The sequence below is a fragment of the Paenibacillus sp. FSL E2-0201 genome, from assembly GCF_037963325.1.
Lineage (GTDB): Bacteria > Bacillota > Bacilli > Paenibacillales > Paenibacillaceae > Paenibacillus_AQ.
The window spans coordinates 2,133,842-2,249,184 of record NZ_CP150154.1; the positions used below are offsets into that span (position 1 = coordinate 2,133,842).

Consider the following 115,343-nt stretch of genomic DNA (forward strand, 5'->3'; position numbering starts at 1 on the left):
TACCGTGTTCGAGAGTGAGGAACCGGTGAAGGCGCCGGATGTGAAAGAGGCGCTGGCTCTATTTGCAAATTGCGCTGGATTTGGTAAAGAAGATACGTTCACTCTAAAAGAGACGGTTGTAGAGCTGCCTGCCGGAATACTACCGATAGATATTCCTGTACCTGGATTAGCGGCTGGTACCGATGAACCGCCAACAATAACGCTGCCTGCTACAAAAGTGCCTCCAGTAGGAATAGGGTCAGAGACTACGACGTTATTCACAGCTACGCTACTTGTGTTGGACAATATGATTGTGTATGTCAGATTCTCTCCGACAGCGACAGCTGCAACGCTTGCGGTTTTACTTAACGTAACGTTTGGAGCAGAGACAGGGATGCTGACAGTGTTTGATTGGCTAGTTCCGGATAAGGATCTACCGCTTGGTAATTGGTAGGTGTAACTGCTGCTGGCTAGATTGTTCAGAACAGGTGGTGAAGGCAGAGATTGGACAGTGACCAGAAATGTTACCGGCACAACAGTTCCTAAGGCTACTGTACCTAGATTAATACCTGTAAGAGGAGAATCTGTAGGTCGTGCGACTCCGTTTACAGTTACACTACCCGATACAAAGGTAGCCCCTGAGGGAATATTGTCGGTTAAGGTTACAACAGCCCCGATATTTCCGGAGTTCTGAACATTTAATGTATAAAGAATATTGCCGCCTACTGTTGCGCTAGCGGTGTTCGAGCTTTTAACAATTTGAATGATGGGTTGATATACCGGAGTCGTAGTCGTGTTGGACAGCGAAATACCAGTAAAGGCTCCTGAACTGTAGGACGCTGTAGACTTGTTTAATAGCTGTGCTGGACTAGGTAACGAGATAACATTGACCTGAAAGGTGACGGTAACTGAACTTCCTGCAGCGATTGAACCAACAGTAATACCTGTACCTGGATTTGCAGAGGGTTGTGACGTCCCCGCAACTGTAACACTTCCTGAAACCAGTGAAGTCCCTGTGGGAATGGTATCAGTAAGGATAACGTTATTAACTGCTTCGATCCCGTTGTTGGTGATTACGGAAATATAAAGGAGTGTGTCGCCAACAGCGACATCAGCAAATCCTGCGCTTTTGACCACGGCAACATTGGGGAGTCTAACTGGAATAGACAATGTATTGGATGTGGCTGATCCAGCTATAATTCGCCCATCTGGAACTTGAAAGGTATAAGCGGCGCTCGCTTGATCGACCAGTTGCGGTGGAGAAGGAAGACTGTTCACCACTACGCGGAATTGGACGGTAGAGCTTCCGCCAGCAGCTATCGTTCCAATAGCAATACCTGTAGCAGGATTTCCAGCGACAGGTGCTCCATTGACGGTAAAGCTACCCGCAATATATGAGCTTCCTGAAGGAATATTGTCGGTAAGGGTTGTTACAGCACCGATATTTCCAGTGTTGGTGATTTGAAGAGTGTAGGTGATCTGATCGCCGACCGTCGCATTTGCAGTATTGGCAGTTTTTACAATGTTAAGAATGGGGGAATATACCGGTAAAGTTACTGTATTAGATGGAATGACCCCCGTCATGATAGGACCGCCAGCTACGCTTTGAAACGTAAAAGCAGCATTGGCGGTATTAGCTATATTTTGTGGACTTGGTAATGAAGTGACTTTGGCTTGATATGTAACCGTTATTGAAGTGCTCAAGGCTAATGACCCCAAAGAGATCCCTGCTGTAATATCAAAGGTGGGCTTCGATACGCCGGCCACTACAACACTTCCGGTGACAAAGGCTGATCCTGTAGGCAGCGCATCTGATAAGACGACGCTAGCTGCACTCGCTGTACCAGTGTTACTGACAGTTACTGTATAAGTTACTGTATCACCAACTATAGGTCCGGACACATTGGCACTTTTAGTAACGTTTATTTTGGGTGCATTGATATCGACTTGTATAGCATTTCCATTGAGTACATAAGCATCGCCAGAGGTAGTTAATTGTAAGATCGCTGAAGACTGGTTATTTACTAATCTGGCCGACACGTCAACATTGGTAATATCACAACCTTGTCGACCACCGATGATGTTAGTTCCTGGATTCCCATTCGTCTGATTGCGCGTTCCGAATGTTCCGGTTGTATTGAGATTACCTAGATCATTGTTAATCTGTGAAGCGAAGAAGTTGTTGGCAAAGTTATTGGGTCCTGATAGAGCTACGAGAGTAGCTGAGGTAGGACCGAACAATGCCTGGTCTCCCGAACGATTCGCATCACCTTCCTGCGCGCTAAATAGGGCCCTACCTCCAAGTGCGCCTGTAATTGGAGTTGCAAAGCCTGTTATTGTCGTAGAGACGGGTGCTGAAGTTGCCTGTACAAGTATTGCACCTGCCCGTAAGGACATATTACGGAAGGGCAAGGATGTATTTTGATAGATTACACCCAGTGTCCAGCCCGCATGGTTAGCTGTGGAATCACTAGGAATAACGATCGTGCCAACTACACCGCCAGTGGTGTAGGTTCCGGCGCCGCCTTGCGAAATAATACTGGTGACATTGGCAGAACGTACATATGCGGAAGCACCACCTCCCAAATCGACAGTATTACTTGTAGTTGCATCGGGAGTTATGCTGAATGTACTTCCGGCTGGAGTAATCAAAGAGACTGGGTTGTTTATAGCCGCACTGAGATTCACCGTTCCATTAATATAGGTACCGCCCCAAATGAGCTCTGCATATAGTACAGTGCTACCTGACGGTAGGACTAATATGGCTGATGAACTGTTGCTTGTATAAAGACTAGTAGTTCCATTAGGATAGGTGCCAAATACGGATGAAGTGTTAACAGTGGTAAAACCGCCGATGCTGTCCAGTGTCCCTGGCACTCCGACTGTATCAGAGCGACTAAGTCCTAGTGTGTTGCCCGTAAATGTGATAGCACCGGTCGCATTGATCGTTGCCCGTACGACTAGTGGAATGATTCTCACCTCCTTCGAGGTTAATTTGCTTTTAAAAAAGTGAACCGCCCCATAATCAGGACGGCACAGTTAATACCTGTATGTTAGCCTATGACACAAATCGGGTATAATTGTATGTCCCATCAATAAATTATAGGAAAGTTTGTCTATCGTGTGATTTTAGCCTGCGTTTCATAAGAACACGGGGTTCAGCGAAATGCCCTCTACTCATCAATTCCAGCTCATGGATGGAAATATCATCTTTGATTACGGTGAAATGGTACATGATTTCATGCACAACATTGGCTTGAAGCGTCTTTAATATTTCTAGTTCTTCTGTTTCGTAAAGAGGATCTTCATATGGATATTGATAGAATAGCTCCATTCGTAGCAACCGATAATCGAACGGCGGCACGGGTATGGGATAGTCTGGAATTGCTGGGCATACTGGACCGGATGGAGGCTGAAAAAAGACCCTGTAAAATAACGCGGAGTATATTCATCAAACTTTTGCTTGAAGGCAGGATTGGACATATGGGCAAAGCTGTGGGCATAAGGAGCCAGAATACAAACAATGGCTTTGTGGATGCTAATTCTGTGAATTTCCGACATAACCGCGTATAAATCCTCCATATAGGGTAATACACGACTAGCCATTACAAACTCGGCGGTATTGTCCGGCAAAGGGATGCCTTGGCTAATGTCACAGACAATATCCACATCGGGACCCGCGATACGATCGATCCCGAGATAACCTGTTTCTTTACTGGATCCGCAGCCGATATCGATTCTCAAGGCGACCACTCCTTAGGGATAAATCAGGCTCAACACTATTGTATTAACCCCGCTTCAGCCTGCATCCGGCGGATGCCTATTAAACAATGGAAGTTATTAATAATTAACGTATTATGAAACCTTAGCAGAGTTGATAACGTTTAAAGGAGTAGGCTTGTGGAAAATGACTTTGAAAACAACAGCTAAACATAGAGGAGGCAGTCAACATGAAAAAACAACGTACCTTACCCGCCATAGCTGCAATCGCAGCATTAACACTAGCCTTAACCGCTTGCGGTGCTACTAATAATTCAGCACAGCCATCTGCAGAACCAACTGCAACAGCTTCTCCAGTACCGACAGAGGAGAGCACAAGCACACCTGTACCTACAGAAAGTACGAGTACAACTGCACCAACAGAGAATCCAAGCACACCAGCACCAAAACCAACTGCAAATCCAGAAGCTAAAGTGCTTAAAGGAACAGGCGTTTACGTCGGACAAATAGATAGTCATTCTGTTGAGATTGAGACCAAAGAAGGTCCTACGGCTTTTGAGATTACAGCTGGAATGGAGAGCGTACTTGAGAAGCTGAATACGGATGATTCCGTAGTTTTTGAATATGTAGAAAAAGCAGTCGAAGGCGATGCAACAGTTAAACAACGTGTGCTTTCAAAGCTGTCACTTGCAAAATAAAAGAACTTATTTATGAATAACAAAAAGGCTGTTCCTGATTGATTTTGATATGCTCCCCATATAGTAGACAGGCGAAATAATAAAAACCTGCTGCTGTATGGGGAGTATTTTTATGGAACAAAAGAAGTATACGGCACTCGAAAAATTAACGGTTCTCCAAGAAATTGAACGGGGCGACATTGGTTTGAAAGCTGCGGCCCGAAAGTATGGATTATCCAAAAACTCTATAGTGAAGTGGCGGCAACGTTATCAATTGTATGGGTACGAAGGGCTGGAAGTTCGAAGCCACAACCGTACGTATTCCGCAGAACTTAAACTCCATGCCGTTAAGGATTATCTCGAGGGAGGATTGTCACAAAACCAAATCATCTGCAAGTATAAGATTGCAAGTTCAACCCAACTCGCCAACTGGATTAGGAAGTATAATGGTCATAGCAACAGCTTAACAGCTCATTCAGGAGGATCTAAAGCTATGACCAAAGGACGCGTAACCACTTGGCAGGAACGGATAGATATCGTGCTGTACTGCCTTTCGAACGGAGAAGACTACACGAAGGCGGCAAGCCATTTCCACGTGTCTTACCAACAAATATATAGCTGGGTAAAGAAGTACGAAGCAGGCGGTGAAGAGGCGTTACGTGACGGCAGAGGACGTACTAAAGCGCCCGAAGAACTTACGGAAGCAGCTCGCCACAAACTCGCGATGCAAAAGCTGGAGTACGAGAATGCACGCCTGCGTGCGGAGAATGCTTTTCTAAAAAAGTTAGAGGAACTCGAAAGGAGGAGACGTTAAGAACCATTCGCCAGGAGAACATCTACCTGGCCATTCAAGCCGTTCAACAGGAACAGTCTTGCTCCATTCGACTTATGTGTGACATCGTAGGGATTTCACGGTCAAGTTACTATAAATGGTTGAATCGCAAACCTAGTTCCCGAGAGACCGAAAACGAGAAACTGACAGAGGCTATGCTTCTCTTGTATGAGAAGGTGGAACGAACCTTTGGGTATCGTCAATTGACCCTGCATTTGCGCAGACAAATGAACAAATCTATTAACGCAAAACGAGTATACCGACTCATGAGACGCCAAGGTATCCAGTCTGTCATCCGCAGAAAGAGAAAGAAGTATGTAGGCTCCACGCCTCAGCAGGTCGCGGAGAATGTGCTAAACCGTAATTTTGAGGCGGAAGCTCCAAACCAAAAATGGGTAACGGATGTAACTGAATTCAAATACGGCAAGGGTAAGAAGGCGTATTTAAGTGCAATAAAAGATCTGTATGACAATTCCATTGTTGCTTACGTTCTGGGCCATTCCAATAATAATTCGCTAGTTTTTAACACGCTGGAATTAGCATTACAGGCAGCGCCGGAGAGCCGAACCTTACTCCATAGCGACCGCGGTTTCCAGTATACCTCTCTGCATTTTAAGAAGATGCTGGACGATTCACAACTGAAGCAAAGCATGTCCCGAGTAGGCTGTTGCATTGACAATGGGCCGATGGAATCCTTCTGGGGAACAATGAAATGTGAGAAGTACCACTTACATACCTACCAGACCTTTGAAGAACTCCAAACAGATATTGATACCTACATTCACTTTTACAATAACGAACGGTTACAGGCAAAATTAAACGGCCTCAGTCCCATTGAATTTAGGACTAAGGCCGCTTAAACTACTTTTATTTTTTGTACTGTCTACTTGACGGGGTGCAGTTCATTTCAGGAACAGCCTTTTTATCTTTGATTTTGAAATAAACGTTATAGCGTCCCAGCATTGACTAAGAAAATAGTAATAAGAAGCATAAAGAGTAGGATAATCATACCGTTGATGAGGGTGCCTATAACGCCAAACACCTTACGCCGTTTCCGGATAGAGAGTCCTATAATGCCGATGACAACACCAATTACATTTAGAGCTGAAAGAATAATAACAGTCATTCCGAGAAGCATGATGGACTGCGATGATTCGGCTAGTAGATTCGAGTTCTCGTTAACCATTGAAGAAGCCTTCATAATAATGAAGAGAAAGAGGGCTGCATAACCTAAAATGGTCACTAGGCTGATGATGAAAGAAGCAATACCCGGTCCAGAGTGTTGTAAGTCACGATCTACTTTTTGATACGAAGACTGAGAATCCACATCTGGTTGACTCGGATAAGGTTGGGGATTTCCTACCTCTGCTGTAGGCACATTAGATTTTGAGAGAGAATTAAGGTCCATGGGTTGCACTCCTTGAGAGATAAGAATGAAATGTTGTTAATATCCACTTTTTCATATAGATGCTAAAAAAGCAACCCCTGATTGTGGCTAATTCGTAAATGGCTGCTGGAAAAAGCAACCTGCAATCGTTTATGATAGAAGAAGTCTAATAGTAAGGAGTTGTATTGGTATGCAACGGAAATTGATGGCCTGGGGGGCTTTGCTAGCTATGCTGGCAGTAGGAATAGGTGCTTTCGGAGCTCATTTACTAAAGTCAAGGATCACTGAAGATTATATGAAGGTATATGAGACCGGTGTGCAATACCACATGATACATGCACTTGGTGTGATTCTAATTGCACTGATTGTAGGGCAATGGGGAGAAAGCACCCGGTTACGCTGGGCAGGACGTCTGTTAATAGCAGGAACTATTTTGTTCTCAGGTAGCTTGTATGTTCTGAGTATCTCAGGGATTAAAGTGCTTGGAGCGATTACACCTATTGGTGGCGTATGCTTTATTATGGGTTGGTTATTCCTAGCCCTAGAGGCATTCTCCCGTAAAACTACGCTCTAGACGTTAAGAATGACCAGCAGGATTTGGGCATTGCGTGAAAATGAAGGGATCGTAGTAAGTGCAAAGAGGTAGTAGCTCCGTTTTAGGGCTATTGCGACTTTGATAACAGCAAATAAGCACCCATTCTCTCTAAGAGAATGGGTGCTTATTTGCATAAAAGGCATGCGCTTACAGAAATTCGTCAATCTCATTTAGATTAAAGCGGTATACCTGTTTCTCATCCACGTGATAGACACTAATAGAGTTGGCTGCTTCATCAAAATTTAAAATCCGACAGGGCATGGACACTTGTTTCCCGTACCGATTCGCTCGTAAACGTACTAATTGGTTGTTCTGAATGTACTGTCGAATCTTCCCGTATGCATCAGCTGGCGTCTCAATAGCTGACTGCTGTGCAGGCAAATCTGCCTGTTTATCTATCGGTTTATCGAGCTGCTTCTTAGAGGTCTTTGGTGGCAGCTTTAATGAAGTGGGAGGAGCAGAGCTTTGATTCAAGGCTATTTTGGCAGAACGAAGCAAGCTGTCAATGGTTCTCCCCAATTCAAGACCGGAGTTAATGTTGAAATCTGTGATTTTGTCATTATTGTTCAACATTTCAAGCAGATATTGCAATGCAAGCGGGTTGGTACGGGCATTAATCAGGATGTCGACATTGAATAAATAGTTGCCGTCTGTGTGTTGTAGTTTCTCGTCCATAGATCCCCCAGCTTTTCGTTTGAACATTCCTTTACAATTATAAGAATGTAAATAAACTATAACATTAAACAAGTAATAATCATATACCTGACACTAGAGAAAATGGGACCAAGGTACTGTGTTTTTTACGAAAAGCCTAGGACTACCAACCGCACATCAGCAGGGCGTGGAGCATACATATACAACGTGGATCGTTAATAAAGGAGGTGCTGCTATTGGTTACCATGGAGCCTATTACCGTAGGTGAACATACGCTGATCGGAGTAGAGGTTAAGCTTCCGAAAACAACGCTGCTCTCAATCAGCACAAGCCGAGGTTATATAATGTGTGGTGCGCTGGATGTTGGCCTGCTCAATGAGAAGCTCAGTGATCGGCAAATTATCGCAGCCCGGGCAGTTGGTGTACGAACACTGTCACAGCTGTTAGCTGCCCCATTGGAGTCTGTAACCTTAGAAGCGGAGCGTTTAGGTATCGTACCAGGCATGACAGGTGCGGATGCATTGCTTCTTATGATCTGACTGAACAATCTTACGAAATCCAAAACACAAGAGGCCTTGGGCCTCTTGTGTTTTTTTTGCAAGGATTAGAATTTTAACGTAATCGGTAGTGTCTTTAGTGTTAATAATTTCAATCGAAGGTTTATGGAAGGGTTCTCCTTGTTTCGTCATACATGCTAAGGGGTAAATTAAGAATAGACAAGTTACTGCCGGACGAAAGATGAAGTGAACCGGTAAATATAAAGGATAAGGATGGGATCATATCATGGCTAAAGCATCTAATAAAGTAAACACAACTTCACTGGAACAAATTTTGAACCGTCAGGTTGCTAACTTAAATGTATTGTACGTTAAAATTCACAATTTTCATTGGTACGTAAAAGGAGAACAATTCTTCTCACTTCACGTGAAATTTGAGGATCTATATAATGAAGTGACCCTCCAAATGGATGAAGTTGCAGAACGTTTGCTGAGCATCAAAGGAAGTCCAGCTGCGACGATGAAAGAATATCTAGAATTGGCAACGATACAAGAAGCTACCGGTAAAGAGGATACGCGGGGAATGGTTCAGTCACTGATTGAAGACTTCGCTACCATTTCTGAAGAATTGACAGAAGGTATTGAGCTTGCCGAGGAAATTAAGGATCAGCCAACATCTGACATGTTTATAAAAATTCGTGGTGATCTTGAGAAACATCAATGGATGCTGCGTTCTTACCTTAGCTAAACGATAAAGCGGATGAAATAAGGCTTCCTGCGGGAGGTCTTATTTTTTGCGTTAGGCCGCTCAAAAATCTGTATGGGTGATTAGCGCTGAAAATAGCGGAATTATACGGTATATCATAGGGGAAATAAAAAGAGATATTTGTAAAAAAACAGGGTTTGTTATAAAATTGTTGAGAATCATTGATAATCACTGTGATTCAATTTATAATAATTATAATGTGATATAGAATCTAATTGTGCTGGGAATCAGGATCATCCTGTTTCAATACAACTTTTGATTTCGCAAATCGATCAATGGAGGGAATAATATTATGGCAGCAGATTTTGTCATTGAGGGACTTAAAGCGACGATTGAGGGAAAAGAGATTTTGAAGGGGATTAACCTTCAAATGAAAGGTGGCGAAATTCACGCCATTATGGGACCAAACGGTACAGGTAAAAGTACCTTGGCATCCGCACTTATGGGTCACCCTAAATATGAAGTAACTGAAGGAACGGCAACACTTGAAGGTGAAGACCTTCTGGAGATGGCGGTTGATGAACGCGCACGTGCAGGTCTATTCCTTGCTATGCAGTATCCGAGTGAAATTTCCGGGGTAACGAACTCCGATTTCTTGCGCTCTGCCATTAATGCCCGTCGTGAAGAGGGAAGCGAAATCTCTTTGATTCGTTTTATCCGTCTTATGGAAGCGAAGATGAAGGAACTGGACATGAATCCTGAGTTTCTACACCGTTACCTGAACGAAGGCTTCTCCGGTGGTGAGAAGAAACGTAACGAAATTCTTCAAATGATGATGCTAGATCCAAAAATCGTGATTCTGGACGAAATTGACTCTGGTCTTGATATTGATGCTTTGAAAATTGTAGCTGAAGGCGTAAACTCCATGCGGAGTGAAGATCGCGGCTTCCTAGTTATTACCCACTATCAACGTCTCTTGAACTACATCAAACCTGATTTTGTACATGTTATGATGCAGGGCAGAATTGTGAAATCCGGCGGTCCTGAGCTTGCACAACGTCTGGAAGCTGAAGGCTATGAGTGGATTAAAGAGGAACTTGGAATTGAAGACGAAACAGTAGGGCAAGAAGCGTAAGAAACGCCAGGAAGGAGGAGAACACTTATGACGACACAGACCATTCTTCCGGTGGATGCCGAGCGCTTGAGCGAATTATCGCATAGTAGCGGCGAACCGGGTTGGCTGAAAGAAAGCCGCTTGAAAGCACTTGAACTGGCAGCTACTCTGACACTGCCTAAATTAGAGAAGACACGGATTGATCGTTGGAACGTGAACAATTATGGTAGCTACAAAGCAAGCGAACCTATTGCTTCACTGAAGGATGCACCTGCTTCCATTTCCTCCTTGATCAAGGATCAGGAAGAAGGCAGTCTGATTATTCAACGTAACTCTGGTGCAGTATATACACGACTGGCTCCTGAGCTTGCAGCACAAGGTGTTATTTTTACCGATTTGCAAACGGCTGTTAAAGAGCACGGAGATTTGGTACAACGTTACTTGCATAAGGCAATTCAGCCTGACGAGCATTCTATCGCTGCGCTTCATGCAGCATTGTGGAACGGTGGAGTATTCCTCTATGTTCCTAAGAATGTAGTGGTTGAAACTCCACTTCAGGCGGTGCTCTTAACAGATGATGCGGAAGCTTCATTTGTTCCTCACATTCTGATTGTAGCGGATACTAACAGTTCCCTGACATACGTAGACAACTACGTGTCGGATAAAGAGGAAGCTGGATTGCACAATGGTGCTGTAGAAGTATTCGTGGGTGCAGGTGCTAAAGTTCGTTATGCTACAGTACATCAGCTGGGCGTAGATACAACAGATGTAACTTACCGCCGTGCTGTTGTTGAGAATGACGGAACCATCGAATGGATTGTTGGTGAGATGAACTATGGTGATACAGCAAGTGATACCAAGTCTGTACTGAAAGGCAATGGCTCTAGCTCGGATGCTAAAGTAATTGCTGTAGGTACGGGATCACAGAAACTGAATTACACTACTCAAGCTCAGCATTTCGGCAAAAATACCCCAAGTGACATGATCACTCGTGCGGTTATGCGTGATAATGCTACTTCTATCATTAACGGAATTACCAAGATCGAGAAAGGTGCTACAAGAGCCGACGGTCAGCAAACGGAGAAAGTATTGATGCTGAGTCCAAAAGCCCGTGGTGACGCCAATCCGATCCTGCTGATTGATGAAGATGATGTTACAGCAGGCCATGCCGCTTCCGTAGGACAGGTCAATCACGAGCAAGTCTTTTACCTGATGTCCCGCGGAATTACACGGCATGATGCAGAAACTCTGATCATCTATGGCTTCTTGGCTCCTGTTGTGTCGCAAATTCCACTAGAGGGACTGCGCAATCAGCTCCAATCTCTTGTGGAAAGGAAGTTAGGTCAATGATTAGCAACGCCATCCGGGAGCAATTTCCCATACTGAACCAAAATGTGAACGGGCATCCACTAGTCTATCTAGACAGTGCTGCTACTTCACAGAAGCCTCGCCAAGTGATTGAGGCGGTCAAGTCGTATTATGAGTGGGATAACGCCAACGTTCACCGTGGCGTTCATACTCTAGGCAGCCGTGCAACAGATGCCTACGAGGGAGCCCGGGAGAAGCTAGCTAAGTTTATTAACGCCCGCAGCACTAAAGAAATTATCTTTACGCGCGGTACGACCACTGCTCTAAATCTTGTAGCCTCTTCTTACGGGCCATCTGCAGTGGGTGAAGGCGACGAAATTGTCATCACTCTGATGGAACATCATAGTAATTTGATTCCTTGGCAGCAGCTAGCTAAGAAGACAGGTGCTACATTAAAATATATACCGTTGCAGCCCGACGGAACGATTACACTTGAAGATGCTGAGAAGACGATTACGGATAAAACCAAGATCGTTGCTATCGCTTATGTATCTAACGTTATGGGAGTTACACATCCGATTAAAGAGCTTGCGGCTATTGCTCATCGTCACGGTGCGGTCATTGTCGTAGACGGTGCACAGAGCACGCCTCATATGAAGGTCGATATGCAAGATCTGGATTGTGATTTCTATGCACTTTCCGGACATAAAATGCTAGCACCGACTGGAATTGGAGCTTTGTACGGCAAAAGAGCACTACTCGAAGCCATGGAGCCTGTTGAGTTTGGTGGCGAAATGATTGATGATGTAGGTCTCTATGAATCGACATGGAAAGAACTCCCTTGGAAGTTTGAGGGAGGTACACCGATCATTGCTGGTGCTGTTGGATTAGGTGCAGCCGTAGATTTCTTACAGGAAATCGGTATGGATGAGATTCACAGCCATGAGAAGAAGCTTGCAGCATACGCAGAGCAGCGTCTATCTGAAATTGATGGCTTGACCATTTATGGTCCCATGAGTCGTGAAGTTGGCGTTGTTACTTTTAATCTGGGTGACGTTCACCCGCATGATGTCGCTACAGTGTTAGATGCGGAGGGCATTGCCATCCGTGCTGGCCATCACTGCTGTCAGCCGCTGATGCGCTGGCTGGAAGCTAGCTCTACAGCACGGGCGAGCTTTTACCTGTATAATACAGAGCAGGATGTAGATCGACTGGTGGACGCTTTAATCAAGACAAAGGAGTACTTCGGCTATGAACTTGGATGACTTGTACAGACGCGTAATTATGGATCATTATAAAAGTCCTCGGAATCGTGGTTCATTTGAAGATGATGCTCTGAAAATTGAACTGAATAACCCAACTTGTGGTGACCGTATTACACTTCAGCTTAAGGTAGAAGATGGAATTGTAAAAGATGCCCGCTATAACGGTGAAGGTTGTTCGATCAGTATGTCGTCGGCTTCGATGATGACTGAAGCGATCAAAGGACAGACGGTTGAACGTGCGCTTGAACTAGCCGATAACTTCTCCTTACTGATGAAGGGTGAAGACGTGGATTTTGGAGATTATGAAGATATTGAAGCCCTATCGGGTGTGAATAAATTCCCTGCGCGGATCAAATGCGCTACACTGGCTTGGAACGCGCTTCGTAAAGGAATTGACGAAGAAGAGCAACATAAATAACAGTAGAACAAGGAGGCTGACACCATGGCTAAGAAAGCGCCTGATATGGAAGAATACCAGTACGGGTTCCGTGATGAACATAAGTCGATATTCCAGTCTGGTAAAGGTTTGACGGCCGAAATTGTTAAAGAAATTTCAGCAATCAAAAATGAACCACAGTGGATGCTTGACTTCCGCTTAAAATCTCTAGAGCAATTTTACAAAATGCCGATGCCAAAATGGGGCGGCAATTTGGATGATCTCGATTTCGATGATATCCAGTATTATGTAAGACCTTCCGAGAAGCAAGGAAAGACTTGGGAAGAAGTGCCTTCTGAAATTAAAGAAACCTTTGATAAGCTGGGTATCCCAGAAGCGGAACAAAAATTCCTCGCTGGTGTCTCGGCACAATATGAATCTGAGGTTGTATACCACAGCATGCAGAAGAGCCTTGAAGATCAAGGGGTAATTTTTACAGATACCGACACTGCACTTCGTGAACATCCGGAATTGTTCAAGAAGTTCTTCGGAACGATCATTCCACCTGCTGACAACAAGTTTGCTGCACTTAACAGTGCCGTTTGGTCAGGCGGAAGCTTCATCTATGTTCCTAAGGGTGTGAAATGCGAGGTTCCTTTGCAGGCTTACTTCCGTATTAACTCCGAGAACATGGGACAATTTGAGCGTACTTTGATCTTAGCGGACGAAGACAGCTTTGTGCATTATGTAGAAGGATGTACAGCTCCAATCTACAGCACAAACTCCCTGCATAGTGCAGTTGTTGAAATCCTGTGTATGAAGAACGCTCGCGTTCGTTATACTACAATCCAGAACTGGGCTCCTAACATCTACAACCTCGTTACTAAACGTGCGGTTGCAGAAGAGAATGCTACGATGGAATGGGTCGATGGCAACATCGGTTCCAAGCTGACTATGAAATACCCTGCGGTGGTTCTTAAAGGCCGTGGCGCTAAAGGTTCAGTACTGTCCATTGCGGTAGCGGGTAAAAACCAGCATCAGGATGCAGGTGCCAAAATGATCCATCTGGCTCCAGATACAACATCCACTATTGTATCGAAATCGATCAGTAAGCACGGCGGTAAAGTAACTTATCGTGGTCTTGCTTCCTTCGGCCGTCAGGCAGAGGGTGCGAAATCGAACATCAAATGTGATACGCTCATTTTGGATAACGAATCCACTTCGGATACTATTCCTTACAATGAAATTATGAACGATAACATCGTGCTTGAGCACGAAGCGACCGTGTCTAAAGTTTCTGAGGAGCAGTTGTTCTACTTGATGAGCCGCGGCCTCACAGAAGCTGAAGCGACTCAAATGATCGTTATGGGCTTCATCGAGCCGTTCACGAAAGAACTGCCGATGGAATATGCGGTCGAAATGAACCGTTTGATCAAATTCGAAATGGAAGGAAGTATCGGTTAACCTTATTTATCAAGGGGTATCGGCTTCACTCTAATAGTTAATATCAAATACGTATTCGCAGTGGTCTTGAGGCTTTTATGCTCAAGTCACTCGGATACGTATTTTTTTTGTGTCAAAATTTAGTCAATGAACAGTAAGCTTATGGAAGCAGCAAGAAATGTCCTGTTCTGGACGGAGGTTAAGATTATAATAAAATCAATCGTTGCAACGAGGAAGTGAAGAAGCTGGGTTATCTAGAATGTTTGCAGGAAACTATTGATTACATCGAAGAAAATCTAAAAGGTCCGATTTCCATTGAGGAATGTGCGCAGCGGTCAGGGTTCTCCAAATTTCATTTTCATCGGATCTTTGGTATCCACCTTGATGTCACTCTAATGGAATATGTTCGCAGGAGACGGTTGGGTTATGCGATGGTTGATGTCATTAATGGCAGAAGAATTCTGGACATTGCGCTGGACTACGGCTATAGCTCAGAGAGATCATTTAGTAGAGCCTTTCAGCAGGAGTTCGGTCAAGTACCCAGTAGTTGCAGAAATGTAAGATATGCCTTGCCTCCAAAACCGCTGCTAAATGAACAAATAAACCAATTACGCGGAGGAATTAAAGTGGACTATTTAAGTGACGTTACGATAGGCAGCTTGGGCGCAATGAAGGTAGTGAGTGGGGTAAGGGTCAGTGATAATCCTGAAGATGAGGTCATTAACTCTGTCACTGAATGGGCTAAGAAGACTGGAATTAAGACAGATGCAAGACAATTTGGTTTTGATATTCCTGTTAGTGATGAGGATCAAGAGGAAGGGCTACGGGGCTACGAATATTGGGTAGTTGTAGAAGAAAAGCCTTATCACCTTGAATCGGGGCTTAAATTTAAAGATGTTGAGGACTGTAAATATGCAATCCTGCGGATTACCGAGCCGATGGTTGACCCTTTTGAGCGTATTCCGTTAGGATGGAAAAAGCTTGCCGGATGGGTAAACAGCAGAGGCTACAAAACCTCTTGTGATCAGGAACGCTTTTGGCTGGAAGAGAAACTGGAGATCAACGGTTCGGAATACATGGATCTTTATTTTCCAATAGAATAGTTACTTCAGGGGCGCCCAAATGTGACCTACAAGTTAAACACTTTGAAAAAGAGTGTCCTTCTTGTGGGTCATTTGTATTTAATCCAACAAGACCGATTCATTTGGGAATCGGAGGGAATTTTTCTATCGAAAGGATTTAATCCAAATTTTATGTAAAAAACCTGATAAAGGCTTTCTTTGAGGGACCTGATCTTGACAAGAATCATGATCTTTCTTAATTCAACAGCATTAAGGAGGAAACTCGAGTATTTTAAGACAATGATGGTCGTTTATCACCTATATATGGGGCTTTTTTCCGAAATAACAGGATAAACGATCAAATCTACCCTTTGCCGCTTTAAATTAGGGATGATACACTGCTTAAAGTCACTAAAATTGTAAGCGCTAAAAAACAGCTTTACTACGTAAAGCTCTAAGCCAATGCTTACGAAGCCGCTTTACTTCGTAAAGCTCTAAGGAGGAGAGATATGGATGTTCTCAGGCAACTGCGAGGCTATTACCGAGAGAAGCTGCACTATTTAATTCTTTCGATTGTATGCTTGGCCGCCGCAACTGCAGTGGGGCTAATTACCCCCAATTTGTTAAGAAGACTGATCGATGATGTAATTGTACCCCTAAAGTTTGATGAGGTACCCGTGTTAGCCCTTAGTGTGTTAGCGGTAGTAATTGTAAAAGCATGTCTGCAATTTGCACATGGTTTTTTTGGAGGACGGTTAGGTAATTTTCTAGCATACCGGCTACGTAACGCTTGTTATGAGAAATTGCAATTTCTATCTTTCCGTTATTATGATACCGCGAAAACAGGAGATCTGATGTCCCGGCTGACCGGGGATTTGGAAGCGATCCGGAACTTTATCGGTTTTGGTTTTGCTCAGCTGCTCAATGTGTTTTTTATGGTGTTTTTTGGTTCAATTATGATGTTCTCGCTTAATTGGCAGCTAACCTTAGTAACTCTGATTACGATGCCAATTCTGGCGTTTATAGCCCTAAAATTTGAATCGAAGATTCACCCAGCCTTTCAAGAGATGCGTCTTGCGCTCAGTTCTCTGACAACGGCTGTACAAGAGAATATTACCGGTGTGCGTACGGTTAAATCGTTTGCCAGAGAGGCTCACGAGGTAGAGAAATTCTCACACCGTAATGAACGTTATAAGAATAATCAGATTTTTGCGGCAGAGCTCTGGAGTAAGTTTTTCCCGGCGATGGAGTTTTTAGCTTCAATCAGTGCAGCTATTCTGCTTGGAGTTGGCGGGACGTTAGTTATCAAGGGGAAAATGTCACTAGGAGAACTGGTTGCCTTTTTCAGCTTGATTTGGTATATCATTGGACCGATGTGGGGTCTTGGATTCCATATTAATAACTATACACAGTCCAAGGCATCGGGAGAACGTGTATTAGAAGTACTTAACCAGAATATTGATGTGAAGGATAAAGAGAATGCTCGTGAACTGGTATCTTCAGAGGTTAAGGGGGATGTTGCCTTTAATCACGTGACATTTGCATATGGGAACAAATTGCCTGCGGTTACTGATATTCATTTTGAAGCTAAATCAGGTGAAATTATTGGATTTCTTGGAGGCACAGGTTCAGGTAAATCTACAATTACTCAACTGATGATGCGTGCTTATGATGTAAATGAAGGTAGTATTACGCTGGATGGCATTGATATTAGAGAATACAATGTGCGCAGCCTGCGGTCACAGATTGCCACTGTATTCCAGGAAACATTCCTGTTCTCCTCGTCCATCCGCAACAATATTTCTTATGGCTTGAAAAATGTAAGCATGGAAGAGATTATCCGTGCTGCGCAGTTGGCTAAGGCGCATGATTTCATTATGGAGATGGAAGACGGTTATGACACTGTAGTAGGCGAACGCGGAATGGGTCTCTCTGGTGGACAGAAGCAGCGGATTGCCATCGCAAGAGCATTGCTTAAGAATCCGCGTATTCTTATTCTCGATGATGCAACTAGTGCCGTCGATATGGAAACAGAGCATGAGATTCAAGCTGGTTTCCAAGAGGTCATGAATGGGCGTACAACACTTATTATCGCCCATCGGATATCCTCCTTGCGACATGCTGACCAAATCATTGTCATGAATGAAGGTCGTGTTCAGCAGCGTGGTACCCATCAAGAGCTAATTGAAGTTCCGGGTCCATACCAAGATGTATACCGGATACAATATGCTGACTATCTGGCCAGAGCTACCGGAAGAGGGGAGGAGTGAGGCATATGAAACTTGAAGCCAAACAGAACACCGCTACGGGAGCAAAGCGTAAAGCAGCCGAGCAGCAGACACTTGATGAACGTTTCGTGTACAAAGATGATGATGTTATCGACAAAGCGTTTGACTGGAAGCAGTTCACCAGATTATTCAGCTATATGAAGCCTTACGCCAAACAGATGCTTCCACTGGTTTCTATCATGATGATTCTGGGAACCATTACGAAGCTGACCGTTCCTTTCTTGACAAGTTTAGCTATCGACCGTGCCATAGCACCTAAGGTTGGGAATCCCAGCTTAACACTTCTTTATTCGCTAACGGCAGGTGTGATTGTCTTATATCTCATTCAATGGATTGCAGGTGTATACCGAATTAAGTACACGAACATCATTGGACAAAGAGTCATTTATGACTTGCGTTCTGACTTGTTCAAGCATATCCAGAAGCTCTCTTTTAACTTCTTCGATAAACGCCCAGCAGGCTCGGTATTAGTCCGTGTGACGAATGATATCAACTCACTGCAGGATTTGTTCACGAACGGGGTAGTCAATCTAATGATTGACTGTGTGCAGCTTCTTGGAATTACCATAATTCTGTTATTGATCAACTGGAAGCTTGGTCTTGTAGTAATGGTTACGGTTCCGATCATGTTCTTTATTTCTACTAAGCTGCGTCAGAAGATTCGGATCGCTTGGCAGGATGTGCGGATGAAGAACTCCAGAATTAATTCACACTTGAATGAATCGATTCAGGGGATCAGAGTCACACAGGCTTATACACAAGAACGTGAAAATATGAATTATTTCGATTTTATGAATACAGACAGCAAAAAGTCCTGGAATAAAGCATCTGCAATGAACCAAGCTTTCGGGCCGATGATCGAGATCACTGGTGGTTTTGGAACGATGATCCTCTTTTGGTTGGGAGCTTATCTGATCCAATCCGGTGAACTTACAGTCGGTATGCTGGTAGCATTCAGCTCTTACGTCAGCAACTTCTGGGACCCGATTAACCGTCTGGGCCAGATGTATAATCAGCTGCTTGTAGCGATGGCTTCCTCGGAACGGATCTTTGAATACTTGGATGAGCAGCCTTCGGTTCAAGATAATCCAGGGGCTAAGCCATTAGAAACGATTCGTGGAGATATTAACTTTAATAAGGTTGTCTTTGAATATGAAAAAGGTCGTGCGGCTTTAAAAGGCATCGATCTGGATGTAAAAGCGGGGCAATCAATCGCGCTTGTGGGTCATACTGGCTCAGGGAAAAGTACGATTATTAACCTGATTGGCCGGTTCTATGATATTAAGAGCGGACGAATTACGATTGACGGTGAAGATATCCGTGAAGTCACACTGGACAGTCTGAGAAGGCAGATCGGAATCGTGCTGCAGGATACCTTTATTTTCTCAGGAACGATTCGCGATAATATCCGGTTTGGTCGACTGGATGCTACCGATGAAGAAGTGGAAAATGCTGCAAAAGCAGTAGATGCCCATGACTTTATTATGAAGCTTCCAGGAGGATATGAGACAGAGGTTGAAGAACGCGGTAGCGCCTTGTCCATGGGACAGCGTCAGCTGCTCTCCTTTGCCCGCGCACTATTGGCGAATCCAAGGATTCTGATCCTTGATGAAGCTACAGCCAGTATCGATACAGAGACGGAGCTTAAGATTCAGGAGGCACTCAAAATCTTACTTCAGGGCCGGACCTCCTTTATCGTGGCCCATAGACTATCTACCATCCGCCATGCGGATAAAATCGTCGTTCTGGATCACGGTGAAATCAAAGAAGAAGGAACCCACCGAGAACTGACGTCACGTGATGGTGTGTATAACGGTTTGATAGAAGCGCAGTTCCGCTTCCTATAGCTCAGAACAACAGCCCGTTCCCCTTGCGAAAGCAAATGAGGAGTGGGCTGTTTTATATATCGTAGATTCAATTATTTCGGGCGTTTGGGCAACCTACCCGTTACACGTAGCTCAAACATTTGGGCACAAATATCCTGATGCCAATGTGTATCCGTTGTTTGTTCTGCTAACAGTATTTCATTCTGCAGTCGGGCCATCTCCCAACAGTAAGTGGCATTCACCTGAAGGCATTGCTGTTGTTCCGTTTCTTCGGAGGCTGTAAGCTGGCGTAGACGACTTAGAGTGAAGAGCTCGGCAAGACGTTCATGGACTGGAAGCATACTCTTTTACCTCCTGGAAATAGTTAAGCCATATATTAGTCTAGCCAAGTAAATTGTAATTCAATCATCATGAGAATAATGATAGGAAGGTTACAAATGATTAAGGATTTCGAGCAATGGGAGAAACTGTGGGATATTTAAAGGAAGGTTTGATAAAGGAAGGTACGGAATTAGCATTCTGGATTCGGAGCTTTCTGTTGCAGTATCTACAATAGAAAGCTCCTTTACCGCTCACAAAATAACATCTATTGCACTTTGTGCAACTGTTATTCAAAAATGTGCTATTAAAGGGCATTTTACTATTATTGATTACACAAAATACAACAGAAAAAATCCCCCCGAAAGAAAAGGGGGGATCATGAATCGAAGTGCCCTAGTCCATGTAAATTTCTACAATGGCAACGTTCCGTTCGCGGGAAAGATCCACAAACATTCCGTCAACTTGTACCAGTGGACGGAAAATATCGACCAGATTGTTCATAATAATTACGCCAATATCACCTGTGTTCAGCAACACACGCTTGCCGATGAAATTGGGCATTAAATGCTGGATAAAAGCTTGAACGGTTTTAGCGTTCAGTTTACCGAAACTTAGATTGTTTATTTCACGCAGGACGGAAATCAGCTCTTGCTTCGACTGATAGACTCGTTTAGAAGTCATCGCACTATAGATATCAGCTACAGCTGCAATTTGTGCATAAGGATGAATATCGGTTTTGGTTAGACCGCTCGGATAGCCAGAGCCGTCCTCACGCTCATGATGCTGGAGAGCAGCCAAAGCTGTGTAAGAATCGTCCATGGAATTACGTATGATTTCGTAGCCGTACTTAGTATGTAGTTTGATTTCCTCGAACTCATCTGGTGTTAGCTTGCCTGGTTTATTCAACAGGGAGGGTGAAATTCGGCATTTTCCAATATCAATCAAATATCCTGCACGACCAATTTCATAACATTCTTGTTTGGAATAACCAAGCCATATCGCAATATAATAAGAGAGCATCCCTACCTGAAGGGAGTGATTGTAGGTATAGTTATCTTCCCGATCCAGCAAAAGCAGGAGGGACACTACATCTTTATGCTTGTCCAAAGTTTGAAGTGAAGGCTGAAGAATGTCGTTTACCACGGATTGGTTGAAGCTTCCTTTTAATAACGCTTCCATATAAAGAGACTCGAAGCCGTCAATCATAGTATCAAAACTAGTGGTCACCGTCTGAATGATTGAAGGTCTGCTGAGGGGGGATACCTCTTCCTCTAACGTCTCGATATCAACATAATCAACTCCAAGCTGCATCAGCTTGGCGATATCATTTATTTGGAGCAGTGATCCCTTTGGTAATACATGTAAACCCCTAGAACTATACGCGTCCGCGTTAAGGTGATTACCAGGTTTTAGATCCGAGACGTGTACTCTCAATGCCTATGCCACCTTTTATCCGATTTTATCCAGAATATCAACAAAGTTCAGATTTTTCAATCAAAAAGGAGAAAAGATTATTTGTGGATTGTCTCGTTAGCTTTTTGATCAGAGTCCACCCAATATTGGCCCGATTCATTAATGTCTTTTTTCCAAACGGGAACCGTCTGTTTCAATCGTTCAATGGCAAAGCGACTGGCTTCGTAGCAGGTATCGCGATGGGGTGTGGAGACGGCAATGATAACACTTGCTTCCTTTAAACCTACAAGCCCAATGCGGTGAGATATGGCGCAGTTTGCGTCCCAGCGGTTCTTGACCTCTATGCCAATCTCCTCCAGCTTACTTAAGGCCATAGGAATATAAGCTTCATAATGAAGTGCGGTTGTCCGTTGTTCTCCGGTCATTTCACGGGTCGTGCCGATAAATAATAAGGATGCACCGTGATTGACGTCAAGAACGGCATCTAGAAGCTTCTCCGCATTTAAAGGCTGGTCCGTTATGATATAGAGACCATCAGTAGTAGTTTCATATATAGTGCCGTTCTCTCCCCCGGAAACTGGAGGAATAAGTGCGACTTCGGAAGACGCTGTGATGATAGAATCATCAGGAGCATATTCCCGGTCAATGGCAATTAAAGAAGCCCCAATTTGGGATGCTGCAGCCGGATAAGAGACGGATAGAAGCTCCTTTAGTTTGCCGGCTGTTAAGGGAATCTCAGTCGTTTGGAAGGACAGAGAAGAAGAGCCGATGGTCTCAGCCAGACCCGCGAATAGTCGGATAGTAATATGCATTTTTATTCTCCTCTGATGTATGTTCTGATGTCTTCAATATACCATAATGTGTCTGAAAATGTTATGCTAGGCTCTATAAGATCACGCACCGACTGCTTCATTAAAGAGCAGCTCTAGGGTAGGGGGAATGTAGCTTATGGGGCATGTGCCGCAAAGACTGACCATACTTCATACCAATGATATACATAGCCATTTTGAGATGGTAAGTCCGGTGGCAGCGGAAATATTCGCACAAAGGACTGCAGCGGGAGAAGAGCCTGTACTGCTGCTGGATATTGGTGATCATATGGATCGTGCAGCTGTCGAGACAGAAGGCACTATGGGTCAGGCTAACATCGACGTATTAAACTTAACAGGATATGATGCTGTAACCATTGGCAATAATGAGGGGCTTACGTTCTCTCAGGAGATGTTGTCATCCATTTTTTCCGGGTTACAGTGTCCGGTAGTATGCTGTAATTTTGTGGAGTCTTCGACTGGGGAGCCACCAAGCTGGATGCAGCGTCATGCGATCTTGGAGAAGGATGGAATTAGAATAGGAGTGACCGGAGCAACAGCGGCATTTACTTCGTTCTATTCCCTTTTGGGCTGGGATGCTTTAGATCCTGAGACAGCGCTCCGGGAACAATGCCTACTTTTAGCACCACAGGTGGATATATTAATCGTTCTATCTCATCTTGGACTTCCTACGGATAAAATGTTGGCAGAGCGGCTAGAGGGCGTTCATGCCATTCTTGGTGGACATACGCATCATCTGTTAGAGGAGCCTATTATGATTAATGGGACTGCTGTATGCGGTGCCGGGAAATTCGGTCGGTATCTCGGGCGCCTTCAATTTGAGCGACTAGATCCTCAGTCTGATTTCAGATTAGTGGCGGGTGAATGTATTCCTATTGACCCCCTTCTGAAGGAGGAGGTTATAGGTCCTGCAGTGGCTATTCATTTGAAGCATGGTCAAGAATCTCTTCAGACGATCGTTGCGATTACTGACCGTGAGCTTCCTTTGAGCTTGCAGGGAGAGTCTCCCTTTGGCAATCTTTTGGCACAAGCTGTACGTAGATTTACAGGAACTAGTCTGTCATTAGTCAACACGGGTCAGTTACTAGGACCATTGCCGGAAGGTGAGGTTACGACTGGGATGCTGCACGCACTATGTCCTTCTCCCATCAATACTTGCATCATTAAGCTGAAGGGTATAGATATTCGGACAGCTTTGGAACAGAGTCTTACAGAGGAGTTTTATAATAAGGTCATTTACGGGTACGGTTTCCGAGGGAATCATCTGGGCAGTTTGGCAGTAGATGGATTAAAAATCTTGTACGACCCACGGATGATACCGTATGATAAGAGTGTTGCAGTTTTTGTCGAAGGAAACCCGCTGGAGGATGAAAGAGAGTATAATGTTGGTACGCTAGACATGTTTACTTTCAGAGCCGGCTATGAGACGATCGCGAATGGGAAGGATGCGTTGTTTTTATTGCCTCATTTTTTGCGCGATCTCTTAAGGATGGAGTTACAACGTCCAAACAGCCTCGATGAATGCATGCTCACTCGCTGGGAGGCTAAGTCTGAATAAGCCTGGCGGCTCACAATCTACACTTATAGACTCCATTTAACAGTGCTAGATTCCCAAAAATAGGAGGACGTTATGGACACGATCACAGCTATTATTTTAGCAATTGTCGAAGGGATCACTGAATTTATTCCTGTATCTTCGACCGGACACATGATCTTGACTACGAAGCTATTAGGTTTCGCTGAGCAAGATTCGATTATGAAGACTTATGAAATTGTAATTCAACTAGGGGCGATTTTGGCGATTGCACTTGTTTACCGCAAGCGAGTACTTAATTTACTAGGGATTGGACGTAGTAGTTCAGGCAGAGGAGGCGTTATGCCGGCAGCCCGTCTGAACTTAATTCATGTGATTCTTGGAATTGCCCCAGCACTTGCTGTGGCATTTTTTGCCCGCGATTTTATCAAAAGCCTCTTTGGAGCTTCGACGGTACTCTGGGCGCTTGTCGCCGGAGGGATTCTAATGATTGTTGCAGAATGGGTGAACAGACGAAAAATACGTATTACTGCCCACGAACTGGATGATTTGTCTTATGGACAGGCGCTTGCGATTGGATTGTATCAGATTATTTCGGTACTCTGGCCAGGCTTCTCCCGTTCCGGTTCTACGATTTCTGGGGGGATGTTAAGCGGGGTCAGTTACAAGGCTTCAGCGGATTTTTCCTTCCTCATAGCGATTCCTATTATGTGTGCGGCTTCCGGGTATGAACTGCTGGATTCGTATAAAAACTTCACAAGTGAGACGATTGGTTATTTTGTAATTGGATTTCTGATTTCCTTTGTAGTGGCATATTTAGTAGTCATTTTGTTTATGAAATGGATTCAAAAGATTCGATTAACGCATTTCGCGATTTATCGATTTATTCTTGCTGCTGTATTCTGGTTGTTTATTATGCGTTAATGCCCGTGGCATAGACCTGGACACATCTGATTTTCTTTAAGGTACACCTGTCTGAATTTCTAAAGAAACGGTATAGACAAAGCGTGTGACCCAAGGATTTCAATACAGAATAGCATTTTACCGTTAAAGGCAGGAGTGAGTTTAGTGCGTTTAGTATCCGTGAATCAACTTCAAGCAGGCATGAAATTAGGTAAAAAAATATATAATGATGAAGGTCTAACTCTACTCGCGGACGGGGTGGAGCTTACGGATGCATTGATCAAGCGTCTCGCTAGAATTGATATCGGCTATATCTACATAGAGGATTCTGTCACGGACGATATTGTGATTACTGGTATACTCCAGGATGAGACGCGCAATCAAGCCCTAAAGGTGATTCGTAATCAATTTCAGCAAATGTCTGGGGCTTCAGGAATTACTAAGGGTTTGTATCATCTGGACAAAAAATTTTCTAAGATCATGGACAACATTTTAGACGATATGTCTTTACAAGAAGATCCGATGATCATGCTGATGGATATGCACACTGCTGATAACTATTTATATGTCCATTCCCTGAATGTCTGCTTATACACTTTGGTGCTTGGCATTGCTCACGGGTATAGTAAAGAGGAGCTTCGAGTAATTGGGCTAGGTGCGCTGCTGCATGATATTGGAAAGACACAAATCCCGATAAAAATCGTACAGAAACCCGGCAGGCTCAGTGATGAAGAATTCCGCCACATGCAGGCTCATACTGAGATCGGGTTTCAGATTCTAAAGGAGGAGCCGAATATCCCGCTGCTCGCAGCACATTGTGCCTTGCAGCATCATGAACGCATTGACGGTTCCGGATATCCTCGCGGATTAACTGGACCCCAAATCCATGAATATGCGAAGTGGCTTGGTGTAGCGGACTCCTACGATGCCATGACTTCCAATAGAGTCTACAAAAAGGCTATGCTGCCACATCAAGCCGTTGAGGCCCTTTATGTTGGTTCCGGTACTTTGTATGAACAGAAGCATTTAGAGCTGTTCAGAGATCGTGTAGCTATCTACCCACTCGGTCTTACGGTAAAGCTCAGTACGGGGGAGAGCGGGGTTGTGGTCAAAATAGATCCAAGTACGCCTCACAGACCCACTGTACGTGTGCTTACGGGACCGGAAGGAGAGAAAGTCGTACCGTTTGAACGAGATCTTAGTAATGCCCTCTCCGTTGTTATCGTTGACGTCGCGGAACAAGGTGATTCCCTGGAAACACCAAATTGATTATTTATAGCAGCGTGGAGAGAAGATTAGGCTTGTCCGAAGATATGTCGGAGGCCTATTTTTCGTCTCGCTGCTTTTATTTTTTTGAAATGTGAAGCAAGTAAAGAGAGCCAGAAAGACATCAAAAGTGCAGTTTTTTTGACTATCGTGGTATGATATAGGGTAAGTCATCGTTCTTTCTTCATGATTTTGGGTTAATAATAGGAATAAGATTTAAAGGAGCTAGTACAAATGAATGTTTTAAGACCATTAACATCTTCACCGAGGGAGCTGTCGCCTAGTTACGATCCGTGGGATCCAATTACTTCTCTGCGTAAGCATGGCCGCCATGTGCTAACGAGTGTGGAATTCACTGTAACCAATTTATGCAACATGCGTTGTGAGCACTGTGCTGTAGGTGATAGTTTAACCTCCAAAGAAGGAGATATGCTGCCGCTTAAGAATATGCTGGACCGTTTAGAGGAGGTTGAGCATCTCGAGACCATTAGTATTACGGGCGGTGAGCCCATGTTCCGTGCCAGCACAGTGGATAATATCATTGTGCCACTGCTGAAATATGCCAAGGAGCGGGGAATCAGATCACAAATTAATTCTAATCTGACCATGCCGTATTCCCGTTATGAGAAGCTGCTTCCATATCTGGACGTTATGCATATTTCATTTAATTATGTGAATGGTGATGATTTTCATGAGGTCGGTTTTGCGAACAGTGGTCATGCGGTTGCCAAGGAAGCCGCCTACCGGCTGTATTATACAATGATTGAGAACTCTCGTAGGCTTAGTGAGGATGGGATGTTGATTTCTGCGGAAACTATGATCAATTACCGTACCCACACGAAGCTTCCTGAAATTCATAAGCTGATTCTTGACATGGGAGCACGCCGGCATGAGGTTCATCCGATGTACAATTCGAGCTTTGCTTCCGCTTTGCCGGTGTTATCCTTAAATGAAATGCGGACGGCGATCCATGCTTTACTCGACAAGCGTGATCCTGACGTTTGGATGCTATTCGGCACGCTTCCGTTTTTTGCCTGCAGCTTCCTGGAGGAAGACCAGAAGTTACTAAGCAGAATGCGTGCAGAGAAGAATGTTACGCTTCGTAATGATCCGGATGGTCGGAATCGTGTGAACGTAAATATGTTTACCGGAGATGTTTTTGTTACAGATTTCGCTGATATCGCAGCCTTTGGCAACATAGACAACCAAAAACTGGATGATATATTTATCGATTGGCAGACGAAGCATCCGCTGAACCAGACGGTGAACTGTCACTGCGATGCAGCAGGTTGTTGCGGACCTAATCTGTTAGTAGCAGATATGTATTATCCGGAAGTGGACTTCAAAACTAGAAAAGCGATCAATCTGTAGAAATGAGGCGTTGTTAAAGTGGCACATACGGAATTTGAAGTTGGGAGATTAATGCTTAATCTTTTGCTTGTTCTGGTGCTCGTGTTATTGAACGGGATTTTTGTAGCAGCGGAGTTCTCACTAGTGAAGGTCAGGCAGTCTCGTCTGACCCAGCTAGTTAGTGAAGGTAATAAAATGGCTGGATATGCGCTCAAGGTAAATAAGAGACTGGATTCGTACTTATCTGCTACCCAGTTTGGGATTACACTTGCGTCATTGGGATTAGGTTGGGTCGGTGAGCCAGCCATTTCGGAGCTGCTTGTCGAACCGTTAATGTATAAGATGGGAATTACCGATGGAACTCTGATTTCTACCGTTTCTGTCGTTATCGGATTTTCGATTATTACATTTTTACATATTGTACTTGGTGAGCTTGCACCGAAATCACTTGCCATTCAAAGAACAGAAGGGTCCGCTTTATTGCTCTCGGCTCCTCTGATGTTCTTCTATAATTTGTTCATGCCTTTTATCTGGGTACTGAATGCATCGGCGAACGCATTGCTTCGTTTAGTGGGTGTTGAGCCTGCAAATGAGAGTGAGGCCGCCCACTCTGAAGAGGAAATTCGCATCCTGATGAATCAGAGTGCTAAGAGTGGTGTCATTGATAAAGATGAGATGAAGCTGATGGATAACATCTTTGAGTTCTCAGATCTTCTCGCTCGTGAAGTCATGTTGCCTCGTACGGATATGGATGTGCTGTACAGCAATCTTTCGCTCGAAGAAAATATGAAGATTATTACCGAAACGAGACATTCACGTTATCCGGTTGCTTTTGAAGATAAGGACCGTATTATTGGTTTTATTCATATCACCGACCTATTGTTTGCTCCACCTGAGCAGCAGAATGATCTTACGACGCTGGTACGACCGATCCTTAACGTACCGGAATCGATGGAGATTAGCCATACTCTGCGATTTATGCAGAAGAACAAAGCTCAGCTAACGCTAGTTGTCGATGAATACGGAGGTACAGCTGGTCTACTGACAGCAGAAGAAATTCTGGAAGAAATCGTAGGCGATCTGCATGACGAATTCGAAGATGAGCGTCCTAGCGTGGAACGCAACGGAGAGTATATTTCTGTTGAAGGCCGGATGTTGATTGAAGATGTCAACGATCTTACAGGTGTAGTGATTGAGGATGATGAAGTGGATTCTATCGGAGGCTGGTTGTTTAAGGAGCTGGAAGGGAATCCAAGCAAGGGAAAACGAGTGAAGGTTGAGGATGTTGTTTTTGAAGTTGAGGAATCGACGAGACTGCGGATTACCAGAATTAATATTCATCATGAACCGCGTGCCGAGGATGAAGAGGACTCTTCAGAACAAGATGAGGATAAAGAATAACCTTTTGAAATTTGTAACGTATTGTTCCGGGTGATCAGGGATAAAATGAACTCCTCCTGCTAGAGCTGAAGGCTCATGACAGGGGGAGTTTTTTGTGGACACATAAAGGACATAGTGTTCGACTATGCTAATATTTATAAATGATTTGAAAGCGGGGTCTAGATTGAAAAAGAAGCTTCTTCTCGTTGAGGATGAAATTCGTATTCGTGAACTGGTGTCTGATTATTTCATACAGAATGATTGGGAAGTGCTCGAAGCGGATAATGGAAAAGATGCATTGATTTGGTTTGACTCACTGCTGCCGGATCTGCTGATTCTGGATATCATGATGCCTGCCATGAATGGCTTTGAAGTGTGCCGAGAAGTTCGTGAGAAATCAGCGATACCAATCATATTGTTAACTGCCAAGTCCACAGACGAAGACAAGATCTATGGATTTGAATTAGGTGCGGATGATTATGTTACAAAGCCATTTAGTCCAAAGGTGCTGGTAGCCCGGGCAAATGCACTTATGAAGCGTGTTGAAGGTACCCATCAGCCTGAATCCAGCATAATAAAATTTGGTTCTGCGATGTTTAACACCTTAGCTCATCGGTTAGAGGTAGAAGATGCAGAAGTGGAGCTTACCCCTAAGGAATACGATCTTTTATGGCTTTTAATACGAAATAAAGGGATTGTCATTTCAAGGGATACAATCCTTAGTCGGATCTGGGGAATTGAATTTGAAGGAGATTCCAGAGTTGTGGACAGTCATATCAAAAAGCTGCGAAGTAAATTGGGTTATGAATCTCGTTTTATTCGTACGGTGATTGGCACAGGGTACATGTTCGAGGAAGAGGCATGAGAAGACGTGGAATTACCTTTAAACTGTTTGTGATGACGGTTATCTTTTTTCTTTGCTTTTATGGGATGGTTATTCTAAGCCAAACGCTGTTGTTTGACAATTTCTATCAGAAGCAAAAAGAGAACCGCGTGGAGAAACATCTTAAGAGCTTTGCTGCAAGATATATAAGCGAGCCGTGGGGAAGCACTCGGACCTCCCAGGAGCTCGTTCGGTTTATGCTGCGGAATAAAACACAAATGGTTATTTTGAAGCTGGATGGAAAAATGAATTCGGAAGATCCATTTCATATAAAGTTAATTGATGATGATGGAAAGAGTATGGTTGTCTCTTTATCCCTATTCATGAATCAGTACGGGGATGCGCTTAGAGCAGCAAACATTAAAGTAGATGATCAATTGAGCGTTGAAGGTGAACTTCTGGATGAAGACAGTTCTTCACCCTTTATACTCTACCCCATTAGTATTACAAAAAAAGGGAGCGGAACAATAGGGGAGACGGAAGAGACCGGGATGATTCATGCATCTGGTACTGTTGCAGAAATTGTACTGCCTGATATGAAAATATGGAATCCACGTCAAGGAATACTGTTTGAGGCTCTAGAGGAATGGTTCCCTTTGACACCGGCGCAGATAGACGATTTCAAAAATCTGAAATTGCAGAAGCAAGACTGGATTGCTCCATGGAGTGGGAGTCGTAATTCTGTGATTATCATGCCCCTTAAGCAAAGTAACGGAGAAATTGAACTACTATTCACAGTCACCTCATTACAGGAAGTCAAGGATTTGAACGAGGCGTTGCGCTGGTTCTTTTTATATCTGGGAATAGGCGGTATTGTTCTGATTTTGGTTCTTTCTCTCTTTTTCTCAAAAATGGTAACGCGTCCGCTTATTAAGTTAAACAACATAGCCAAACGAATGGTTTCTTTGGACTTTACAGGGGACACATCGATTCGGCAGAAGGATGAGTTAGGCAGCCTGTCTAACAGCATGTTCACCTTATCGCTAAGTCTGGATTCTGCTTTACGAGAGTTAAGAGAGGCCAATCAGCAGCTAGTTGAGGATATGGAGCAGAAACAAAGAATGGAGATCATGCAGCAAGACTTTTTTGCCAACGCCTCGCATGAATTGAAGACACCGCTCAGTATTATTAAAGGTTTTGCCGAGGGATTGGAAGACGGCGTTAGTGCAGGCAAGCAGGATCACTATATTAAGGTGATTATTGAGGAAGCCGATAAAATGGAGTTTCTTGTTAAAAATATGCTAGATCTAGCGAGGTTGGAGTCGGGCACGATTAAACTTCGGAAAACTTCCTTTATGTTAAGTGAACTGACGGAAAAAGTGACGGACAAGCTGGTTCACTTGCTGAGTGAAAAACATTTGGAGGTCATCATTATTCCTGCAAACGAATTACCGATATATGCTGATGTGAACTGGATTGAACAAGTTCTGCTGAATTTTATGACTAATGCTATCAGACATGCGGAAGAAAGAAGTTCTATCACCGTCAATATTGAGAGTCATGCCCAGACTATTGTATTCACTATTCAAAATATAGGAGAATCAATCCCTGAAGATCAGCTGGAGCAGATCTGGGAACGGTTCTATCGGTCTGAGCCTTCCCGCAGTCGAATGACGGGCGGTACGGGTCTGGGGCTTTCTATTGCGAAGCGAATACTAGATATGCACGCTTGTATTTATACAGTGAAAAATACCGAGAAAGGTGTCAGCTTTACTGTGACCTTTGAAGGTTAAACGAATCAATAAAAAGATTATATTGAAAGGGGGGAAATCGTATGAAATTGAATTGGTTGCCTTCAATGTGCACACTTGCAAACTTAGGACTTGGATCCCTATCCTTGTATTTCACGATTCAGGAACGATATAGTCTAGCTTTATTGATGATATTACTCGCGGCAATATGTGATGTACTAGATGGATTACTGGCAAGAATACTGCATTGTACCAGCGAATTCGGTAAACAATTGGACTCATTGGCGGATATTATATCCTTTGGTTTAGCGCCAACCTTCCTTATCTTGTTGTATAAGTTAGAAGATGCTCACTGGATTGGACCAGCAGTTTCGGTTTTGTTTTTGATCTGTGGTGCACTTCGTTTGGCCAGATTTAATCTGTCGGCGCCTTCCAAAGGGTTCGTGGGGATGCCCATTACTGCTGCTGGAGTCATTCTGTCGATGATTTCTTTGCTAGATGAACGTATGAAACCGGGGCTGGTCATCGTGTTAATGGCATTACTATCCGTAATGATGGTCAGTCGTATCCCTTTTCCGTCCCTTAAAAAATCCTTCAACAGGAAGTGAAACACCCATGCCTTGGATTATTGAGATCATTTCGCAGTACGGATATTTAGCCATATTTGCTCTTATGGCACTTGGGATTATCGGACTTCCTGTACCCGATGAGGTATTAATGCTGTTTGTAGGTTATTTATCCTCCGTTATGGTTTTGGATTTTTCACTTTCGGTATTGGTTTGTTTCATGGGATCTATCACAGGGATGCTTATCAGCTATACTATTGGTTTAAGACTAGGGCAACCTGTGGTAGAAAAATTCGGCAAGTGGGTGGGGCTTACACCCAAGCGTTTTGCCAGTATGAAAAGATGGTTTTTGCGGTTCGGTAACTGGACCATTTTTATTGCCTATTTTATTCCCGGTCTGAGGCATGTATCAAGCTATATTTCTGGTATCAGTGCTATGTCTTTCAAAAAATATATACTCATAACGACTGCAGGAGCGCTAACCTGGTCACTTCTTTTTGTTTCCATCGGCTTTTTTGTGGGGGCTAGGTTTTCCTTTTTATAGTCATTGGATGATAGCATCATTAATCGCAATCGAATGGAGCAAGATCAATGAATGTATTCAAGCGATTCTACGCGAACATAACCACCAGACGCTTTTTAATTCTCGCACTTATCGGGCTGCTGCTGTACAGTGTTCGAGGGATGCTTAATCTGGTGTTGCTGACGTTTTTGATTGCTTTTGTCATGAACAGCTTTCAGACCTTGCTTAGTAAAGGAATTGGTAAATTTGTGAAGGTTAACAGTAAGGTGATTATTGTCATTTTATACCTCGCTTTAATCGCGGTGATTGTACTGGCCCTTGCTAAATATCTTCCAAAAGTATTGGAGCAGATTAAGCAATTAACCATCTTCCTTACCAATCTCAAATCAGACGACCTCCCGCAGAACAAGATTACATTGTATTTGTATGATATGTTCAAGGACCTAAACTATCAGATCTACATCAAAAGAGGCATCGATTATGTACTGAAGGTTAGCAACTGGGGCGCGACTTTCGTTGTATCAACCATTCTAAGCTTTGTGTTTATTCTTGAGAAGAACCGGATCGTCAGTTTTACTTCTAGGATGAGAGAGAGCCGGATTGCCTGGTTTTATATAGAGCTGGAGTATTTCAGCCGACAATTCATCGTTTCCTTTGGGAAAGTAATTGAAGCGCAAATTCTTATTGCCTTGTTCAATACCTGCCTTACTGTTATTGGCTTATGGTTGCTTAACTTCCCATATTTATTTGCCCTATCGATCTTGATTTTTCTGCTCAGTCTCATTCCGGTGGTTGGTTTTTTGATTTCGCTCATTCCGCTCTTAATCATCGGCTACAACATCGGCGGTCTGACAACAGTCACTTATGTGCTGGCGATCATTGCGGTGTTGCATTTTATCGAAGGCTATTTCTTGAATCCCAAGTTGATGTCCACAAAAATGAATTTGCCGATGCTCTACACCTTCAGCGTGTTATTGTTCTCTGAGCATTATATAGGTGTCTGGGGACTTATTCTTGGCATTCCCATCTTTGTATTTATGTTGGATATCCTTGAGATTAAGCACGAGGATTCTTTCAAAGGAGCTAACCCCTAAGCGTAATACTAAAAAAAGGTCCAATTGAAAAGCTGTTTCCGGTATATTTCCGGGGACAGCTTATTTGTCGTGCAAATTACACGAAAAGTTCAAGCCTAGGGGCTTTTTTTGTAAATAACGTTTTATATTGTGTTCTGCTGTCATAAGTTAGCTAAGGAAGCAATGTTCAGATTCTTCAAAGAAGGAACAGGAACAAAGGAGGTACGAAAAGATGGAATCACAGGTACGGAGGTACACCCCCTTTAGGGGCCCGTTTGATCCTTGCCCGCCGGTGCCGTTCAAGACTTATGTAGTTCCACCCAATCAGTTCGTTAATTTTCAGCCGCCAGATTTACCTCAGTTTAGTTTGCAGGAGGCGCTAAGGGTTGGCACGTTATGGCCAGCATTTTACAGCCCATATGAGTCCAAGTGCAAAGGAGGAGGGAAATAGATTATGGAGGCAAATCCTTGCGATCAACGTTATTATGAATTGCTTGAGCAACTGCAGACACTTGACTTTGCCTTAGTGGAGTTGAACTTATATCTAAATACTCATCCTGATGATTTGAGAAGTATTGAACAATTTAATCAGCTGACTCAGGAACGTACCAAGCTCGCGAATCAATTTCAGGAATTATACGGTCCGCTGCAGAATTTTGGCAGAGCCTATTCGAAATGTCCGTGGGAATGGAATCAGACGCCTTGGCCTTGGCAGGTGTAAGAAGAGTGCAACTGTAAGGAACTAAATTTCTAGAGGAGGGGAAGTTTCCGAATGTGGATCTACGAAAAAAAATTGCAATATCCGGTACGGGTCGGTAAATGTGATATCCGGATGGCGCGTTATTTAAGTGAGCAATATGGAGGAGCGGATGGCGAGCTCGCCGCAGCCCTGCGCTATATGAATCAAAGATACACGATCCCAGATAAAGTGATTGGCGTTTTGAACGATATTTCTACTGAGGAATTCGCCCATTTGGAAATGATAGCCACTATGATTTATAAGCTGACGAAGGACGCTTCGGTATGCGAGCTAGAGGAAGCTGGGCTAGGTCCACATTTTGCTCAGCATGATCACGCGTTGTTCTATTCGAACTCTGCCGGCGTACCTTTTACAGCAGCCTACATTCAAGCTAAGGGTGACCCGCTGGCTGATCTTTATGAGGACATTGCAGCGGAAGAAAAGGCCCGGGCTACATACCAGTGGCTGATTGACATGACAGATGATGTGGATCTGCAGGATAGCCTTAAGTTCCTTAGGGAGCGGGAGATTATCCATGCGATTCGGTTTAAGGAAGCGGTGCAGATTATTATTGATGATCGGAACCAGAAGCGGGTATTCTGAGGGAAGTTGTCGCATTACTATTATTCATATATCAATGAACTTTATGACCGCTCTCGATGGAGACGGTCTTTTCTTTGTGAAAAATGATCTTTTTCTCTTTGAGAGGGTGAACAAAATGATATAATTAAGAAACGTGGTTAATGGCAAAAATGATCAGATTGTTGATCAGCGAAGGAGAGAGACTGATTTGAAGAATACTATTATCGAATACTGTTTGAAAAAGAAAGGGGCGACTCAGGAGTATCCATTTGGACCCACTCCATTGGTCATCAAAGTGGCTGATAAAATGTTCGCACTTATTTTTGAGGAAACAGGGAAGGTTGTTCGCTTAAACTTAAAATGTGACCCGATTATTGCGGAGAACTTAAGAGAGCAGCATGATTGCGTACGACCAGGCTTTCATATGAACAAAAAGCACTGGAATTCAATCATGATTGATGGTTCCTTGCCAGAGTCGGATGTCTTTGACATGATTGACCACTCCTACGATATGGTTGTCAAAAAGCTTTCTAAAAGCCTCAGAGAATCTATTGGAAATGAACTAAATGAATAATCAAATGAAGGATCGTTTTGCCAACCAAAGTATTCCCAAGCTGATTTTCTTGTTGGCTATTCCTGCCGTTATAGCTCAGCTAATCAATGCCATGTACAGTGTAGTTGACCGGATGTTCCTTGGAAGAATGGAGGAGGGGGGAACGCTAGCCTTATCCGCTATAGGGATATCTTTTCCGATCATTATGTTGATTTCAGCATTTGCAGCTCTAATCGGAGCTGGTGGGGCACCCCTAGCTTCCATAAAGATGGGCGAAGGAGAACATAAAAAAGCAGAAGAATTACTGGGAAGTTGTTTTACTATGCTGCTAATGGCATCCGTAATACTTACAGCTTTGTTTCTTATTTTTAAGTCGCCGTTCTTAACGTTATTCGGAGCGAGTCACGATACATTGCCGCTGGCCAACGATTTTTTAAGCATTTACCTTATTGGAACTGTGGCGGTACTCATTTCTTTAGGGTTGAATCCATTCATTGCGGCACAAGGATATGCCAAAACTGCCATGCTCACGGTATGTATTGGTGCGGTTGTGAATATCGTCCTTGACGCCATTTTTATTTTTGAATTGAATATGGAATTAAGGGTGCGGCATTGGCTACTGTTATTGCACAATTTATTTCGGCCATTTGGGTATTGGGGTTCTTAATCTCTAAACGAGCGCATCTGCGCTTACGCCTATCCAATATGCGTATTAAACCAAAGGAAGCTGCAAGTGTACTTGCATTGGGACTTTCTCCATTTATTATGATGTCGACCGAAAGTTTAATTCAAATCGTATTTAACACGTCCTTAGCTAAATTTGGAGGCGATATGTACGTTGCTGCCATGGGGATTATGGGCACACTGATGCAAATCTTTGGGACGTTGTTATCTGGTTTTGCGCAAGGGGCACAACCTATTATTAGCTATAATTATGGAGCTCGCGATTTTGCTCGTGTAAAATCCACCATTTTATATTGCAGTGTTTTTTGCGCTGCTTTTGGATTGGCGATGTGGAGCATTGCCATTTTTGTTCCGCAGTTGCCCATTATCATATTTACTAATAACCCTGAGCTTGTGGCTCTGACGTCTAGATTAATGAAGATATTTTTCCTGGGTACCTGTATTTTTGGTATTCAATTGGCTTTTCAACAAGTATTTATTGCTTTGGGACAAGCCCGAGTTTCTATTTTTATCGCGATCTTGCGTAAGATTATCTTGCTTATTCCATTGGTACTTTTGCTCCCGACATTCATTACTCCGAAAACAGATGCAGTTATTATAGCTGAGCCTATTGCTGATTTTTGTGCAGCACTGACTTGCTGTGTTTTATTTGGACTCACGATAAAGAAGCTTTTTAAAGATAGATCTGATAAAGCTGGGATGGTCTGAAAAAGTCTATAATAAACGATCGGAAGCAGATGTTCTGAGGGATGTTTCGCTTTCCTATCATATTACAACAGCCTACATTCAAGCTAAAATTATATTTCGAACAAAAGCCGGCAAGCTTCCCTTAGAAGCTTGCCGGCTTAGTTCGTGATTTACATATATTGAGGCTGGGATGCATAATTATTTAGCTTACTCTATTCTTTGTAGCAACGAATTGCTGGTTTAGCTCGGAGTAGTTAAGTTCAGCAGTGTGGTTCAAGTTCATATCAGCGATGGACAAGTTCTCCTGTAAGGAGATATATACAGCGAACATACCGGCGGCTTTGATCGCTTCTACCCCGGCGACTGCATCTTCTACCCCGACGCAGAATTGCGGATCTACCCCAAGCGCGTCCGCGGCGGTCAAGAATACTTCCGGGTCTGGTTTGTTGCGGGCAAGCTTGGCTGCATCTACAATAACTTCGAAGTCTTTCTCCATACCTAGAAGACGGATAACTGTAAAGGCATTTTTGCTTGCGGAGGCAATGCCGGTCTTCACTCCGTGGGCCTTCAGCTCGGTGAGCAATTCAGAGATTCCAGGCAGCACATCGGCCGGGGTTACCTGCTGAATGAGCTGCTGATAGAACTCATTTTTGCGGGTCGCCATCTTCTCCATCTCTTCGGGAGAGTAAGTGTGCGGAATTGCTGCTTGTCCAAGCAGCAATTCCAGTGAAGCTATGCGTGATACACCTTTCAGGTTCTCATTGAACTCTCGGGTGAACGGAAGTCCCAGTTCTTTCGCGATCATACCCCAAGCCTGATAATGATATTCTGCGGTATCCGTAATAACGCCGTCTAGATCAAAGATTACGGCTTGAATTTGAGAGGCTGCATTCATTGTGTTGTGCTCCTTATGAATTAGGCTTGTAGTGCCTGAGTTAACGGTTTATCGTTGCCCAGAGTCACTGATTGGCCGTAGAGAATTAGATCAAGTGCTTCACCCTCTAACAATTCCAGCTCCACGCCTTCCTCGCGAATGGTTACAGCAATGAGACGCCCGCGGAAGGCGAGGCGGAAGTTGTATTTCTGCCAGCCAGTTGGTAGGGACGGAGCGAGCGATAGGCCGTTTTCCTTAAGACGTGTTCCGGCAAAACCGTACACAATGGCCATCCACGTTCCACCCATATTAGCGAGATGTAATCCGTCTTTGGTGTTGCCGTGTGTATTATCGAGATCCAGTCGTGCAGTCTCGATAAAGTAGTTATACGCCTTGTCCTTGTAACCGATTTTCGAGGCTATGATGCTAAATATGCAAGAGGACAGAGAAGAGTCATGGGTAGTGATTTGCTCATAATAATCATACGATTTGCGAATCGTTTCTTGCGACTGCTCGTCTTCCAGCAAGTAATGAGCCAGCACGGTATCCGCTTGCTTGCAGACCTGATAACGGTACAGGGTAAGCGGGTGGTAATGCAGCAGCAGCGGATGTTTCTCCGGTGGTGTATTCTCGAAATCCCAGACTGCTTTGCGTAAAAAAGTATCGTCCTGCGGGTTAATGCCTAGCTTCTCATCGTAAGGGAGGAACATGGCATTCGCCGCTTTCAGCCAGCTATCCGCTTCCTGTTCAGTAACATGCAGTCGGATACACAGCGCTTGGAAGGCAACCTTATCATACTCCTGAAGCCGAGCGAAACTGCGTGCGGCCCATTTTAAATTATGTTTGGCCATTACATTGGTGTAATAGTTATTGTTCACCAGACAAGTGTACTCATCTGGACCGGTTACTTCGTCAATGTGGAATTTACCTTCGTAAAAATGACCGATTTCCATCCACAGCCTCGCGGTTTCAAATAGCACCTCTGCGCCGTATTGGAGCAAAAAGGCGTCATCTTCTTCCGCCAGATGATATTGGATATAGCTATAGGCTACATCGGCACTGATATGATATTGGGCTGTGCCGGAAGGGAAGAAGGAGGAACATTCCGTACCTGAGATCGTCCGCCAAGGGAACAATGCCCCTTGGGCATGGCCCATTTCTTTAGCACGTTCCCGTGCTTCCCCCAGCTTGGAGTACCGGTATAATAGGAGCTGCCGGGCCAAATCAGGAGAAGTCATTAGGAACACGGGAAACATATAAATTTCCGTATCCCAGAAATAATGGCCTTCGTATCCTTCTCCGGATAAACCTTTGGCAGAGATGTTGCTATGCGCGTCGCGTCCGGCTGATTGCAGCAGTTGATAAAGGTTGAAACGTATACCCTCCTGAAGCGACAAGTCGTTCTCAATGACTACATCGGAACGCTTCCAGAAGTCAGCCAAATAATGCGCCTGCTGTTCCAGCATGTCTTCAAAGGAGAGGTGCTTCAATGATTCCTGTACCTGAATACCGGTATCCACAAGCATTTGTTCATGTCGTAGTGTATCGGTATAGACATTCCATTTGGTCAGCGATAGTGGCCCAGACAAGGAGGAGGTTGCAGTCACTGTAGCATCGGTTTCTCCTGCCTGAGTTTCAACTTGCCAGTCACCTACCCATTCATGACGGGTGACACAGGAGGTTCGCAGACCCGAAGCCATCGTCTCATTCTCCAAGCATACATATTCACCCCGAGCTTCGCACGCTACTACGCTCAGTCGTTTGGAATGTCCTGCAGCTACACGCGGGTCATTCGGGTTCGTATAGTTGCTAACATCGCCATTTACACGAGATACAACTTGGATTGGGCCATTGAAATTGACAGGCTCAACAGTCAGATGAATGGCAAAAAGTTCACGGGTAGTGAAAGAAACGAGTCTACGGAAATGCAGCTTGAGTTCTTTACCGGAGGGGGATTTCCAGTGGATTTTACGCTCCGAGTATCCCTTGTCCAGATGGAGGTTACGCTCATAGGCGAGGACACTCTCTGCTGTAAGTGCAAATGGCTCCATATCTTCGCCTATATAAATATTTAACCCTTGGGAATCTATAATATTAACCAGTTTTTGCTGGGTACCTGGAAAGGCGAATAGCTTCTCCCCATAGGGAATGTCAATCACATCGTGAAAGGCGTTCAAATATGTTCCGCGGATACTGCGGATTTCTTTATCGGAATACCCTTCTTCAAAATTGCCACGCACGCCCAAATATCCATTCCCCAGCGCAAAAATACTTTCTAAATTCAGCAGGGTATCTGCCGACAATCCCTGATTGGCAATGCTCCAGCTCATGCTTATGTTTCCTCCCTTGATGGTTATGAATTGAATTTTAAGTCCGAAAGGGCTAGAATTATACTAAATTATTTAGGATATTATCAAAATTTTTAGGTGAGGTTAACACGTATGGATCAACTTAAAGGACAACATAAACTGCCGGAATATTGGTCCACACGTTCTGTGGATCTGTCAGAGGGATTTGTCCATCCTCCGCTTGATTATGAACATGAGCTTTTGGAAGCTATTCGACTCGGTGACGAGAACCGGGCACTGGAAGCACTGCATAGAATTAACGCAATGGAAGCTGCTACGCTAGCCCGATATCCGCTGCGCTCCAAGAAAAACGCTATGATTGCATCCTGCACCTTGTTTACACGTGCGATTATCCGGGGTGGTGTTGACCCTGAGACAGCTTTTCAGCTGAGTGATACGTTCATTCGTGCGGTGGAAGCTACGACGGAGCTTGAGGCACTTCATCGATACGAATATGAAATGGTCCTGCAATTCATTACAGTGATGCGCCAGCAAAAGGAGAATCTTCACTATTCACATATTGTCAATCTATCCGTATATTTTATACGCGAGCATTTGTTTCAAGATTTGAACCTTAGCCTGATCTCTCGGCATGTCGGTGTGCATCCCAGTTATTTGTCCGACCGCTTCAAGCGTGAAACGGGTATGCCGCTCACGGAATTTATCAACCGGCGTAGAATTGAGGAGTCGCAGTCGATCCTCATTCACACGAATCAGTCTATTTCCGAAATCGCTTTGATGTTTAAATTTTGCAGCCAAAGTTACTATACACAGTTATTTAAAAAATACACGGGCTTGACCCCGAAGCAGTTTCGCCGGGACGGTGGAGCAATTACGAAATGAGAGAAGCTCAGCTTCAATAGCCAAACTCGCCTTTCTCCGCTCTAAATGAGATTATAAATCCACTAAATAAGTAAGAGAGATGATCAGATGGCCTATTCCCATCATGTCAATTTTCCCAATGTGCCTAGCATTTTGTCTGAACCCTAAAGTTTCACTGGCACAGTAGGGCAATTTTAATTGTAAAAAGTACAACTATATGAGGGGACGGCTACTATTTTCGATTAATAAGTGTAATTCGTACAACTAAAAATCCCGATCACACACAATTTTCTTCATTTTCTATTAAATAAGTGTACAATGTGCAACTAAATGGGTGTTGACGTCAGATAGAGATATTTTAATTGTATAAAGTGCAACTATGGGGCTGCCCATATGCATCATTGTCCAATGGTAGGTGGGAATGGCGCGTTTATTGCAAAGGATGGAGAGGTGATTTCGACCATACATTTTGACTCGCAGACTTCGGATAGGATCTTGAAGTTAATCGAAGAATTTGAAGCCACTTATTTGATTGACAGTCACTGGGACTATGCGTATTCGGGTTCCCATGACCATCCCATTCGTAAAAATGTAGATCCAGAGCAACGCGCCAAAAATGTTAGTCCATCTGAGCTGGATGAGCTTGTGAAAGTAGTTTTTTTGAGTAGTCTGAACGGGGAACAGTTAATAGAGCAGCTACATAGAATGCCTGTTGTGATCTATAAGCATGGACAAGAGGACATTATTGATATAAGCCCAAAAGGCGTAAACAAATGGACCGGACTACAAAGATTGGGCGTAGAACCGCAGCAATTTATTGCTTTTGGCAACGATGCTAATGACATAGAAATGTTTAGACAATCCGCACACTCGGTTTGTGTTGGCGAACATATTGCCTTGGGAGAAGTAGCAACGGAACAGGTGAGTAACGGAGAAGAGCAGATCGTTAGAAAAATAATGGAGCTGGCGGAAGGGCTGCGATCTTCGTGACACATAACTCAACAGCTCAATAGCTCGGAGTCCATCAGCTGACCTAGCTAGGATAGCGAGACCATAGTTCAATAAAAAACCTGCCATTAAATCGGCAGGTTTTGGCATGTATAAGCTGAAATAAGTGCAACAACTATTAGTTTAGATAAGTTCTTGGCGGCGATGTAGATAACGATAGAGCACACAGCCGGATATGGCGCATATCGCCGCACATAATCCGATAAATCCATAACCAGCTTGAAGTCCGCGCAGCAAGCCTGTTTGCGTCTCGGCACCGTACAGCCGCTTCACACCTTCGATCACAGCACCTATAGCATAGTTGCCGATTACGCTACCCACTCCCATTAACGTGACTGTAAATGTGATGGCGGTGTCACTGCCGTGAGGGTACCTTTTCGCAATAAAAGCCATAACGGTTGGATAAATCATCGCAATACCGATCCCTGCTGCGGTGAATAGAAAGGCGAACTTTTCTCCACCCAAAATTGCGGCAAAGGTACACAGGGCTGAGAAGGCTGAAAATATAATGAGCGATAGATTAAATCCAATCTTATCTGTAACCGGCCCCAGCAGAAGCCTTGCTAACGAGAAGCAGAGAAAGAAGGTGGACAGCATTCCAGAAGCTGTAACCGTATCCCACTTGTATGCTTTTTCAAGAAAATTTACGAGCCATCCGCCTACGGCAAGCTCCGACACTACACCGAAGGACAGGATTAGGACCATTAGCCATAAAGCCGGATCACGGACCAGTGATTTTAGTGGAATTCGGTCCTCATGCGGAAGATCGTCACCCGGAAACGTACTCCGTAAGGCAAATAGAATAGGGAGTAAAGACAAGCTAAGCATTATTAGATACATTCCACGCCAATCAAGTGTATGACCGAATATACTTACCGTCATTAGCCCTGTAGCCAGAAGTGGAGCTAACGTGGAACTAAACCCGTAAAAGAAATGGGATAAGTTCATCATGGTCCCGGTATTTTTAACGAAGATACGTGCTCCCAGAATGGCAAGTCCAATCTCAAGCATTCCGTTTCCGATATACATCAGGAAGTAGGAAGCCGAGAAGAGGGGGTAGCTATGTGAGATGTAAATTAGAACGCCAGAGAATATCATGGATGCGAAAGCAATAATACTGACAGCCTTGATCCCCCACTTACGAACCAATACAGCTGTGAAGGAACAGGCGATCAAATAACCTAGTGCGTTTAGGGATAGCAGGGTACCTAGCTGCTTTTCATCCAAATTAAAGTCAAACTGAATTCTTGGAATGGCTGGCCCTTTAATATTTTCAGATATCCCAAACACAATAAACCCTAAAAAGATCGTTGCCAATTGCATGGCATAAACCTTGTTAAATCCGCCAAAGCGCTTTTTCAACGTGAGAACCTCCAGAATCGGATATCTTTATTGCTCGGTGTCTCTATAGTACTCTTCTTTAAGTTTTTCCCAGTGTTGTTTATCGTCCTCTGTAATTTCTCTTAGCACTCTGCAAGGATTCCCCACGGCAATTACATTGTCAGGGATATCTTTAGTCACGACTGAACCTGCGCCGATGATTACATTGTTGCCGATATTTACTCCAGGATTGATTACGGCATTTCCGCCAACCCACACATTGTTTCCAATGGTAATCGGTGTACCGAATTCGAGCATACTAATACGAACGTCCGCATCAATGGGATGGCCGGCGGTATACACGCTTACTCTGGGTCCAAAGAGAACATTCTCACCTATCGTTACTTTTGCTACGTCCAGGATAATGCAGTCGAAATTGGCGTAAAAGTTATTTCCGACAGTAATATTGCTGCCATAATCGCAGCGGAAAGGTGGCTCAATATGCAACGATTCACCCGTAGACTCGAATAATTGCTTAAGTAATTCTACTCTATATTCGCCTTGTTCTTCCGTCGTATTGTTAAATAAACGAGTGAGCATTCTGGATTTTTTGCTATCTCTAGCTAATTCTTCTCCACCAGCCATGTAAAGCTTTCCTGCAATCATATTCTCTTTGTTTGTTGCCATTCGTAATTCCTCCTGAAGTTCTTGTTAGTTTTAGCGGCGCTTTTCAACCAGTTGCAACGAATAGGTCAAGCTTTCCAGCGTGATCGCAATTAATCCGTTCATGTAATAATCATCAGGGTGATCCAGCACAATTAGATGAGGCATATGCTCGTCTGGAATGAATGCCAGACAATTTTGATAGATATGTGGTATATCCTCTTGTCTAACTTGTTCGCCTGTGAGCGCTATCGTCTCAGGGTTAATAACTGCCGTCAATGAGGCAATGGTGTGAGCTGCTAAGGGGATAAATGTTTCTGTCTGCCCTAAACGAATGAATTGCTCGTCACGCGAGATTCCAAAAGGTAAAAATGAGACTTCGCCCGCGAATCTAGTATTTCCTTTGTGGATATGCCCGTCGATCATCATCCCTGCACCCGGAAAGGCACCTTTGATAAAGGTCAGCACGACTATGGTTTTGTCCTCTTCGTAATCCTGCTGCTTATAGAATCCGTAAACGGTTAGATTCATGTCATTTTCGACCGTGACTTCAACCTCGTATTTCTCTCTGAGGAGTGATTCTAAGGGAGCATGAATTAAAGTCTTGATATCACAAATATTAATGACACCTTGGTGAACCAGTCCCGGGATTCCGATACCAACGGCTTTGATGTTGTTATAGGCTTGAATTAGTGTGCCTACTAAACGATCTATGGTCGTAGCATCAATACTCTCAGCTTTGATATATCCGCCATCGACACGTTGACCAACGGAATTCGTTACTGTATAGGTTAAGGATTGTAGCCCATCTTCAATTTTGGCATAGATGCATGCGATGTAGGAGAAATCAACATTATAGATGAATCTTCGAGCCGGCCGACCTCCATTGGAAGCCTCCAGCTCCGTCTCAATGACTTCACCTGTCTCCATAAGTTCATTCAATATATTTCCGCAAGTGGCAATACTTAATCCGGTGGCGCTAGCAATCGTTGATTTGGTTCCTTCTTTCATCGACTTTAAGGCTTGCTTGATAAGCTCCTGATTTATCTTTTTAACACGAATAGAATTGTTTGCGATTTGGTTTATTTTATTCACCTCTAGACTTTTGAAAATGGTTATTAAAAGTGTTATCAATACTATAACTTGGTGCTTTATAATTGTCTAGCCAATAACTTTATAAAAAATCGTAGCATGTAATTCACCGTTAGCTGATATTGCATAGCTTGGTATACGTCCAGCTTGTATGTAGCCCATTGAAGTATAAAGGAGGTTGGAAGGGTCACCTTCTCTTGTATCAAGCACGATTAAAGACCTGTCTTCCTGCGTAGCTCTTTCCTCAGCTTTTTGCATTAGTGAACGAGCAATACCATTCCGGCGATAATTAGGGTGTGTCATCAGCTTTGCGATTTCGGCTCGATGTGTTCCGTTTGCTTTTGTACTTAAATGTAGTTGTACACTTCCCACGATAATCTCATTCATTGTTGCGACAAAAAGGATCACATCGGGAGCCAAAACATTGTGCCAGTATAAGACAGAGTCTGACGCATCTAAGGGTGGTAAAAAACCAATGGAGGCTCCATCCTCCACGACCTGTATAAGTAGCTCTGAAAGCTCATCTATAGATTCTTCAATCGAAAATAGTTGTTCAATGCTTACAATATTATTCATGTTTTTTCCTCCAGCACTTTTAAGTTTAAAAATATAGCGAAATCATAACTGAATACATATAATTTGTATAACGAATTTTATAGATCGCAATCATTAATATTTTGAATCATAGAGGGTGCAATCCATGGACTTATCTCAATTAGAAGCTTTTTTGGCGGTATGCAGAATCCGAAATTTCACCAAGGCTGCAGAACATCTACATATCTCCCAGTCCGCCGTTACCGCAAGAATAAAAGCATTAGAAAACGCCGTGGGCAAGGTGCTCCTTACACGTGATAATCGGAATGTTAGCTTAACGCAAGCAGGGATTTCCTTTGTTCCATATGCTGAGCGGATGCTTCGTTTGTTTGAAGAGAGCAAGGTGACTCTATCCGAAGAGCTGGAGAACTATATCATTTTAAGTGGGCCTGGGTCCGTATGGCATTATTATTACCTGGAGCATATTCTTTCATTTAGACGTGATCATCCGAAGGTGGCTATCAAATTCCTAAGTTATATTGATTCCAGTTATATGATTCGTGATCTTTTGTTGGATGGAATTGTACAAATTGCGATTAAATATGACCCGCCAGAACACCCTGAGGTAACCAAGCACTTCTTGTTTGAAGATGAGATTGTTCTGGTTTCCACGCAATTAAGAGAGACATCTGTACGCAAGGAGGATTTTTTTCAGCGTGAGTATTGTCATTTAGAGTGGGGAGGCCCGTTTCCAGAATGGTTTTCCAGTATAGTTGGACCAGGCTATGTGCCTGCACTTCAGACCGATCACTCGATGATTATGCTGGACATGCTGCTACTAGGAGTAGGCTTTGGATTTCTACCCCGATCTATTGCACAACCGTATCTCGATCAACAGAGGCTATTTCAACTTCAATGTGAGTTAGACATGCCGATCACAAAGGCCTACGCGCTTTATTTAACAGAGAATACCGAAGATATTCGTGTACGGCTTGGGCTGGAGATGCTTGGGGTGGATAGGTAAGGCGTATTTGTATCGTATCTTATTTTTGGCTAATCAGAACCGTGTTCTGGGTGGCTTTTTTATATGGAAATTATGGATTCTAATATAAATAAGCGTATCGTAATTTTATCTGCTCATATCATATCCGACGTTGATCATATCGCCAAGTAGGTGCTTATGATGGGACGAGGGGAGTTACTACATCAAGGAACGATTAAGGAATTGACTAAGGATCTGGAAGGAGAGGTTTGGGAAGCCGTTGTGCCCGGACGGATGCTCGCTCAAATCGAAGAATGGCGATTGCAATTTTCTATTTTGTCAGCTTCTATCCATCCGGTACAAATAGTCTTAGATAGACGCTTATCTGAGTGCCGATTATACTGAGTAATGGTAACAATTTATGAGAGTGATTGGAAGCGACTAACAATCAGGAACTTGAGAGATTTTTGTGAGAGCAGTGGGGTAGGATAGTAGAATTACTCGCATAGAGAGGAGCCTGAAGGTTGAGGACGATGAAATATCGGGGAATAGTCGGGATGGGGCTGTTTTTTATCCTCGCGATTTCCCTATTAGTAAGTATTATTTCCCCAACAATTCAGGGTCAAGTAACCCCGGTGGCCAAGCAGGGCGTATTGGATTTGTCGAAGTGGGATTTTGAGGAACAAGGACTAGTTGATCTAGACGGAGAATGGGAGTTTTATGAGAATGAATTACTGAGTCCCTCTGAGATTCAGCAAAGCAGTAATAAGAAATCTACATATCTTTCTGTCCCAGGCACATGGAAAGGTAAGGGCTTAGAAGATGGGATGGACAGAAAGGGTGCTGGCACCTATCGACTTAAAGTGTTAGTCCAAGATTCGGATGAGATCCTTGGTCTAAAAATACGAAGTATACGCATGTCTCAAAAGTTATTTATCAATGGGAAGCAAGAGGGAGAGAACGGGGTTCCTTCAACACAAAGTGAGTCATTTAAGCCTGGGAATACTCCGTATACGGTATTTTTTCAATCTAATAACCGAGAGATAGAAATATTAATTCAAGTCTCTAATTTCAACTTTATCACTGGGGGGATCGTGAATTCAATCCCGTTGGGAGCACATGCGGATATTACCCAAATGAACAGTATTCAGATTGGCACAGATATTGGAATTATTTTAATACTGGGCATGTTTGGGGCATACCATCTCAGCTTCTATTTCGTAGGGCGTAGAGAAAAGGCCTATTTGCTGAGCGGTTTATATCTGCTTATACTCTCGTTGAACAATTCTCTCTATGGTGAGAAGGTGTTTCAGCAGTTGTTACCCAATTTCCCGTTTGAACAAACTTATAAGATGCTGGAAATAAGCCAGTTTATCGGCTCGATTATCATTATTATGTTTTACTGCTCGGTGGAATCTCGGTTGATGTCAAGGAAGAAGATGCGGATCGTATTGTCTCCATTTGTCCTTTACCTGATATCGGTTTTGGTGCTGCCGTATGGTGTACATATTCGTGTGAAATATTTGTTTGTTACGTATCTTGGAATCGTTATGCTGACTATTATCGTCAGAATGATTTATCTATATGTTCGCAGCCAGAGCCAAACGACGGATCGAAAAGAACTGTTTCTGTTCATTGGCGGCGCGATTTCGCTTCTGATTTTTTTCTTAGACGTAAGCCTTTATTCTGAAAATATGCTGCGGACCGATTTGGTCGGTAAATGCGGTGTGATTGGTTTTATTGTTTTCTTCAATATTATGTTAGCTGTGCGTTTCTCAAACACTTATGACAAGACAGAAACGCTGTCCCGTCAGTTGCTAATCTCTAATCAGCTTAAAGATGAATTTCTAATGAACACTTCGCATGAGATCAAGACTCCGCTGCATGGGATAATGAATATGACATCCTTTTTACTAGAAGATGGTGAGGATAATCTGTATCCGATACAGAAGCAGAACCTTTGGCTAATTAAGGATACTTCTACGAAGCTGTCTATGCTTATTCAAGATTTGATAGATGTCAGCCTTTTGAAGCATGGGGAGTTAAGACTACAGCAGACTGTGGTTGATCTAAGGGTGGCTTCGCAAATTGTATTTGATGTATTGCAGTTTGAGCTTGCGGGGAAATCCGTGCGATTAGATAATCAAGTGGATTCTGATGTTTGGGTGCTGGCCGATGATAGTCGGCTAAGACAGGTAATGTACAACCTAGTACACAATGCGATTAAACATACGAATAAAGGATTTATTAAGATAAAAGCATATGTGGAGGGAAATACAGTATCGGTTACCGTGGAGGATTCAGGAACGGGGATATCACCCGATATGCATACCGCCATCTTCGAATATTTTGAACAGGTAGATAAACCGCTCCCGCAAGATGGTTATACAGGAATGGGCGTTGGCCTGTACATTAGCAGGAAACTCATCGAACGGATGGGCGGTGAAATTCGGGTGGATTGGTCTGAGATTGGCCGAGGTACTCGAATGATCTTCACATTGCCCAAAATAGAGCGCATTCCAGGCTACCTTGAAGCAGCAGCTACAGGGGCAGGACAGCACGCGCATTTTGAGCAGACCTCGCTTGATATTGTGGATCAAAGCGGATATACAATCCTAATTGTGGATGATGAAGCATCTAATATCCATATTCTGCTGAACATTTTAAGACGGCATCATTATAATGTAATTACTGCGTTTTCAGCGAATGAAGCAATAGACAAAATGGAGCAATACCCGAATGTGGATCTAGTCATATTAGATGTCATGATGCCGGGTATTTCAGGAATTGAGCTATGCAGAACATTACGGGTACGTTACTCCATTCTGGATTTACCTATTCTGTTTGCTACAGTTAAGGACGCAGCAACGGATATAGCGCTTGGCTTCAGGGCTGGGGCGAATGATTATATCACTAAGCCATTTGATGGCGAGACACTGATGGCGAGAATTCAGACGCTGATTGCTATGAAAACATCGATACAGGAAGCGATACGAAATGAGTATGCTTTTCATCAAGCACAAATTAAGCCTCATTTTCTGTATAACGCACTGAGTAGTGTAATCTCTTTCTGTTATACAGATGGAGAGAAAGCCGCTTATTTGTTATCCATGCTAAGTCAATACATTCGTTATATTCTCGATATGGATCGGTCCACTTTAGTTGTTCCGTTACACCGGGAGTTAGAATTGATTCAAGCTTATGTGGAGATCGAAAAAGCTCGGTTTGGAGAGCGGTTCGATTTTATTTTTAAAATGGATGAGGGTCTACGTTCTGTTGAGATTCCTTCCTTATGTATTCAGCCGTTTGTCGAAAATGCGATCAGACATGGGTTGTTTGAAAAAGAGGGTCAGGGCAGAGTTTCGCTCACGGTTCAAACAGGCGGTAACTATATGAAAGTTATCATCGAAGATGATGGTATAGGTATTCCAGATGATCTGCTATATCAATTAACCGGAGACGGGCAGCTAGATGGCAGCATCGGTATCCATAACATTCGAAAGCGTATAGGCGCTATCCCCGGAGCCACCCTTACCATTCATTCCGACCTTGGGTTCGGAACCAAAGTTACGATGTATTTACCAGCAAGCCTTGGGAGCATGGAGGGAGAAGCACGATGATTCGTGTAGTGATTGTTGAAGATGAGAAGCCGATTTTGAATTTGATGAAGGTACTGATCGGTCGTAATTCAGATTATACCATTAGCGGGGCCTTTTCTAATCCATTGGAGGCACTGGAGTGTATACCTGATTTACAACCGGACGTTGTGTTTATAGATGTTGAAATGCCAAGGATGAACGGGATTGAGCTGGCAAGCAGAATTCAGAAGCTGATGCATCAACCGGAAATTGTATTTACTACCGCCTACAAAAATTATGCACTGGAAGCGTTCGAAGTAAGTGCACTGGATTATATTCTTAAGCCGATAACGCCCGAAGCGATCAACAGAGTCACTGAACGGCTTGTTAAACGGATGAAACCTACGGTGATGCTGGAGCCTAAGAAGACGGGCCTGATGATCCGCTGTTTTGGCGGGTTTGAAGTTTGCGATTCAGAAGGCAAGCCCATTCATTTTCGAACACGTAGAGCAGAGGAATTATTCGCGTATTTTCTATGCAATGCAGGTCGTTATATCAGCAAGTGGAAAGTGATAGATTTGTTATGGCCAGATATGCAGGATGAGAGAGGGTCATCCAATTTGTATAATACGATTTACCTCTTGAAAAAAATGCTGAAAGAAAAGGGCTTCGGCATGGAAATCCGCAAAATGAATGACGGTTATATGCTGGAGACCGGAAATGAAAGTTATGATGCTCTTGATTATCAAAGATTTCATTTAGAAATAGCTGAAGGGAAACAAACTACCACGCAAATGGAGCGGCTTTGTTCCTTATATCAGGGGCCTCTGCTGGATGGGAAGCCTTATCTATGGAAGATTTCGCTCGAGGAAGCTTATTGCAAGCATTTTACAACTTGGACTCGTTTGTTAGTGGACAGTGATTGTGCCTCTCAGGACTGGCATAAAGCGGAGCAACGATTAGAAAAGTTCTTAAGCTTATATCCGTTGCATGAAGGAATGAACCAGCAAATGATTGATGTTTATGCCAAACTCGGAAATAAAGAAAAGATTGCACGACTTTATGAGAAATTCGAGGGGGCTTATCGTACTGAGCTGGGGCTGGTCCCTTCAGCAGAGTTTAAAGAGCGTGTAGCTGCATATCTAGTTTGAAATATTATTTTTAAAAAAAGAAAGCAGAGGGAGAATGGTCATAGCCCCGTCAAGTAGACAGTAAAAAAGAAGCCTTCTAAGCGGCGATCTGGTTCCGGTACTCTTCCGGAGACAGGTCGCCGAGTTTTTTTTGGAAACGTTCCTTGTTGTAATAAAGAATGTATTCCCTAACCAAATGTTCAGCATTTTCTAAATTCTTGGGCTTCTCCAAATACAATTTCTCGGTCTTCAGGTGAGAAAAAAATGACTCTATACAAGCATTGTCATAACAGTTCCCCCGGCGAGAGTGGCTACCGACCAAACCCTTGTCCTCTAAAACCTGGGCATACGTCCGAGTCGTGTACTGAAAGCCCTGGTCAGAGTGTAGGAGAGCCTTTGAGTCTTGGAGAGATTTCACAGTATCTATCACAAGCTTTAAGTCATTACGGACAGAGATTCTCCAAGCCACAACCTCGTTATTGTATAGATCCATCACTACAGATAAGTAGACAAATTCGTGGCCTGTACGGATATAGGTAATATCCGTGACTAACTTTTGCTGAAGAGCGTGGGCTGTGAATTCCTGGTTGAGTACGTTTGGAAATAAGACAGAAGGCTTACGTCCGGCAAACGGGCGTTTCTTGCGAATCACCGATTGGATGCCTAGCTCTCTCATCAACCTGCGAACTTTCTTATGGTTTACGGGGAATCCCTCTTTGCGAAGCGCTGTACGCATTCGCTTATAGCCATAGGCAGGACGTAGCCGATGAATGGCTAAGATATGTTCCTTAAGGTTCGCATCCTTCTCTTGGCGTTCTTCCCGCAGGTCAGAGGTCTTTTTCCATTTGTAGTATGCAGCCCGGGACAATTCAGCCAGTTTGCACAGCCAAACAATCGGGTATCGCTTGCTCATTTCTTGAATGGATTGGCACCGGATATTTGTATCCAACTTCCCTCCCCATGTAGATTGGGATTGAGCTTTTTTAAGTATTCGACCTGTGCCTTCAAATACGCAATTTCTTCGTCTTTACTGTCAAAATGTTTCCTTCCACCTTTACCGCGTCGGTCCTCAAAGGACTCCCCACTTTTAAACTTACGTATCCATCTCACCAACTGAGCATCGCTCTTGATGTCGAGTTTTTCTAGAATCTGTGAATAGCTCATATGTTCCTCTAAGTGAAGACGAACCGCCTCTTTCTTCAACTCTTCTGAATACTTCGTAAACGTCTGCCCTTTTTTAGCCATGAAAAATCCCCTCCGGTCGACTGTGTTAAACACATGATACCATGTGCTCTTTTTTCACTGTCAACCATGAGGGGATAATACCAGAAATCTCACTGCTTTCTTTGTATTTTTCGGCATTACGCGACAATTTGTGAGATTTTGGTGAGTTAGGGTTGATATGATTTCCTAAACATGGGAGTAATAAAATACATAGGAAAGAAGTTGAGAGTGTGCTTCGATTAGTCAGGTCCAAGAAAGCTATAAGCATTCTATTATTTGTATTACTGGTCAACATATGCTCGTCACTATTTATTAGAGGGGGAGAGTTGGCTTATGCAGACACTGCTGATAAGGATACGACTTCGGTATTTCAAAAGGCGTATGTTACAAGTTTTTCGAGTGGTGTAGTGGATGTAGTAGATTTAACGAATTTAGCGGTGGAAAAGGCGAAGATCAAGGTGGGAAATGAGCCGAATAGCGCCGCCATTAATCCGAATAAGACCCAGGTCTTTGTAACTAACAGAGCGGATGGGACTGTTTCTGTTATAGATCCATCCACTGACACTGTGATTTCAACCATTGCAGTGGGGGCGTTGCCTCATGGCGTTACATTTAATTCAGATGGCAGTAAAGCTTATGTGGCTAATTACTCAAGTAACTCTGTTTCAGTGATCGATACAGCTAATCTTTCAGTGATACGTACAATATCTGTAAGTAATAGGCCAGTAGCAATGGCGGTGATTGGAGATCGCCTGTACTTAACCCAATTCGGAAGCAGTGAGGTCTCTGTACTGGATGTTAAGAGTGACACTGTGGTTTCTAAAATACCGGTATCTTCGTCACCCTATGGCCTTTCAGTTAATCCAGCGGGCTCCAAGATATACGTAGCGACAGATTCGGGTACTACTGTAGATGTGATTGATACAGTGACAAACAAAGTGGAAGCTATCATTCCTGTTGGTGGTCCAGCTTACGCAACTGAAGTCAGTCCGGATGGGAGTAAAGTTTATGTAGTTAAAGCTTTAAGTAATTCGGTCACTGTTATTAATGCAATAACGAATCAGGTGGAAAAAAATATTCCTGTGGGTTCTACGCCATATGTAATTGGTCTCTCCAAAGATGGGAGTCAAGCATTTACGGTTAATTATGGTGCTTCAACTATGAGTGTAATAGACACAACAAATAATACAGTAATACAAACTATAAATCTCAGCCCAGGACCTTTTATGGTAGGTACCTTCATGGTTCCTGTAGCTGTAGCTGTTAATACAGACACCGGGAATAGTGGCGGTCCAGAGGATACGGAAGCGCCGATAGTTTCCACATATTCTCCTGAAAAAAACGAGCAGAATGTGAAGGTCAACTCAGACCTTACGTTGACCTTTAATGAAGGTGTAAAGGCCGTTTCGGGTAAAAATATATCGATTTGGAAACCAAGTTACTTCTAATGCCAGTGGCTCTGAATATTCGGAGGTGCTTGCAAACTCAATCAAAATAGAGACGATCGCCGCTGATGATACAAGTAAAGTGACGATTTCGAACAATGTAGTAAAGATTAACCCAGCTGCTGACCTAGATTATAAAACGAATTATTTCGTAAAGATCGACCCGGGTGCGTTTAAGGATTCAGCAGGAAATATCTATGAGGGATTGTATGGGGAGATAGAGATTCTTGATGGCCAAGTTCATGTGCCGGTTGGCTTCACGGGTGCTGAGATATGGGATTTCAAAACTGGCGCCAGTAGTGATACCACTGCACCTTTAGCAACAGAGTTCTCTCCTGCGAAGAAAGAATCGAATGTAGCAACAGATGCTAATTTGACTCTAACTTTTAGTGAAAATGTACATGCGGGCAGGGGGAAATTTATAAGGATTATGGTACCGGGAACAATGTTCTCGGATGGATCATCTAACAATTATACAGAGGCTGTCGAGTTCGAAAAGATTTCCACGAGTGATACTACAAAAGTGACGATTTCAGGCAATAAAGTTACGATCAATCCAGCAAAAAACATGGCAAACAATAAATATTATTATGTGACAATGGATAGTGGAGCTTTCCAAGATACCTTCAATAATGATTATGGTGGGATGGTCACTTCGGTACAGTATATTAATAATGTACTAATGGAGATTGGCACAGCTCCGTGGTATTTCAAAACCGGAGCTCCAGCGGATACACTCGCGCCAACGGTAGTGGGATTGACTCCTGCGAATGATGCTAAGGATGTTCCGGTGAATACCAACCTCGTATTGGCGTTCAGCGAAAATGTCAAGGTGACTGGTAAAACGATCAAGATTCTTAACAAGACAGATGATAGTGTTATAGAGACGATAACAGCAAGTGATCCTACGAAAGTTACCGTATCTGGAGACAAAATAACGGTTAAGCATGCTACCGATTTCGCGTATGGTACTGGGTACTACGTGCAGATTGAAGCTGGAGCCGTTCAAGATCTCGCAGGTAATAGCTATGCGGGTATCACTGACAAGACGAAATGGAACTTCACAACAGTGGCGCCAGATGAAACTGCTCCAACAGTAACCTCTCTGGCACCTGCTATTAATGCAACAAAAGTACCTCTGAACACGGAACTCACTGTCACATTCAGCGAGAAAGTCAAGGCAGTAGCGGGGGAAGATAAATATATTAGGATCATGTCACCGGGTAGTGCTTCGTATTCTGAGAATTTTTATGAATCTCAACCTCCTGAAGAGGTAGAATTGATTGCTATTGATGATACTAATAAAGTAACAATCACAGGGAACGTAGTAACGATTAAACAGACCAAATTGGATTATGGTCGAGAATACTATGTAACCATTGATCAAGGTGCTTTGGTAGATTTAGCAGGAAACAGCTATGAAGGCCTATATGGTTTTGTGGAATATAGATATTTCTCAGGGTCATCGGCGGTAGGTAAGGAAGTAGCAGAGAATACATGGATTTTTGAAATGGTACCTAGACCAGACAATACACCCCCAATAATCAAGACGTTTATGCCTCTCAATAACGCGTCAGAGGTTGCGGTCGATACGAGCCTTGGGTTGACGTTTAGTGAAAAGGTAGTTCCAGTTGCAGGAAAAAACATCTCGATTCGGAAAACGTCCGATGATAGTGTGGTTGAAACTATCGCAGCTGACGATACGACTAAGATAACGTTATTGGATGGGAAAGCAACTCTTAAGTTGTCGTCTAGCTTGGCAGCCGGAACAGGTTATTACGTGCTGATCGAAGCAGGTGCTTTTAAAGATGAAGCTGGCAATTTGTTTACAGGCATTACTTCCAAAACAGGTTGGAGATTTACTACAGCTGCGGAAATTGCAAAAGGACCTGCTGTAATATCGCTATCGCCTGCAGATGAGGCAACAAATGTAGGGGTGGACTCCAGTTTGAAGCTTACATTTAGTGAAGATGTACAAGGAGTAGCAGGCAAAAAGGTAGTACTCAAAAAAGAGCTAGATAATAGCGTGCTTTATACATTCGATATGGGCGATATAACTAGTGTTAGCGTCTCAGGCAAAACAGTGACGATCAATCCTTATTTGATGCTGTCAGATCATGACGGAAAATATATGGACTACAATACGAAATATTATGTACAGGTTGATGCCGGAGCAATAAAGGATGTGAAAGGTAACGCTTTTGCAGGGATTACGGATAAGACCACTTGGAACTTCACGACAGGATTAGCTCCAGAAAAGACGGATCTTACGGTTACAGCATATTTTCCGGTAAAAGGGGCTACGAATGTAGCAGCGGATACAAATTTGAAGCTGACATTCAGCTCAGCTATACAAGATGTGCGGGGTAAAAAAGTTGAAATTCGCAAGAAATCTGACGATAGTGTTGTCTACAGGTTCGAAACAGGTGCTATGGGCGTCAACTTATCGGGTAATAGCGTAACATTTACGCCTGAGGATATAATTCCTGTCAACGGTGTAAATGTGGGTTATTTACAACCAAGTACAGAATATTATGTCCTTGTTGCGGCTGGAGCATTTAAGGATGCTGCGGGTAACAAGTACGCTGGAATTACGGATAAAGCAACTTGGACGTTTACGACTGAACCAGATACGGATGGGGACGGTATTCCAGATAGCTTAGATCCATTCCCAACCGACCCGACGAAGCCAGGTAACGGTGGCGAACTGGATACAGACGGAGATGGTATTCCAGATAGCCTAGATCCAGATGATGATAACGACGGTCTGACGGATGAGCAGGAAATCGTGCTCGGCACAGATCCGAAGAAGGCAGATACGGATGGCGACGGAATTAACGATAAGGATGATCCATTCCCGACAGATGCAGCGAAACCAGGAACAGTAAATGGTGAGCTGGATACAGATGGCGATGGCATTCCGGACAGTTTAGATCCAGATGATGATAACGATGGTCTGACGGATGAAGAGGAAATCGTGCTTGGAACGAATCCGAAGCATCCTGATACAGATCATGATGGAATCAACGATAAAGACGATCCGTTCCCATTGGATGCGACGAAGCCAGGTAACGGTGGCGAACTGGATACAGACGGAGATGGTATTCCAGATAGCCTAGATCCAGATGATGATAACGACGGTCTGACGGATGAGCAGGAAATCGTGCTCGGCACAGATCCGAAGAAGGCAGATACGGATGGCGACGGAATTAACGATAAGGATGATCCATTCCCGACAGATGCAGCGAAACCAGGAACAGTAAATGGTGAGCTGGATACAGATGGCGATGGCATTCCGGACAGTTTAGATCCAGATGATGATAACGATGGTCTGACGGATGAAGAGGAAATCATGCTTGGAACGAATCCGAAGCATCCTGATACAGATCATGATGGAATCAACGATAAAGACGATCCGTTCCCATTGGATGCGACGAAGCCAGGTAACGGTGGCGAACTGGATACAGACGGAGATGGTATTCCAGATAGCCTAGATCCAGATGATGATAACGACGGTCTGACGGATGAGCAGGAAATCGTGCTCGGCACAGATCCGAAGAACGCAGATACGGATGGCGACGGAATTAACGATAAGGATGATCCATTCCCGACAGATGCCGCAAAACCAGGAACAGTAAATGGTGAGCTGGATACAGATGGCGATGGCATTCCGGACAGTTTAGATCCAGATGATGATAACGATGGTTTGACGGATGAAGAGGAAATTGTGCTTGGAACGAATCCGAAGCATCCTGATACAGATCATGATGGAATCAACGATAAAGACGATCCGTTCCCATTGGATGCGACAAAGCCGGGTAACGGAGGCGGCGGACTGGATACAGACGGAGATGGTATTCCAGATAGCCTAGATCCAGATGATGATAACGATGGTCTGACGGATGAGCAGGAAATCGTGCTCGGCACAGATCCGAAGAAGGCAGATACGGATGGCGACGGAATCAACGATAAGGATGATCCATTCCCAACGGATGCAGCAAAACCAGGAACAGTAAATGGTGAGTTGGATACGGATGGAGACGGCATTCCGGACAGTTTAGATCCAGATGATGATAATGATGGTCTGACCGATGAAGAGGAAATTGTGCTTGGAACGAATCCGAAGCATCCCGATAGCGATCATGATGGAATCAACGATAAGGATGATCCATTCCCAACGGATGTCGCAAAGCCAGGAACAGTAAATGGTGAGTTAGATACGGATGGAGACGGAATTCCAGACAGTCTAGATCCAGATGATGATAACGATGGTCTGACGGATGAAGAGGAAATCGTGCTTGGAACGAATCCGAAGCATCCTGATACAGATCATGATGGAATCAACGATAAAGACGATCCGTTCCCAACGGATGCCACGAAGCCATCCTTAAGTAATCTAGTAAAAGATTACAATAAGTTAGATATTATCTATGGTGCAGGGGATCATGCGAAGCATGTTTCCAAAACATTATATTTGACTGAAAAAGGTTCTTCTGGAAATACATCAATCACTTGGGAATCAAGCAAACCAGATGTCGTTAGTGCAAAGGGTAAAGTAGTTCAGCCTGGACCTGATGAAAGTGATATCGAAGTCACTTTAACTGCAACGATTCTTGACAAAGAGACTGGTGAAAAGCGCACAAAGACATTTAAAGTGACTATTGTCAGAATGTCAGATGAGGATGCTGTTAGAGATGCTGCTAAAGCATTAGGGGTAGATAAGGCTTTTAAATTCTCGGATGGAGATACTTGGGAGTCAGTTACAAATGAATTCTTGTTGCTTGGTACAGGAAAACATGGAACGAAGATTACATGGACCTCGACCAATATCGATGTTCTTAAGCTATCCAGCAAAGATGGTGAGGAACAGGGTACCGTGAACAGACCTGAAGTGGGTGATAAGAATGTAATAGTTACCGCTACGATCTCTAAGGGTACCGCCAAAATCACTAAGAGTTTCCTTCTGGTAGTTACTAACAAGAACATAGTGAAGGAAAAAGAAAATACACGCCAAGAGAGCGGAAGAACGGCTGATGTAAAGGCAAACGCAAATGACATGATTCACACGGAGAGTCTGAACATTCTCAGAACAACGCTCAGCAATCAGGTTAAGATTGATACTGTTATCGTTGATCCGTCAAAAGTAGAAAGTCTGACGAATTCTTTTAATCCTCAGGATGGAGATATTAACAACCGTACGCTAACTGTTGAGATTAAGCAGCAAGCAGATGATAAGGCAGATGAGATTGCCGTAGAGATTCCGGCTGCAGCTGTTTCGGCACTGGCTGACAGAAATGCGGGTATGAATATCTTTACCGATGAAGGTTCTGTAAAGTTGAGTCAGGAAGCTTTAAAAGACGCTGCAGTTAAGGGTACAGATCTTTATTTCAGAATTGTACCGGTTAAGAATGCACAAGAGGATAGTGAGGCTAAAAAAGCAGCGAATACTGACCCTAAGGTTACGTTAGCAGCTGCTGGGAATCAGATAAACTTACTGGGTCTGCCAAGAAAGATCGAAACAAACTTTGGTGGTTTTAACACGAAGGTTGTTCTCCCATTAAGTGGAATTACTATTCCAACTGAGAATAGACAAGCTTTCCTAGACGCTTTGAAGGTGTTCATTGAACATACGGATGGTACGACAGAGCTGGTATCAGGAACTATACAATATGAGAACGGCGTAGCAACAGGGATCCAATTTGAGATTTCGAAGTTCAGTCGTTTTCAAATCGTGAGTTTCTCTCCTCAGTCGAATCATGAGAATATTCCGGGAGGAACGAACACGCCTGGTGGCACTACAATCAGTAATCCTACTAACAATAGTGGCACGGATAAGGAACAGCCTAACAATCCAAATGTAGTTCATGAATCACATAAAGGATATATTTTAGGCTATGCGGATGGCAGCTTCAACCCGGAACGAATGATTACCCGTGCGGAAATGGCAACGATTTTGGCAAGGCTATGGGGTAAGAATGAAGCACAGGCTACCTCAGCTTATAAAGATGTAAATACAACTTATTGGGCTTTGCAGTCTATTAGTGTAGTTACAGCACAAGGGTTAATGAAGGGGTATGAAGATGGCAGCTTTAAGCCGAATCAGCTAATTACTCGTGCAGAAATGGCTATCATTGTAGAGCGCTTGCTGGATAAGGCTCAAAGTGGGACCAGCAGCTTTAAAGACATTAGTAGTGGGCATTGGGCAAAAAATGCGATTGATGCGGCCAAAGCAGCTGGGATCATTAACGGATATTTGGATGGAACATTCCGTCCGAATCAGACATTAACTCGTGCAGAAGCTGTTGTGATTATTAACAGACTTTTGGGCAGAGGCCCATTGCTTGGAGCACAGCAGAAGTGGAAAGACGTCAGTGATAAACACTGGGCGTACGGACACATTCAGGAAGCTAGTATGAACCATTCCTTTGAGAAACAGCAAATGGGTGGAGAGCAATACATTCCTGAGGTAAAATAAATGAATCTTTTTTAAGTGAAGAAATATTTTTTACAAGAGAATCCCCTTACGCTATACGGTATCTATATACTGTTAGCGGTAAGGGGATTTTTTACGAAGCTTTTCTTTTATAAGTTTTTTCTCCTACCAGCTAACTTTCCGAGAACTTCACCGTTATACATACGAAGGGAGGTGCAGGATGAAGCCCGGGCAGCTACATCAGATACTTCAACCCAAAATGCTAGAAATCCAAAAATACTTGATTCGTCTCGGGGCACCTGCAGCCGACGCGGAAGATATCGTACAGGATACGGTGTATAAGGCTCTATTGTATATCGACTCTATTGATGAGAACAAATTCAGTGCATGGCTATATAAAGTAGCGATCAATCGCTACTATGATCTGTGCCGCCGCAGCAAACGTATAATCATTCCTATTGACTATGTCGATGTGCCGGATACGGAACTTCCGGAGGATCATTTGTTGCTAAAAGAAAAACGGGAAGACATTGACCGCGTGCTTGCAGAACTGCAACCGCTCCATAAACAACTCATTATTATGAAGTATGAACTGGAGTTGTCCTATCAGGAGATAGCAGAGCTCCTCGGAATCACGACAGATACAGTCAAGTCGGCATTGTTTCGTGCCCGCAAGCAATTCCAAAAAAAGTATAGAGGTGAAGCGGAATGACACCACCATGGGAACAAAAGGATGATCAAAACCTTTCAAAAATAATTAAGAAAGCAAAACGAAAAACAATGATTCGTAATACGGTCATTTCTTTGGTCGTGACTGTTATAGTATTGTTCGGCGGCATGCTGGGTATCTCTCAACTGACTAGCTGGTTAGCGATGCGCGGGCTGGATGAGGAGAGGATCATGATGGAAATTAGCAGTCCTAATCTTCATGAGCTGAGAACTGACCTGGATCTAGGATTTTTATCGGGCAAAGTTGAACTTAGTACGTACAAGGTTGTTGAAGGTGTACCTGTCGTGTGGGATACTAAAAAGCTGGATTTTAGTATGAGCAGCCGCTTTTCTCTGCTTAATAGGGGATATTCTAGTATAAATGTTCCTGACCCAGTAATGACAAGCCAAAATTACGAATACTACCGAGGATATAACAGTCAGAATGGACAGCGGGAGATGATGTTCTATGTGCCAGGAGTAAACTATAACGGAAAGGTGCTGAACGACCTGCCTGCACTCGAACAAATGGATCCCGGTAAGCTGGTAGAGATGGCAGTTTCATTTGATAAAAGCTATACGCAGGCTGAAGTTGAAAAAATGCTGCCAACAGAACTGACGCAGACTTGGTATTGGGTAGATACGTATGACAATAAGAAGAAGCTTGAGTTTATTACGAATGACAGTAGCCCGGATAAGTATGCCTTACCGGAATCAGCGAGACAAGTATACGGTTACGGTGTCAAATGGGAAGGGTTATTTAAACCAAAACCAGAGGATTTTTTACAATCACTAGCATATGGGCTTCAGAAAGAGGGCAAGTATTACGGAGAATTTGAGCGAATCTCGAACTATTTGAAAAAGGATAAAGCGGCACCGGATGCCAGTGACGTACAGCTATTGGGAGTTGTTGTTACAGGAACTGCTAAGGAGCTGCAAAGCCTTAGAGGAAAACCGTATGTAAATACGGCAGTACTCGGCGCAGTTGTGGATAAATACTAGATCGTATAGTAAAAAAGAAGCCCCGGGAACAATGATCCCAGGGCTATTTTGATCATATCACAACCTACCATTTATGCTACGTCCATTTGGCCGACCATAGCTTCATTTCCTTCAAAATTTGATGTAAATCCTCACCTTTTGGAGTTAAAGAATATTCCACTGTTACCGGCACGGTAGGAAAAACATGGCGTTCTAGTACACCGTGTTCCTCTAAATGGCGAAGAGTACTAGTCAACGCGCGGGGGCTAACATTAGTGATTTTTCGCTGAAGCGCTCCAAAGCGTTGGGTGCCGTCGAATAACTCTCTTAATACGAGAAAAGCCCATTTTCCGCCCAACACTTCAAGGGTTTTTTCTACATTACATTCAATAGTAAGTGGGGTTTTAGGGATATAATTATTGGTAGATTTAGCTGTTGTCAAGGAATCTCCTCCTGTTTGGGTGCTACTATACTCTTGTATAGTAACTACTCTAGGGATCATATAGTAAACTAAATTTCACTTCTTCCTATTATATACAAACTATTCTAGAATGAATATGTTCGTTAGGCAACCTGCCGAAATCATAACACGGAACTATGGAAAGGAGCAGTTATTATGAAATATCGTAGACTAGGTGGCACAGGCCTAAAAGTTAGCGAGATTAGTTTGGGAAGCTGGCTGACATATGGAGGATACGTAGAAAGAGATAATGCTGTCAAAGCCATTGAAACCGCTTACGACCTAGGCGTGAATTTTTTTGATACGGCTAATGTTTACGAAAAGGGTGCTGCTGAGAAAGTGCTAGGCGAGACCTTGCGGAACTATCCGAGAGAATCCTATGTACTCGCCACTAAAGTATTTGGAGAAATGGGGACGGGGCCAAACGATCGTGGTTTATCCCGTAAACATATTACTGAGCAGTGTCACGCAAGTTTAAAGCGTCTCGGCGTAGAATACGTGGATATAATGTATTGCCACCGGTTTGATACTGAAACTCCAATTGAAGAGACCTTACGTGCGCTGGATGATCTGGTTCGTCAAGGCAAGGTATATTATGTCGGTGTAAGTGAGTGGACAGCGGCGCAAATGACGGATGCGTTAGCTGTAGCAGACCGCTATTTGCTGGATCATATCGTGGTTAACCAACCGATTTATAATATGTTCGAACGTTATATTGAAAAAGAAATCATTCCCCTCGGCGAGCGCCGCGGCATTGGACAGGTCGTATTTTCTCCATTGGCTCAAGGGCTGCTAACAGGAAAGTATAACGCGGATATCCCTGAAGATAGCCGTGCGGCTAAGCTGGATCGGTTGAAGAAGGCGATTACGGAAGAGAAGATTGAAAAGGTTCGCCAACTAAGCGGGGTAGCTGCGGAGCTGAATATTTCTGTGGGAAATCTGGCTTTGGCTTGGATTTTGCGTCAGCCTAATGTAGCAAGTGCGCTAGTGGGTGCAAGTCGCCCGGAGCAGGTCGAAGAGAATGCTAAGGCTTCGGGAATAGAGCTTTCTGAAGATATTCTGAAGAAAATTGAAGAGATTCTTAACTAGAGATAGTTTCATAAAAAAGGAGATATGATCATGGCGAAAGTAGTTGTTACTGGCGGAAGCGGGATGCTCGGCAGATGGGTCGTCCGACATTTTGTAGAACAAGGGTATGAGGTTGTGAATGTGGATACGCAAAAATCTACAGATTCCTTGTGCCAAACGATCATTGCTGATTTGAATAACTTAGGTGAAGTGTATGGCGTACTTGCAGGCGCTGATGCAGTTGTACATCTGGCTGCAATCCCAGCCGCAAATATAAAGACGAGTGAAGTCACCTTTCAAAATAATGTAGGTTCCACCTATAACATTCTGGAGGCTGCTGCTGGACTGGGCATTCGCAAAGCTGTTATTGCTTCCAGTGAATCCTCATATGGCATCTGTTTTGCGGTTAACCCATTGGGTCCGCAGTATGTGCCTATGGATGAGGAACATCCACAATTACCTGAGGATAGTTACGGTCTATCTAAAGTTGTGAATGAAAAGACAGCAGAGATGTTCCAGCGCAGAACGGGTATACAAGTCGTTTCCCTAAGAATCGGAAATGTCATTGACCCATCGACGTATGAACGTTTCCCTTCCTTCATTCATGATCCTGCGCAGCGCGATCGGATTCTGTGGAGCTATATTGATACACGGGATGTAGCGACAGCTTGCCAATTGGCGATTGAAACGGACGGATTGGGCGCAGTTGCTCTTAATATATGCGCAGATGAGACCAGCATGGCTGTTCCTAGCAGAGAGTTAATGGCTGCACGTTATCCAGAGGTGACGGATTTCCGCCAGCCGCTGGAAGGCCATGAGTCGTTACTCAGCAATGCGAAGGCGAAGAAGCTGTTGAATTGGCAGCCAAAGCACTTATGGCGTGATTACGTTAACGAATAAATAACGATTTCGCCTGAATTCAATCTTTTGATGTCGAGTACGCTTCTTGTGATCCTTCGTGATCAAAAGCGGACTTTTTGAACATCCTCTATAAGGAGCGTGTGAAATGAAGGTATTATTTATCGGAGGTACGGGACTGATTAGCCAGGCTGTATCCCCGCTCGCCGTAGAACAAGGAATAGAGCTGTATTTGTTCAACAGAGGACAAAGAGGCGAATTCGTTCCGGATGGGGCGAAGGTGATTCAAGGTGACATTCGTAATCCGGCGGAGGCTGCCGAAGTATTGCGAGATTATGAATTTGACGTAGTGGTAGACTGGATTGCTTTTACACCGGAACATGTGCAGACAGATATTAACCTGTTTACAGGTAAAACGAAGCAGTATATTTTTATCAGCTCGGCCTCGGCTTATCAGAAGCCACAGCGTAATTATATAATCACAGAAGAGACACCCCTGGAGAATCCTTATTGGGAATACTCGAGAAATAAAATTGCTTGCGAGCAGCTATTGATGGAAGCACACAAGAACAGCGGATTCCCGGTTACGATTGTTCGTCCTTCCCATACTTACGGAAATACAGCCATCCCTGCGGCACTCACGAGCGGACAGCATCCTTGGTCCTTGATTGATCGTATCCGTCGTGGCTTGCCTTTAGTCATCCATGGAGATGGAACATCTTTGTGGACACTGACGCATAACTCAGATTTTGCCAAAGGGTTCGTCGGATTGCTTGGGCATCCGGAAGCGATTGGGGAGGCCATTCATATTACTTCTGATGAGGTGTTGAACTGGAATCAGATCTATGCGGCCATTGGGCAAGCGGCAGGTGTGGAGCCGAAAGTGGTTCATATCTCTACAGACTTTATCACAGCCTTCTCCCCTCCAGGGACGGCGGATGGCTTGATCGGCGATCAAGCGGTCAGCAGTGTTTTTGACAATCGTAAAATCAAACGTCTCGTGCCTGACTTCCAGGCTGCCGTTCCTTTCTCTGAAGGGATAAAGCAGTCAATTGCTTGGTTCGAGGCTCATCCTGATCAATGCACAGTCGATGCGGAATGGTCTGCTTTACTAGATCATTTGATCGAGAAACATGGAGTTGAGGCCAAGCCTCTATCCTTTTACTCATAAGATTTGTACGGTTAATATTTAAAGACGGTCTGTTCCTAAGGGAGCAGCCGTTTTTTTTTGGTTTGTCTCGCTCAATGTAAGGTTATGGAATGAATCAGCAAATCATGAATATACTCTCACTACCTTAAATTCCGTTAAAAAGGAGTCCTGGCCATGCCAACACATCCCTTTGTCTCGCGTTTTTTTGTAAACTCAGATGCAAGCCGTGAGAAGTTAATTTATGATTTGCCAGAATCCTGGTGGAGCCGTCCCTTTGAATATGAGTGGTGTATTAACTTCATTTCTCCTCATGGGGTTGTGCTGGATGCAGCCTGCGGAATTCCTCATCCCTTGAAATTTTATTTAGCCGGGGTTTGTGCAGAAGTCTATGCTTGCGATATGGACAGCAGGGTGATTTACCGGGAGGACATCTTAGATACGATTACAAATGAGATCGGGGAAAAAGCGGCGAAGCAGGTTATAGCGAGAAGAACAAACAACTTGCATCTTGCTCAGGCCAATCTTGCAGATCTGCCTTATGAGGATGAGAGCTTTGATACTATTTTTTGTATCTCGGTCCTGGAGCATTTGACCTTAGAGGATACGGTGGGTACTTTACGGGAGTTTCACCGAACGTTGAACGAAGAAGGGCTATTGGTATTAACGTTTGATTACCCAACGGTAAACTTAAATCTAATGAATGATCTGCTGCTGCAAGCTGGATTTCAGTATTGGGGGGAGACCGACTTTGAGTTGCCTGCGGATGCTGTATATACAGATTTGTGGGGTGGGTTAAATTGCTTCCGAGCTGTTTTGAAAAAAACAAAGGGATAACAGGTCTTCTTACCCTTAAATTAGTAATCTATTTCCAGTATGCTAGATTAATAGCTAATTTAAATAACATGCTGAGGATAGGAGGCTGTATTTTTTGAGATTAGGGTCGAATGTATTGCGCAGAATACTACTCACTACACTTTTGTTATCACTGATCCTCCCTTCGACAATTGCAGTTAGTGCAGCTTCGCCATCGTCAGAACCTATCAAGCTTGCTTTTGCTGGTGATATTCTCTTGGACGGTTTTGTAGGCGATCAGATCGCTAAATACGGAGTGAACTTTCCGTTTGCGAAAGTTGCACCTACCTTGCAAAAGGCTGATATTGCCTTCGCGAATCTGGAAACCCCAGTCTCTATTCGAGGAAAGGCAGCAGAGAAGACCTTTGCCTTTAGATCTAAACCGGCAGTGCTTAGCGGCTTATCCTATGCTGGGATTGATGGCGTATCTTTGGCTAATAATCATATTTTAGATTTCGGAAAAGACGCCATGCTCGACACGCTGGTGCATCTGGATCGAAACAAGATCGGCCATACAGGAGCAGGCAAAGATGAGGACGAAGCGTTCAAACCGTATACAAAGACGGTAAAGGGGAAGAAGATCGCTATTTTAGGTGTAAGCCGAGTGCTTTCAGGTCCTTCTTGGTATGCCGGTGACAATAAGCCTGGAGCAGCCTCAGCGTACACCCCGCAGCCTATGCTTACGGCTATTCAGAAGATGTCTAAGGAGAATGATTACACGATTGTGTATATTCACTGGAATGAAGAGTTTAAGGATTACCCTGAAAAGTATGCCCGAACACTAGCCAAACAGATGATTGATAGCGGTGCGGATATCATACTCGGCGCACACAGCCATTGCTTGATGGGTATCGAATACTATAAAAACAAACCCATTTATTATTCACTTGGGAATTTTGTATTTAATCGCTCTACACGTGGTGGAGAGAAGACACTTCACTCGATGCTGGTAAACTTTGAGATTAATGAGGGTAAGGTCACAAGTAAGATTACCCCAGTCAAAATTATTGGTGGACAGCCTAACTTTATGGACGATTCTTACAATAGGAAGACGATTAAATTAATGAATAACCTCTCTTATAATGCAGTGATCGATGCGAATGGTAGGGTTACGGAGAAGTAACTATAATGTTATAGCAGATCGACCAGAGAATACTGGTCGGTTTTTTTATAAATAAATTCAATTAATTGTGTTAAATTTATCCAATATTTGATCTTTCTATTAATTATATGTCATAATTATATTAAATCTGAACGAAGTAGTGTATTAGATTGTCGAAAAAAGTAGATGCATAAAGCATAAATAGTCTGTATTAACTTTACTAGATGTATCATCACTCTAATATACGCCGGAGTGTTTCTGGACTTGATGTATGGGGTAAATGAGGATATCAATAGGGTTACTTCGCAAGCTGATTTGTAATCGCAATGTTGGATATTTATTAATTTCAAGCCTAATAAATTGGATCACTTTACAGCATTTTGTCGAAAGCGTACATATTTTTGTCGAATATTTGTCGATAAATATCATATTTTGTAGAAATAAAATTGACAGGGAAAGAATAGCACTTTAATATTAGAGTATAGCGTAATCATTACTATCACATAGAAGCCTACATAAGCTTTTAGCAAAAATGATTATTAATGTAATTTCAAGGGAGGATGTACGATGATGAAAGCAACAGGCATAGTAAGAAAAGTAGATGAATTGGGACGTATCGTAATTCCTATTGAACTACGTAGAACGATGGGAATTGACATAAAAGACCCACTCGAGATTTTTGTAGATGGAGAAAAGATTATTCTTAGAAAATACGAGCCAACTTGTATCTTCTCCGGAAGCGCAGAGAACCTCATTAATTTCAAAGGTAAAATGGTAAGCAAAGATGTTCTCGATGAGCTGATTTCCAGCTTTGACAGAGTATAATCGATAGATTATACATTTTTGCTAAAAAAGAACCGGTACAGCAAACACGATTTGTGCATGCTGCCGGTTCTTTTTTATGATAGCACAACAAAAAAACAGCAAATCCCCTAGAATAATAGGAAACTTACTGCCCACACGATCCTTATTCAGACTCCAGCACACTTTGAATTTTTTGGATAAAGGCTTCATATTGCACAAGGCCCAATTCCATACACAGCTTTTGGTAAGGGGACAGTTTGCAATCTAGCTGCTTTAATTTCTGATCAAGATCATCGTACATGGCCTGCTTTTCTATCAATGCTTGTCGAAGTAGATTATCTATATTCTCTTTATCGGTCTTATCTCCGAAATACAGATGCATAAAAAAGTCTGAACGCAGAACTTCCTTTTCAGCCGGTGCTTGCAAGTAAGCATGGAACTGATCTAAGCCGGCACGGGTAATGGTAAATACATTTTTGTCAGGTTTGCCTTCCTGCCGTATGGATTCTTTGGTGATTAGGTCCAGCTTCTCCATCTTGCTCAGGGTGGGGTAGATGGTGCCGTAGCTGGCATCAAAGAAAAAAGAAAAGTATTCCTCGAAATGCCGTTTTATCTCATAACCCGAATGAGGTTTTTCACTTAATATCCCTAGAATGACATCTTGTATATTCATTAATCGTTGTCGCTCCTCTCTTTCACCTCCTACCATATCACAACTGCATTTCGCTCTCAATTTGAAAAGGCATAACCAAGGAGGCAAACTAAATAATTACGCATTTGCTGGTACGGGCTCTTGTTCTTGTGATAACTGAGTTTCCTTGCGAATGAAGGTTAGGATAATGCTTAATCCAGCTATTGCTGCACCAATGCAGAGTAGATAGAACATATCTTTCCATATACCAGTACCTCCGATAACCAGGTCGAGCATGCCATTTACCGCGTAGTAAGCAGGTGAGAAGGGACCGATCCAACTATAAAAAGGAGAAAGCACATCGCGAGGAATTGTTGCTCCGGAAGCCAACATTTGTATGGAGAGAAGTGCGATATTTAGCCAGGCGCCAGCGTCGCCGAGTAGCAGCAGACTGAACTGTGCAAGAATCATGCAGGAGAGAATCACAGTGAACTCGAACAGCCACATGAGCAGAAAGCCATGGCTGGAGTGGATCCCGAGTGAGTTAACCATGATAGTCCCCACTAGAGAGGTTAGTACAGCCGTTGCACTCATAATGGCAAACCGGGCTGCAAGGCGATCCCATTTACCAAATTGACCCGATAAGTTGGAAGAGGCTTTTTGCAGATTCATGGCGAGTAACATAGCTCCGGTAAAGGAGGCAGTAACAATCATTAACGGAACCATAGTTTGTGCAAAATTAGTTGTGGGATTGATGACTTCAACGTTTGCTGAGATTCGGCTGCTTGCTGCACTTTTGATGATCTCTGCTTGTGCTTGCGGCAGCTTCATAGCTTCGAGGGTTTGGTTTAGTGCTGTATTACTGCTTTGAGTGTTCATGACAGCCGTGACTTTAAGTGCTACAGTCTGCATAACATTGCTAACCATTTGCGGATTAGATTCATTTATGAGGTAACGGAGTTCAGTCTTTCCGGATGGATTACTAACCGCTCCGGTGAACCCTTGTGGAATATTGATAATCATGCGGATTTCTCTATGCTCAAGGGCTTCCTTGGCAGCTTTTAGTGGAAGGTCCTGTCTGGTTACGAACTGAAGGGACTGGGTAATGCCATCGACTACAGGCTGAGCATTCGCACCATCCTCATTCACAATAGCAATGGGCAACCGATCTACCCGATCAGTTACATGGTCATACCCTGTAATCCAGATTAAGCTGAAAAAGACTTGGAACAACAGTGCAGTTATAATCCCGACGATGGTAGCAGGCTGCTTGAGGAAGTGCATGATTATTGGACGTGACATGGTTATCTCTCCTTTATATTTCAACATGTTATATTACAAGTTGTAATATAACATGTTGAAATATAAACTACAACAAGAAAAATGGAGAGCATGGACATTCCGAAGTGGTTTCATATATCATAGGGCTTGTACTGGAAATTTCGTGCAGATGAATGTGCTTACCTGAAGCAAAAGAGAATGGGGAGGAACAACAGATGAGTAATGAGGTACAAGGAACAGAGCTGAATGCAGTTCACTCGGTGTTGAACAAGCCGGAAGCGATTGTTTTTGATATGGATGGAACATTGTTCCAGACTGAAAGTCTTTTATTACCTGCATATCATAAGATGTTCGATATTTTGCGGGAAGAGGGACTATATGTAGGACCAACGCCACCGGAAGAGCGTATTCTAAGCAGTTTAGGGATGCTGCTGGCAGACATTTGGAAGAAGGTTATGCCTGATGCCGATGAGGCGGTGCACCGCCGGGCAGATGAGCTGCTATTGCAGCTTGAGGTCGAAGGACTTGAAGCAGGTGGGACGTTACTGTATCCTCAGGTGGTCGAAACACTGACTGCTCTAAAAGAGCGTGGAGTACGATTGTTTGTGGCTAGTAATGGGCTGGAGGAATACATTCACAGTATAGTTGTGGTGCATGAGCTTAAAGAGTTATTTGAAGGATTGTATAGTGCGGGTGGTCAAGGCACTGCTACGAAGACAGAATTGCTACGCATTTTGCTGGACAATCATGGAATCAAGAGTGCCTGGATGGTAGGCGATCGCTCGTCCGATGTGGAGGCAGGTAAGGGAAATGCTCAAACCGTCATCGGCTGTGCGTATGCAGGTTTTGGCCGTCAGGATGAGCTGAAGGGCTCCGATGTAATTATCACTTCCTTTGATGAGTTGATAGACTTTTACGACAACGCATTGGTTAGCGAATAGGAATATCGCGATTTATATTTGGTAAAAGAATAAAAGGCAAACCTCATCTAAGCAGAGGGTTGCCTTTTTTAATGTTAAGGTTCTAAATGCAGATGCAGGAATAGCTCAAAGCTAAAAAGATATACATAAACAAAGGGAATGATCCGATAGATCATGGAAAGGGGTTATTCCTATGTGATGATAAGGAATCGAGAAGCATGTTAAAGGAGTATAAAAAATGATAATGAGCTTCCTTTTTATTGCTTTAAGCGCTGCACTTGGAGTGGGCATGTGGTTTTTAGTAATAGGTATAGTCTTTTCTATTGGTGGCGGAGACTTATTTATAGTTACTCATTATGATTCCTTATTTTTTTATATTGCTGTTTTTTTGTTGTGTATCGTGAGCTATCTTTTGTTTATAAAACATCTATTAGAGAAGGACTTACAGCTCTTGCTCCATATTTGTGTGGGTACAACTACGCTCTTCTTTTTTCTAACGCCTTGGCTCAGCTAATCAAAATCTTCAATACAATGATTTTTTCTAATATAAGTTCCTCAGAACATCAGAAGTCATACAACAACCGCACTTTCTGCATATTGCAGAGAGGCGGTCGTTTTGTTGTTGAGTATCAATTTATTCCTCAGTTGTCTTAGCTGAGGCTGGGGCACCTTTATTATTATACAGCCATAACGCATATTCCAAAGGACGCACCAGTGCTTTACGATACGTGTTGCCGTCCCCTGTTCGGGCAAACACTTCACGGGCAGGTTTTGGATTAACCTCCAGCACATAGATTTTTCCTTCTCGATCAATGGCGAGATCTAGTGCAAGCTCACATAAGGCTCCAAAGCTGTCTTCCAGGAAGGCTGCGGCATCAAGTCCTAATCGCTCTGCGGTTTTCATAACCTTATCGGTTTTATCCTGACTACCCAGCCATTCCTTTAGCAGCGTCTCCGCTCGAACGGCATGCCCACCCCCATGAAGATTGGAGGTTACGCTTCGGGCCGCACCGACCCTAGCGGCCATACCAGTCAGTTCCCAGACCCCTTGCCCATTCTTTTGAACGAGCATACGATAATCATGGAAACGTCCGCCAGGCAGACGCAGCGGGATACCCTGCTGGACGAGGAATCGTCCACCGATACACCATTGTCGAACAATGGAATCCAATCTTGTGGAAGAGACCTTTCGGGGTGGAATAATCCGGCGATCTTGGCGACGGCCTTGAATATCAAAGACCCCTTTACTGTTCTTTACCCGCTCAATTCTAAGGATACCGCGTCCACCTGTACCGTTTGCTGGCTTGACATAGAGCACGGGATTCTGTTTTAACATCCGGTGTAGATCGGCAGAGGATTGATATAGCAAAGTTTCTGGCATATGCTGCCGGAACCTGCTTTTTTGTGAGAACGTTTGATGAATGGTCCATTTGTTGCGCAGTGGACGATTCAGAAACAGCAGATGTTTATAGCGTTCACGGAAACGAAGCAATTGTTCAAAGCGAGCGCTGCGCTGGATACGGCAACGATCATAAATCATGTTCGGGAAGGAACGCCATTTGCGAGACCATTTTCCGCTCTTGGGATCATAGACAAGGGCATGGATTTGCTCTTTGCTGGGATGGACATCCATGGGGGTAAACACAAAAACATCCAAACCGATTCGACTACCCTCAATGATCATTCTCCGGTACACGGCCTTTTCTTCAAGCTGCTTGGCTTCATTGATATACAAAGTGAGAATGCCTAAGACGGGCTCTGGCACAGGAGTTCACCTTCTTGTGGAGAAATGGTAGTACTGACGGTATTCTGCGGTGATCTGATCAATAAAGTTGGCTTGCCAGTAGGGCCACTAGTAAGCGCCACTGCGGCAAGGCCAACATTGAAGCACATTTTCAGACTGGCTGTATTATCGCTGGCAACACTGCATTCTAGACGGCCTAAGCGCTTTAACTGGGCGGTCATCAGGGCGGTGCCGGTATGCTTATTCCGGTATAAGGGATGCACGGTAACGAGACAGGCTTCTTCCCCGAAACCGGATACGAAGCTTACTCCTGCTAGCTGGCGACCATTTTGACCGCGTACGGTAGCGACAAGCAGCGAGACACCTGGCTCTGACAACTGATCTGGAGTTAATTTGGCCAGTACCTTACAAGCTTGGTTTGTAATGCGCCGCTCTCCGTGTTCTCTTATAAACTCAAGCAGTCCGGTTAGCCGCGATTTCCACTTTTTAGCATCAGTGTCGTAGATGGAGGATATCTGCATGCTGTGTCACATCCTTTAATGAATTCTACTTGGCATGTCGTGCTAAGTGCTGGCCATAATGAAAGATTCGCTCCAATGAAAGCTTGCGAATCGCAGGCTCATCAAATTTCATCGGCCGTGAGTTTGCCTCAAAGAACCAGAGTCCTCCGTTCTCATCTACACCGAGATCCATGGACATCTCCCCGAGCATAGTGTCAGAGGCTCTCTCAATTTGTCTGGCGATTAACAGAGCAGTTGTAGGTACGCTTTTTAGAATGGAGGCGGCTCTTTCGGTTCCAAATGTGCTTTCCAGCATACTGGAGGGCTCCTCAATACTGCCGCCGCGTGGTACATGCGTGGTGATACTGCGGGCACCAGCTAGTCGCGCACCTATGCCGGTCATCGCCCAGCCTCCTCTGCTGTTTTTCTGCAGAAGTACACGCAGATCAAATGGTCGTCCTCGGTGAGTCGCCAGCTCAATGGCCTGCTGTACGATGTAACGCGAGGTACCCTTTTCCTTTCCGATTCGTGCCCAGAGGCGCTCTATAGAGGCGGCTTTGTATGTCACATTTTTTTTGCCGCTTTGAATTTGCAGCCGATAGGGCAAAGTGGTCTCAGCACGGTATTTTAAACGCATAATGCCTTTACCGGCTTTGCCGCTCTCCGGTTTTAGGTAGAGGCTGGTGTGATTATTTAGCATGGCAGTAAGTGTGTTTGCGCTGCGTAGACGTCTGGTTTTTGGAACATGCTTAGAGGTAGCATGTGAGCCTTTCAGCCATTCAAAGAGATTCCATTTATTAAAAAAATACGGATTATAAAGCTTAATGCCTGGATGCTCCAGGCATTGAGCTATTTTGCGTACGACAGCAGGTTTCTCCTCATCCTCACGGGTAGGAATTCGATTATAGATAATTTGTGGAAGAGGTACAGGAATGCTGTACCATATTTTTCCGTTGGATGATGGGACATATCCGTTCACCATCCGTTCCTCAAGCTTTAAGTCACGGACAGTGACGACGTAGACAAGAAATCCCATTTCCTTGCCTGTGCGAATGATGTCCCGGAAGTTATTGCGGTTGCCATTAAAATGTCTTATTTTGTCACTGGTTGTCAGTATGGCAATAACGGGTTTTGTTTCATCCGGAATATGCGTGCTCACATCTCATCCCTCCTGCGGAATTTGCTGAGGTATAGACAATGCTCCAGAATGTGCTCGATGGAAGCTTTGCCCTCAGCGCGCAGGGAGGGATGACGGAAGATGGAACGTCCTGGTTTGGCGTTGGCCTCGAACATCCAGATGTCTTCATCCTGATCAATGCCGAGATCAAAGCCGATTTCACCGAGCAAATGACGATGCTGGATTTCTAAGGATTCTGCCAGTTTAATGGCTGTACTCTTCGCACGCTGCAAGACTTCATCTGCTCTGGCGCCGAATACACGCCCGAGCGCCTGCCCAGGTGTAAGCAAAGCCCCCCCATTTTTGAGGTGAGTGGTGACGCTGCCTCGGCCGGCTTTTTTAGCGCCTATGCCGACAACAATCCATTGATTACTCCCGTTTTTATGCATATGGAATCGGAAATCAATGGGGCAGCCATCAATTTCAATCAAACGTATTCCTTGTTGGACGATATAATTCTGCAGGCCTTGACCGTGTCGTGATCGAAGCATACGCATGAGGCTTTCAAAGGTAGTGAAGCGCAGAAGTACGTTTTTACCACCCTTGCGGTAGCGGGCAAAATACCCTTTTTTCGGCAGATAGGTGAGTCGGTAAATCCCGTGACCCAGGCTACCTGCGGAAGGTTTGTAATATACAAAATGGTGGTGATCCAGCATTTCTCTCATTTTTTCGGAAGAGGGATTGCTGTGTGTTTCAGGGACGTAACGGTTTGCAGCCCCGTCATTCTCTAGCAGCCGGTAGATATCGGATTTATTGAAAAAGCTCCAGTTGAAGTAAGGGATTTTCTTGCGCATAAAGCGTTCGCGAAGCTGGTTGATATATGGTGAGGTTTCAGCTCTCCGACTGGGCAGCCGATTGTAGACAACATCAGGGAGCGGAACCATTTTACGCTCGAATTTGCCGCCTGCGGTTAGGAAATAACCATAGACCTGCTCCTGCTGCCAGTTGATATCGCGCGGCATAAAGGCAAATATATAACATTTGTTACTGCCTTCTCGCAGCAATTGCTTTATAAAACCAGTGCGGGAACCGAAAGGCTGAGATGAAGACGCTGGCCCGTCGGACAATACACCGACTAAAGGTCCAAGTTGTACTTCGTCGTTTTGCAGATTGCGTAAATAGATACCACCAGATTTCGGAACCTTGATAGCACTCTTTACACCAGTGGCGAGGAATAGATGATTTCCGGCGCGCTTGATGGGCTTGATCATGGTCGGGATGGCATCTTTACCGAGTCTAAGGCGAATGTTCTTTTTCCCGGTTAATTTCAAGCTTTTCATCAGTGCACCTGATACATATACAACTCTTTGGGGCTGCTTAGTGAAATGCACATTGCAAAAAGTGAGACTCATTTATGAATCCTCCTTAGGAACCATTGTTATCATTCTCCCGTTTATAACGGAGCTGTCCGTAGATAGGGATGGTATCCGTCGCTGTGTGAGTAGCAGATGGCGCGCATAAGACAGTGGATTCTCGGCGGCGAGCTTAGCAGCCCGGCGGTCGCCCGTCAGCCGGAATACCGTGCGCCCTGGCTTGGAATTTGCTTCTAGTAAATGAATCCGACCGCTCGAATCAATACCGAAATCTAGGCCGAGTTCTCCAAGCCTACCGCATGCGGCCTCCAGAAGAGGAGGCAAGTATGCAGCTTCTGTAGCAAGCTCCTGCATGATGTCTTTTCCGTCCTGACCATATTCTGCAAGCAAAAAGGGCAAAGGAGGAACCGCAGTTCCACCGCCGTGCAGGTTCGAAGTCAGTGAACCATGGTTACCCAGCCGAACGGCCATGCCAGTAAGATCCCAGCGGCCGAGGCCATTCTTTTGCATCAATACACGCACATCGAACGGTTGCCCCTTACGATTAGTTAGGTGCAGATAAGGCTGTATAATATAGCGGCGTGTGCCGATAAATTCATGAATCCAGTTTAGTCCTTCATCCTGCGAGCTGAATACATATTGAAAGGGTGTATTTGTCCCATCACGTCCTCGTACTCTTATGCCTCCTCCTGAGCGTCTGTTCTGCAGTATGGCATGCAATGTACGTTTGCCGTGAGAGCCTGCTTTGGGTTTTATGAAGACCCCGTATTCTCTTTCGGCGAGCATATTGCTTAACTTGCGTGTACCGGTATAAAGAACAGTTTCCGGCAGTAAAATAGCTGCTCTTCGGTTGCGCTTCAAGATCTCATATACGCCCCATTTATCAGGTAAACCTCTTGACCAAGGTAGTGAGCGGTGAAGGAAAGAGAGTGCAGACGAAGCTTCTTTTCTTTCTTTCGGACTGTTGTAAAAACAACGATTATAGATGATATCCGGTGGTGTAGAGGTCGTATTGTGCCAGCTTCCGTCTTTCCATGTATAACCGGTTATAGATGACCCGTCTGCCGCTACTCCGTCCGGATGAAACACGAGGACTTTAAGATTATATCGCGGAGCTGCACGGCATAAATGACTGCAAAATTCTGGCTCGGCAATCGGAGGATTCCCGTGGCGACGGCCCGTCATAATGCCGAGGAACCCCATAGCTGTTTCAGTCATTGTGTCCTCCTTATAAACCGGCCAAATAGCGGCAATACAGAATCATTTGCTTGACGGACGGTCTGATTTTTTGATCGTTTAGCGGTGTGTTATCGTTCTTGGAAGGTTTGGAGTTAACCTCCAAGAGCCATATTCGTCCGGATTGATCCAGTGCCAGATCGATTCCGAGCTCTCCGAAATGAGCAGGGATAAAGGTTTCTACTCCTCTTGCAATGGCAAGTGCTGTTCTTGGAAGCTGAAGCTGTACGCTATCCTTGGTACCTGGAGGAAGGCTGCTCTTGCTAACGGCTTCACGGACAGTACTGAGACTGCCACCTCTTGCTAGATTGGAGACAAAATGATTGCTCCCAGCGGTGCGAGCGACAATGGAGGTAACCCCCCATTTTCCGGTACCATTCTTTTGTACAAGTGCTCGAAAATCTACAGGACGCTTACCGAGCTCCATCAAAGGCAATCCTTGTTGAATCTGGTAGCGCGTTGTCTTCATCTTGGGAGCAATAGACTGGTACAGTTTAGCTAAAGTCGGGTAGCTTTGCTTGCGTGTACCTATAGAGGTAGTAGATAACAAACGGTATCCTCCGCCTTCATCTTTGGAGATTCGGAGAATGCCTTTGCCGAGACTGCCTCGTACAGGCTTTAGAAACACGCTTGGGTATTGGCTACACATCTTCTTTACAACAGCAAAACCGTTTAAAGCATGCGATTCCGGTAAATACCGCTTCAATGAAGGGTCTTGCGCTAAAGCTTCAAATACTTCTGTCTTGTCAAGAAATTTTTCGTTGAAGAAATGCGTTCCATACCGTGATTTTACATCCGCCAAAAAATGCTGTACGCTAGGTTTATTCTCCACCTTTCGCGTCGTTAGCCGATTGTTGATTACATCGGCGATGGGCAGACTCATTTTCCTCCAACCCTCGTTGTATACCCAGCCCTGAATGGAAGTGCTGCTTGTTTCGAGCGCTTCCGGGGTAAAGAAATATACATAGGCGCCTTGTACGTGGCAGGCATTTGTTAATTCTCGACAGAACATGGTAATGGGTCCAAAAAGCCTGTCGAGATTATCTGGATGGTCACGACTGACGAGTACACCGATCAACGGTCCAAGCCGCAAGGTACGACTTACGGAGCTGTAAGAGGCGTTGAGAGTTTGCCGATGTTTCCATCCGGTCCGCCGCGCCAGTCCTTCGCTTACACGCAGGCTGTCGGATTTGGGAGCCGGGATAATGGTAACCTCCTGCCGGAAAGAGCCGAAAGCCAGCTGGAGCGTTCCGTGAGCCGGGATTTTGAGTCTTTTCATGGATCGTTCGCCAAGCATTATAGCGTTTTCCTGCAGGATGCCCGAGTGGACCGTATGGACCGGGATCTTGAATTGGGACATCGTGGATCTCCTTCCGGTAGGCAGCATGATGCCGGCAATTTGGTAGCTAAGGGTTACATATCATTCATCATATGGAGACATATGACCCTTGGTGATTGACCTACTCTTTAAAAACCTTGCCACATCATTTCATAAGTCTGACCCAAGAAGCGAAACAAGCATGGGATGAATCAATATTTGGAAACTTAAGCGTGAGCTTCCGAGGCGAGTTTTGTACGAAGTAACTCTAGGAAGCGAACGCTAACAAAACTTTTAGGAGGAATCATAATGAGTATTCACGACAAAGCACATGAACTGGCGAAAGCCATTAAAGAAAGCACTGAGGTAGCAGATATCACTAACGCGATGAAACTGGTAGAAACAGATCCTGAAGCCAAAGCGATGCTCGACAACTTCCGTAACGGCCAAATGGAGCTTCAACAACGGATGATGAGCGGAGATATGCCTCCACAGGAAGAAATGGAGAAAATGGAGAAATTATTCGAGGTGCTTAACCTGAATCTTGGGATTCGCCGTCTGTTCGATGCAGAACGCCGTCTGAGTGTTGTAATCGAAGATGTAAACAAGATCATTACCGAGAGCTTGTCGCAATTGTATGGCGAATAAACGCTTTTAGTAAGCGAGTATTCACTTGAAAAGTATCATCAGTGCAATCTAAAGAGGGTGTTCCCGAAGCCATTTGGCATTGGAAACATCCTCTTTATTCTTGTGACTAGCGTAGGAGTAAACTAACTAATCTTGCTTACCTTCGATTGCGCAAAGAAGAATACCAGCAGCCAAACCTAGGCGGCGATCAAGCATTCCCTTGGGATCTTCGGAGAAGTCAGCCATGATTTTTGTAACGAATGGGTTGAAGTTCTGTTTGAAGGCCGGAATCGTTGTGTCATCCATCTCGATATTGTATTTCTGAGGGATAATAGAGATAAAGCGGCGGAGTAAAGCCATCGCGGTGCTATCTTCCTTGATTTTTCCGATTTCCTGATCATGACGATCGAGAATCATCCATTCATCTTTCAAAATAGATTTGAGTCCCTTACGGCGCAGTGCACCGATGTGCTCGCCAGTCTCCGTATCATGCACATCATAAGTTGCGCTAAAATCGACCACACTGCGGGCTTTGATTCGCAATAGCTCCTTATTCATGCTCTCATCCGTATACAGCGCAATATCCTCTTTCAGCTTGAATGCTTTCATTTGTGAATAGAGTACAAGTTGCTCCGTATTATCATAAATATGAAGTTTCGCACCCATGATCGAAAATACCTTTTTTCGAATTATGTATTCGGTATGAGTATAAGTTGTATTCAAGTCTAAATCGCCCCCTAAATGAAATTATCATCTCATATATAAGCTTTGCTAGCTACATAAATGCGTACTATTTTATATTTTTTTGAGTAAAAGTATATTTTTGTGGACTTGTCTCATATTAAGGACTTCAAGTTCATAGAGTAGAGATATAGATTCAATCGAATATCTTGTCTGCGAAGGAGTTGTTAGTAATGAGAAAAAGAAACAAGTTTAAACATGGTGTCTATCTGGTGCTGGCGTTGGCCATGCTTTTGTATGCTCTGCCGAAGTTATCGCTAGCGAATGGGCCTAGTTGGGTATTTGGTTTTGGAGTGATCTGGTCACTTTTCGCCTTTATGGTCATTGCGGCACATCTGCATTTCATAATTGGTGTTGATGAGGAGAAGACCAAGCGTTTAGAAGCTGTGCGAAAAGCAAAACTGGAACAATGGCAGTCCAAATGGAATGAAGAAACTAGAGTTACACAAAGATCATAGAAGTGGGGTTGAATCCATTAGTGACTAGATTTGAGTTTCAGGGGAAAAGCTCCAGGCTGGCAAAAAGAGATGCATAAATGCCCTAGATTCCTGGAAAAAGCGCCGAAATGGCGTAAAGAGGTGCATAAATCCCCTAGAATCCCAGAAAAAGCGCCGAATTAGCGTAAAGAGGTGCATAAATGCCCTAGAATCTTGGAAAAAGCGCCGAATTAGCGTAAAGAGGTGCATAAATGCCCTAGAATCACAGAAAAGCCCACTAGCTAAAGCCAGTGGGCTTTAAGAATCCCCCCGCGAACGCAGGGGGATTAAATTTATCGTGCACCTGTAAAAGGCTTGATCTCATCTGAGAGATCTTTTCCAGCTTTCTTTTCTTCTGCAGATATTCGTTTACCAAGAGCCGCGTAGTACCACACCGCCGGAACGAGAACCGCGAGTATAAAAAGAAATTGCATAAAGTCATCCCCCTTCACTAATACAGTATAACATATTTTTCCTTTTTTTCTTAAGAGTCTATTCTCTATTTTCTACCCAGTTTGTCTAACAAACGGATTACTTTTTACTGACCGATGACGAGCACTCAACTTCAAATACATAACTGGCGCTCCCCTGAGGCCATCTTGCTTGGATTATATACAGATGTTTTCCGCTACCTGCTGCGAGTTGAAAACTGTTATTTTCTACGGAAAGAGCTTCGTCCGGACGTTCCTCACCAGGAAATGAAGCCATAACCTCTATTTCTTTGGGTGCAGATGAGAATTTGAGTCCTACCTGATCGCGGCTGATGGCCTTGGGATGTACCTTCTGTTTGTTAACCAATTGATCGTATGAAGCTACATCTACACACACGCCTTTACCATACTCGTTCCAGCAATAAGAGCCTTGAATGGCATCGAACTGCTCACCGCCAACAGTAACTTGAACATTAGGGGGCTGTGGGTTAATAGAGTCTGCTGGAGAGTTCTTATCTTCTTTAAGAGTCGATTGAAACAAGTCCAACAGGTCCTTTTTGCTGGTATCTGACAGACGATAGTGACCCATTTGTCCGGATTGAATGAGTAATCCACTGTTACTTTCACCAATCCAAAAAGAGAATTCATAACTTATGCCATCCCTCATGTTCACAGTGGTTCTGTAATCGCCGGGAGCAATATCTAGTTGTCCTTTATCATATTCAGCAGTAGTTATGGCTTGAACGAATCGTTTGAAGGATGATGCTTCAGAGATAGTCGCCACTGGTTGGTCATTTTCTATTAAATTAATGGAAACTATTTTTTGTGCATCCAGCTCCATTCGATCTGTTTGTTTGACTTCGGTTCCCGTATTTCCACAGCCGACCAGTCCTATTAAAAACAAAATAATGGTAAATAGTATTAAAGCAATCTTGTTCATATTCGCATTTCTCCTTTACGCATGTTCTAACTCTCAGACTATAAAAAAGAGGGAAAGGTTGCTAAATAAAGGAAGTGGATTTCACGTGAAGCTTATAGCGTCTGCAGAATTATCCCATTTGGCAAAGTAGGTGTTTCAAGCGATTATCAGATCTAATATATTGTAATAATTTCCTTGATTATAGATTGTGTGCGGGCAGTTAAATTCGAATCCGATGCTTATGAATCGGTTGTACTGTGCCATTCTCTCCGTGTATAATGAGTACAGTATAGTACAGATCGGAGTACGGGGGTGTAACAGTTGGAAGGTCAAGGCGATGCAATTACTAAACACGAGCAACTGCTGCAGCATATTGAAAGTCTTAAGGTAGGCTCCAAAATATCTGTTCGTAAGCTTGCAAAAGAAATGTTAGTCAGCGAGGGAACTGCATATCGTGCAGTGAAGGAAGCTGAGAATCTTGGAATTGTCATCACGAAGGAACGGATTGGTACAGTACGTGTAGAAAAAAAGCCTCGTAACATTTCTGAACAGCTGACGTTTGGGGACGTGGTTGATATTGTTGAGGGTCATGTTCTTGGCGGGGCTAGCGGACTGAGTAAGCATCTTCATAAATATGTAATCGGTGCGATGAAGGTTGACGCGATGATTCGTTATATAGACGCAGACAGCCTGCTCATTGTAGGTAACCGTGATGATGTTCACTCTTTGGCGCTAGAGCAAGGTGCGGCAGTTCTCGTTACAGGTGGCTTCGGGACAAGCCGTGAAGTTAAGGCGTTAGCGGACGAGCTGGACCTCCCTATCATTTCATCAAGACATGACACGTTTACTGTGGCATCAATGATTAACCGTGCCATTTTTGATAGATTGATTAAGAAAAAAATCATGCTTGTAGAGGATATTGTCGACAGCAAACCGCGTCTGAATACGTTGAAAATTTCAAGCACCGTCGGTGAGCTGCGGCAGATTTCAGAGGAGACTGGAGAGCAACGTTTTCCCGTTACGGATGAATGGAACCGAGTGATTGGCATTATCGGACGACGTGAAGTAGAGGACCTGACAGAAGGGCAAAGTATTGAAAAGGCTATGGTTCGGAGTCCGGTTACCGCTGCACTGCATACCTCACTAGCCTCAGCTGCGCAGATCATGATGTGGGAAGGCGTCGATTTCCTACCTATTGTAGACCGTAACCGCAAATTGGTGGGCTCCCTAACTCGTAAAGAAGTGCTGCAAAGTCTGCGAGATGTCCGTAACACTCCACAGCTTGGTGAGACCTTCGATCATCTCATCTGGAACGGCTTTGCGGATGAGCGGGATGAAGAGGGACGATTGTTTTTTCATGGCTTCATTACTCCTCAGATGGCGACTGACCTAGGAACCATTTCTGAAGGTGTCTTGTCTACGCTAATGACGCTCTCAGCGTTTAAGGCTGCTAAGGATATAACAGGAAATGACTATGTCTTAGATAATATGTCTACCTATTTTATCCGGCCAGTACAGATCGAACACGCGATTATTGTAATGCCGAGACTGCTCGAGATTAGTCGCCGTACTTGTAAGCTAGAAATAGAGATCAGCTATTCAGATACCCTGGTAGCGAAAGCTGTTCTAATGCTGCAATCCATTGACCACGGCTAAGACACGACGAGTGATAAACATGCTAAATAGACTGCCCTCGAGGATAATAATGAGGGTAGTCTATTTTATTCTTGCAATCCTATGAAGACTAAAGCCTAGGCTTTCGACTGATGCTGCTCTTGGCTGCGGCTGTAATAGCTATAGCTACGCAGTCCTGAGAAGATGTTGAACACACCGATCAGAAGAAAGGCAGCTTCAACAATAATATTAACGGTGGAGCCGCGAAACAGAAACATGGAAATTAGGGACAGCGTTACGAGCATTGCGCCCAGCATCACATTCATAACGGAGCGTTTTAGCCCCTTAACTCGGGGATTTAAGGCACGGCGAGAGGATAAGCTGTACACAGCGGCACCGATTACAAAGACCACCAGCAGGATAAACAATAAGTATTTGATAAATAAAACCATGGACAGCCAGCTCCTTTATCATGTCGTGCAAAAGCCTTGAAGTAATTTCCACTTTTGTCTGTCCATTATTGTATCATACGATTGTTGTTAGTTGCGCTTAAAAGGACTGATTTCCACCCAGATTTGCAAAACGCCTTCCATGACGAGCATCGTCCGGATTTTGACAGAGTATTCCTTCTCACGCACAATGTAAAGTTTACCATCCAGCAGCAGCCTAACCAGTTTACTGTCTGTGTCAATATCGAACATGCTGCGGCCGCGCATCGGTTCCAGATCTGATCGTATTTCGCTAAGTATTAATTTTAAAGTTACGGGGTCAACTGGGTTTGAGCCTTCTGATTGGGCTTTGCTTTCCTCCGATCGAATTTTGATTTCTCTGATTACCGTAGAGGTATTATTATATTTTTTGAGTGTTTTAATATCCTCTTGATATTGCTCGATCTGTACACGCAGGTCTGCATTATTCAGCCATAACACATTATATCCAACATGGTATATGGCGTTGTATATGACGGCTCCCACGACGATCCCTAGCATGAATATAGCGGAAATTTGAGTGAATCTACGAAAACGACTGAATGGTGGAACTCTCACTGTCGTTACCCCCTGCCGCACACCCATTTTACTAGCTCACTGCCCATATGGGCTCCGAGAAAAGCGAAGGCAATATACATGATTTGCTTGATGGCAGGGGAAAGGTTGCCCCCAATCATGTTGCTTTCAATGACCCGTAAAGGGTCCATAGTACCCCCTACAGCGGCGGCAAGTGCCCATATTTTAATCCGGTCTGCTACATCTAGCATCGTTTGCGTCGGTGGTTGCAGGGAGACAACGGCGCCGATTCCACCGACCATAGCTCCGCCAAGTACGATGCCGAAGGCGATAAAGAAATCGAGGATCGCTTTGCTCATAAAAATGCTCATAAAGGCCCCTTCCCGGACGAGGCATCTATAAACGTTGCCTGTCCATGTGCTCTTAATCCATTCTATGGGCGGGTCCCCCTTTAATATGATAAAATAGTTTCATCTTATAGTGCGAGTTCAAAAAGTACGGCTTTCAGCACCGGGAAGATTGAAAGAGGGTAGAAAATGAGGAGCGGTCGTAGCGGAAGCTACGTGAACACCGGAAATTTCGCCTGAATTCAATATTCGATGTTGAGTAAGCTTCTTGGGTTACTTCGTGATCAAAAGCGGACTTTTTGAACAACTATTTATGTTTGATTTTTGTAGTAGAAAGGAAGTGGGATGATGAGCCCTTTCGTGCATTTGCATGTGCACAGCGAATACAGTTTACTGGACGGGGCGGCGCGCATTACCGATCTCGTGCGCCGGGCCGGCGAATACGGCATGAAGTCGCTGGCGCTTACGGATCATGGAGTGATGTATGGGGCGATCCCCTTTTATAAAGCGTGTAAAGAGAATGGAATCAAGCCGATTATCGGCTGTGAAGCTTATTTAACCGCAGGCTCTCGCCGAGAGCGGGGCAGTCGCAAAGATCAACCGATTTATCACCTGATTCTGCTCGTCAAGAATGAAACCGGCTACAAGAATCTGATGAAGCTGATCTCTATCGGCCATCTGGAAGGCCATCACTATAAACCTCGTATTGATATGGAGGTTCTGGCCGCTCATTCGGAGGGGATCATATGCCTTAGTGCATGTCTAGGCGGCGAAGTGCCGCAGCATCTGTTGCATGGAAGAGATGATGAAGCGCGAAAGGCTGCGCTGCGATATAAGGAGATTTTTGGCGAAGACTTCTACCTGGAGCTTCAAGATCACGGAATTTCCGAGCAAAAGCGAGTAAATCCGAAGCTGATCGCACTTGCCAAGGCCTGTGATATCCCACTCGTAGCTACGAATGACGTTCATTATTTAGCTAAGGAAGATGCAGAGGTACAGGATGTTCTGATCTGTATTGGAACAGGTAAAACTGTGGATGATGAGGAACGGCTCAAGATCGGAACAGATCAGTTATTTTTAAAAAGCAGTGAACAGATGGCGGCGTTATTCCCGCATGTGCCTGATGCTATTAGTAACACGCTACTGATCGCAGAAAAATGTAATCTGGAGCTTACCTTCGGTCAACATATTCTGCCTGCTTATTCACCGATTCCGGAAGGTATGGACTCTGCTGCATATTTGCGTGAGTTATGCTTTAGGGGGCTTGAAGAACGATATATTGACACACCACTATGGGTATCGCCTGAGCAAAGAGAGACTGCTGAGAAGCGTCTTGCCTATGAGCTTGGTGTCATCGAGAGTATGGGATTTAGCGATTATTTTCTAATTGTGTGGGATTTTATCGCTTATTGTCATCGTCAGGGGATTGCTACAGGACCGGGCCGGGGTTCCTCCGCGGGGAGTCTTACCGCTTACTCCCTACGAATCACGGATGTTGATCCGCTTAAGTATAACTTGCTCTTTGAACGTTTCTTAAATCCAGAACGGATCACGATGCCGGATATTGATATCGATTTTAGTGATGAACGCCGTGATGAGGTTATCGCTTATGTGGTGGAGAAATACGGCAAAGAACATGTGGCACAGATTATTACATTTGGAACCATGGCTGCACGGGCTGCGGTTCGTGATGTGGGCAGGGTGCTGAATTTACCTTATAACGAGGTAGACAAAGCTGCCAAGCTCATCCCAGGACAACTAGGCATCAGCCTCGCTAGAGCACTAGAGACTACTCCAGATCTTAAAGCGCTATATGACAGTAATCCGAAGATCAAGGGCTTGCTGGATATGGCAATGAAAGTGGAAGGAATGCCTCGTCATGCTTCGACACATGCTGCCGGGGTTGTCATTTCCAAAGGTCCGCTAACTGATGCTGTACCCCTCCAGGAAGGTAACGAAAGCACAGCTTTAACTCAGTACTCTATGGAGCATTTGGAGAGTGTCGGGCTGTTGAAGATGGATTTTCTGGGCTTGCGTACTTTGTCGATTATCGAACGCTGTATGAATTCGATTAAAGAAATGAGTGGCAGTGTTCCGAATTTCAAAACGATACCAGATCATGATCCCCTTACGTATGAAATGCTAGGTGCAGGGGAGACGACTGGGGTCTTCCAACTGGAATCGGCGGGTGTAAGACGTGTGCTGAAGGATTTGAAGCCTAATGGTTTTGAAGATATCGTATCGGTTCTAGCGCTGTATCGTCCGGGTCCAATGGAATTTATCCCGAAATATATAGCAGGAAAGCACGGCCAGATTGAAGTAGAGTACCCACATTCTGATTTGAAATCTATATTAGCGGATACCTATGGGATTATTGTGTACCAGGAACAGATTATGCAGATTGCTTCGCTTATGGCCGGATTCTCGCTTGGTGAAGCGGATCTGCTCCGGCGAGCGGTCTCTAAGAAGAAACGTGAGACGCTGGATAAGGAACGCAGCCATTTTGTACAGGGGAGCTTGCAGCAAGGATATAACGAAGCGGATGCGAATGCCGTTTATGATATGATTGTAAGGTTTGCCGATTATGGTTTCCCTCGTGCGCATGCGGCGGCTTATGGTGTGCTGGCTTTCCAGACGGCATATCTCAAGGCGCATTATCCGGTACAGTTTATGGCATCTATGCTGACGGCTGTAATGGGCACCCACCGTAAGGTGGCGGAGTATGTACTGGACTGCCGCCGCACGGGCATCGGCGTGTTACCGCCGGATGTGAACGAGAGCGGCGTGTTGTTTACCCCGGTTCCAGGGGAAGAAACGGGAACAGGGCATATCCGCTTTGGGCTCGCGGCGATTAAGAATGTCGGAACGTTAGCAGTGGAGAATATTATGTCGGTCCGTAAGGAGCGGCCGTTCGACAGTCTGCTCGATTTCTGTCGACGTGTCGATCTGCGGGTCTGCAACAAGCGGGTAGTGGAGTCTTTGCTGCAGGCAGGAGCTTTTGACTGTCTGCCGGGTCATAGAGCCCAGCTGCTCGCTATGCTGGACGAGACCGTTGACGCCGCGCTGAAATGGCGCAAGGAGCGGGATGAGCTGCAAATCCAGTTGTTCGACGATTTGGTGGAAACGCCAAACTGGGAGATTCGCTATCCGGATATCCCTAAGTTCACAGTAGGACAGCAGCTGGAGATGGAACGTGAGCTGCTGGGGCTGTATCTATCAGGTCACCCGCTCGACGATAGCGCTGAGCTGCTTGAGGAGCCTGGTATACAGCGGCTGATGGATCTCGGTGAAGCCGCAGATGAGAGTCAGACGGTTACGGCCGGCATGGTCGTATCCGTTAAGGAAATTACGACGAAGCAAGGAAAATCGATGGCCTTCATCGAATGGGAAGATCAGATCGAGCGCTGCGAAGTCGTGCTCTTCCCCGAGGTGTGGAAGCGAAGCCGCAGCTTGATTGCCAAGGGCGCGCTGTTAGCTTTGCGCGCCAAGGTGCAGCAGGAGGACGAAGGCTTCAAGCTGCTGGCCGAGGAAGTGGCGCTGCTCTCCGCGGAGACACTCCGCGGCCTGCTGCAGCGCCGTAGTGCCGCCGCGTCCCGCTCTTATAGCGCGGGACGCTCGGCCTCAGCAGGAACACCGCCGCGCGGCGGCGCTCCTGCTTCGCGGGCCAGCGGGGCCGCCACTGGCCCCGCTGGCAGACCTGCAGGCGGCGCAGCTGCGCCTGCAACACCTGCACCGGCCGCTGCGCCAGCGCCGGTCTCAGGCCAGCGTGTCTTTATCAAGATCACGCCGGCCGCCGAGAATGCTGCGCAGCTGTCGCGCCTGAAGGAGCTGCTGCAGAATCATCCAGGACCAGTAGCAACGATTCTGTTCTACGAACGGGATCAGAAGCTCCTGGCCCTTAGTGATAACTACCGGATCAAGCCTACCCAGGAGCTGTTCGCGGCTATCGAGTCTATGCTGGGGGCAGGTACCGTAAGAATAAAATAAGAACAATTCAACCCTTTTCCGCATACATTAGGAAACCACAGGGCGAATCCCTGGGCGGAAAGGGGAATCACATCATGTCCTATCAAATGGCAGTTGATCTGTTGGAACGTAGAGGCGTATCACTTTCTTCCATTGCTGACATCGTATATATTTTACAATCGGTTTATTATCCTGGTTTATCCAAGGAAGAATGCCTTTCCAGTGTGAAATCTGTTCTGGGAAAAAGAGAAGTGCAGTACACGTTAATGACGGGGATCGCACTTGATGAACTGGCAGAGAAAAAACTGCTTCCGCAGCCGCTCCAGGCAGTTATGGAGGCGGATGAGTCACTTTATGGAGCGGACGAGACTCTAGCCCTTGGGATCACAGGGGTATATGGTATGATCGGACTTACAGGATTTGGGTACTTGGACAAAATAAAGCTTGGAATCATTGGTGAATTGAACGATGATAAGGGGAGTATTCACGTGTTCTTGGATGACTTAGTAGCGGGAATTGCTGCAGCTGCTTCTGCCAGAATCGCTCATCGGCAGGAAGGGGCAAAAGTATATCCTCTAGTCACGGACACGGAATAAATGACCCGATTCATTTCGATTGAACGAGTTCCTCAGTCTTGCTTCCTTTGCCCTACGCCTGTTGCGGGAAAAAAGAAAACTGTGTTATCATAATTCCATTATACGGGATACGGCTGGGAATTAAGATTGGGGAGGCCTTGCAAGGCATGTGGACGGTAATATATATCGCGCCGACCGCCAAAGTGGCGGATATGATTAAGAGTAAGCTGACTGAAGAAGGTTTTTTAGTAAAATGCCGTCCAATCAATATGTCCAAGCAGCAGTTTGAGATATTGGTTCCTTCGGGTGAACTGGAGGAAGTACAGGAAGTCCTTAATCTTATTCTGCATCCCTGAATTTCTATCAAGAGAAAAGTCATGACAGCGGCAAGCTGCATAACGCAAATAAACGGCTGAAGAGGTGCGGGTGTGTTCAAAGATTTATTTCAGAAGAAACGGAAGTACGCGACTATTCCTTCAGAACGTCTGGAGCGAAGCGGCGAGCCTGCAGAAGGCGAACGCCCCAAACGGGAAATTCCAGAAGGATTAATGAGTAAATGTAATAAATGCGGAACGATCCAGTATAGCAAGGAATTGGAAAAGAATCTAAAAGTATGTCCTACTTGTGGTCATCATTTGCGCTTGAACGCTGTAGAGCGTATTGCTATGACGTTAGACCCAGAGGGCTTTATTGAGTTTGACAGTGAAATGTATTCTATAGATCCGCTGAAATTCCCGGGTTATGCCTCTAAACTGGAGCAACAGCAACTGAAATCGGGACAAACTGATGCCGTGATTACAGGACAGGGATCTATTGGCGGACATCCAGTGATCGTAGCTGTGATGAATTTTGAATTTTTCTCGGGCAGTATGGGATCTGTAGTTGGTGAGAAGATTACCCGGGCGATTGAAGAAGCTACGGAGAAGCAGCTTCCACTCCTTATTTTCTCTACTTCAGGCGGAGCGAGAATGCAGGAGAGTATTCTAAGTCTTATGCAAATGGCGAAGACCAGTGCAGCGCTTGCTCGTTTCAATGAAGTGGGCGGTCTTTATATTTCTATAATTACGGATCCGACAACCGGCGGAGTATCTGCGAGTTTTGCTAGTCTTGGCGATATTATTATTGCAGAGCCTGGGGCGGTATTCGGTTTCGCAGGACGTATAGTCATTGAACAGACGATTCGCCAGAAGCTTCCGGATGATTTCCAGACGGCTGAATTTAATCTGCAGCATGGCTTGATTGATATGGTTGTGCATCGTAAAGAAATGCGTGCCACACTGACCAAAATTTTGGAAATGCATGATGTGAAAGGGGGATTTTAGGTTGGCAGGAGAGTTGCCTTTTGAAATGCCTCTGGTTGAAATGCGCAAGAAAATTGCCGAGCTAAAGCAGTTTGGCGAAGAGAAGGGTATTGATTTTACGGATGAGGTAGCAAGGTTGGAAGAACGGTACCGTGTGCTTGAGGAGGAAGTATATTCTAATATCTCTCCTTCCCAAAAAATGCATCTAGCCAGACATCAAGGTCGTCCGACGTCTCTTGATCTTATGAACCAGATCTTCACAGATTTTATTGAGCTGCATGGTGATCGGATGTTTGGGGATGATCTTGCTATTGTAGGCGGTATCGCCAAACTGAACGGTGTCCCGGTTACGGTTATTGGCCAGCAACGCGGTAAAGATACGAAAGAGAATATTTTACGGTTTTTCGGCAGTGCACACCCTGAGGGCTTCCGTAAAGCGCTGCGTCTGATGCAGCAAGCGGACAAGTTCAAACGTCCTATTATAACCTTCGTGGATACGAAAGGGGCTTATCCAGGCAACACAGCCGAGGAAAGAGGACAATCTGAAGCGATTGCCAGTAATTTACGCGAGATGTCTCAGTTTGGTGTCCCTGTAATCTGTGTGGTCATTGGTGAAGGCGGAAGTGGTGGAGCACTGGCATTGGCGGTTGGGAACAGAGTTCTTATGCTGGAGCATGCCATTTATTCTGTAATATCCCCTAACGGTGCTGCTTCGATTCTATGGAAGGATGCTTCTAAGGCTGATCAAGCGGCAGAAGCCATGAAGATAACGGCTGCTGATCTGCTTGAAATGGAAGTCATTGAAGAGATTGTCCCTGAGCCAAAAGGCGGCGCACATCGTGATTACGAGGCTACGGCAGCTGCAATTAAGGATGCGTTATGGCGTCATTTGCAGGAGCTGATTTCTCTGAATAGAGCGGAATTGAAGGAAGATCGTTATCGTAAATTCCGTAAAATTGGTGAGTATGCTGAAGCCCAGCAGGAGCAAGTTTTCCTTGAAGAAGAAGTGGAATCCGAAGTGTAATAATGAGGTTTCCATTTGCACTTTAAGACATATAACCATACTTAGTGGATCATATTGAATTTAGTGTAAATTATACATTTTATTGGAATTAAAATAATCTCGACGCAATGCCGGGATTATTTTAATTTTTTTTGTGCGTTCAGATAATTCGACCTCAAATTACATCTAAAAGAGCCTACAACATTGATTTTGTGTCTAAGTTGCAGTAATATTCATAAGGGCGTAGTTAAAGGCACATGTGACAAAGTTCCTATTTAATTAGTTAGCCTTGTAGTAGATTTTGTAGTTGGAAAAAGTGAGACAGAGAGAACGAAAAAACGGAGGAAAACCTAATGCGGAAAAGTAAAATTGTATGTACGATCGGACCTGCGAGTGAATCGTTGGAGAATATCAAAAAATTGATTTTGGCTGGTATGAATGTGGCCCGTTTGAATTTCTCCCACGGCGATTTTGAAGAGCATGGTGCTCGGATTAAAACGATCCGTCAAGCATCTAAGGAACTGAACAAAACTGTTGCTATCCTGCTCGATACAAAAGGACCGGAGATTCGCACAGGCAAGTTGGAAGTAGAACCGATTGAACTAGTTCAGGACGAGTACCTGACACTAACTACGGAAGAAATCCTTGGCACCCAAGAACGTATTTCCATCACGTACAGCGAGCTTCCTAATGATGTTCAAGTAGGCTCCACCATCCTTATTGATGACGGTCTGATTGGTTTGACAGTTGTCGACATTCAAGGAACTGAAATCAAGACCCGTATTGTAAACGGTGGTACGATCAAGAGCAAGAAGGGCGTTAACGTACCAGGAGTAAACATCTCCTTGCCGGGTATTACGGAAAAAGACACCAACGATATTCTTTTTGGTATCGAACAGGACATCGATTTTATCGCCGCTTCCTTCGTTCGCAAAGCTAGCGACGTTCAGGAAATTCGTGAGCTGCTTTCGAAAAACAACGCTTCTCACATTCAAATCATTTCCAAAATCGAAAACCAACAAGGTGTTGACAACCTTGATGAAATTTTAGAAGCTTCCGATGGCCTGATGGTTGCTCGTGGTGACCTTGGTGTTGAAATTCCAGCTGAAGATGTACCTTTGGCTCAAAAATTGATGATTCAAAAATGTAACGTTGCTGGCAAACCAGTAATCACAGCTACACAAATGCTGGATTCTATGCAACGTAACCCACGTCCTACTCGCGCTGAAGCAAGTGACGTAGCAAACGCTATTTTCGACGGAACAGATGCAATCATGCTTTCCGGAGAAACTGCTGCTGGTAAATATCCAGTAGAATCCGTTCTTACAATGTCCCGTATTGCTGAGAAAGCGGAGTCCGCTTTGGACCACCGTGAAATTTTCTCAAAACAACAAACTTTACAAGAAACTACAGTTACAGAAGCGATCAGCCAATCCGTTGCAATTTCCGCTTTGGATCTGAACGCTAAGGCTATTCTTTCTTCGACTGTTACAGGTCATACTGCACGCGTTGTTTCCAAATACCGTCCTAAAGCACCAATCATTGCTGTTACGACACAAGAAAGAACTATGCGTCAATTGTCCCTCGTTTGGGGCGTAACGCCAGTATTCGGTAAAGTAGCTACTTCCACAGATGAATTGCTTGAAACAGCAATCCAAGGTGGTAAGGATTCCGGTCTGGTTCAAGCTGGCGACCTAGTTGTGATTACTGCAGGAATTCCACTTGGACGTTCCGGTTCCACTAACTTGGTAAAAGTAAGCACAATCGAGTAGTACTCGACTGTGCTTTGCCTGATTCATAGATTTTACGCAAAAAAAAGAGCTGTCTCAGATGTAGTGAAAATCTACAAATGAGGCAGCTCTTTTTTTTGTGCTGAATCCATTTCCATTTATGCTGTTAGTATATACGTTTGACGCTAAAAGAGTCCCCTCGAGGGCTTGGACTGGAAGGAACCGCAACGGTGGTGTTATTCTGGACCATGATCCCTCCATTAGAAAGAGTTAACCTAGGTCGTTTTCCGTTGATTCGGCAGCAGTTGAAGTAGGTAGTGCAGACGCGGGCCAGCTTTGCGATGGAACCATCAACCTCAGGAGCCTCCATAATCCATTCGCCGGAGGTCTGTGGGCCAGTATATCGCTGAAGCGTTCGGAAGGTCCAATTTCGGCTTAAATTCCGGAGTGTGATAGACCACTTTGTGTGGCTTATTTTTGTGATAGTACCCTTCATATGATCTCCGGGGTATACTGGAAAAGGGATTACGGTCTCAACGTCAGGTAGTATTTCCCACCAGGCGTAATAACGGGCACTCCCATTTAAGAATTCATGACCTGTTCCCGTCTGGATAAGACTGCTGTTCTTGAAGCCATCGATGCCAATCCATGCGGAGGAATAGGTGGATTTGTGGGTTGATTTTACGTATGGGACGATCCATTCACCAGAAATGCGATTGAAAGCGCCTTTTCTACCAGTAACAGTGTAACCACTCCAGTTCTTAGAAGACCAGCCAAAGGCAGAACTCTGTCTATTGCTCGCATTAGATTTGTCTGTTAGACAAGGATGATTTACCATGAGAGAATTATATTTTATGCTCAACTTGTCCACCGCCTTTATAGTACTGCTATATTAAATGCGATGATTACATATGAAGTACGGGTGTTCTGTTAAAATATAAAAATATAAAGCTGGAGGACTCATAGTACAAATGGAAAAATTATCGAAGCTGCGCGGCTTTTATCTATTTTTAGGATTGGCCGGCGGTTCATTTGGCTCTTATCTTTCGCTACTGCTGGTCCATAATGGACTTAATAGTGGACAGATAGGTATACTAATGGCAACAGGCACACTAGTTGCAATCACCATTCAGCCGATGTGGGGGATTATCTCTGATCGGTATAATCAGACGCGTTTAGTACTAATCCTAAGTGTGGCGGTTCCGGCCTTACTAGCCGTCTTTTATCGTTCGGAATATTTCATTGTACTTCTTCTGGTGTATACGTGCTCAACGATCTTCTCCTCTACACAGGCTCCTATCGCCGATTCTTACGCGATCTCGGCGGCGAATAGAGCTGGGGCCACTTATGGTAGCATCCGGCTTATGATGAGCATTGGAGCGGCTCTGGGAGCTTATGCAGGAGGGGTGTACGTATCTACTTTCTCTGTATCCACGATATGGCTACCTTTTCTCTTTTTTAATCTGATTGCAGTCCTTATTGCGTTTACATTGCCGAAGCAGGCGGAAGAGAATCATATGATGAGGCAATCGTTTACTCAGGGGGTAAGACAACTGCTGGGGAATCGGGTCTTCCTTGCGTTTTTGGGTGGCAGCTTTCTTGTGAACCAGACGATGGCTGCTTTTGGTACATACTTTGTAATCGCTTTTCAATCGGTAGGAGGGTCTACGCGCTATGCAGGGATTGCGCTCTTTCTCGCATCGGTGACGAATGTGCCTTCCATGCTGTTTGCTTCTAAGGTGATTAAGAGGTTGGGTCGTGAGCGGACCTTGCTCCTTGGGGCTCTTATTTATGTTTTGCGGTGGGGTATTCAGGTTGCTTTTCCTTATCCATCGGTAATGATCGGAGTGCAAGTGCTGCATGGTCTTTCATTTGGGTTCTTTTATATTGCAGCAGTCGAATATGTATCTCAGATCACGTCTAACGAGATGCAGGCCACTGGCCAAAGTGTATTTAATATGGTGTTTGCAGGTTTTTCTGGCATTGTCGGTAATTTACTGAATGGATTCTTGCTCAATCAAGGCGGGGTAGAAGTAATGAATCTGTCTTGTATGTTGAGCTCTATCGCAGGCGCAATGCTGCTGTTCTATGTTGCCAGAAACTCTCGGCGTAAATTATCGACGACGACGCTATCTTCAGGCGGGGCCCAGGCTTAAACGCTCCCCTGCTGCTATGCTGAAAGGAGTATTTATAGATGGAATTAGAACGAGCTGGCTTGCCCAGCCGATGGTATAAGTCGACCCTGCGTGTTCGCTATCAGGAAAGTGATCAGATGGGTGTCGTGTATCATGCGAATTATTTGAACTGGTTTGAGTCTGGTCGTACGGAGATGTTTCGTCAGGTTGGTTTTACTTATCGCGAACTTGAGAAACAAGGCGTCTTACTTCCTGTCACCTCAGCAGATTTGCAATTTAAAAGTCCGGCGCGATATGATGATCTTATCTCCGTGTATGCGCGAATGACTACCTTCTCAGCGTTACGAGTCGTATTTGAGTATCAAGTGCGGAGGCTTTCGGAAGATGAAGGTGGAAATTCAGAAGATTTATTGGCTACTCTAGGGGAGTTGCGGTTGATGGATCCACCTGGGGAGCTGCTGGTTACCGGCACGACAAGTCATGTTTGGGTGAACCAGGAATGGAGGCCTGCTAGGCTGGATAGAGCCCTTCCAGAGCTCTTTCACGCAATAAAAGAGGCGCTGCGGGAAGAAGGGGGTTCAGTATGATTAGAAGCAAATGGTTATGGGCTGGACTATTTATTATTCCTGCTGTGGAATTATTCGGTTTTATCTACGTAGCAGATCAACTTGGAGCATTTAAAACGTTGCTGCTTATGCTGACCACTTCAGTAATCGGTCTACTAATGATGCGATTTGAAGGTAAGAAAGTGCTGCAGGACAGCAGAACACATATGCAGGAGGGCCGCGTTCCTGGTCGGACGATGCTGGATGGTTTATGTATTTTTTTCGGAGGATTGCTACTGATATTGCCGGGTTTCGTAACCGATATTGTCGGTTTCACGCTAGTATTTCCATTGACTCGGCCTTTGTACCGTATATTTTTGCTGAAGTGGATTGAGAAGAAGATGAAGAATGGCACCTTCACCTTTTACCGTCGTTAGTATCCTGTTTACAACAATAACAGAGCGGACCCCTGTCATTGCTGAAGGGCCCGCTCTGTTTGCTATTTTACGAATCGATGATTATCGGTTCCTATCTTAATCTGCCGCTAACAATATAGCTGTGTAAAGCTCGGAATACGCCCGCTCGGTTAAAGGCAACAAGGACTACTAGGACAACGGGGCCGATGATTAGCCCTAGCATACCGAACAACTGCAAACCTGCGAACATGCCAATCAACATGGCAAGGGGATCAAGTCCAATGCTGCTGGCGAGCACCTTCGGCTCAAGTACCTGCCGGGTAATGAGAATAACGGCATAGAGAATGGATAGTCCAATCCCCAGCGCCAGATTGTCCGTCATATAAGAGTAAAGCGCCCAAGGCAGCATCACAATTCCCACACCGAGATAAGGCAGCAGATCCACAAAGCCAATCATTAAGCCAATAGCAAATGCAGACTTCACACCCAGTAGCAACAGCCCGATCACAACAATGATCGCTGTGATGGAGATCAGGATAACTTGAGCGCGAAGATAACCGGAGAGCGCTCTGCGTAAATCCCTCCAGATATCTGACACAGGCTTTAGAAATGCTGTGGGCAGCCAGCCTGTAAGTTTATCGTTATGCCGCTCCCAACTCGTACTAATGAAAAAGGCAGCAAGGACAACGACGATAAGAATCGTACCCATACTAGGAAGTGCGGAGATCAGTTTCAATATTACATTAAAAAATCCTGTGACCACTTGCGTGACTGCGTAACCTACAGTTTCCGTTGTTCTGTTGATATTGCTGTCAATCGTAGCATGATAGTCAGGATTGTCTCGGTAGAATTGATTGATCTGGTTGATGATGTTCTGTATGCTTGCATTCTGGCTTAAGGACATAAGGAGATCTTTCCATTGGTCGGTGTGGAGATTAAAGGTCTGCAGCAGGACGATTAATTCTTTCACGAGTCTTGTAATCATCGCGGTCAGGACTAGTGTAATTCCGCCTATATAAAATAGCAGAGCGAGAGACACCGCCAGCCAGCTTGGTAATTTAAAGCCTTTAAGAATAAGCACCAATGGGTGCATGATATATGCGAGCAGCCAAGCGAGCAACAGGGGGTATAACAGCGGAAGTAATAGATAGATTGCCAGCAGGAGGATGGAAGTAGCCAGAACGACCCACAGGCCTCGCAGCAGTCTTTTTAATACCAAACGATCCATACCGAGACCACACCTTCTTCATTCCTGCATGTACAGGGGAATAAGAGCTCGTCTTCATATATATTCATAGAACCGATTTAAAGACTAGAGTGCGGGATAAATATTAGAATGGGACACAATCTATAAACTGAAATGGCAATAGTGAATCAGGGGTTTAGAAGTTTTTTTCTATCTCTCTGATAAAATCATTTGATGCGCTGCAAAGCTTCCACATTGTTCACATAACCGACAAAATCCAGTATGATGAATAAAGATACGAAGCATGCTGGTTATACAGCATTCCTGATGGAGAAGTCCTTAAACGTACTTATTAGATTTTTTAATGCTTTAAATTGGAAATGTTTTCATGGAACTAAGATTGTTTTTATACCTTGTTGGCAAAGGAGAGATATGCTATGACAGCTACCAAAGGCTTGGAAGGTATCGTTGCAACAACTTCATCCATTAGCTCTATTGTGGATGGTGTACTCACTTACCGCGGTTATGATATTGATGAACTTGCAGATCATGCTACCTTTGAAGAAACAGCTTATCTGTTATGGTTCGGCAGTCTGCCGACGGCGCCAGAGCTGGAAGCGCTCAAGCGGGATCTCAGTGCTTTTGCACAGATTCCTGAGCAGGTAATCGAGCAAATGAAGCTCTATCCAAAAGACGCCAACACCATGGCAGCGTTGCGGTCGGCTGTATCAAGCCTGGCTCTCTATGATGAAGCGGCTGACGATATGAGCAGAGAAGCGAACGAGATTAAGGCGGTAAAACTGCAGGCACAACTCCCAACAATTGTGGCGGCACTGTCGCGAATTCGCAAAGGGCTTGAACCAGTGGCTCCGAAAGAAGGCGTTTCTATCGCTGAGAACTTCCTCTATATGCTGTGGGGAAAAGAGCCGGATAGCGTATCTGTCAAAGCACTTGATACCGCACTTGTTCTTCATGCGGATCATGAGCTGAATGCTTCGACTTTTGCAGGCAGGGTTACGGTTGCGACATTATCGGATATTTATTCTGGGGTTACCTCCGCTATTGGTGCGCTCAAAGGCCCGCTTCACGGTGGGGCGAATGAAGCCGTTATGAAGATGCTAGAGGAGATCGGAAGTTTGGAAGCGGTTGAACCCTATATCCGTAAGAAGCTGGATAACCGTGAGAAGATCATGGGCTTCGGTCATCGAGTATATAAGAATGGTGATCCACGTGCAAAGCATTTGATGAAAATGTCTTTGGAGCTTGGCACGATGAAGAATGATACTACGCTGTACGATATGTCCGTAAATATTGAGGAATTGATTACCGGCCAAAAGGGACTTAAACCGAATGTTGATTTCTATTCGGCGTCAGTTTATACACAGTTGGGTATTGAACGTGAGCTGTTCACTCCTATCTTTGCAATTAGCCGGACTTCAGGCTGGACTGCACATATTCTGGAGCAATATACAGATAACCGGATTATTCGGCCACGTGCAGAATACACAGGTATGATTGAACAGAAATACGTTCCAGTGGACGAAAGATAGAAGGGCAGCCTTGCAGGCTGCTCCTAATGTTTAGTAGAATGAACCCTAGCAATAGTGTTTTAAATTTTTGATTTAATGATGATGAGAGTTTTGTTCGATGCTTGTCAATGCTATTTAAATCCCACAAAACTTTAGGAGGAATACACTCAAATGTTGAAACTAGAAAAATTCGATCTACCTACAGAAGGCGAACAAATCACGATTAAAGAAGGAAAACTACAAGTTCCTAATCATCCAATTATTCCATTTATCGAGGGTGACGGTACAGGCCGTGATATTTGGAAAGCTTCCAAGCGCGTACTTGATGCAGCAGTATCTAAAGCTTATGGTGGCACTAAGCAAATCGCTTGGTACGAAGTATTTGCTGGCGAAAAAGCTTTCAATACATATGGTGAATGGCTGCCAAATGATACGTTGGAAGCAATCCGCGAATATTTTGTGGCGATCAAGGGACCACTTACTACTCCAATCGGAGGCGGTATTCGTTCGTTGAATGTAGCTTTGCGTCAAGAATTGGATTTGTACGTATGTCTGCGTCCAGTTCGTTATTTCCAAGGCGTTCCTTCCCCTGTTAAGCGTCCTGAGCTGGTGGATATGGTTATTTTCCGTGAGAATACGGAAGATATTTATGCAGGGATTGAATATCAAGAAGGCTCTGCTGAAGTGAAGAAAGTCATCGAATTCCTGCAAAAAGAGATGGGTGTTAACAAAATCCGTTTCCCTGAAACTTCTGGTATTGGTATCAAACCGGTATCCTCGGAAGGTTCGAAGCGCTTGGTGCGCGCTGCAATTGAATATGCGATCAAGCACGGACGTAAGAGCGTAACACTAGTTCACAAAGGAAACATCATGAAGTTCACTGAAGGTGCCTTCAAAAACTGGGGTTATGAAGTAGCTGAGCAAGAGTTCGGAGATAAGGTCTTCACTTGGAGTCAATATGATGTGATTAAGGAACGCGATGGTGAGGCTGCTGCTAATGCTGCTCAGAAGGATGCTGAAGCTGCTGGCAAAATCATTATCAAGGATGCTATTGCGGATATCGCATTGCAACAAGTTCTGACTCGTCCAACTGATTTCGATGTTATTGCTACGTTGAACCTGAACGGGGATTACCTGTCCGACGCACTCGCTGCACAAATCGGCGGCATCGGCATCGCTCCTGGAGCGAACATTAACTACATTACTGGCCACGCCATCTTTGAAGCTACCCATGGTACAGCTCCTAAATATGCAGATAAAGACGTTGTGAATCCTGGTTCTGTCATTCTGTCCGGCGTAATGCTCTTGGAGCACTTGGGCTGGCAGGAAGCAGCGGACCTGATTTATAAAGGTATGGAAACTGCTATTAACAATAAGACCGTGACTTATGACTTTGCCCGTCTGATGGAAGGTGCAACTGAGCTGAAATGCTCCGCATTTGCAGACGAAATTATTAACCACCTATAGGTTAGATTTGCCAGATAACATTAGCCTTACTTTATCATTTCTAGGAGGCGAATCTGTGGCAATCAAGCGTTATAAAATTACAGTGGTAGGCGCCGGTTTTACCGGCGCTACTACAGCTCTTATGTTAGCCCAAAAGGAACTTGGTGACGTTGTGCTGCTCGATATTCCACAAATGGAGAACCCTACCAAGGGGAAGGCGCTTGACATGCAAGAAGCAGGTCCTGTGCAGAGATTCGACAGTCATATTATTGGGACCTCAAGTTATGAAGATGCTGTAGATTCTGATATTGTAATTATCACTGCAGGGATTGCCCGTAAACCTGGGATGAGCCGCGACGATCTTGTGAATATCAATGCAGGGATTGTGAAGTCGGTATGCGAGAACGTAAGACATGTAGCGCCTGAATCTATCGTAATTATTTTGAGTAATCCGGTAGATGCGATGACTTATGCTGCTTTTGAAGCGCTAGGCTTTCCTAAGAATCGCGTAATCGGACAATCCGGTGTGCTGGATACAGCCCGTTACTGCACATTCATTGCGCAAGAGCTGAACGTATCCGTTGAAGATGTACGTGGTTTCGTAATAGGCGGACACGGCAATGATATGGTACCGCTCGTACGTTATTCTAGTGTTGGTGGCATTCCAATCGATACTTTGATTCCTGTGAATCGTATCGAGGAGATTGTGAAGCGTACACGTGTGGGTGGCGGGGAAATTGTTGATCTTTTAGGAAATGGTAGTGCATATTATGCTCCTGCTGCCTCTTTAGTTCAGATGACGGAAGCGATCTTGAAGGATAAGAAACGGATCATTCCGGTTATTGCCTTGCTTGAAGGCGAATATGGTTATGACAATCTGTTTCTGGGTGTTCCAGCTCTTCTTGGTGCGAATGGGATTGAGAAGATTTTTGAACTGGAGCTTACGGCTGATGAGAGAGCGGCTTTGGATAAGTCCGCTGAATCCGTACGCGAGGTAACAGCTTTATTATCTGTGTAAATTTGTGTAGAAGTAAGGGGAGGGTCCCAAAGGCCGTGAAACGGCTTAAGGACTCTCTCTTTTATTATCAACAACTTCAAAGAATGGTCACCTATGTTGCTTTTCTTATTCTATTATTATGGGTATAATAAGATGTAACTATTATCACAGTTAAATTGGAGGAGATATGATATGGATTGGAACGTTTTGTTTTTCTTACATATGATAGGGACGCTGGCACTAGGATTTTACCTTGTATTGCCTTTCATCATCGGTCGTGCTGAAAAATTGTCACCTGCAGCAAAAGAAGGTACGTTAAGTGCAGTTACTGGATTTAACCGCTTTGCACAGTACGGTTTAGTGATTCAACTACTTACAGGTGGTTACATGATGACCAAAGGTGATTATTCTGTAGCATGGATGATTATTATTGTTGTATTGCTACTAGCTATGTTTGCACTTGGCGGTATTATGAGCAAGCCACTGCGCCTTGCAGCTGCTGGAATTCGTGAGAACCGCGATGTTAAAGCAGAAACAGGCAAATTGCGTACGCTTAGTGCGCTGCTGTCAGTGTCATTGCTGCTCATGGTATTCTTTATGGTTTTTAACGACATCATTTAATCTGAATCACGATGAGCCCACTCCCTTAATGGAGAGTGGTTTTTTTTGTGTTTAAATGAACTTCAGATTGTTTGATTCTATCTGCAGCGTGGTAAGAACTTATCGAAAAGTGGTTTGAGAAATTGGGCAAGTACGTATAAACATTAATACTTGAGCCATCCTAAGACGATCAGTTAACTATCAATTGCTAACGAGAGGAGATAGGGATTATGTCAAACAATAAGCAAGCTACCAAAACCTTACCCCCGCAAGAGCAGCATCATCAGCCAGGAATTGAAAGCGAAATGAAGCCGTTGCCGAAATATGAGCCGGCTAATTATAAAGCAGCAGGTAAGCTGGAGGGTAAGGCGGCGCTTATCACTGGAGGAGACAGTGGAATCGGACGGGCTGTTGCTGTTCTTTTTGCTAAAGAAGGCGCTGATGTAGTGATTTCATATCTGAATGAGCACTCTGATGCAGAGGAAACGAAACGTCAGGTGGAGCAGGAAGGTCGCAAATGTATTCTAATTCCCGGAGATATTGGTGTGGAATCCTTCTGTAAGGATCTAATTAAACAGACGGTAGAGGGCCTCGGTAAACTGGATATTCTCATCAATAACGCGGCGGAGCAGCATCCGCAAGCTAAGATTGAAGATATTACTTCCGAGCAGCTAGAGCGTACATTCCGAACGAACATATTTGCGATGTTTTATTTGACCAAAGCGGCTATGCCTCATCTAAAAGCAGGATCTGCTATCATCAATACGACATCGATTACCGCTTATCGCGGTAGCCCACAATTGCTGGACTATTCTTCAACAAAAGGAGCGATTCTGAGCTTCACACGTTCCTTATCTACGAATCTGGCGGAGCAAGGCATTCGGGTAAATGGTGTTGCTCCGGGTCCAATTTGGACACCGCTTATCCCGTCTACCTTTGATGCGAAGCAGGTTAGCGAGTTCGGGGGTACACAGCCTATGAAGCGTCCGGGACAGCCAGAGGAGCTGGCTCCGGCATATGTATATCTAGCCTCCGATGATTCTAGCTATGTGACTGGACAGGTTATTCATGTAAATGGTGGCGAGGTTGTAAACGGGTAGAGGCTACAGCTTAACCTAGATCTATATATATAAAGCTCTAATTCAGGATTAGCTGAACTAGAGCTTTTTTTGTATTGATCATGGGGTTTAGTTTCCGGCAGAGAGCTCATCCAGCGACATTTCAAAGCTCGGTGCCATATGAGTCAGGAAGTAATCTACTTCCTGTAGTCCGAGCCCGCGCAGCTTCGCGGCTGTTTGCTCTTTCGCCGCTGCAAATTCACGGTTGCCCGCAGCAACCTCCCACACACATTTCAAGTAGGCATCCAGCCGATCGGCTGCCTTAACGTAGCTATGCAGCAGGATGTCCTCCGAATCGGGAGTACTATCTTCTGGCTGCATCAGTTGCTTGTAAATGCCCTGAAGCTCGGAAGGAATCATACCGGTTAAGCGTTCCGAAGCAACTCTTTCCATTTCGCGGAAGCTAGTAAGTAGACGAGGGTTATTGTATTTCACTGGCGTGGCAATGTCACCAGTGAACACTTCGCTGGCATCATGAAACAGGGCCATAGTTGCTGCTCTTTCAGCATTTAATGAACGCCCATAATGAACATTACCAATGGAACAGAGCATATGTGTGAGCAGGGCAACATGAAAAGAATGCTCAGCAACGTTCTCCGGTGCGGTGCTTCGCATTAGGCTCCAACGCTGAATATATTGAAGCCGATATAAATAGGCGGAAAAATGGTAGTTCAATTTTAAAGTAACCCCTTTCATGCGGTGCTAGGTATGATATTATTATATTAATTGTATCAGACTTTAGATAATCTGGATCTGCTGAGAGGAGCTTGAATGAATATGCAGCATTTTGAAGACAGCGTTTATAATCTAATTGTAGAAACGTCCACGAACTTGCCTGGTGATGTACGCCGGGCGGTCGCCAAGGGACGCGCGCTAGAGGACAGAGCTACCCGGTCAGGTCTTGCTTTAACTACGATTGCTCAAAATATCGGAATGGCTGAGGCACAAGTGTCTCCGATCTGTCAGGATACGGGGATGCCTACATTTATCATTCACACACCTGTAGGAATCAATCAGATTGAGATGAAAAAAGATATTCATAACGCCATCGTACGGGCGACCAAGAACGGCAAGCTTCGTCCTAATTCCGTAGATTCACTAACAGGTGAGAACAGCGGAGATAATTTGGGGGCAGGAACACCAGTTATTCATTTCGAGCAGTGGGAAGAAGATAAAATAGATGTTAGACTTATTTTAAAAGGTGGAGGCTGTGAGAATAAGAATATCCAGTACAGCCTTCCGGCAGAATTAGAAGGATTGGGCAAAGCAGGTCGTGATCTGGACGGAATCCGCAAATGTATTCTCCATGCCGTTTATCAGGCACAAGGGCAAGGCTGTAGTGCTGGTTTTATTGGCGTTGGGATCGGCGGCGACCGCACGACAGGGTATGAGCTGGCTAAGAAGCAGTTGTTCCGTAAAGTGGAGGATGTTAATCCGATAGAGGATCTCAGTAAACTGGAAGATTACATCATGGAGAATGCCAATAAGCTGGGCATAGGAACAATGGGCTTTGGTGGGGAAGTATCGCTGCTTGGTTGTAAGGTCGGCGTTATGAATCGTCTCCCAGCCAGCTTTTTCGTATCTGTTGCGTATAACTGCTGGGCGTTCCGCCGCCAAGGTGTACTGGTTGATCCATCAACCGGCAATATTGAGGAGTGGCTATATGAGAGCGGAACAGGGATCTCGGTAGAGGATGGAAGGGATCAGGCATCCGAATCAGAAGTCCCAGGTGCAGGAGACAACAATGCAGCTACTGAATCTCGCGAAGTACGTCTGACCACACCGATTAGTGAAGAGGATATCCGGAGTTTACGAGTTGGGGATGTAGTCATTTTATCCGGTGAAATGCATACGGGCCGTGACGCACTTCATAAATATCTAATGGATCATGACGCTCCGGTGGATTTGGACGGTGCCGTGATCTATCACTGTGGTCCTGTAATGATGAAGGACGAGGAAGGCTGGCATGTTAAAGCAGCAGGTCCGACTACTAGTATCCGTGAAGAGCCTTATCAAGGCGATATTATCAAGAAATTTGGAATTCGTGCCGTCATCGGAAAAGGTGGAATGGGTCCAAAAACATTAAAAGCCCTTCAGGAGCACGGGGGCGTGTACCTCAATGCAATTGGTGGTGCCGCACAGTATTATGCGGAATGCATCAAGAAAGTAAATGCGGTTGATTTCATGGAATTTGGTATTCCTGAGGCGATGTGGCATTTGGATGTGGAGGGCTTCGCTGCTATAGTAACGATGGATGCCCATGGCAACAGTCTGCACGCAGATGTAGAGAAAGATTCCGCAGCCAAGCTGACCCAGTTCAAAGAGCCTGTGTTTAAATAAGGTGATTTACAGCTCGGTAAATAAGGTGTAAAGAGGATGACCTTATTTACCGAGCTTGTCTAAAGGAGGTAGATGAATGGTACCGCATTATATTAGAAATGGTCTTCTGAATGTTACCCCGTATTTTATCGTCGAAGGTGCAGATCGATTGATTGAGTTTGTTGTGAACTGCTTTGATGCTAGAATTAATGATATGCTGCGGAATGATGAAGGAAAGATTAGACATGCCGAGCTGAGAATTGGGGATTCAATCATAGAGGTTTCTGAAGCCAACGAGAAATATTCACCAGTACAGCTCGCGATTCATCTCTATGTAAGAAATGTGGATGAGACCTTTCGTAAGTGCTTGGACGCCGGGGCATCTATCATTGAAGAACCTCTGGACAAGTCTTATGGAGAAAGAGGAGCGGGGATTAGAGATATTCAGGGCAATCAGTGGTTTCTTGCAACCTGCATAGAATGAAAACACGATATTTTACAAAAGTAATACAAAGTAACAGTCCAGAGATGATCAACTTGGGCTGTTATTTTTATATAATCTATTATAGTGGGGATTTGTTTCACGAAAATAGTAGCACTGGTTTTTTGATGAAAATGAAGTTAGGATAAAAGATACAACGATAAAGGGAGAGGCACACTTTAGATGAAACCGTTTCGCGCGCGTCTTACGTTTATACTTATGGCCTTAATCGGCATTTCCATGATTGGCACTGGATTTACGATGGCTCATCTGTTTAAGAGCTCCCATATAGCTGCTCTCGAAGAGAACATGTCCCGGGAAATAAATCTACTCGCTGGTACATTGGAATTTGTAGATATGGATGGCTCTAATGCAATTTCGTATTACACGGAGCAGGCTGAGCATATCGCCAAGCTTCTAGATTCCCGGATTACTTTTATTGGTAAGTCAGGTAAAGTTTTAGGGGATTCAGAGAAAAATCCGCTGGAGATGGACAATCACTCTGATCGTGAAGAGGAGATTGTTGCGGCAAAAGAGGGGACTGGGCGAGCCATTCGTTACAGCGAAACATTGGATCGCGAGATGCTTTATGTAGCTGAGCGGGTAACCTCGGATCAGGGTTTTGACGGATACATTCGGGTCTCGATGGGACTTGATGCAGTAACGGAAGGGCTTAATCGTGCTTGGATGATAATGGCTGGGGGTCTAGTTGTTTTATTCCTGTTAGCAACTATTGTTAGCTATAAAGTGGCATCGAGCATGACTTCACCGCTTGAACAAATTACGAGAGTTGCAAGGCGTATAACAGATCTTGATTATGATGCAAGAGTCCACTTGAAGCGCAAAGATGAGGTTGGGCAGCTGGCAACAGCGATTAATGCCATGGCTGACAGTCTTCAGGCTCAGCTTAAGACCATTCGTGATAATGAAGATCTGCTGCAAAGCGTACTGGACAATATGACTGGCGGCATCATAATGATCAATGCGGACGAAGAAATTGCCCTGCTAAACCGGGCTTCGGAGCATATGCTGGATGTTAGCAACAGTGAAATGGCGGGTCATTCGTACAAAGAGCTAAAACGTCATTATGAACTGACTCGTCTGCTTGAAGAAGGAGTATCGAGTAAAGAACCGCTCCATGAAGAACGGAGTATTTACAATCCTAGAGAACGAATTATACGTATGGACGCAGTACCTATGATCCAGGATGGGTCCTACAGAGGGATGCTCTTCCTTCTGCAAGAGGTAACAGAGATACGTCGACTTGAGCGGATGCGGAGTGAATTCGTCGCTAACGTATCCCATGAATTGAAGACGCCGGTTGCTGCTGTTAAAGGTTTTGCCGAGACCTTGCTGGGTGGTGGGGTTAAGGATGAGAAGACAGCCCGTTCCTTTTTGCAAATTATTTATGATGAGAACGAACGTTTAAATCGATTAATAGGAGATATTTTAGAATTATCTAAAATCGAATCAAAACGTGTGCAGCTCGATTGTTCACCTGTTCATATCATTGAATTCTTTGATTCTGTGCTAGGAACCATTAGCAAAGTGGCTGAGAAGAAGAATATTAGTCTTAATGTTGAGGTTCCTGAGGAGCTGTTCATTGAGGCAGACGAGGATAAACTGCGTCAAATTTTCATGAATTTGCTCTCCAATGCGATTAATTACACGCATGAAGGGGGTAGCGTAAAAGTCTATGTTAAGAATATACTGAAGCCAGATGGTTCTGAGAATGTTCAATTTACCGTTACCGATACAGGGATGGGCATTCCCAAAAAGGATCTGCCGCGTATTTTTGAAAGATTTTATCGGGTGGATAAGGCAAGATCCAGAAGCTCCGGCGGAACTGGGCTGGGGCTGTCTATTGTGAAGCACTTGGTAGATATGCACCATGGTGTGATTTCGGTAAAAAGTGATTTGGGGATCGGAAGCTCATTTATTATTGAGTTGCCGCTCTTGCAGGAAGAAAAGGTGGATTAGATTTCTGTAAATTCACCTTTCGATTTTACACCAAGTTAACATTATGGTGATATGATTGTTTTGTTGTTGTTTTGTAAAAATCAAACTATATGGAAGACGGGGGAACCTATGGCTCAACGATTGCTTGTCATTGAAGACGAACCGACACTGGCCCGGCTGTTGTCCTATAACTTAACGCAGGAAGGTTACGAGGTGACAGTAGAGGATCATGGTACGGCAGGATATGATCGTGCGACGAGGGAACCTTTTGACTTGATCGTATTAGATCTGATGTTGCCAGGTATGAATGGCATTGACATCCTTGATAAATTGCGTGGACAAGGTATCCGAACACCTATTATTGTGTTGACCGCCAAAAATGCGGAAGAAGATGTAGTTAGAGGGTTGAAATCAGGTGCTGATGATTATATCACCAAACCATTCGGTGTCTCCGAACTACTTGCAAGAGTAAGTGCTGTACTTCGGCGGATTTCTGGACTTGCTGAAGAAGCACCGACAGAAACACCTATCTCTGCTTCTACCATTATTTTAGGTCAATTAGAGATATACCCTGAGAGATATGAAGTCTCCCTCGGTGGGCATAGTATTAACTTGCGGCCTAAAGAGTTCGAAGTCCTGTTATATTTGGCGCGTAAGCCAGGAGTTGTGTTGACGAGAGATGATCTCATGAATGCTGTATGGGGCTTTGATTACATTGGTGGACAGCGTACAGTGGACGTACATGTGAGTTCACTCCGTAAAAAGCTTGAGCTAGATCCAGAATCGGTTCATATCGATTCGATTCGGGGCGTAGGCTATAAACTGGTTGTTAATAAAAAGAGAGCTCCGGTCATTTAGGATGACTGGAGTTCTATTTTTTCTATACATTTCATAAATAAGAATAGTTTGGAGTACTAGTTAGCTTCTGGGGAAATACTGTGATGTGAATCCATTTATCTCACTGATTTTACATTGCGTTAACATTTCTCTCCAACTGTATTTACACTAAAAGCTTATCATGGAGATCGAAGATGATGAGAAGGAGACGTAAACACTAATGAAATCCATCATTGACATAGAGAATCTTGATCTCTACTATGAGTCGTTCCACGCACTGAAGAATGTGAATCTGCAAATTCCGGAGAAACAGGTTACCGCTTTTATTGGACCTTCCGGTTGCGGCAAATCCACGTTGCTTCGCACATTGAATCGTATGAATGATATGATTCCTGGCACACGTATAGAAGGAACTGTAAACATCGGTGGCAAAAATATTTATAGTGATGAGGTAGAGGTAGAAAGCCTGCGTAAGCAGGTCGGTATGGTGTTTCAACAGCCGAATCCTTTTCCAAAATCGATTTACGACAACGTAGCTTACGGTCCCCGTCTACACGGCATCCGCTCCAAAAGTGAGCTGGATGAGATCGTAGAAAAAAGCTTGCGTCACTCCGCTCTATGGGAGGAAGTGAAGGATTTTCTGAAGAAATCTGCCCTTAGCTTGTCCGGTGGACAGCAGCAACGGCTGTGTATTGCTAGAGCGCTAGCGGTACAGCCTGATATTTTGCTAATGGATGAGGCAACCTCTGCACTCGACCCTGTATCCACACTCAAGATTGAAGAGCTTGTTCAGGAACTAAGAAGTGAGTATACAATTGTTATGGTTACTCATAACATGCATCAAGCGGCACGTGTTTCAGGTCGAACCGTGTTTTTCTTGAATGGTGTAATCGTAGAGGCGGCGGACACAGAGGTTCTTTTCTCGACCCCTAAAGATTCCCGTACTGAAGATTATATTTCCGGACGTTTCGGCTGATCAGATTAAAAAGGGTGTTCGTCCCTGGAAATGGCAAGCTGACCATACGTTAATGAGGAGGATCGCTCTTATTATGATTCGCAGAAAAGAATTTGATAAAGACTTAGAAGAGCTGCGCAGTCTGCTGCAGCAAATGGGTGAGCATGTTAAAGATGCTCTTGAAGGTGCAATTAATGCATTACAAAATCTTGATACAGCGCTCGCACAGGAAGTCGTTGAGGCGGATCTACAGTTAAATGCCATGGAAGATAAAATCATGGAAATTGGCTCACGCTTAATTATTACTCAGCAGCCTGTAGCCAAGGATTTGCGACGCATTATCGTTGCCTTCAAAATATCAAGCGATTTGGAACGTATGGGTGATCTGGCGCTTGATGTAGCAAAAGCAACCATGCGTCTTCAAGGACAAACGCTGATTAAGCCACTTGTTGACATTCCTCGTATGGCTGAAATCGTGACAATTATGATCGATGAGGCAATCCAGTCCTATCTGGATGAGAACACTGATCTGGCTTATAAAATGGCACAGGATGATGATCAGGTCGATCAATTGTATGGTGCGATGATTAATGAGTTGTATTCTTATATGGTAACAAAGCCGGAGACAGTATCCCAAGCTATGTTATTGACGCTGGTAGGCCGTTATATCGAACGGATTGGCGATCATGCTACTAACATTGGTGAAAGTGTAGTTTACTTGGTTACCGGTAGTCGTCCAGATTTGAATGAATAGCTTTGATTCAAAAGATGTTTGGTACTTGTCGTAACTGCGGAGAATGCTTGGACTTTCGGCCGCTGCTCCTACAGTTCCAAACCTCTCCTCCATTACTTGCACCATCACATCTTTTGTGTTTTTTAGGTAAATTAAGTAGCCGTCCTTATATTAGGACGGCTACTTGTTGTATAGGCGTTTCTACTTAGACAGGCCATATGTTAAGATGTAAGGAGTAAGCATGATAAAGGCGAGGTGCACTATGGACAAGTTGATACTTATAGATGGAAATAATATTATTTACCGCGCTTTCTTCGCGATGCCCCCGTTAACGAATACAGCAGGGCAACAGACGAACGCGGTGTACGGTTTCACAACGATGCTGCTCCGTTTAATTGAAGAACATAAGCCGACGCATATGATTGTTGCATTTGATGCAGGGAAAGTCACATTCCGGCATGAAGGTTATGAGGATTATAAAGGCGGTCGGCAAAAGACACCTCCGGAGCTCTCCGAGCAGTTCCCGCTATTGAAAGAATTACTCACTAATCTAGGGGTGCCGCAGTTTGAAATTGGCAATTATGAGGCCGATGATATTATTGGTACCATTTCTCGCCAAGCCGATGAAGCAGGCCGGAAGGTTATGATCGTGTCAGGAGATAAGGACATGCTTCAATTGGCTTCTGAACACACGACCGTTGCGCTAATCCGCAAAGGAGTTACTGAGGTTGAGCTTTATGGACCGGAACAAATTCGTGAGAAATATGACCTAACCCCAGAGCAGATCATAGATCTTAAAGGACTGATGGGCGATGCGAGTGATAACATTCCGGGAGTTCCCGGTGTGGGTGAAAAAACTGCACTCAAGCTGTTGCATCAATTCGGATCGGTTGAAGGTGTATTAGCGGGAACAGGTGAGCTTAAAGGCAAAATGAAAGAAAAGCTGGAAGCTCATGCAGAAGACGCAGTAATGAGTAAGAAACTGGCGACCATCTATCGTGAAGTGCCTCTGGAGCATTCGTGGGATGATATGGTCTTTAACGGAATTTCTGCGGATACAGCTGGGCCTGCACTCGCTAAATTGGAGTTCAAATCACTTTTGGAGCGCTTAGATCTAAGTGCCTATACTCCTGTTAATGCTGGTGAAGAAGGTGCTGCAGAAGTAGAAGCCGCGACCCTTGATATTACGATCGTTAGTGAAAATGAACTGGAGACGCTGAATGAAGCGCTGCCTAGTATTTCTGCATTACATGTGGAGTCCAATGGGGATAATCCGCATCGTGCTGAGGTAATCGGGGTAGGGTTATCTTCTCTGGAGCGGCATTATTATGTACCGTTTGAATTACTGCAGAAACCAGCTGCTGCGAAGCTGCGCGATTGGTTAGGAAATGAAAAGGCTCCGAAGAGCGGCTATGATCTTCACCGTGCAGATTTGGCGCTCCATTGGCAAGGCATTGCTTTTGCAGGTGCGGCTCATGATGTACAGTTGGCAGCTTATTTGCTGGATCCGACGGAAGCTAATCAGAACTTAAATGATCTAGCTACTAAATACGGCTTACCACGCTTATCTCCAGATGAAGAGGTATTCGGAAAAGGTGCTAAATACAAGATTCCTGAGCTTGAAATCTTAGGGAATCACGTCGCACGTAAGAGTGCTGCGGTTCTCGGGATTGCTCAGAAGCAACAACAGGAGCTTGTCGAGACAGCGATGACCGGACTGTTCGAAGATTTGGAGATGCCTTTATCACGTATTCTCGCGGATATGGAGAAACAAGGAATCGCAGTCAACGAAGAGGATCTTAAAGAGCTAGGTAAAGAATTCGAAGCTCAAATTTCTAAGCTGGTCACTGAAATATACGAATTAAGTGGCACGGAGTTCAATTTGAATTCACCAAAGCAACTGGGTGAAATTTTATTCGTTAAGCTAGGTTTGCCTGTTGTTAAGAAGACGAAGACAGGCTATTCCACCGATGCTGAGGTGCTTGAGAAACTAGCGCCTTATCATGACGTGGTACGTTTGATTTTGCAATATCGCACGATTGCGAAGCTCCAGTCTACATACGTAGAAGGACTTCTTAAAGAAATATCTCCGAAAACAGGAAAGGTGCATACCTTCTATCGGCAGACGATTGCGGCTACTGGACGTCTCAGCAGTCAATATCCGAACCTGCAGAACATTCCTATCCGCTTAGAGGAAGGACGCAAAATCCGTAAGGTGTTCGTTCCGTCCGAACCGGGCTGGTCGATCTTGGCAGCGGACTATTCGCAGATCGAACTGCGAGTATTGGCACATATCTCTGGTGATGAGCGGATGAAGGAAGCTTTTCTACATGATATGGATATCCACACGAAGACAGCGATGGATGTGTTTGGAGTTACGGCCGATCAGGTTGATAGCAATATGCGCCGTGCTGCTAAAGCCGTTAACTTTGGGATCGTGTATGGAATCAGTGATTATGGTCTGTCGCAGAACTTGAATATTCCTCGTAAAGAAGCCGCTCAATTTATTGAGCAGTATTTTGAGGTATACCAGGGCGTTCGTCGATATATGGACGATATCGTAGTAGAAGCACGGAAACATGGTTATGTAACCACATTACTGGAACGTCGTCGTTACTTGCCTGAGATTAATGCGAAGAACTTTAATCTACGTTCTTTTGCGGAACGTACGGCAATGAATACACCTATCCAAGGAACTGCCGCTGATATTATTAAGCTGGCGATGGTGCATATGGACAAGGCTCTTTATGAGCGCGGGCTAAAGAGCCGTATGCTGCTTCAGGTGCACGATGAGCTTGTATTCGAGGTACCAGAGGATGAAATGGAGCTCATGAAGACGCTTTTGCCGGAAGTGATGGGTGGAGCATTGCAGTTATCTGTGCCGCTTAAAGCAGAGGTAAGTTTTGGAAGCAATTGGTACGAAGCGAAATAGGCTCCCTTTAAGGTGTGCATATCAGCTATAATGTAGTTGAGGTGAAGACATCATGCCGGAATTACCGGAAGTAGAGACAGTCAAGAGAACACTGAATGATTTAGTTAATGGAAAGCAGATAGAGAGTGTAACCGTCCGGCTGGCTCGGATAATTCAGCGACCGGATGATATTCAGGCTTTTGCCAACCTGCTCGCAGGTCATAGCATTGTTAATGTTGAACGAAGAGGGAAGTTTTTGCGCATCGTGCTAGACGGTCTGGTGCTGGTATCTCATTTACGGATGGAGGGCCGTTACGGACTTTTTTCGAAAGATGATCCACTGGACAAGCATACACATGTGATATTCCATTTTACCGACGGCACGGAACTGCGTTATACGGATGTTCGTCAGTTTGGTACGATGCATCTTTTTCAGATTGGTGAAGACCTTCAGCTTCCTCCTCTTAATAAGCTAGGGCAGGAACCGCTGGAGCCGTCCTTTACGCCGGAGAAGTTTAAGCAGATTGTATCAGGCAAAAGCACAAAAATTAAATCGCTGCTGCTGAATCAGGAATATATCGTCGGCATAGGTAATATTTATGTAGATGAGTCCTTACACCGTGCAGGGATTCATCCAGAAGTCAGCGCTAAGGATCTATCGGATGATCAACTCGATCAGCTACATCACGCTATTGTCAGCACGCTGACGGAAGCGGTAAACGCTGGGGGTTCATCTGTAAAATCATATGTGAATGGTCAAGGTGAGAGCGGCACTTATCAACAACAGCTGTTGATTTACGGTCGTAAAGATCAGCCGTGTAATAACTGTGGAACAATGATTGAGAAAACTGTTGTAGGTGGCCGTGGCACGCATTATTGTCCAAGCTGTCAGCGCAAGTCAGAAAACTGAAGATGTAATTAGGTTGGCACCCACTACTTGTCCCGCCCATATACTGTGTGAAGAATGCTTAATAGAGAACGGAAGCTGATTGAAGTATATTGTTCAGTGTTCCGGTTCTTCACAGGAGGGATTGCGGGTGCTCAGCCCATTTTTTTCACTGCTATTACTAGCTTTTGCTTTGAGTTTGGATGGTTTTGGTGTTGGTATTACATATGGACTGCGTAAAATGAAGATACCATTGCTCTCCGTTCTGATTATCTCGCTTTGTTCGGGGGTAGTTATCTGTGTATCTATGCAAGTGGGTGTTCTGCTTGCTAAGGTAGTGTCTCCACATGCAGCTTCTGAGGTTGGCGCTGTTATACTCGTGCTAATGGGTTGTTGGTCGCTCATTCAGATGCTAATGCAGAAAGAGAAGGAACAGACTGGTGAACGTAAAGTAGATCGTGAAGAAAATGTGCTATCCACAGAAGCTAGGGCAGAGATAGCTGTTGATACTGAAGATGTCGCAGAACAGGCTGTCACAGCTCCTGAGCAAGTAAAGTCAGCTGTCTTTTCCCTTGAGCTACGGCGGTTGGGGATTGTTGTACAGATCTTGCGTACACCATCATCTGCGGATATGGATGATTCCGGAAGTATTTCTTCGATGGAAGCGATGCTGCTCGGAATTGCCCTCTCACTAGATGCCTTTGGAGCCGGACTAGGCGCAGCACTACTCGGTTTCAATCCAATATGGACATCACTTACAATTGCTCTGTTTAGTGGTACATTTCTATTGCTGGGCATGAAGACTGGATTAAAATTCGCCGGGAACTACTGGATGAAGCATGCTGCTGCACTACCCGCGTTATTATTAATTACAATGGGAATACTGAAGCTATTATGAGGTGAGTACATGATTATTGGCTTAACCGGAGGCATTGCATCCGGAAAAAGCACGGTGTCCGCACTGCTTGTGAGCAAGGGAGCGAGGCTGGTTGACGCGGATGTGATCGCCAGAGAGGTTATGCTCCCCGGTCATGAGGTGCTGGCTGCGGCTGTGAAACAATTCGGAAGCGAGATCCTCTCTCCGGATGGCACACTGAATAGGGGCAAGCTGGGGGACATTGTATTTCAAGACCCGGCGGCCCTGCAAGCCCTGAACAATCTGACGCATCCCGCAATCCGGCGGGAGATTAAAGAACGTATGAACAGCATGGGGGAAGAAGATCCAAAGAAGTTAACAATTGTGGATATCCCTCTTCTTTTCGAATCAGGACTCGAGAACATGTTCCATGAAATA

At 44.4% G+C, this 115,343-nt stretch carries 105 protein-coding genes and 1 pseudogene (2 of these 106 running past the window's edge); 74 read left to right on the forward strand and 32 right to left on the reverse strand.

Annotated features, from left to right (window positions below; genetic code table 11):
• Both NSU15_RS09230 and NSU15_RS09235 read right to left on the reverse strand, forming a co-directional pair.
• Positions 1-2,958, reverse strand: the 5' end (the start) of a protein-coding gene (locus tag NSU15_RS09230; protein ID WP_339290031.1) for a hypothetical protein. It extends 3,777 nt beyond the left edge of the window; the window shows 2,958 of its 6,735 coding nt (coding positions 1-2,958); its start codon is at positions 2,956-2,958; its stop codon lies off the left edge, out of view.
• 297 nt (positions 2,959-3,255) lie between these two features.
• On the reverse strand, positions 3,256-3,723 hold the full coding sequence (locus NSU15_RS09235) for a methyltransferase domain-containing protein (protein WP_197069764.1): 468 nt from the start codon (positions 3,721-3,723) through the stop codon (positions 3,256-3,258).
• A gap of 206 nt (positions 3,724-3,929) precedes the next feature.
• Here NSU15_RS09235 and NSU15_RS09240 point away from each other — a divergent pair, with 206 nt between their 5' ends.
• Both NSU15_RS09240 and NSU15_RS09245 read left to right on the forward strand, forming a co-directional pair.
• Positions 3,930-4,397, forward strand: coding sequence for a hypothetical protein (locus NSU15_RS09240; protein WP_042132001.1), 468 nt, complete (start codon positions 3,930-3,932; stop codon positions 4,395-4,397).
• A gap of 112 nt (positions 4,398-4,509) precedes the next feature.
• A protein-coding gene (locus tag NSU15_RS09245; RefSeq protein ID WP_139328618.1) for an IS3 family transposase occupies positions 4,510-6,068 on the forward strand; the annotation gives its coding sequence in 2 pieces (ribosomal slippage) (positions 4,510-5,143 and positions 5,143-6,068; 1,560 coding nt in all).
• Positions 6,069-6,154: 86 nt separating this feature from the next.
• On the opposite strand, the gene NSU15_RS09250 is transcribed toward NSU15_RS09245, so the two are convergent.
• Positions 6,155-6,616: a hypothetical protein gene (locus NSU15_RS09250; RefSeq protein WP_052414530.1), complete on the reverse strand. Its 462-nt coding sequence runs from the start codon at positions 6,614-6,616 to the stop codon at positions 6,155-6,157.
• Between the two features lie 169 nt (positions 6,617-6,785).
• Between NSU15_RS09250 and NSU15_RS09255 the strand changes: the two genes are divergently transcribed.
• On the forward strand, positions 6,786-7,169 hold the full coding sequence (locus tag NSU15_RS09255) for a DUF423 domain-containing protein (protein ID WP_042125846.1): 384 nt from the start codon (positions 6,786-6,788) through the stop codon (positions 7,167-7,169).
• Between the two features lie 168 nt (positions 7,170-7,337).
• Here NSU15_RS09255 and NSU15_RS09260 read toward each other — a convergent pair whose 3' ends face one another.
• Entirely contained in the window at positions 7,338-7,865 is a 528-nt protein-coding gene (locus tag NSU15_RS09260; RefSeq protein WP_042125848.1) for a hypothetical protein, read from the reverse strand.
• A 215-nt stretch (positions 7,866-8,080) separates the two neighbouring features.
• On the opposite strand from NSU15_RS09260, the gene NSU15_RS09265 reads away from it, so the two are divergent.
• The 10 genes from NSU15_RS09265 (at position 8,081) to NSU15_RS09310 (ending at position 19,749) form a co-directional block, all read left to right on the forward strand.
• Complete coding sequence (locus NSU15_RS09265) at positions 8,081-8,383, forward strand: DUF1805 domain-containing protein (RefSeq protein ID WP_042125850.1); 303 nt, start codon at positions 8,081-8,083, stop codon at positions 8,381-8,383.
• Between the two features lie 244 nt (positions 8,384-8,627).
• Entirely contained in the window at positions 8,628-9,089 is a 462-nt protein-coding gene (locus NSU15_RS09270; RefSeq protein ID WP_042125852.1) for a DNA starvation/stationary phase protection protein, read from the forward strand.
• A 310-nt stretch (positions 9,090-9,399) separates the two neighbouring features.
• Positions 9,400-10,182, forward strand: coding sequence for a Fe-S cluster assembly ATPase SufC (sufC, locus tag NSU15_RS09275; RefSeq protein ID WP_042125854.1), 783 nt, complete (start codon positions 9,400-9,402; stop codon positions 10,180-10,182).
• Positions 10,183-10,209: 27 nt separating this feature from the next.
• A complete protein-coding gene (gene sufD, locus NSU15_RS09280) occupies positions 10,210-11,511 on the forward strand; it encodes a Fe-S cluster assembly protein SufD (protein WP_042125856.1) in 1,302 nt (433 codons plus the stop codon).
• Positions 11,508-12,734 (forward strand): cysteine desulfurase, encoded by a 1,227-nt coding sequence (locus tag NSU15_RS09285; protein ID WP_042125858.1) that lies wholly within the window; start codon positions 11,508-11,510, stop codon positions 12,732-12,734. Before sufD ends, NSU15_RS09285 begins: the two co-directional genes overlap by 4 nt.
• Positions 12,721-13,152 carry a Fe-S cluster assembly sulfur transfer protein SufU gene (gene sufU / locus NSU15_RS09290; protein WP_036684339.1) on the forward strand — a complete coding sequence of 144 codons (432 nt, stop codon included), beginning with the start codon at positions 12,721-12,723 and terminating at the stop codon, positions 13,150-13,152. Before NSU15_RS09285 ends, sufU begins: the two co-directional genes overlap by 14 nt.
• Before the next feature lie 24 nt (positions 13,153-13,176).
• Positions 13,177-14,574 carry a Fe-S cluster assembly protein SufB gene (sufB, locus tag NSU15_RS09295; RefSeq protein ID WP_042125862.1) on the forward strand — a complete coding sequence of 466 codons (1,398 nt, stop codon included), beginning with the start codon at positions 13,177-13,179 and terminating at the stop codon, positions 14,572-14,574.
• Between the two features lie 242 nt (positions 14,575-14,816).
• On the forward strand, positions 14,817-15,656 hold the full coding sequence (locus tag NSU15_RS09300; protein ID WP_076121106.1) for an AraC family transcriptional regulator: 840 nt from the start codon (positions 14,817-14,819) through the stop codon (positions 15,654-15,656).
• Positions 15,657-16,123: 467 nt separating this feature from the next.
• Complete coding sequence (locus tag NSU15_RS09305; RefSeq protein ID WP_042125863.1) at positions 16,124-17,884, forward strand: ABC transporter ATP-binding protein; 1,761 nt, start codon at positions 16,124-16,126, stop codon at positions 17,882-17,884.
• Between the two features lie 5 nt (positions 17,885-17,889).
• Positions 17,890-19,749 carry an ABC transporter ATP-binding protein gene (locus NSU15_RS09310; protein WP_042125865.1) on the forward strand — a complete coding sequence of 620 codons (1,860 nt, stop codon included), beginning with the start codon at positions 17,890-17,892 and terminating at the stop codon, positions 19,747-19,749.
• Positions 19,750-19,820: 71 nt separating this feature from the next.
• Here the strand turns inward: NSU15_RS09310 and NSU15_RS09315 are convergent, their stop codons facing one another.
• From NSU15_RS09315 to NSU15_RS09325, 3 genes are all read right to left on the reverse strand, one after another.
• Positions 19,821-20,069 (reverse strand): hypothetical protein, encoded by a 249-nt coding sequence (locus tag NSU15_RS09315; RefSeq protein ID WP_042125867.1) that lies wholly within the window; start codon positions 20,067-20,069, stop codon positions 19,821-19,823.
• 373 nt (positions 20,070-20,442) lie between these two features.
• On the reverse strand, positions 20,443-21,483 hold the full coding sequence (locus tag NSU15_RS09320; protein ID WP_042125869.1) for an HD-GYP domain-containing protein: 1,041 nt from the start codon (positions 21,481-21,483) through the stop codon (positions 20,443-20,445).
• Positions 21,484-21,560: 77 nt separating this feature from the next.
• Positions 21,561-22,274: a molybdenum cofactor biosynthesis protein MoaE gene (locus tag NSU15_RS09325; RefSeq protein WP_076121104.1), complete on the reverse strand. Its 714-nt coding sequence runs from the start codon at positions 22,272-22,274 to the stop codon at positions 21,561-21,563.
• Between the two features lie 136 nt (positions 22,275-22,410).
• On the opposite strand from NSU15_RS09325, the gene NSU15_RS09330 reads away from it, so the two are divergent.
• From NSU15_RS09330 to NSU15_RS09405, 16 genes are all read left to right on the forward strand, one after another.
• Positions 22,411-23,850 (forward strand): bifunctional UDP-sugar hydrolase/5'-nucleotidase, encoded by a 1,440-nt coding sequence (locus NSU15_RS09330; RefSeq protein ID WP_339290036.1) that lies wholly within the window; start codon positions 22,411-22,413, stop codon positions 23,848-23,850.
• Positions 23,851-23,922: 72 nt separating this feature from the next.
• Positions 23,923-24,750, forward strand: coding sequence for an undecaprenyl-diphosphate phosphatase (locus NSU15_RS09335; RefSeq protein WP_042125875.1), 828 nt, complete (start codon positions 23,923-23,925; stop codon positions 24,748-24,750).
• A 144-nt stretch (positions 24,751-24,894) separates the two neighbouring features.
• Positions 24,895-25,998, forward strand: a complete 1,104-nt coding sequence (locus NSU15_RS09340) for an HD-GYP domain-containing protein (RefSeq protein WP_042125877.1) — start codon at positions 24,895-24,897, stop codon at positions 25,996-25,998.
• Positions 25,999-26,229: 231 nt separating this feature from the next.
• Positions 26,230-27,366 (forward strand): radical SAM/CxCxxxxC motif protein YfkAB, encoded by a 1,137-nt coding sequence (yfkAB, locus tag NSU15_RS09345; RefSeq protein ID WP_042125879.1) that lies wholly within the window; start codon positions 26,230-26,232, stop codon positions 27,364-27,366.
• A gap of 51 nt (positions 27,367-27,417) precedes the next feature.
• Entirely contained in the window at positions 27,418-28,746 is a 1,329-nt protein-coding gene (locus NSU15_RS09350; protein WP_042132005.1) for a hemolysin family protein, read from the forward strand.
• A gap of 163 nt (positions 28,747-28,909) precedes the next feature.
• Positions 28,910-29,590: a response regulator transcription factor gene (locus tag NSU15_RS09355; RefSeq protein WP_042125880.1), complete on the forward strand. Its 681-nt coding sequence runs from the start codon at positions 28,910-28,912 to the stop codon at positions 29,588-29,590.
• Positions 29,587-31,341 carry a HAMP domain-containing sensor histidine kinase gene (locus NSU15_RS09360; RefSeq protein ID WP_042125882.1) on the forward strand — a complete coding sequence of 585 codons (1,755 nt, stop codon included), beginning with the start codon at positions 29,587-29,589 and terminating at the stop codon, positions 31,339-31,341. Before NSU15_RS09355 ends, NSU15_RS09360 begins: the two co-directional genes overlap by 4 nt.
• Positions 31,342-31,382: 41 nt before the next feature.
• Positions 31,383-31,907 carry a CDP-diacylglycerol--serine O-phosphatidyltransferase gene (pssA, locus tag NSU15_RS09365; RefSeq protein ID WP_042125884.1) on the forward strand — a complete coding sequence of 175 codons (525 nt, stop codon included), beginning with the start codon at positions 31,383-31,385 and terminating at the stop codon, positions 31,905-31,907.
• Positions 31,908-31,914: 7 nt separating this feature from the next.
• Positions 31,915-32,409, forward strand: coding sequence for a DedA family protein (locus NSU15_RS09370; RefSeq protein ID WP_042125886.1), 495 nt, complete (start codon positions 31,915-31,917; stop codon positions 32,407-32,409).
• A gap of 47 nt (positions 32,410-32,456) precedes the next feature.
• Positions 32,457-33,482 (forward strand): AI-2E family transporter, encoded by a 1,026-nt coding sequence (locus NSU15_RS09375; RefSeq protein ID WP_339290038.1) that lies wholly within the window; start codon positions 32,457-32,459, stop codon positions 33,480-33,482.
• A gap of 211 nt (positions 33,483-33,693) precedes the next feature.
• Entirely contained in the window at positions 33,694-33,912 is a 219-nt protein-coding gene (locus NSU15_RS09380; RefSeq protein ID WP_042125890.1) for a spore coat associated protein CotJA, read from the forward strand.
• Between the two features lie 3 nt (positions 33,913-33,915).
• A complete protein-coding gene (locus NSU15_RS09385; protein WP_094870385.1) occupies positions 33,916-34,182 on the forward strand; it encodes a spore coat protein CotJB in 267 nt (88 codons plus the stop codon).
• A gap of 51 nt (positions 34,183-34,233) precedes the next feature.
• Complete coding sequence (locus NSU15_RS09390; RefSeq protein WP_042125896.1) at positions 34,234-34,803, forward strand: manganese catalase family protein; 570 nt, start codon at positions 34,234-34,236, stop codon at positions 34,801-34,803.
• A 187-nt stretch (positions 34,804-34,990) separates the two neighbouring features.
• A complete protein-coding gene (locus NSU15_RS09395) occupies positions 34,991-35,356 on the forward strand; it encodes an MmcQ/YjbR family DNA-binding protein (RefSeq protein WP_042125898.1) in 366 nt (121 codons plus the stop codon).
• Positions 35,349-36,002 (forward strand): MATE family efflux transporter, encoded by a 654-nt coding sequence (locus NSU15_RS09400; RefSeq protein WP_197069765.1) that lies wholly within the window; start codon positions 35,349-35,351, stop codon positions 36,000-36,002. Before NSU15_RS09395 ends, NSU15_RS09400 begins: the two co-directional genes overlap by 8 nt.
• Entirely contained in the window at positions 35,948-36,727 is a 780-nt protein-coding gene (locus NSU15_RS09405) for an MATE family efflux transporter (protein WP_197069766.1), read from the forward strand. The genes NSU15_RS09400 and NSU15_RS09405 overlap by 55 nt, the downstream gene beginning before the upstream one ends.
• 181 nt (positions 36,728-36,908) lie before the next feature.
• Here NSU15_RS09405 and pgmB read toward each other — a convergent pair whose 3' ends face one another.
• Both pgmB and NSU15_RS09415 read right to left on the reverse strand, forming a co-directional pair.
• Positions 36,909-37,601, reverse strand: coding sequence for a beta-phosphoglucomutase (gene pgmB / locus NSU15_RS09410; RefSeq protein ID WP_042125900.1), 693 nt, complete (start codon positions 37,599-37,601; stop codon positions 36,909-36,911).
• Positions 37,602-37,621: 20 nt separating this feature from the next.
• On the reverse strand, positions 37,622-39,910 hold the full coding sequence (locus NSU15_RS09415; protein WP_042125902.1) for a glycosyl hydrolase family 65 protein: 2,289 nt from the start codon (positions 39,908-39,910) through the stop codon (positions 37,622-37,624).
• A gap of 111 nt (positions 39,911-40,021) precedes the next feature.
• Between NSU15_RS09415 and NSU15_RS09420 the strand changes: the two genes are divergently transcribed.
• Together NSU15_RS09420 and NSU15_RS09425 are read left to right on the forward strand one after the other, a co-directional pair.
• Positions 40,022-40,771 carry an AraC family transcriptional regulator gene (locus tag NSU15_RS09420; protein WP_042125904.1) on the forward strand — a complete coding sequence of 250 codons (750 nt, stop codon included), beginning with the start codon at positions 40,022-40,024 and terminating at the stop codon, positions 40,769-40,771.
• 372 nt (positions 40,772-41,143) lie between these two features.
• Positions 41,144-41,740, forward strand: a complete 597-nt coding sequence (locus NSU15_RS09425; RefSeq protein ID WP_339290041.1) for an HAD family hydrolase — start codon at positions 41,144-41,146, stop codon at positions 41,738-41,740.
• Positions 41,741-41,881: 141 nt separating this feature from the next.
• On the opposite strand, the gene NSU15_RS09430 is transcribed toward NSU15_RS09425, so the two are convergent.
• From NSU15_RS09430 to NSU15_RS09445, 4 genes are all read right to left on the reverse strand, one after another.
• Positions 41,882-43,081 carry an MFS transporter gene (locus NSU15_RS09430; RefSeq protein WP_076121112.1) on the reverse strand — a complete coding sequence of 400 codons (1,200 nt, stop codon included), beginning with the start codon at positions 43,079-43,081 and terminating at the stop codon, positions 41,882-41,884.
• Positions 43,082-43,147: 66 nt separating this feature from the next.
• A complete protein-coding gene (locus NSU15_RS09435) occupies positions 43,148-43,765 on the reverse strand; it encodes a sugar O-acetyltransferase (RefSeq protein WP_339290042.1) in 618 nt (205 codons plus the stop codon).
• 30 nt (positions 43,766-43,795) lie between these two features.
• A complete protein-coding gene (locus tag NSU15_RS09440; RefSeq protein ID WP_339290044.1) occupies positions 43,796-44,836 on the reverse strand; it encodes an ROK family protein in 1,041 nt (346 codons plus the stop codon).
• Positions 44,837-44,902: 66 nt separating this feature from the next.
• Positions 44,903-45,409, reverse strand: coding sequence for a GNAT family N-acetyltransferase (locus NSU15_RS09445; protein ID WP_339290046.1), 507 nt, complete (start codon positions 45,407-45,409; stop codon positions 44,903-44,905).
• A 124-nt stretch (positions 45,410-45,533) separates the two neighbouring features.
• Here NSU15_RS09445 and NSU15_RS09450 point away from each other — a divergent pair, with 124 nt between their 5' ends.
• The 4 genes from NSU15_RS09450 (at position 45,534) to NSU15_RS09465 (ending at position 51,078) form a co-directional block, all read left to right on the forward strand.
• Complete coding sequence (locus tag NSU15_RS09450; RefSeq protein WP_339290048.1) at positions 45,534-46,391, forward strand: LysR family transcriptional regulator; 858 nt, start codon at positions 45,534-45,536, stop codon at positions 46,389-46,391.
• Between the two features lie 156 nt (positions 46,392-46,547).
• Positions 46,548-46,754 carry a hypothetical protein gene (locus NSU15_RS09455; protein ID WP_156114764.1) on the forward strand — a complete coding sequence of 69 codons (207 nt, stop codon included), beginning with the start codon at positions 46,548-46,550 and terminating at the stop codon, positions 46,752-46,754.
• Between the two features lie 128 nt (positions 46,755-46,882).
• Positions 46,883-49,969: an ATP-binding protein gene (locus NSU15_RS09460; RefSeq protein WP_339291298.1), complete on the forward strand. Its 3,087-nt coding sequence runs from the start codon at positions 46,883-46,885 to the stop codon at positions 49,967-49,969.
• Positions 49,966-51,078: a response regulator gene (locus NSU15_RS09465; protein ID WP_339290051.1), complete on the forward strand. Its 1,113-nt coding sequence runs from the start codon at positions 49,966-49,968 to the stop codon at positions 51,076-51,078. The genes NSU15_RS09460 and NSU15_RS09465 overlap by 4 nt, the downstream gene beginning before the upstream one ends.
• A gap of 76 nt (positions 51,079-51,154) precedes the next feature.
• Here the strand turns inward: NSU15_RS09465 and NSU15_RS09470 are convergent.
• A pseudogene (locus NSU15_RS09470) lies at positions 51,155-52,302 on the reverse strand (IS3 family transposase).
• Positions 52,303-52,607: 305 nt separating this feature from the next.
• On the opposite strand from NSU15_RS09470, the gene NSU15_RS09475 reads away from it, so the two are divergent.
• The 4 genes from NSU15_RS09475 (at position 52,608) to NSU15_RS09490 (ending at position 61,869) form a co-directional block, all read left to right on the forward strand.
• Positions 52,608-53,729, forward strand: a complete 1,122-nt coding sequence (locus NSU15_RS09475; RefSeq protein WP_339290053.1) for an Ig-like domain-containing protein — start codon at positions 52,608-52,610, stop codon at positions 53,727-53,729.
• A 79-nt stretch (positions 53,730-53,808) separates the two neighbouring features.
• Complete coding sequence (locus NSU15_RS09480) at positions 53,809-60,201, forward strand: Ig-like domain-containing protein (protein ID WP_339290055.1); 6,393 nt, start codon at positions 53,809-53,811, stop codon at positions 60,199-60,201.
• Positions 60,202-60,379: 178 nt separating this feature from the next.
• A complete protein-coding gene (locus NSU15_RS09485) occupies positions 60,380-60,871 on the forward strand; it encodes an RNA polymerase sigma factor (protein WP_042125916.1) in 492 nt (163 codons plus the stop codon).
• Entirely contained in the window at positions 60,868-61,869 is a 1,002-nt protein-coding gene (locus NSU15_RS09490; protein ID WP_339290057.1) for an anti-sigma factor, read from the forward strand. Before NSU15_RS09485 ends, NSU15_RS09490 begins: the two co-directional genes overlap by 4 nt.
• Positions 61,870-61,945: 76 nt before the next feature.
• Here NSU15_RS09490 and NSU15_RS09495 read toward each other — a convergent pair whose 3' ends face one another.
• A complete protein-coding gene (locus NSU15_RS09495) occupies positions 61,946-62,290 on the reverse strand; it encodes a helix-turn-helix domain-containing protein (RefSeq protein ID WP_042125921.1) in 345 nt (114 codons plus the stop codon).
• A gap of 174 nt (positions 62,291-62,464) precedes the next feature.
• On the opposite strand from NSU15_RS09495, the gene NSU15_RS09500 reads away from it, so the two are divergent.
• The 6 genes from NSU15_RS09500 (at position 62,465) to NSU15_RS09525 (ending at position 68,163) form a co-directional block, all read left to right on the forward strand.
• Positions 62,465-63,397 carry an aldo/keto reductase family protein gene (locus tag NSU15_RS09500; RefSeq protein ID WP_042125923.1) on the forward strand — a complete coding sequence of 311 codons (933 nt, stop codon included), beginning with the start codon at positions 62,465-62,467 and terminating at the stop codon, positions 63,395-63,397.
• Between the two features lie 30 nt (positions 63,398-63,427).
• On the forward strand, positions 63,428-64,276 hold the full coding sequence (locus NSU15_RS09505) for an NAD(P)-dependent oxidoreductase (protein WP_042125925.1): 849 nt from the start codon (positions 63,428-63,430) through the stop codon (positions 64,274-64,276).
• A gap of 106 nt (positions 64,277-64,382) precedes the next feature.
• Entirely contained in the window at positions 64,383-65,405 is a 1,023-nt protein-coding gene (locus tag NSU15_RS09510) for an SDR family oxidoreductase (protein ID WP_339290059.1), read from the forward strand.
• 153 nt (positions 65,406-65,558) lie between these two features.
• Positions 65,559-66,218, forward strand: a complete 660-nt coding sequence (locus NSU15_RS09515; RefSeq protein WP_042125929.1) for a class I SAM-dependent methyltransferase — start codon at positions 65,559-65,561, stop codon at positions 66,216-66,218.
• 94 nt (positions 66,219-66,312) lie between these two features.
• The gene (locus tag NSU15_RS09520) at positions 66,313-67,359 is read left to right on the forward strand and encodes a CapA family protein (RefSeq protein ID WP_339290060.1); all 1,047 of its coding nucleotides are present in this window, start codon (positions 66,313-66,315) and stop codon (positions 67,357-67,359) included.
• 546 nt (positions 67,360-67,905) lie between these two features.
• Positions 67,906-68,163, forward strand: coding sequence for an AbrB/MazE/SpoVT family DNA-binding domain-containing protein (locus NSU15_RS09525; RefSeq protein ID WP_042125931.1), 258 nt, complete (start codon positions 67,906-67,908; stop codon positions 68,161-68,163).
• Between the two features lie 142 nt (positions 68,164-68,305).
• On the opposite strand, the gene NSU15_RS09530 is transcribed toward NSU15_RS09525, so the two are convergent.
• Together NSU15_RS09530 and NSU15_RS09535 are read right to left on the reverse strand one after the other, a co-directional pair.
• Positions 68,306-68,815: a PadR family transcriptional regulator gene (locus NSU15_RS09530; protein ID WP_042125933.1), complete on the reverse strand. Its 510-nt coding sequence runs from the start codon at positions 68,813-68,815 to the stop codon at positions 68,306-68,308.
• A 96-nt stretch (positions 68,816-68,911) separates the two neighbouring features.
• Complete coding sequence (locus tag NSU15_RS09535) at positions 68,912-70,075, reverse strand: ABC transporter permease (protein WP_339290062.1); 1,164 nt, start codon at positions 70,073-70,075, stop codon at positions 68,912-68,914.
• Positions 70,076-70,269: 194 nt separating this feature from the next.
• On the opposite strand from NSU15_RS09535, the gene NSU15_RS09540 reads away from it, so the two are divergent.
• The gene (locus NSU15_RS09540) at positions 70,270-70,995 is read left to right on the forward strand and encodes an HAD family hydrolase (protein ID WP_042125935.1); all 726 of its coding nucleotides are present in this window, start codon (positions 70,270-70,272) and stop codon (positions 70,993-70,995) included.
• A 217-nt stretch (positions 70,996-71,212) separates the two neighbouring features.
• Positions 71,213-71,488 (forward strand): hypothetical protein, encoded by a 276-nt coding sequence (locus tag NSU15_RS09545; protein ID WP_339290064.1) that lies wholly within the window; start codon positions 71,213-71,215, stop codon positions 71,486-71,488.
• Positions 71,489-71,608: 120 nt separating this feature from the next.
• Here NSU15_RS09545 and NSU15_RS09550 read toward each other — a convergent pair whose 3' ends face one another.
• Genes NSU15_RS09550 through NSU15_RS09575 form a run of 6 tightly spaced genes read right to left on the reverse strand, consistent with a single transcriptional unit; the run spans position 71,609 to position 78,304 of the window.
• Entirely contained in the window at positions 71,609-72,739 is a 1,131-nt protein-coding gene (locus NSU15_RS09550) for a YheC/YheD family protein (RefSeq protein WP_339290065.1), read from the reverse strand.
• Positions 72,721-73,239 (reverse strand): hypothetical protein, encoded by a 519-nt coding sequence (locus NSU15_RS09555; RefSeq protein WP_076121531.1) that lies wholly within the window; start codon positions 73,237-73,239, stop codon positions 72,721-72,723. The genes NSU15_RS09550 and NSU15_RS09555 overlap by 19 nt, the downstream gene beginning before the upstream one ends.
• Before the next feature lie 25 nt (positions 73,240-73,264).
• A complete protein-coding gene (locus tag NSU15_RS09560; protein WP_076121529.1) occupies positions 73,265-74,377 on the reverse strand; it encodes a YheC/YheD family protein in 1,113 nt (370 codons plus the stop codon).
• Entirely contained in the window at positions 74,374-75,747 is a 1,374-nt protein-coding gene (locus NSU15_RS09565) for a YheC/YheD family protein (RefSeq protein ID WP_076121527.1), read from the reverse strand. The genes NSU15_RS09560 and NSU15_RS09565 overlap by 4 nt, the downstream gene beginning before the upstream one ends.
• A complete protein-coding gene (locus tag NSU15_RS09570) occupies positions 75,748-76,926 on the reverse strand; it encodes a YheC/YheD family protein (protein WP_076121525.1) in 1,179 nt (392 codons plus the stop codon).
• Between the two features lie 10 nt (positions 76,927-76,936).
• Complete coding sequence (locus NSU15_RS09575) at positions 76,937-78,304, reverse strand: YheC/YheD family protein (RefSeq protein WP_076121523.1); 1,368 nt, start codon at positions 78,302-78,304, stop codon at positions 76,937-76,939.
• A 267-nt stretch (positions 78,305-78,571) separates the two neighbouring features.
• Between NSU15_RS09575 and NSU15_RS09580 the strand changes: the two genes are divergently transcribed.
• Positions 78,572-78,910 (forward strand): YlbF family regulator, encoded by a 339-nt coding sequence (locus NSU15_RS09580; protein WP_339290067.1) that lies wholly within the window; start codon positions 78,572-78,574, stop codon positions 78,908-78,910.
• A gap of 126 nt (positions 78,911-79,036) precedes the next feature.
• On the opposite strand, the gene NSU15_RS09585 is transcribed toward NSU15_RS09580, so the two are convergent.
• Complete coding sequence (locus NSU15_RS09585) at positions 79,037-79,612, reverse strand: hypothetical protein (RefSeq protein ID WP_042125952.1); 576 nt, start codon at positions 79,610-79,612, stop codon at positions 79,037-79,039.
• A gap of 191 nt (positions 79,613-79,803) precedes the next feature.
• Here NSU15_RS09585 and NSU15_RS09590 point away from each other — a divergent pair, with 191 nt between their 5' ends.
• A complete protein-coding gene (locus NSU15_RS09590) occupies positions 79,804-80,088 on the forward strand; it encodes a hypothetical protein (protein ID WP_042125953.1) in 285 nt (94 codons plus the stop codon).
• A gap of 311 nt (positions 80,089-80,399) precedes the next feature.
• Here NSU15_RS09590 and NSU15_RS09595 read toward each other — a convergent pair whose 3' ends face one another.
• Positions 80,400-80,540: a hypothetical protein gene (locus NSU15_RS09595; protein WP_339290069.1), complete on the reverse strand. Its 141-nt coding sequence runs from the start codon at positions 80,538-80,540 to the stop codon at positions 80,400-80,402.
• Between the two features lie 97 nt (positions 80,541-80,637).
• A complete protein-coding gene (locus tag NSU15_RS09600) occupies positions 80,638-81,477 on the reverse strand; it encodes a hypothetical protein (RefSeq protein WP_339290071.1) in 840 nt (279 codons plus the stop codon).
• A gap of 300 nt (positions 81,478-81,777) precedes the next feature.
• Here NSU15_RS09600 and NSU15_RS09605 point away from each other — a divergent pair, with 300 nt between their 5' ends.
• A complete protein-coding gene (locus NSU15_RS09605; RefSeq protein WP_042125955.1) occupies positions 81,778-83,112 on the forward strand; it encodes a DRTGG domain-containing protein in 1,335 nt (444 codons plus the stop codon).
• A 95-nt stretch (positions 83,113-83,207) separates the two neighbouring features.
• Here the strand turns inward: NSU15_RS09605 and NSU15_RS09610 are convergent, their stop codons facing one another.
• The 3 genes from NSU15_RS09610 to NSU15_RS09620 form a co-directional block, all read right to left on the reverse strand.
• A complete protein-coding gene (locus NSU15_RS09610; protein WP_042125957.1) occupies positions 83,208-83,522 on the reverse strand; it encodes a YtpI family protein in 315 nt (104 codons plus the stop codon).
• A gap of 87 nt (positions 83,523-83,609) precedes the next feature.
• On the reverse strand, positions 83,610-84,116 hold the full coding sequence (locus tag NSU15_RS09615; RefSeq protein ID WP_042125959.1) for a DUF4044 domain-containing protein: 507 nt from the start codon (positions 84,114-84,116) through the stop codon (positions 83,610-83,612).
• 5 nt (positions 84,117-84,121) lie between these two features.
• The gene (locus NSU15_RS09620; protein WP_042125960.1) at positions 84,122-84,445 is read right to left on the reverse strand and encodes a YtrH family sporulation protein; all 324 of its coding nucleotides are present in this window, start codon (positions 84,443-84,445) and stop codon (positions 84,122-84,124) included.
• 324 nt (positions 84,446-84,769) lie between these two features.
• Here NSU15_RS09620 and NSU15_RS09625 point away from each other — a divergent pair, with 324 nt between their 5' ends.
• The 6 genes from NSU15_RS09625 to pyk all read left to right on the forward strand — a co-directional run bounded on the left by NSU15_RS09625 (position 84,770) and on the right by pyk (position 93,038).
• Positions 84,770-88,408: a DNA polymerase III subunit alpha gene (locus NSU15_RS09625; RefSeq protein WP_339291299.1), complete on the forward strand. Its 3,639-nt coding sequence runs from the start codon at positions 84,770-84,772 to the stop codon at positions 88,406-88,408.
• Between the two features lie 74 nt (positions 88,409-88,482).
• Positions 88,483-88,983, forward strand: coding sequence for a phosphatidylglycerophosphatase A (locus NSU15_RS09630; RefSeq protein ID WP_339290075.1), 501 nt, complete (start codon positions 88,483-88,485; stop codon positions 88,981-88,983).
• Positions 88,984-89,129: 146 nt separating this feature from the next.
• A complete protein-coding gene (locus tag NSU15_RS09635; RefSeq protein WP_042125966.1) occupies positions 89,130-89,318 on the forward strand; it encodes a hypothetical protein in 189 nt (62 codons plus the stop codon).
• A 72-nt stretch (positions 89,319-89,390) separates the two neighbouring features.
• On the forward strand, positions 89,391-90,284 hold the full coding sequence (gene accD / locus NSU15_RS09640) for an acetyl-CoA carboxylase, carboxyltransferase subunit beta (protein WP_339290077.1): 894 nt from the start codon (positions 89,391-89,393) through the stop codon (positions 90,282-90,284).
• Position 90,285: 1 nt separating this feature from the next.
• A complete protein-coding gene (locus tag NSU15_RS09645; protein WP_339290079.1) occupies positions 90,286-91,287 on the forward strand; it encodes an acetyl-CoA carboxylase carboxyltransferase subunit alpha in 1,002 nt (333 codons plus the stop codon).
• 332 nt (positions 91,288-91,619) lie between these two features.
• Positions 91,620-93,038, forward strand: a complete 1,419-nt coding sequence (gene pyk, locus NSU15_RS09650; RefSeq protein ID WP_042186514.1) for a pyruvate kinase — start codon at positions 91,620-91,622, stop codon at positions 93,036-93,038.
• A 124-nt stretch (positions 93,039-93,162) separates the two neighbouring features.
• On the opposite strand, the gene NSU15_RS09655 is transcribed toward pyk, so the two are convergent.
• Positions 93,163-93,834 carry a G1 family glutamic endopeptidase gene (locus NSU15_RS09655; protein ID WP_339290081.1) on the reverse strand — a complete coding sequence of 224 codons (672 nt, stop codon included), beginning with the start codon at positions 93,832-93,834 and terminating at the stop codon, positions 93,163-93,165.
• Between the two features lie 133 nt (positions 93,835-93,967).
• Here NSU15_RS09655 and NSU15_RS09660 point away from each other — a divergent pair, with 133 nt between their 5' ends.
• From NSU15_RS09660 to NSU15_RS09670, 3 genes are read left to right on the forward strand one after another with little or no spacing between them, the layout of a single operon-like run.
• On the forward strand, positions 93,968-95,152 hold the full coding sequence (locus NSU15_RS09660; RefSeq protein WP_339290083.1) for an MFS transporter: 1,185 nt from the start codon (positions 93,968-93,970) through the stop codon (positions 95,150-95,152).
• A 38-nt stretch (positions 95,153-95,190) separates the two neighbouring features.
• Positions 95,191-95,718 carry a thioesterase family protein gene (locus NSU15_RS09665; protein ID WP_339290085.1) on the forward strand — a complete coding sequence of 176 codons (528 nt, stop codon included), beginning with the start codon at positions 95,191-95,193 and terminating at the stop codon, positions 95,716-95,718.
• Positions 95,715-96,113, forward strand: a complete 399-nt coding sequence (locus NSU15_RS09670) for an FxsA family protein (RefSeq protein ID WP_042186523.1) — start codon at positions 95,715-95,717, stop codon at positions 96,111-96,113. The genes NSU15_RS09665 and NSU15_RS09670 overlap by 4 nt, the downstream gene beginning before the upstream one ends.
• Positions 96,114-96,204: 91 nt before the next feature.
• On the opposite strand, the gene ytvI is transcribed toward NSU15_RS09670, so the two are convergent.
• Positions 96,205-97,320 carry a sporulation integral membrane protein YtvI gene (ytvI, locus tag NSU15_RS09675; protein ID WP_339290087.1) on the reverse strand — a complete coding sequence of 372 codons (1,116 nt, stop codon included), beginning with the start codon at positions 97,318-97,320 and terminating at the stop codon, positions 96,205-96,207.
• A gap of 395 nt (positions 97,321-97,715) precedes the next feature.
• On the opposite strand from ytvI, the gene citZ reads away from it, so the two are divergent.
• The 5 genes from citZ to NSU15_RS09700 all read left to right on the forward strand — a co-directional run bounded on the left by citZ (position 97,716) and on the right by NSU15_RS09700 (position 102,950).
• Positions 97,716-98,828 carry a citrate synthase gene (gene citZ / locus NSU15_RS09680; RefSeq protein ID WP_076121502.1) on the forward strand — a complete coding sequence of 371 codons (1,113 nt, stop codon included), beginning with the start codon at positions 97,716-97,718 and terminating at the stop codon, positions 98,826-98,828.
• A gap of 150 nt (positions 98,829-98,978) precedes the next feature.
• A complete protein-coding gene (gene icd, locus NSU15_RS09685; RefSeq protein ID WP_094874018.1) occupies positions 98,979-100,274 on the forward strand; it encodes an NADP-dependent isocitrate dehydrogenase in 1,296 nt (431 codons plus the stop codon).
• A gap of 55 nt (positions 100,275-100,329) precedes the next feature.
• Positions 100,330-101,271, forward strand: a complete 942-nt coding sequence (mdh, locus tag NSU15_RS09690; protein ID WP_339290090.1) for a malate dehydrogenase — start codon at positions 100,330-100,332, stop codon at positions 101,269-101,271.
• A 171-nt stretch (positions 101,272-101,442) separates the two neighbouring features.
• Complete coding sequence (locus NSU15_RS09695) at positions 101,443-101,871, forward strand: hypothetical protein (RefSeq protein WP_042125989.1); 429 nt, start codon at positions 101,443-101,445, stop codon at positions 101,869-101,871.
• A gap of 209 nt (positions 101,872-102,080) precedes the next feature.
• Complete coding sequence (locus NSU15_RS09700; RefSeq protein WP_042125991.1) at positions 102,081-102,950, forward strand: SDR family oxidoreductase; 870 nt, start codon at positions 102,081-102,083, stop codon at positions 102,948-102,950.
• An 87-nt stretch (positions 102,951-103,037) separates the two neighbouring features.
• Here the strand turns inward: NSU15_RS09700 and yfbR are convergent, their stop codons facing one another.
• Entirely contained in the window at positions 103,038-103,643 is a 606-nt protein-coding gene (gene yfbR / locus NSU15_RS09705) for a 5'-deoxynucleotidase (protein WP_339290092.1), read from the reverse strand.
• A gap of 102 nt (positions 103,644-103,745) precedes the next feature.
• Between yfbR and NSU15_RS09710 the strand changes: the two genes are divergently transcribed.
• From NSU15_RS09710 to coaE, 10 genes are all read left to right on the forward strand, one after another.
• Positions 103,746-105,308, forward strand: a complete 1,563-nt coding sequence (locus NSU15_RS09710; RefSeq protein ID WP_042132013.1) for a fumarate hydratase — start codon at positions 103,746-103,748, stop codon at positions 105,306-105,308.
• Between the two features lie 76 nt (positions 105,309-105,384).
• Positions 105,385-105,771 carry a VOC family protein gene (locus NSU15_RS09715; protein ID WP_042125994.1) on the forward strand — a complete coding sequence of 129 codons (387 nt, stop codon included), beginning with the start codon at positions 105,385-105,387 and terminating at the stop codon, positions 105,769-105,771.
• A gap of 180 nt (positions 105,772-105,951) precedes the next feature.
• Entirely contained in the window at positions 105,952-107,748 is a 1,797-nt protein-coding gene (locus NSU15_RS09720) for an ATP-binding protein (RefSeq protein WP_042125996.1), read from the forward strand.
• Between the two features lie 108 nt (positions 107,749-107,856).
• The gene (locus tag NSU15_RS09725) at positions 107,857-108,585 is read left to right on the forward strand and encodes a response regulator transcription factor (protein WP_042125998.1); all 729 of its coding nucleotides are present in this window, start codon (positions 107,857-107,859) and stop codon (positions 108,583-108,585) included.
• 199 nt (positions 108,586-108,784) lie between these two features.
• A complete protein-coding gene (pstB, locus tag NSU15_RS09730) occupies positions 108,785-109,540 on the forward strand; it encodes a phosphate ABC transporter ATP-binding protein PstB (RefSeq protein WP_234541056.1) in 756 nt (251 codons plus the stop codon).
• Positions 109,541-109,613: 73 nt separating this feature from the next.
• Positions 109,614-110,273 carry a phosphate signaling complex protein PhoU gene (gene phoU / locus NSU15_RS09735; protein ID WP_339290096.1) on the forward strand — a complete coding sequence of 220 codons (660 nt, stop codon included), beginning with the start codon at positions 109,614-109,616 and terminating at the stop codon, positions 110,271-110,273.
• Positions 110,274-110,514: 241 nt separating this feature from the next.
• Positions 110,515-113,184, forward strand: coding sequence for a DNA polymerase I (gene polA, locus NSU15_RS09740; RefSeq protein ID WP_339290098.1), 2,670 nt, complete (start codon positions 110,515-110,517; stop codon positions 113,182-113,184).
• Between the two features lie 52 nt (positions 113,185-113,236).
• The gene (mutM, locus tag NSU15_RS09745) at positions 113,237-114,073 is read left to right on the forward strand and encodes a DNA-formamidopyrimidine glycosylase (RefSeq protein WP_339290100.1); all 837 of its coding nucleotides are present in this window, start codon (positions 113,237-113,239) and stop codon (positions 114,071-114,073) included.
• A 127-nt stretch (positions 114,074-114,200) separates the two neighbouring features.
• Complete coding sequence (locus tag NSU15_RS09750) at positions 114,201-114,947, forward strand: manganese efflux pump (protein ID WP_076119995.1); 747 nt, start codon at positions 114,201-114,203, stop codon at positions 114,945-114,947.
• Between the two features lie 9 nt (positions 114,948-114,956).
• Positions 114,957-115,343: the 5' portion of a dephospho-CoA kinase gene (gene coaE / locus NSU15_RS09755; protein WP_339290102.1), read on the forward strand. It continues 210 nt past the right edge of the window; the window shows 387 of its 597 coding nt (coding positions 1-387); it begins with the start codon at positions 114,957-114,959; its stop codon lies beyond the right edge, outside the window.

Coding starts and splice junctions, on each gene's coding strand:
- NSU15_RS09240 (WP_042132001.1), top strand. CDS start 3,930: ATGAAAAAACAACGTACCTTACCCGCCATAGCTGCAATCGCAGCATTA.
- NSU15_RS09250 (WP_052414530.1), bottom strand. CDS start 6,616: ATGGACCTTAATTCTCTCTCAAAATCTAATGTGCCTACAGCAGAGGTA.
- NSU15_RS09255 (WP_042125846.1), top strand. CDS start 6,786: ATGCAACGGAAATTGATGGCCTGGGGGGCTTTGCTAGCTATGCTGGCA.
- NSU15_RS09260 (WP_042125848.1), bottom strand. CDS start 7,865: ATGGACGAGAAACTACAACACACAGACGGCAACTATTTATTCAATGTC.
- NSU15_RS09270 (WP_042125852.1), top strand. CDS start 8,628: ATGGCTAAAGCATCTAATAAAGTAAACACAACTTCACTGGAACAAATT.
- sufC (WP_042125854.1), top strand. CDS start 9,400: ATGGCAGCAGATTTTGTCATTGAGGGACTTAAAGCGACGATTGAGGGA.
- sufD (WP_042125856.1), top strand. CDS start 10,210: ATGACGACACAGACCATTCTTCCGGTGGATGCCGAGCGCTTGAGCGAA.
- NSU15_RS09285 (WP_042125858.1), top strand. CDS start 11,508: ATGATTAGCAACGCCATCCGGGAGCAATTTCCCATACTGAACCAAAAT.
- sufU (WP_036684339.1), top strand. CDS start 12,721: ATGAACTTGGATGACTTGTACAGACGCGTAATTATGGATCATTATAAA.
- sufB (WP_042125862.1), top strand. CDS start 13,177: ATGGCTAAGAAAGCGCCTGATATGGAAGAATACCAGTACGGGTTCCGT.
- NSU15_RS09305 (WP_042125863.1), top strand. CDS start 16,124: ATGGATGTTCTCAGGCAACTGCGAGGCTATTACCGAGAGAAGCTGCAC.
- NSU15_RS09310 (WP_042125865.1), top strand. CDS start 17,890: ATGAAACTTGAAGCCAAACAGAACACCGCTACGGGAGCAAAGCGTAAA.
- NSU15_RS09315 (WP_042125867.1), bottom strand. CDS start 20,069: ATGCTTCCAGTCCATGAACGTCTTGCCGAGCTCTTCACTCTAAGTCGT.
- NSU15_RS09325 (WP_076121104.1), bottom strand. CDS start 22,274: ATGCATATTACTATCCGACTATTCGCGGGTCTGGCTGAGACCATCGGC.
- NSU15_RS09330 (WP_339290036.1), top strand. CDS start 22,411: ATGGGGCATGTGCCGCAAAGACTGACCATACTTCATACCAATGATATA.
- NSU15_RS09335 (WP_042125875.1), top strand. CDS start 23,923: ATGGACACGATCACAGCTATTATTTTAGCAATTGTCGAAGGGATCACT.
- yfkAB (WP_042125879.1), top strand. CDS start 26,230: ATGAATGTTTTAAGACCATTAACATCTTCACCGAGGGAGCTGTCGCCT.
- NSU15_RS09350 (WP_042132005.1), top strand. CDS start 27,418: ATGCTTAATCTTTTGCTTGTTCTGGTGCTCGTGTTATTGAACGGGATT.
- NSU15_RS09360 (WP_042125882.1), top strand. CDS start 29,587: ATGAGAAGACGTGGAATTACCTTTAAACTGTTTGTGATGACGGTTATC.
- pssA (WP_042125884.1), top strand. CDS start 31,383: ATGAAATTGAATTGGTTGCCTTCAATGTGCACACTTGCAAACTTAGGA.
- NSU15_RS09370 (WP_042125886.1), top strand. CDS start 31,915: ATGCCTTGGATTATTGAGATCATTTCGCAGTACGGATATTTAGCCATA.
- NSU15_RS09375 (WP_339290038.1), top strand. CDS start 32,457: ATGAATGTATTCAAGCGATTCTACGCGAACATAACCACCAGACGCTTT.
- NSU15_RS09380 (WP_042125890.1), top strand. CDS start 33,694: ATGGAATCACAGGTACGGAGGTACACCCCCTTTAGGGGCCCGTTTGAT.
- NSU15_RS09385 (WP_094870385.1), top strand. CDS start 33,916: ATGGAGGCAAATCCTTGCGATCAACGTTATTATGAATTGCTTGAGCAA.
- NSU15_RS09390 (WP_042125896.1), top strand. CDS start 34,234: ATGTGGATCTACGAAAAAAAATTGCAATATCCGGTACGGGTCGGTAAA.
- NSU15_RS09400 (WP_197069765.1), top strand. CDS start 35,349: ATGAATAATCAAATGAAGGATCGTTTTGCCAACCAAAGTATTCCCAAG.
- pgmB (WP_042125900.1), bottom strand. CDS start 37,601: ATGAATGCAGCCTCTCAAATTCAAGCCGTAATCTTTGATCTAGACGGC.
- NSU15_RS09415 (WP_042125902.1), bottom strand. CDS start 39,910: ATGAGCTGGAGCATTGCCAATCAGGGATTGTCGGCAGATACCCTGCTG.
- NSU15_RS09420 (WP_042125904.1), top strand. CDS start 40,022: ATGGATCAACTTAAAGGACAACATAAACTGCCGGAATATTGGTCCACA.
- NSU15_RS09425 (WP_339290041.1), top strand. CDS start 41,144: ATGCATCATTGTCCAATGGTAGGTGGGAATGGCGCGTTTATTGCAAAG.
- NSU15_RS09430 (WP_076121112.1), bottom strand. CDS start 43,081: ATGCAATTGGCAACGATCTTTTTAGGGTTTATTGTGTTTGGGATATCT.
- NSU15_RS09435 (WP_339290042.1), bottom strand. CDS start 43,765: ATGGCAACAAACAAAGAGAATATGATTGCAGGAAAGCTTTACATGGCT.
- NSU15_RS09445 (WP_339290046.1), bottom strand. CDS start 45,409: ATGAATAATATTGTAAGCATTGAACAACTATTTTCGATTGAAGAATCT.
- NSU15_RS09450 (WP_339290048.1), top strand. CDS start 45,534: ATGGACTTATCTCAATTAGAAGCTTTTTTGGCGGTATGCAGAATCCGA.
- NSU15_RS09455 (WP_156114764.1), top strand. CDS start 46,548: ATGATGGGACGAGGGGAGTTACTACATCAAGGAACGATTAAGGAATTG.
- NSU15_RS09460 (WP_339291298.1), top strand. CDS start 46,883: ATGAAATATCGGGGAATAGTCGGGATGGGGCTGTTTTTTATCCTCGCG.
- NSU15_RS09465 (WP_339290051.1), top strand. CDS start 49,966: ATGATTCGTGTAGTGATTGTTGAAGATGAGAAGCCGATTTTGAATTTG.
- NSU15_RS09485 (WP_042125916.1), top strand. CDS start 60,380: ATGAAGCCCGGGCAGCTACATCAGATACTTCAACCCAAAATGCTAGAA.
- NSU15_RS09490 (WP_339290057.1), top strand. CDS start 60,868: ATGACACCACCATGGGAACAAAAGGATGATCAAAACCTTTCAAAAATA.
- NSU15_RS09500 (WP_042125923.1), top strand. CDS start 62,465: ATGAAATATCGTAGACTAGGTGGCACAGGCCTAAAAGTTAGCGAGATT.
- NSU15_RS09505 (WP_042125925.1), top strand. CDS start 63,428: ATGGCGAAAGTAGTTGTTACTGGCGGAAGCGGGATGCTCGGCAGATGG.
- NSU15_RS09510 (WP_339290059.1), top strand. CDS start 64,383: ATGAAGGTATTATTTATCGGAGGTACGGGACTGATTAGCCAGGCTGTA.
- NSU15_RS09515 (WP_042125929.1), top strand. CDS start 65,559: ATGCCAACACATCCCTTTGTCTCGCGTTTTTTTGTAAACTCAGATGCA.
- NSU15_RS09525 (WP_042125931.1), top strand. CDS start 67,906: ATGATGAAAGCAACAGGCATAGTAAGAAAAGTAGATGAATTGGGACGT.
- NSU15_RS09530 (WP_042125933.1), bottom strand. CDS start 68,815: ATGAATATACAAGATGTCATTCTAGGGATATTAAGTGAAAAACCTCAT.
- NSU15_RS09535 (WP_339290062.1), bottom strand. CDS start 70,075: ATGTCACGTCCAATAATCATGCACTTCCTCAAGCAGCCTGCTACCATC.
- NSU15_RS09540 (WP_042125935.1), top strand. CDS start 70,270: ATGAGTAATGAGGTACAAGGAACAGAGCTGAATGCAGTTCACTCGGTG.
- NSU15_RS09545 (WP_339290064.1), top strand. CDS start 71,213: ATGATAATGAGCTTCCTTTTTATTGCTTTAAGCGCTGCACTTGGAGTG.
- NSU15_RS09555 (WP_076121531.1), bottom strand. CDS start 73,239: ATGCAGATATCCTCCATCTACGACACTGATGCTAAAAAGTGGAAATCG.
- NSU15_RS09565 (WP_076121527.1), bottom strand. CDS start 75,747: ATGAGTCTCACTTTTTGCAATGTGCATTTCACTAAGCAGCCCCAAAGA.
- NSU15_RS09570 (WP_076121525.1), bottom strand. CDS start 76,926: ATGACTGAAACAGCTATGGGGTTCCTCGGCATTATGACGGGCCGTCGC.
- NSU15_RS09575 (WP_076121523.1), bottom strand. CDS start 78,304: ATGTCCCAATTCAAGATCCCGGTCCATACGGTCCACTCGGGCATCCTG.
- NSU15_RS09580 (WP_339290067.1), top strand. CDS start 78,572: ATGAGTATTCACGACAAAGCACATGAACTGGCGAAAGCCATTAAAGAA.
- NSU15_RS09590 (WP_042125953.1), top strand. CDS start 79,804: ATGAGAAAAAGAAACAAGTTTAAACATGGTGTCTATCTGGTGCTGGCG.
- NSU15_RS09595 (WP_339290069.1), bottom strand. CDS start 80,540: ATGCAATTTCTTTTTATACTCGCGGTTCTCGTTCCGGCGGTGTGGTAC.
- NSU15_RS09600 (WP_339290071.1), bottom strand. CDS start 81,477: ATGAACAAGATTGCTTTAATACTATTTACCATTATTTTGTTTTTAATA.
- NSU15_RS09610 (WP_042125957.1), bottom strand. CDS start 83,522: ATGGTTTTATTTATCAAATACTTATTGTTTATCCTGCTGGTGGTCTTT.
- NSU15_RS09620 (WP_042125960.1), bottom strand. CDS start 84,445: ATGAGCATTTTTATGAGCAAAGCGATCCTCGATTTCTTTATCGCCTTC.
- NSU15_RS09625 (WP_339291299.1), top strand. CDS start 84,770: ATGAGCCCTTTCGTGCATTTGCATGTGCACAGCGAATACAGTTTACTG.
- NSU15_RS09630 (WP_339290075.1), top strand. CDS start 88,483: ATGTCCTATCAAATGGCAGTTGATCTGTTGGAACGTAGAGGCGTATCA.
- NSU15_RS09635 (WP_042125966.1), top strand. CDS start 89,130: ATGTGGACGGTAATATATATCGCGCCGACCGCCAAAGTGGCGGATATG.
- pyk (WP_042186514.1), top strand. CDS start 91,620: ATGCGGAAAAGTAAAATTGTATGTACGATCGGACCTGCGAGTGAATCG.
- NSU15_RS09655 (WP_339290081.1), bottom strand. CDS start 93,834: ATGGTAAATCATCCTTGTCTAACAGACAAATCTAATGCGAGCAATAGA.
- NSU15_RS09660 (WP_339290083.1), top strand. CDS start 93,968: ATGGAAAAATTATCGAAGCTGCGCGGCTTTTATCTATTTTTAGGATTG.
- NSU15_RS09665 (WP_339290085.1), top strand. CDS start 95,191: ATGGAATTAGAACGAGCTGGCTTGCCCAGCCGATGGTATAAGTCGACC.
- NSU15_RS09670 (WP_042186523.1), top strand. CDS start 95,715: ATGATTAGAAGCAAATGGTTATGGGCTGGACTATTTATTATTCCTGCT.
- ytvI (WP_339290087.1), bottom strand. CDS start 97,320: ATGGATCGTTTGGTATTAAAAAGACTGCTGCGAGGCCTGTGGGTCGTT.
- citZ (WP_076121502.1), top strand. CDS start 97,716: ATGACAGCTACCAAAGGCTTGGAAGGTATCGTTGCAACAACTTCATCC.
- icd (WP_094874018.1), top strand. CDS start 98,979: ATGTTGAAACTAGAAAAATTCGATCTACCTACAGAAGGCGAACAAATC.
- NSU15_RS09695 (WP_042125989.1), top strand. CDS start 101,443: ATGGATTGGAACGTTTTGTTTTTCTTACATATGATAGGGACGCTGGCA.
- NSU15_RS09700 (WP_042125991.1), top strand. CDS start 102,081: ATGTCAAACAATAAGCAAGCTACCAAAACCTTACCCCCGCAAGAGCAG.
- NSU15_RS09710 (WP_042132013.1), top strand. CDS start 103,746: ATGCAGCATTTTGAAGACAGCGTTTATAATCTAATTGTAGAAACGTCC.
- NSU15_RS09715 (WP_042125994.1), top strand. CDS start 105,385: ATGGTACCGCATTATATTAGAAATGGTCTTCTGAATGTTACCCCGTAT.
- NSU15_RS09720 (WP_042125996.1), top strand. CDS start 105,952: ATGAAACCGTTTCGCGCGCGTCTTACGTTTATACTTATGGCCTTAATC.
- NSU15_RS09725 (WP_042125998.1), top strand. CDS start 107,857: ATGGCTCAACGATTGCTTGTCATTGAAGACGAACCGACACTGGCCCGG.
- pstB (WP_234541056.1), top strand. CDS start 108,785: ATGAAATCCATCATTGACATAGAGAATCTTGATCTCTACTATGAGTCG.
- phoU (WP_339290096.1), top strand. CDS start 109,614: ATGATTCGCAGAAAAGAATTTGATAAAGACTTAGAAGAGCTGCGCAGT.
- polA (WP_339290098.1), top strand. CDS start 110,515: ATGGACAAGTTGATACTTATAGATGGAAATAATATTATTTACCGCGCT.
- mutM (WP_339290100.1), top strand. CDS start 113,237: ATGCCGGAATTACCGGAAGTAGAGACAGTCAAGAGAACACTGAATGAT.